This window comes from Paraburkholderia sp. D1E (genome assembly GCF_052682275.1).
Map to the genome: position 1 here is coordinate 690,191 of NZ_JBQYMB010000001.1, position 111,747 is coordinate 801,937.

At 61.0% G+C, this 111,747-nt stretch carries 111 protein-coding genes and 1 pseudogene (1 of these 112 running past the window's edge); 53 read left to right on the plus strand and 59 right to left on the minus strand.

What is annotated here, in order from left to right; genetic code table 11:
- Positions 1–178: 178 nt before the first annotated feature.
- Positions 179–601: a hypothetical protein gene (locus ACUN0E_RS03220; protein WP_445565628.1), complete on the minus strand. Its 423-nt coding sequence runs from the start codon at positions 599–601 to the stop codon at positions 179–181.
- On the opposite strand from ACUN0E_RS03220, the gene ACUN0E_RS03225 reads away from it, so the two are divergent.
- The 3 genes from ACUN0E_RS03225 (at position 590) to ACUN0E_RS03235 (ending at position 2,268) form a co-directional block, all read left to right on the plus strand.
- On the plus strand, positions 590–943 hold the full coding sequence (locus ACUN0E_RS03225) for a hypothetical protein (RefSeq protein ID WP_445565629.1): 354 nt from the start codon (positions 590–592) through the stop codon (positions 941–943). The two genes, ACUN0E_RS03220 and ACUN0E_RS03225, sit on opposite strands and share 12 nt — an antisense overlap.
- A 103-nt stretch (positions 944–1,046) precedes the next feature.
- A complete protein-coding gene (locus ACUN0E_RS03230; protein WP_445565630.1) occupies positions 1,047–1,514 on the plus strand; it encodes a hypothetical protein in 468 nt (155 codons plus the stop codon).
- 193 nt (positions 1,515–1,707) lie between these two features.
- A complete protein-coding gene (locus ACUN0E_RS03235) occupies positions 1,708–2,268 on the plus strand; it encodes a hypothetical protein (RefSeq protein WP_445565631.1) in 561 nt (186 codons plus the stop codon).
- 56 nt (positions 2,269–2,324) lie between these two features.
- On the opposite strand, the gene ACUN0E_RS03240 is transcribed toward ACUN0E_RS03235, so the two are convergent.
- The 15 genes from ACUN0E_RS03240 to ACUN0E_RS03310 all read right to left on the minus strand — a co-directional run bounded on the left by ACUN0E_RS03240 (position 2,325) and on the right by ACUN0E_RS03310 (position 14,300).
- Entirely contained in the window at positions 2,325–3,374 is a 1,050-nt protein-coding gene (locus ACUN0E_RS03240) for a Fic family protein (RefSeq protein WP_095423858.1), read from the minus strand.
- A gap of 353 nt (positions 3,375–3,727) precedes the next feature.
- A complete protein-coding gene (locus tag ACUN0E_RS03245) occupies positions 3,728–3,943 on the minus strand; it encodes a hypothetical protein (protein ID WP_445565632.1) in 216 nt (71 codons plus the stop codon).
- A gap of 15 nt (positions 3,944–3,958) precedes the next feature.
- A complete protein-coding gene (locus ACUN0E_RS03250; RefSeq protein ID WP_408521508.1) occupies positions 3,959–4,471 on the minus strand; it encodes a hypothetical protein in 513 nt (170 codons plus the stop codon).
- 49 nt (positions 4,472–4,520) lie between these two features.
- Positions 4,521–4,901 (minus strand): hypothetical protein, encoded by a 381-nt coding sequence (locus ACUN0E_RS03255; RefSeq protein WP_445565633.1) that lies wholly within the window; start codon positions 4,899–4,901, stop codon positions 4,521–4,523.
- Positions 4,902–4,935: 34 nt separating this feature from the next.
- Positions 4,936–5,292, minus strand: a complete 357-nt coding sequence (locus tag ACUN0E_RS03260) for a helix-turn-helix domain-containing protein (protein ID WP_408340829.1) — start codon at positions 5,290–5,292, stop codon at positions 4,936–4,938.
- Between the two features lie 5 nt (positions 5,293–5,297).
- Positions 5,298–5,600, minus strand: a complete 303-nt coding sequence (locus tag ACUN0E_RS03265) for a type II toxin-antitoxin system HigB family toxin (RefSeq protein ID WP_445565634.1) — start codon at positions 5,598–5,600, stop codon at positions 5,298–5,300.
- A 383-nt stretch (positions 5,601–5,983) separates the two neighbouring features.
- Positions 5,984–6,385 carry a hypothetical protein gene (locus tag ACUN0E_RS03270; protein WP_445565635.1) on the minus strand — a complete coding sequence of 134 codons (402 nt, stop codon included), beginning with the start codon at positions 6,383–6,385 and terminating at the stop codon, positions 5,984–5,986.
- Positions 6,386–6,467: 82 nt separating this feature from the next.
- The gene (locus ACUN0E_RS03275) at positions 6,468–7,025 is read right to left on the minus strand and encodes a phospholipase D family nuclease (protein ID WP_445565636.1); all 558 of its coding nucleotides are present in this window, start codon (positions 7,023–7,025) and stop codon (positions 6,468–6,470) included.
- A gap of 338 nt (positions 7,026–7,363) precedes the next feature.
- The gene (locus ACUN0E_RS03280; RefSeq protein WP_408485398.1) at positions 7,364–7,555 is read right to left on the minus strand and encodes a hypothetical protein; all 192 of its coding nucleotides are present in this window, start codon (positions 7,553–7,555) and stop codon (positions 7,364–7,366) included.
- Positions 7,556–7,633: 78 nt separating this feature from the next.
- Positions 7,634–9,955 carry an SMC family ATPase gene (locus tag ACUN0E_RS03285; protein WP_445565637.1) on the minus strand — a complete coding sequence of 774 codons (2,322 nt, stop codon included), beginning with the start codon at positions 9,953–9,955 and terminating at the stop codon, positions 7,634–7,636.
- On the minus strand, positions 9,943–10,497 hold the full coding sequence (locus tag ACUN0E_RS03290; RefSeq protein WP_445565638.1) for a hypothetical protein: 555 nt from the start codon (positions 10,495–10,497) through the stop codon (positions 9,943–9,945). Before ACUN0E_RS03290 ends, ACUN0E_RS03285 begins: the two co-directional genes overlap by 13 nt.
- Positions 10,498–10,701: 204 nt before the next feature.
- Positions 10,702–12,084, minus strand: coding sequence for a metallophosphoesterase family protein (locus ACUN0E_RS03295; protein WP_445565639.1), 1,383 nt, complete (start codon positions 12,082–12,084; stop codon positions 10,702–10,704).
- A gap of 118 nt (positions 12,085–12,202) precedes the next feature.
- Positions 12,203–12,445, minus strand: a complete 243-nt coding sequence (locus ACUN0E_RS03300; protein ID WP_445565640.1) for a hypothetical protein — start codon at positions 12,443–12,445, stop codon at positions 12,203–12,205.
- Positions 12,446–12,606: 161 nt separating this feature from the next.
- On the minus strand, positions 12,607–14,034 hold the full coding sequence (locus ACUN0E_RS03305) for a recombination directionality factor (RefSeq protein WP_445565641.1): 1,428 nt from the start codon (positions 14,032–14,034) through the stop codon (positions 12,607–12,609).
- Positions 14,031–14,300: a DUF7696 family protein gene (locus ACUN0E_RS03310; RefSeq protein WP_445565642.1), complete on the minus strand. Its 270-nt coding sequence runs from the start codon at positions 14,298–14,300 to the stop codon at positions 14,031–14,033. The genes ACUN0E_RS03305 and ACUN0E_RS03310 overlap by 4 nt, the downstream gene beginning before the upstream one ends.
- Positions 14,301–14,919: 619 nt before the next feature.
- On the opposite strand from ACUN0E_RS03310, the gene ACUN0E_RS03315 reads away from it, so the two are divergent.
- The 3 genes from ACUN0E_RS03315 (at position 14,920) to ACUN0E_RS03325 (ending at position 16,996) form a co-directional block, all read left to right on the plus strand.
- Positions 14,920–15,585, plus strand: a complete 666-nt coding sequence (locus tag ACUN0E_RS03315) for a DUF1845 domain-containing protein (protein ID WP_445565643.1) — start codon at positions 14,920–14,922, stop codon at positions 15,583–15,585.
- Between the two features lie 93 nt (positions 15,586–15,678).
- Positions 15,679–16,590 carry a hypothetical protein gene (locus ACUN0E_RS03320; protein WP_445565644.1) on the plus strand — a complete coding sequence of 304 codons (912 nt, stop codon included), beginning with the start codon at positions 15,679–15,681 and terminating at the stop codon, positions 16,588–16,590.
- A 10-nt stretch (positions 16,591–16,600) separates the two neighbouring features.
- Positions 16,601–16,996: a bactofilin family protein gene (locus ACUN0E_RS03325; protein ID WP_445565645.1), complete on the plus strand. Its 396-nt coding sequence runs from the start codon at positions 16,601–16,603 to the stop codon at positions 16,994–16,996.
- A 67-nt stretch (positions 16,997–17,063) separates the two neighbouring features.
- Here ACUN0E_RS03325 and ACUN0E_RS03330 read toward each other — a convergent pair whose 3' ends face one another.
- From ACUN0E_RS03330 to ACUN0E_RS03360, 7 genes are all read right to left on the minus strand, one after another.
- Complete coding sequence (locus tag ACUN0E_RS03330; RefSeq protein WP_445565646.1) at positions 17,064–17,786, minus strand: hypothetical protein; 723 nt, start codon at positions 17,784–17,786, stop codon at positions 17,064–17,066.
- Positions 17,787–17,808: 22 nt separating this feature from the next.
- Positions 17,809–19,515 (minus strand): ATP-dependent helicase, encoded by a 1,707-nt coding sequence (locus tag ACUN0E_RS03335; RefSeq protein ID WP_445565647.1) that lies wholly within the window; start codon positions 19,513–19,515, stop codon positions 17,809–17,811.
- Between the two features lie 11 nt (positions 19,516–19,526).
- The gene (locus ACUN0E_RS03340) at positions 19,527–20,405 is read right to left on the minus strand and encodes an ATPase (protein ID WP_408485387.1); all 879 of its coding nucleotides are present in this window, start codon (positions 20,403–20,405) and stop codon (positions 19,527–19,529) included.
- A gap of 347 nt (positions 20,406–20,752) precedes the next feature.
- Entirely contained in the window at positions 20,753–21,148 is a 396-nt protein-coding gene (locus tag ACUN0E_RS03345; protein WP_445565648.1) for an SDR family oxidoreductase, read from the minus strand.
- A 234-nt stretch (positions 21,149–21,382) separates the two neighbouring features.
- Positions 21,383–22,129, minus strand: a complete 747-nt coding sequence (locus ACUN0E_RS03350) for an SDR family oxidoreductase (RefSeq protein ID WP_132067690.1) — start codon at positions 22,127–22,129, stop codon at positions 21,383–21,385.
- A gap of 43 nt (positions 22,130–22,172) precedes the next feature.
- Positions 22,173–22,919, minus strand: a complete 747-nt coding sequence (locus ACUN0E_RS03355; RefSeq protein WP_445565649.1) for an SDR family oxidoreductase — start codon at positions 22,917–22,919, stop codon at positions 22,173–22,175.
- A gap of 160 nt (positions 22,920–23,079) precedes the next feature.
- Positions 23,080–24,054 carry an SDR family NAD(P)-dependent oxidoreductase gene (locus ACUN0E_RS03360; RefSeq protein WP_445565650.1) on the minus strand — a complete coding sequence of 325 codons (975 nt, stop codon included), beginning with the start codon at positions 24,052–24,054 and terminating at the stop codon, positions 23,080–23,082.
- Between the two features lie 129 nt (positions 24,055–24,183).
- Between ACUN0E_RS03360 and ACUN0E_RS03365 the strand changes: the two genes are divergently transcribed.
- On the plus strand, positions 24,184–24,816 hold the full coding sequence (locus tag ACUN0E_RS03365) for a TetR/AcrR family transcriptional regulator (RefSeq protein WP_445565651.1): 633 nt from the start codon (positions 24,184–24,186) through the stop codon (positions 24,814–24,816).
- Positions 24,817–25,502: 686 nt separating this feature from the next.
- Positions 25,503–25,886 (plus strand): VOC family protein, encoded by a 384-nt coding sequence (locus ACUN0E_RS03370; protein WP_445565652.1) that lies wholly within the window; start codon positions 25,503–25,505, stop codon positions 25,884–25,886.
- A gap of 134 nt (positions 25,887–26,020) precedes the next feature.
- On the opposite strand, the gene ACUN0E_RS03375 is transcribed toward ACUN0E_RS03370, so the two are convergent.
- A complete protein-coding gene (locus ACUN0E_RS03375; protein WP_408242267.1) occupies positions 26,021–26,680 on the minus strand; it encodes a M15 family metallopeptidase in 660 nt (219 codons plus the stop codon).
- A 189-nt stretch (positions 26,681–26,869) separates the two neighbouring features.
- Between ACUN0E_RS03375 and ACUN0E_RS03380 the strand changes: the two genes are divergently transcribed.
- The 6 genes and pseudogenes from ACUN0E_RS03380 (at position 26,870) to ACUN0E_RS03405 (ending at position 32,073) form a co-directional block, all read left to right on the plus strand.
- The gene (locus ACUN0E_RS03380; RefSeq protein ID WP_445570367.1) at positions 26,870–28,192 is read left to right on the plus strand and encodes an IS5 family transposase; all 1,323 of its coding nucleotides are present in this window, start codon (positions 26,870–26,872) and stop codon (positions 28,190–28,192) included.
- 372 nt (positions 28,193–28,564) lie between these two features.
- Positions 28,565–29,383: a hypothetical protein gene (locus ACUN0E_RS03385; protein WP_408521407.1), complete on the plus strand. Its 819-nt coding sequence runs from the start codon at positions 28,565–28,567 to the stop codon at positions 29,381–29,383.
- Positions 29,384–29,514: 131 nt separating this feature from the next.
- Positions 29,515–30,021, plus strand: coding sequence for a DUF4431 domain-containing protein (locus tag ACUN0E_RS03390; RefSeq protein ID WP_445565653.1), 507 nt, complete (start codon positions 29,515–29,517; stop codon positions 30,019–30,021).
- A gap of 163 nt (positions 30,022–30,184) precedes the next feature.
- A pseudogene (locus ACUN0E_RS03395) lies at positions 30,185–30,712 on the plus strand (transporter substrate-binding domain-containing protein); the annotation flags it as partial.
- A 75-nt stretch (positions 30,713–30,787) separates the two neighbouring features.
- Positions 30,788–31,870: an IS630 family transposase gene (locus ACUN0E_RS03400; protein ID WP_445565654.1), complete on the plus strand. Its 1,083-nt coding sequence runs from the start codon at positions 30,788–30,790 to the stop codon at positions 31,868–31,870.
- The gene (locus tag ACUN0E_RS03405; protein ID WP_445565655.1) at positions 31,840–32,073 is read left to right on the plus strand and encodes a hypothetical protein; all 234 of its coding nucleotides are present in this window, start codon (positions 31,840–31,842) and stop codon (positions 32,071–32,073) included. The genes ACUN0E_RS03400 and ACUN0E_RS03405 overlap by 31 nt, the downstream gene beginning before the upstream one ends.
- Positions 32,074–32,613: 540 nt before the next feature.
- Here ACUN0E_RS03405 and ACUN0E_RS03410 read toward each other — a convergent pair.
- Complete coding sequence (locus tag ACUN0E_RS03410; protein ID WP_445565656.1) at positions 32,614–33,447, minus strand: NAD-dependent epimerase/dehydratase family protein; 834 nt, start codon at positions 33,445–33,447, stop codon at positions 32,614–32,616.
- Positions 33,448–33,626: 179 nt separating this feature from the next.
- Between ACUN0E_RS03410 and ACUN0E_RS03415 the strand changes: the two genes are divergently transcribed.
- A complete protein-coding gene (locus ACUN0E_RS03415) occupies positions 33,627–34,619 on the plus strand; it encodes a LacI family DNA-binding transcriptional regulator (RefSeq protein WP_408223887.1) in 993 nt (330 codons plus the stop codon).
- 14 nt (positions 34,620–34,633) lie between these two features.
- Here the strand turns inward: ACUN0E_RS03415 and ACUN0E_RS03420 are convergent, their stop codons facing one another.
- Positions 34,634–35,914, minus strand: coding sequence for an MFS transporter (locus ACUN0E_RS03420; protein WP_445565657.1), 1,281 nt, complete (start codon positions 35,912–35,914; stop codon positions 34,634–34,636).
- 466 nt (positions 35,915–36,380) lie between these two features.
- Here ACUN0E_RS03420 and ACUN0E_RS03425 point away from each other — a divergent pair, with 466 nt between their 5' ends.
- The 3 genes from ACUN0E_RS03425 to ACUN0E_RS03435 all read left to right on the plus strand — a co-directional run bounded on the left by ACUN0E_RS03425 (position 36,381) and on the right by ACUN0E_RS03435 (position 40,320).
- Positions 36,381–38,528: a hypothetical protein gene (locus ACUN0E_RS03425; RefSeq protein ID WP_445565658.1), complete on the plus strand. Its 2,148-nt coding sequence runs from the start codon at positions 36,381–36,383 to the stop codon at positions 38,526–38,528.
- 233 nt (positions 38,529–38,761) lie between these two features.
- Positions 38,762–39,205, plus strand: a complete 444-nt coding sequence (locus ACUN0E_RS03430) for a thioesterase family protein (RefSeq protein ID WP_408223895.1) — start codon at positions 38,762–38,764, stop codon at positions 39,203–39,205.
- 158 nt (positions 39,206–39,363) lie between these two features.
- On the plus strand, positions 39,364–40,320 hold the full coding sequence (locus ACUN0E_RS03435; RefSeq protein WP_445565659.1) for an alpha/beta hydrolase family protein: 957 nt from the start codon (positions 39,364–39,366) through the stop codon (positions 40,318–40,320).
- A gap of 183 nt (positions 40,321–40,503) precedes the next feature.
- On the opposite strand, the gene ACUN0E_RS03440 is transcribed toward ACUN0E_RS03435, so the two are convergent.
- Positions 40,504–41,808 carry an adenylosuccinate synthase gene (locus ACUN0E_RS03440; RefSeq protein ID WP_445565660.1) on the minus strand — a complete coding sequence of 435 codons (1,305 nt, stop codon included), beginning with the start codon at positions 41,806–41,808 and terminating at the stop codon, positions 40,504–40,506.
- A 144-nt stretch (positions 41,809–41,952) separates the two neighbouring features.
- Between ACUN0E_RS03440 and gcvA the strand changes: the two genes are divergently transcribed.
- Both gcvA and ACUN0E_RS03450 read left to right on the plus strand, forming a co-directional pair.
- Entirely contained in the window at positions 41,953–42,852 is a 900-nt protein-coding gene (gene gcvA / locus ACUN0E_RS03445) for a transcriptional regulator GcvA (protein ID WP_408223904.1), read from the plus strand.
- Between the two features lie 84 nt (positions 42,853–42,936).
- Positions 42,937–44,019, plus strand: a complete 1,083-nt coding sequence (locus tag ACUN0E_RS03450) for an IS630 family transposase (protein ID WP_445565654.1) — start codon at positions 42,937–42,939, stop codon at positions 44,017–44,019.
- A gap of 126 nt (positions 44,020–44,145) precedes the next feature.
- Here the strand turns inward: ACUN0E_RS03450 and ACUN0E_RS03455 are convergent, their stop codons facing one another.
- Positions 44,146–44,850, minus strand: coding sequence for an SDR family NAD(P)-dependent oxidoreductase (locus ACUN0E_RS03455; protein ID WP_408223907.1), 705 nt, complete (start codon positions 44,848–44,850; stop codon positions 44,146–44,148).
- Between the two features lie 182 nt (positions 44,851–45,032).
- Here ACUN0E_RS03455 and ACUN0E_RS03460 point away from each other — a divergent pair, with 182 nt between their 5' ends.
- On the plus strand, positions 45,033–45,959 hold the full coding sequence (locus ACUN0E_RS03460) for a LysR family transcriptional regulator (RefSeq protein ID WP_445565661.1): 927 nt from the start codon (positions 45,033–45,035) through the stop codon (positions 45,957–45,959).
- A 57-nt stretch (positions 45,960–46,016) separates the two neighbouring features.
- Here ACUN0E_RS03460 and ACUN0E_RS03465 read toward each other — a convergent pair whose 3' ends face one another.
- Positions 46,017–46,934: a LysR family transcriptional regulator gene (locus tag ACUN0E_RS03465; RefSeq protein WP_445565662.1), complete on the minus strand. Its 918-nt coding sequence runs from the start codon at positions 46,932–46,934 to the stop codon at positions 46,017–46,019.
- 139 nt (positions 46,935–47,073) lie between these two features.
- Here ACUN0E_RS03465 and ACUN0E_RS03470 point away from each other — a divergent pair, with 139 nt between their 5' ends.
- The 5 genes from ACUN0E_RS03470 to ACUN0E_RS03490 all read left to right on the plus strand — a co-directional run bounded on the left by ACUN0E_RS03470 (position 47,074) and on the right by ACUN0E_RS03490 (position 49,899).
- A complete protein-coding gene (locus ACUN0E_RS03470; protein ID WP_445565663.1) occupies positions 47,074–47,838 on the plus strand; it encodes an SDR family oxidoreductase in 765 nt (254 codons plus the stop codon).
- Positions 47,810–48,130 carry a hypothetical protein gene (locus ACUN0E_RS03475; RefSeq protein WP_445565664.1) on the plus strand — a complete coding sequence of 107 codons (321 nt, stop codon included), beginning with the start codon at positions 47,810–47,812 and terminating at the stop codon, positions 48,128–48,130. Before ACUN0E_RS03470 ends, ACUN0E_RS03475 begins: the two co-directional genes overlap by 29 nt.
- Positions 48,131–48,133: 3 nt before the next feature.
- Positions 48,134–48,847, plus strand: coding sequence for a hypothetical protein (locus ACUN0E_RS03480; RefSeq protein WP_445565665.1), 714 nt, complete (start codon positions 48,134–48,136; stop codon positions 48,845–48,847).
- 243 nt (positions 48,848–49,090) lie between these two features.
- The gene (gene ppnP / locus ACUN0E_RS03485) at positions 49,091–49,411 is read left to right on the plus strand and encodes a pyrimidine/purine nucleoside phosphorylase (protein WP_445565666.1); all 321 of its coding nucleotides are present in this window, start codon (positions 49,091–49,093) and stop codon (positions 49,409–49,411) included.
- A gap of 104 nt (positions 49,412–49,515) precedes the next feature.
- Positions 49,516–49,899, plus strand: a complete 384-nt coding sequence (locus ACUN0E_RS03490; protein WP_408223924.1) for a hypothetical protein — start codon at positions 49,516–49,518, stop codon at positions 49,897–49,899.
- Positions 49,900–49,931: 32 nt separating this feature from the next.
- Here ACUN0E_RS03490 and ACUN0E_RS03495 read toward each other — a convergent pair whose 3' ends face one another.
- From ACUN0E_RS03495 to ACUN0E_RS03525, 7 genes are all read right to left on the minus strand, one after another.
- Positions 49,932–51,857, minus strand: a complete 1,926-nt coding sequence (locus ACUN0E_RS03495) for a potassium transporter Kup (RefSeq protein WP_445565667.1) — start codon at positions 51,855–51,857, stop codon at positions 49,932–49,934.
- Between the two features lie 441 nt (positions 51,858–52,298).
- Positions 52,299–52,706, minus strand: coding sequence for an RcnB family protein (locus ACUN0E_RS03500; RefSeq protein WP_408334141.1), 408 nt, complete (start codon positions 52,704–52,706; stop codon positions 52,299–52,301).
- A gap of 260 nt (positions 52,707–52,966) precedes the next feature.
- Entirely contained in the window at positions 52,967–53,734 is a 768-nt protein-coding gene (locus ACUN0E_RS03505) for an ATP-binding cassette domain-containing protein (protein WP_408389504.1), read from the minus strand.
- A gap of 111 nt (positions 53,735–53,845) precedes the next feature.
- On the minus strand, positions 53,846–55,504 hold the full coding sequence (locus tag ACUN0E_RS03510) for a cyclic peptide export ABC transporter (protein ID WP_445565668.1): 1,659 nt from the start codon (positions 55,502–55,504) through the stop codon (positions 53,846–53,848).
- 21 nt (positions 55,505–55,525) lie between these two features.
- Positions 55,526–57,553, minus strand: a complete 2,028-nt coding sequence (gene fhuB, locus ACUN0E_RS03515; protein WP_445570368.1) for a Fe(3+)-hydroxamate ABC transporter permease FhuB — start codon at positions 57,551–57,553, stop codon at positions 55,526–55,528.
- Positions 57,553–58,512, minus strand: coding sequence for an ABC transporter substrate-binding protein (locus ACUN0E_RS03520; protein WP_445565669.1), 960 nt, complete (start codon positions 58,510–58,512; stop codon positions 57,553–57,555). Before ACUN0E_RS03520 ends, fhuB begins: the two co-directional genes overlap by 1 nt.
- Before the next feature lie 37 nt (positions 58,513–58,549).
- On the minus strand, positions 58,550–60,847 hold the full coding sequence (locus ACUN0E_RS03525; RefSeq protein WP_445565670.1) for a TonB-dependent siderophore receptor: 2,298 nt from the start codon (positions 60,845–60,847) through the stop codon (positions 58,550–58,552).
- A gap of 174 nt (positions 60,848–61,021) precedes the next feature.
- Between ACUN0E_RS03525 and ACUN0E_RS03530 the strand changes: the two genes are divergently transcribed.
- Positions 61,022–61,813 carry an AraC family transcriptional regulator gene (locus tag ACUN0E_RS03530; RefSeq protein ID WP_408223948.1) on the plus strand — a complete coding sequence of 264 codons (792 nt, stop codon included), beginning with the start codon at positions 61,022–61,024 and terminating at the stop codon, positions 61,811–61,813.
- A 193-nt stretch (positions 61,814–62,006) separates the two neighbouring features.
- On the opposite strand, the gene ACUN0E_RS03535 is transcribed toward ACUN0E_RS03530, so the two are convergent.
- The gene (locus tag ACUN0E_RS03535; protein WP_445570369.1) at positions 62,007–63,029 is read right to left on the minus strand and encodes an aldo/keto reductase; all 1,023 of its coding nucleotides are present in this window, start codon (positions 63,027–63,029) and stop codon (positions 62,007–62,009) included.
- A 112-nt stretch (positions 63,030–63,141) separates the two neighbouring features.
- Here ACUN0E_RS03535 and ACUN0E_RS03540 point away from each other — a divergent pair, with 112 nt between their 5' ends.
- Positions 63,142–64,071 carry a LysR family transcriptional regulator gene (locus ACUN0E_RS03540; RefSeq protein ID WP_445565671.1) on the plus strand — a complete coding sequence of 310 codons (930 nt, stop codon included), beginning with the start codon at positions 63,142–63,144 and terminating at the stop codon, positions 64,069–64,071.
- A 30-nt stretch (positions 64,072–64,101) separates the two neighbouring features.
- On the opposite strand, the gene ACUN0E_RS03545 is transcribed toward ACUN0E_RS03540, so the two are convergent.
- A complete protein-coding gene (locus tag ACUN0E_RS03545) occupies positions 64,102–64,434 on the minus strand; it encodes a DUF2322 family protein (RefSeq protein ID WP_445565672.1) in 333 nt (110 codons plus the stop codon).
- 219 nt (positions 64,435–64,653) lie between these two features.
- On the opposite strand from ACUN0E_RS03545, the gene ACUN0E_RS03550 reads away from it, so the two are divergent.
- Positions 64,654–65,115: a TerB family tellurite resistance protein gene (locus ACUN0E_RS03550; protein WP_445565673.1), complete on the plus strand. Its 462-nt coding sequence runs from the start codon at positions 64,654–64,656 to the stop codon at positions 65,113–65,115.
- Here the strand turns inward: ACUN0E_RS03550 and ACUN0E_RS03555 are convergent.
- Positions 65,088–65,969, minus strand: coding sequence for a LysR family transcriptional regulator (locus ACUN0E_RS03555; RefSeq protein ID WP_445565674.1), 882 nt, complete (start codon positions 65,967–65,969; stop codon positions 65,088–65,090). The genes ACUN0E_RS03550 and ACUN0E_RS03555 overlap by 28 nt on opposite strands.
- A gap of 121 nt (positions 65,970–66,090) precedes the next feature.
- Between ACUN0E_RS03555 and ACUN0E_RS03560 the strand changes: the two genes are divergently transcribed.
- From ACUN0E_RS03560 to ACUN0E_RS03575, 4 genes are all read left to right on the plus strand, one after another.
- Positions 66,091–66,843 carry a TerC family protein gene (locus ACUN0E_RS03560; RefSeq protein ID WP_445565675.1) on the plus strand — a complete coding sequence of 251 codons (753 nt, stop codon included), beginning with the start codon at positions 66,091–66,093 and terminating at the stop codon, positions 66,841–66,843.
- Positions 66,844–66,981: 138 nt separating this feature from the next.
- Positions 66,982–67,314 (plus strand): TFIIB-type zinc ribbon-containing protein, encoded by a 333-nt coding sequence (locus tag ACUN0E_RS03565; RefSeq protein ID WP_408334177.1) that lies wholly within the window; start codon positions 66,982–66,984, stop codon positions 67,312–67,314.
- Positions 67,315–67,649: 335 nt separating this feature from the next.
- Positions 67,650–68,591, plus strand: coding sequence for a YVTN family beta-propeller repeat protein (locus ACUN0E_RS03570; protein ID WP_408508355.1), 942 nt, complete (start codon positions 67,650–67,652; stop codon positions 68,589–68,591).
- Between the two features lie 48 nt (positions 68,592–68,639).
- A complete protein-coding gene (locus ACUN0E_RS03575) occupies positions 68,640–69,644 on the plus strand; it encodes a sterol desaturase family protein (RefSeq protein ID WP_445565676.1) in 1,005 nt (334 codons plus the stop codon).
- Between the two features lie 129 nt (positions 69,645–69,773).
- Here the strand turns inward: ACUN0E_RS03575 and ACUN0E_RS03580 are convergent, their stop codons facing one another.
- Both ACUN0E_RS03580 and ACUN0E_RS03585 read right to left on the minus strand, forming a co-directional pair.
- Entirely contained in the window at positions 69,774–70,619 is an 846-nt protein-coding gene (locus tag ACUN0E_RS03580) for a DUF2182 domain-containing protein (protein WP_445565677.1), read from the minus strand.
- A gap of 8 nt (positions 70,620–70,627) precedes the next feature.
- Complete coding sequence (locus ACUN0E_RS03585) at positions 70,628–71,398, minus strand: DUF899 domain-containing protein (protein ID WP_445565678.1); 771 nt, start codon at positions 71,396–71,398, stop codon at positions 70,628–70,630.
- A 131-nt stretch (positions 71,399–71,529) separates the two neighbouring features.
- Here ACUN0E_RS03585 and ACUN0E_RS03590 point away from each other — a divergent pair, with 131 nt between their 5' ends.
- Entirely contained in the window at positions 71,530–72,750 is a 1,221-nt protein-coding gene (locus tag ACUN0E_RS03590; protein ID WP_445565679.1) for a helix-turn-helix domain-containing protein, read from the plus strand.
- 9 nt (positions 72,751–72,759) lie between these two features.
- Positions 72,760–73,434 carry a Vgb family protein gene (locus tag ACUN0E_RS03595; RefSeq protein WP_445565680.1) on the plus strand — a complete coding sequence of 225 codons (675 nt, stop codon included), beginning with the start codon at positions 72,760–72,762 and terminating at the stop codon, positions 73,432–73,434.
- On the opposite strand, the gene ACUN0E_RS03600 is transcribed toward ACUN0E_RS03595, so the two are convergent.
- The 4 genes from ACUN0E_RS03600 to ACUN0E_RS03615 form a co-directional block, all read right to left on the minus strand.
- Positions 73,421–75,454: a heavy metal translocating P-type ATPase gene (locus tag ACUN0E_RS03600; protein ID WP_445565681.1), complete on the minus strand. Its 2,034-nt coding sequence runs from the start codon at positions 75,452–75,454 to the stop codon at positions 73,421–73,423. The two genes, ACUN0E_RS03595 and ACUN0E_RS03600, sit on opposite strands and share 14 nt — an antisense overlap.
- Positions 75,451–76,620: an SPFH domain-containing protein gene (locus ACUN0E_RS03605; protein ID WP_445565682.1), complete on the minus strand. Its 1,170-nt coding sequence runs from the start codon at positions 76,618–76,620 to the stop codon at positions 75,451–75,453. Before ACUN0E_RS03605 ends, ACUN0E_RS03600 begins: the two co-directional genes overlap by 4 nt.
- Positions 76,617–77,675, minus strand: a complete 1,059-nt coding sequence (gene hflC / locus ACUN0E_RS03610) for a protease modulator HflC (protein WP_445565683.1) — start codon at positions 77,673–77,675, stop codon at positions 76,617–76,619. The genes ACUN0E_RS03605 and hflC overlap by 4 nt, the downstream gene beginning before the upstream one ends.
- Positions 77,676–77,751: 76 nt before the next feature.
- Positions 77,752–79,665, minus strand: coding sequence for an SPFH domain-containing protein (locus ACUN0E_RS03615; protein WP_445565684.1), 1,914 nt, complete (start codon positions 79,663–79,665; stop codon positions 77,752–77,754).
- 377 nt (positions 79,666–80,042) lie between these two features.
- Here ACUN0E_RS03615 and ACUN0E_RS03620 point away from each other — a divergent pair, with 377 nt between their 5' ends.
- Together ACUN0E_RS03620 and ACUN0E_RS03625 are read left to right on the plus strand one after the other, a co-directional pair.
- The gene (locus ACUN0E_RS03620) at positions 80,043–80,753 is read left to right on the plus strand and encodes a response regulator (RefSeq protein WP_445565685.1); all 711 of its coding nucleotides are present in this window, start codon (positions 80,043–80,045) and stop codon (positions 80,751–80,753) included.
- 216 nt (positions 80,754–80,969) lie between these two features.
- Positions 80,970–82,307 (plus strand): TAXI family TRAP transporter solute-binding subunit, encoded by a 1,338-nt coding sequence (locus ACUN0E_RS03625; protein ID WP_445565686.1) that lies wholly within the window; start codon positions 80,970–80,972, stop codon positions 82,305–82,307.
- Positions 82,308–82,422: 115 nt separating this feature from the next.
- On the opposite strand, the gene ACUN0E_RS03630 is transcribed toward ACUN0E_RS03625, so the two are convergent.
- From ACUN0E_RS03630 to ACUN0E_RS03640, 3 genes are all read right to left on the minus strand, one after another.
- A complete protein-coding gene (locus ACUN0E_RS03630; protein WP_445565687.1) occupies positions 82,423–83,745 on the minus strand; it encodes an MFS transporter in 1,323 nt (440 codons plus the stop codon).
- 232 nt (positions 83,746–83,977) lie between these two features.
- On the minus strand, positions 83,978–85,129 hold the full coding sequence (locus tag ACUN0E_RS03635; RefSeq protein ID WP_408334215.1) for a peptidyl-alpha-hydroxyglycine alpha-amidating lyase family protein: 1,152 nt from the start codon (positions 85,127–85,129) through the stop codon (positions 83,978–83,980).
- A 186-nt stretch (positions 85,130–85,315) separates the two neighbouring features.
- Positions 85,316–86,203: an AraC family transcriptional regulator N-terminal domain-containing protein gene (locus ACUN0E_RS03640; RefSeq protein WP_445565688.1), complete on the minus strand. Its 888-nt coding sequence runs from the start codon at positions 86,201–86,203 to the stop codon at positions 85,316–85,318.
- A 138-nt stretch (positions 86,204–86,341) separates the two neighbouring features.
- On the opposite strand from ACUN0E_RS03640, the gene ACUN0E_RS03645 reads away from it, so the two are divergent.
- Positions 86,342–87,085 (plus strand): SDR family NAD(P)-dependent oxidoreductase, encoded by a 744-nt coding sequence (locus ACUN0E_RS03645; protein WP_445565689.1) that lies wholly within the window; start codon positions 86,342–86,344, stop codon positions 87,083–87,085.
- Between the two features lie 160 nt (positions 87,086–87,245).
- Here ACUN0E_RS03645 and ACUN0E_RS03650 read toward each other — a convergent pair whose 3' ends face one another.
- Positions 87,246–87,404 carry a hypothetical protein gene (locus tag ACUN0E_RS03650; RefSeq protein WP_445570610.1) on the minus strand — a complete coding sequence of 53 codons (159 nt, stop codon included), beginning with the start codon at positions 87,402–87,404 and terminating at the stop codon, positions 87,246–87,248.
- Here ACUN0E_RS03650 and ACUN0E_RS03655 point away from each other — a divergent pair.
- Positions 87,355–87,819 carry a DUF3455 domain-containing protein gene (locus tag ACUN0E_RS03655; protein WP_445570370.1) on the plus strand — a complete coding sequence of 155 codons (465 nt, stop codon included), beginning with the start codon at positions 87,355–87,357 and terminating at the stop codon, positions 87,817–87,819. The two genes, ACUN0E_RS03650 and ACUN0E_RS03655, sit on opposite strands and share 50 nt — an antisense overlap.
- Before the next feature lie 28 nt (positions 87,820–87,847).
- Here ACUN0E_RS03655 and ACUN0E_RS03660 read toward each other — a convergent pair whose 3' ends face one another.
- Positions 87,848–88,303: a hypothetical protein gene (locus ACUN0E_RS03660; RefSeq protein ID WP_445565690.1), complete on the minus strand. Its 456-nt coding sequence runs from the start codon at positions 88,301–88,303 to the stop codon at positions 87,848–87,850.
- 639 nt (positions 88,304–88,942) lie between these two features.
- Positions 88,943–89,836: a LysR family transcriptional regulator gene (locus tag ACUN0E_RS03665; RefSeq protein ID WP_445565691.1), complete on the minus strand. Its 894-nt coding sequence runs from the start codon at positions 89,834–89,836 to the stop codon at positions 88,943–88,945.
- A 121-nt stretch (positions 89,837–89,957) separates the two neighbouring features.
- Here ACUN0E_RS03665 and ACUN0E_RS03670 point away from each other — a divergent pair, with 121 nt between their 5' ends.
- Complete coding sequence (locus ACUN0E_RS03670) at positions 89,958–90,431, plus strand: GlcG/HbpS family heme-binding protein (RefSeq protein ID WP_445565692.1); 474 nt, start codon at positions 89,958–89,960, stop codon at positions 90,429–90,431.
- Here the strand turns inward: ACUN0E_RS03670 and ACUN0E_RS03675 are convergent.
- The gene (locus ACUN0E_RS03675; RefSeq protein ID WP_063500369.1) at positions 90,415–90,726 is read right to left on the minus strand and encodes a hypothetical protein; all 312 of its coding nucleotides are present in this window, start codon (positions 90,724–90,726) and stop codon (positions 90,415–90,417) included. The two genes, ACUN0E_RS03670 and ACUN0E_RS03675, sit on opposite strands and share 17 nt — an antisense overlap.
- A 160-nt stretch (positions 90,727–90,886) precedes the next feature.
- Positions 90,887–92,578, minus strand: coding sequence for a purple acid phosphatase family protein (locus tag ACUN0E_RS03680; protein WP_445565693.1), 1,692 nt, complete (start codon positions 92,576–92,578; stop codon positions 90,887–90,889).
- A gap of 301 nt (positions 92,579–92,879) precedes the next feature.
- Between ACUN0E_RS03680 and ACUN0E_RS03685 the strand changes: the two genes are divergently transcribed.
- The 5 genes from ACUN0E_RS03685 to ACUN0E_RS03705 all read left to right on the plus strand — a co-directional run bounded on the left by ACUN0E_RS03685 (position 92,880) and on the right by ACUN0E_RS03705 (position 97,811).
- On the plus strand, positions 92,880–93,635 hold the full coding sequence (locus ACUN0E_RS03685) for a DUF3348 domain-containing protein (RefSeq protein ID WP_445565694.1): 756 nt from the start codon (positions 92,880–92,882) through the stop codon (positions 93,633–93,635).
- Between the two features lie 10 nt (positions 93,636–93,645).
- A complete protein-coding gene (locus ACUN0E_RS03690; protein WP_445565695.1) occupies positions 93,646–96,000 on the plus strand; it encodes a DUF802 domain-containing protein in 2,355 nt (784 codons plus the stop codon).
- Positions 95,997–96,644 carry an OmpA family protein gene (locus ACUN0E_RS03695; RefSeq protein ID WP_408224046.1) on the plus strand — a complete coding sequence of 216 codons (648 nt, stop codon included), beginning with the start codon at positions 95,997–95,999 and terminating at the stop codon, positions 96,642–96,644. The genes ACUN0E_RS03690 and ACUN0E_RS03695 overlap by 4 nt, the downstream gene beginning before the upstream one ends.
- Position 96,645: 1 nt before the next feature.
- On the plus strand, positions 96,646–97,383 hold the full coding sequence (locus ACUN0E_RS03700) for a DUF2894 domain-containing protein (RefSeq protein WP_445570371.1): 738 nt from the start codon (positions 96,646–96,648) through the stop codon (positions 97,381–97,383).
- 152 nt (positions 97,384–97,535) lie between these two features.
- Positions 97,536–97,811, plus strand: coding sequence for a transposase (locus tag ACUN0E_RS03705; RefSeq protein ID WP_445565696.1), 276 nt, complete (start codon positions 97,536–97,538; stop codon positions 97,809–97,811).
- A gap of 92 nt (positions 97,812–97,903) precedes the next feature.
- Here ACUN0E_RS03705 and ACUN0E_RS03710 read toward each other — a convergent pair whose 3' ends face one another.
- The 4 genes from ACUN0E_RS03710 to ACUN0E_RS03725 form a co-directional block, all read right to left on the minus strand.
- Positions 97,904–99,022, minus strand: coding sequence for an acyltransferase family protein (locus ACUN0E_RS03710; protein ID WP_445570372.1), 1,119 nt, complete (start codon positions 99,020–99,022; stop codon positions 97,904–97,906).
- Positions 99,022–99,894 (minus strand): class A beta-lactamase, encoded by an 873-nt coding sequence (bla, locus tag ACUN0E_RS03715; protein WP_445565697.1) that lies wholly within the window; start codon positions 99,892–99,894, stop codon positions 99,022–99,024. Before bla ends, ACUN0E_RS03710 begins: the two co-directional genes overlap by 1 nt.
- 188 nt (positions 99,895–100,082) lie before the next feature.
- Positions 100,083–100,307: a hypothetical protein gene (locus tag ACUN0E_RS03720; RefSeq protein ID WP_408334243.1), complete on the minus strand. Its 225-nt coding sequence runs from the start codon at positions 100,305–100,307 to the stop codon at positions 100,083–100,085.
- Between the two features lie 305 nt (positions 100,308–100,612).
- Positions 100,613–101,035, minus strand: coding sequence for a hypothetical protein (locus tag ACUN0E_RS03725; RefSeq protein WP_445565698.1), 423 nt, complete (start codon positions 101,033–101,035; stop codon positions 100,613–100,615).
- Between the two features lie 325 nt (positions 101,036–101,360).
- Between ACUN0E_RS03725 and ACUN0E_RS03730 the strand changes: the two genes are divergently transcribed.
- Positions 101,361–102,605, plus strand: a complete 1,245-nt coding sequence (locus ACUN0E_RS03730) for an acyl-CoA dehydrogenase family protein (protein ID WP_445565699.1) — start codon at positions 101,361–101,363, stop codon at positions 102,603–102,605.
- Positions 102,606–102,719: 114 nt separating this feature from the next.
- Here the strand turns inward: ACUN0E_RS03730 and ACUN0E_RS03735 are convergent, their stop codons facing one another.
- Both ACUN0E_RS03735 and ACUN0E_RS03740 read right to left on the minus strand, forming a co-directional pair.
- On the minus strand, positions 102,720–103,835 hold the full coding sequence (locus tag ACUN0E_RS03735; protein ID WP_445565700.1) for a sigma-54 interaction domain-containing protein: 1,116 nt from the start codon (positions 103,833–103,835) through the stop codon (positions 102,720–102,722).
- Entirely contained in the window at positions 103,832–105,061 is a 1,230-nt protein-coding gene (locus ACUN0E_RS03740) for an acyl-CoA dehydrogenase family protein (RefSeq protein WP_445565701.1), read from the minus strand. The genes ACUN0E_RS03735 and ACUN0E_RS03740 overlap by 4 nt, the downstream gene beginning before the upstream one ends.
- 540 nt (positions 105,062–105,601) lie before the next feature.
- Here ACUN0E_RS03740 and msuE point away from each other — a divergent pair.
- The 7 genes from msuE to ACUN0E_RS03775 all read left to right on the plus strand — a co-directional run.
- A complete protein-coding gene (gene msuE / locus ACUN0E_RS03745; protein WP_445565702.1) occupies positions 105,602–106,183 on the plus strand; it encodes an FMN reductase in 582 nt (193 codons plus the stop codon).
- Between the two features lie 27 nt (positions 106,184–106,210).
- Positions 106,211–107,314 carry a dimethylsulfone monooxygenase SfnG gene (sfnG, locus tag ACUN0E_RS03750; RefSeq protein WP_445565703.1) on the plus strand — a complete coding sequence of 368 codons (1,104 nt, stop codon included), beginning with the start codon at positions 106,211–106,213 and terminating at the stop codon, positions 107,312–107,314.
- Between the two features lie 2 nt (positions 107,315–107,316).
- Positions 107,317–108,462, plus strand: coding sequence for an AMP-binding protein (locus tag ACUN0E_RS03755; RefSeq protein ID WP_445565704.1), 1,146 nt, complete (start codon positions 107,317–107,319; stop codon positions 108,460–108,462).
- Positions 108,463–108,472: 10 nt separating this feature from the next.
- Positions 108,473–109,267 carry an ABC transporter ATP-binding protein gene (locus ACUN0E_RS03760; RefSeq protein WP_445565705.1) on the plus strand — a complete coding sequence of 265 codons (795 nt, stop codon included), beginning with the start codon at positions 108,473–108,475 and terminating at the stop codon, positions 109,265–109,267.
- Between the two features lie 13 nt (positions 109,268–109,280).
- Positions 109,281–110,162, plus strand: a complete 882-nt coding sequence (locus tag ACUN0E_RS03765) for a branched-chain amino acid ABC transporter permease (protein ID WP_408224082.1) — start codon at positions 109,281–109,283, stop codon at positions 110,160–110,162.
- Positions 110,163–110,170: 8 nt separating this feature from the next.
- A complete protein-coding gene (locus ACUN0E_RS03770; RefSeq protein WP_408224085.1) occupies positions 110,171–111,238 on the plus strand; it encodes a branched-chain amino acid ABC transporter permease in 1,068 nt (355 codons plus the stop codon).
- Positions 111,239–111,362: 124 nt separating this feature from the next.
- Positions 111,363–111,747, plus strand: partial view of an ABC transporter substrate-binding protein gene (locus ACUN0E_RS03775; protein ID WP_408224088.1) — the 5' portion only. 911 nt of this gene lie beyond the right edge of the window; the window shows 385 of its 1,296 coding nt (coding positions 1–385); the start codon lies at positions 111,363–111,365; its stop codon lies off the right edge, out of view.

Below are 111,747 nucleotides of genomic sequence, written 5' to 3' on the forward strand. Positions count from 1 at the left end.
TCAATTCAGTATATAAGGTGCGCCAAATATGGATATCCCGACTTCGTGGACGACTGAGCCGCATGCGGCGTATCTGGACTGGCAGGCAACCGAAGCGGCGGGGGCGGACCGTCGCCGCTTTTCCCAACGATCGATCATCCAGCACAAGGCGATGTTTGACCGCTTCTTGAGGCATCTTTCACAACGGCCAACGACTTTGGCCGCGTTCGGAGCGGAGCATCTCGAGTCCTTCTTCGCCGACGTCGACAATCGCTGTGCCCCGGGTACCACCACGCGCCTTCGCTACCTCAAACTCATCGATCGGCTCTGCCGGCACCTGGTCGCCGTTGGCGTCCGACAAAGCAACCCGGCGGCGGCGTTTGCCGTGATCGCAGCATGGCCGGATGACGAACCAGTACCCCTGTTTCTTGATCCTGCCGCGGATATCGCCCTGCAGGCGCACGTCCAGCCGGACGCCGGCGACGACGCCCGCGCCACCCGCAACCGGGCCGTTGTTGCGCTTTTCCTTGGCGCAGGTATAACTGCTGCAGAGTTGCGAGCTACGCGCGGAGGTGAATTCCTTCTCGACACCGTGCGGCCGCACCTTTGCGTGCCCAAACACGGCCCGCGCCTCGAGCGCATTGTCGCGCTGCCCGCTTTCTGTACACCCGCGCTGGCCGCCTGGAACCAGCATCGCCCAGCATCTGCGGAAGCGTTACTCTTTCCGGCGCCGCGGACCGCCGACAAGCCGACCAATGACGTTCTGCTCGGTGCAATAGTCCGCGGGGCACTCGACGCGATCGGCTTCGCAGCGCCAGACATGAGTCCACGCGTGTTGCGCAATACCTTCGCGCGGCGGCACCTGCTTGCTGGACGGACCAACGAAGAAGTGAGCCGGTTCCTTGGACTCGCCAGCCAGCGCACTGCCGTTCGCTTGCGTGCGACCCTGCCCGTCGGCGTGTAGGCGACTCCGTGCGCGTCATTGGGCGGCTTGACTTTGATTAGCACTCCGTAGGCTGGTATTGCCAGTTCATTTGAATCGGTGCAACCATCCATCGGAGCCTCTCATGAGTTACCAGGGAAGTTTTCACGACATCGTCTATCCGGACGAAACCGGATCACCGTGTGTCCTGCGATACCGGATCGCTTTCACCAATACGCCCCATCTGCTGGCGGTGGTCCATCTGCAGCAAACCGAGCCGTCGTTCGCAAGTCCCGTTTCATCACTCACCGTCCGTGATCACATCCTCAACCGCATTGTCGACGAAGGTCTTGCAGGCGTCCCCATTGGCGCGATTCGCGTCGCGGTCGAAGATAGTACGGGCGTGTTCGGGTTCGACCTTGAGTTCGATCTGCACGACTACATCCAGCGGGAGCGACCATACGACTCCTCGCCTGTGATAGCGGGCGGCGGCCGCTTCAGGGAAGAAATCTCGATCAGCTCGGATCGAATCGTCGGTGGTAGTGTGCGAATCCACACGGCACACGCGTCGCCCGAGCCACTATCAGCTGAAGTCGCGGCAGCGCTCGCCTAATCAGGAATGGTAGGGCGCGGCCACGCGCAGGAAGAGTATCGACGGCGCGCCTGGAGAGCGCGCCGTTTTTCTGCGGCTTTCTCCGGGATGAACGCTGGCGTATCGACGGACACTAGTCGACAGCGCGGCTTGACTGTTCGCGCTCTTCGATACGCTTGAACCATCCCGACGATCATGCAAACAAGGTCCAGACATGCTTAACCCAACGAACGAGCAGATTGCCGCGATCGACGCCACAGCCAGCGGCGCACCCGTGAAGTTGAAGGCCTACGCCGGGGCCACAAAGACATCGACCCTTACAATGATCGCCGAACGCCTCGCGGATCGCCGGGGAAAATACCTTGCGTTCAACAAGGACATCGTTGCCGACGCCAGGCGGAAGTTTCCTGCTAACGTCTCGACCCAGACGTGGCACTCGCTCGCCTACTCGGCGACTCATCGGGCGATCACGGCCCGGCTGAATCTGGCCAAGGAGCCACCCCATCATCTGGCCAGCCGCTACGGCCTGTCGGCGATCAAAGTTCCGACGGTGATCGGTAAATCGGTCGAGTTGTCGCCGTTTCAGCTTGGGCGTATGGTGGCCGACGGCAGCGCGAGGTTTTGCCGTTCCGCGCAAGCCGCACCTGAGGCCTGGCACATTCCGGTCGACGAGAAGATCGAGCAGGCCGCAGCGGAGGAGCTGCGCTCCATGCTACTGCCCTATGTAGTTCGGCATTGGGATGAAAGTGCCGATCCAAGAGGACGTACGTGTTGAGTAAAAACAAAGTTGTATAGTGGCAAAAATAAAGTTGTATAGCGCCACGAGCCGCGTCATTTCATGCCGTACCACGCGCCGCGCCCACTTCCGTACGACTCCAGGTGTCCTCTTTCGACCAGATCACGGAAGTGTTGCTTCAAGGTGTTGCGACTGCTACCGGTGAGCCTCATAGCCTCGGCCATTGTGATTCGTCCATGCTCGCGGGCGAACTCAACGATTTGTAAAGACAACTCGGGCAGAGACGCCAGCACGATTCTTTCGCGTTCGACTTTCTTCTCAAGTCGTCGCACCTGTTCGGCAAGCGAGCGAAGGAAGAACATCAGCCACGGCTGCCAGTTCGGCTCATCGCTGCGAATTGTCCCCTGTGTCTGGCGCAAGGCCAGATAGTAGCCTTCCTTGTTCGCCTCGATCACGCTTTCCAGCGAGCTATACGGCACATAGGCGTATCCGGCCTGAAGCAGCAGCAAGGTCGTCAGCACGCGACTAAGCCGCCCATTCCCATCCTGGAATGGATGGATTTCTAAAAACACGACCACAAAAATAGCAACGATCAGCAACGGGTGCAGCTGCGCTTTTTCGCGCTCATCGCTAACCCACGACACGAGTTCGCTCATCAGGCGGGGCGTATTAAAGGGCGTAGCCGTTTCAAAAACGACGCCGATCTGCCTGCCGTTTTCGTCGAAAGCAGCAACGCTGTTGGAACTCGTCTTGTAGTTGCCCCGGTGCCATTCGTCCTTCTGGCTGTGCTGGAGAAGGACTTGATGAAGTTGCTTGATGTGATTCTCGTTGAACGGAATTTCGTGCCATGAACTGAACATCAAGTCCATGAGCTCGGCATATCCCGCCACTTCCTGTTCGTCTCTCGTTTCGAACTTCTGGATGGCCAAGTTCGACAGCAATCGTTCGACTTCGCGGTCAGATAGCTTGCTACCTTCGATGCGGGTTGATGAGCCGATGCTCTCGATGGTCGCTACCCGTCGCAGGGACGACAACCGGTCTGGCGCAAGCGTGCCCAAGGCACGCCAAGCGCCTTTGAATTCGTCGATCCGGGCAACCAGGCCCAAGACCTCCGGCGTGATTTGAAGGGTTTCGGTTCTGAACATGAACCAATGATACACCCATTTACGCCCATTTATGGCAGGGCAAAACGGGCGTAAATGGGTGTGAGAATGGTGCTTAGCATCGTTCAGCTACCGGCGGCTCCGCGGGCGTCAAACCGGTCGGCTCGCGCTTCGTGCTCCGCAACTTCGAACCGCCGCCACGCAAATCGCACTCCGTTTTTCGACGGTTTTCCCTTAAAAATCAACGCAACCACTTTACAACTCACTCCCACGGCGTCCGCCGCTCGACGGAAAAGCGCTTATGAATCAGCGGTAGCGCTATACAACTTTATTTTGTCTCATCACCCCGGCTCTGCGATCTTGTTTTCGTGCGTCATGTTATCTTTTCCGTCCTGTTAGCTTGCTGCGGCCATCGTGCGCCAGATGATCCCGCCTTCTTCGCGGCCCGCGAGGTAAGCATGCGCAGTCCCAACCTTGAACGGGATCGCCGGGAGTGCGCTGCCCGCCATACGGGCGACCAGAACATCGCGCGCACCCTGCTTGTACTCAGCGCTGCGCGGGTCGCGGCCCTCGAAGAACGCTTTTTCCATCAAATCGTCTACGGTCTGCATTTGCTTTTCCCCCTGTTAAACCGCAGCCGGCCGGTTGATGAAATTTTCTGCGTTGGCAACTTTATTTCGAAGCATCGAACGCCAAAGCATTTGCTTACGCGCCTCCGGAATCTCTACCCACGGTTGCAGCACTATTCCCGCTTTTTCATAGTCTCCATGGGCTCGCATCGCAGCGTAGTTTTCAGCAATCGTCACAATGTGCACCGACTCGTATTCGATAAGCGTTCGAACAAACTCGCCCGGATCGCTGCGCTGCTCTTGGCGGTGCCGGTTGACCAGTTCCGTTAGCGTTGTCTGGATGCGGCGGTAATGCTCCAGTCGCAACCCTGTTCCGTCTCCAGATACCGCCGAAACGGAGACTTGCCCCGTAAAATGTCTGACGCGACGCTTGACGCTTTCAGCCATGACATGTGTGTACCACGCTCGCGCTCTACTAGCCGTGACGTTCGGTCGGCCTGCGAGCCACATGACTTCTTCGTAGATCGAGACCAGCGCCGCCCGAAGGTCATCCGGCAGTTTTTCATTCAATGCTGTCACCTGCGCTGAGTCCTTTTCCTAGTCGTTGTTACGTGACAAACTACCGGCAAACCGGTGCTTGCATCGCACGAGCGTTCACCTGCGCCGAGACAAGGGTTCGATACACATCGATCGCTTGGGCTGCATTCTTGTACGACTCGTCGGCGAGATTGTATAAGTCGATCTCGCGCGCACATCCCATCCCCAGCACCGCTCCTGATTGGCACTTCTGCACCACCGCCAACGCATCCGAGCGCTCCTGACCCGCGTTCGTTAAATTGCGGCCCAGCGCTGATGGGTCGAAATTCTGCGTCATCACAGCAATACGGGCGTCCGATTCAGCACGCTGCTGTGCACCGACACAGCCGCCAGTAACTTGTGCTTGGGCGTGCGAAAGGGCAAGAAACATCACACATCCAAGCCATCGCGAGCTGAGTTTCATCAGGTTCCCCCTCTGGCAGAGTGCCGCGTTTTTCCTAGGCGATGAGTACTTCAGCTGGAATCTTCAACTCGCGATTCAGACGGCGAATCATGGCAAGGCTTAGCCCGCGTTTCCGATTGAGCACTTCGTACACTCTGTTCAGGTTGCCAAGATACGGCTGCATGTCGCTGGCAGACAGTCCGGCCTGCTCCATGCGGAACTTGATGGCCTCAATGGGATCGGGAAGATCGAGCGGAAAGTGCTCAGCTTCATAACGCTCCACCAGGGTGGCCAACACCTCCAATCGGTCTCCTTCCGGAGTGCCGGCAGCCGGGTCGGCGTCGACCAGGCCAGATACTGTCTGCAAGGCTTCTTTGTAATCGTGTTCGTTGTGAATTGGACGGATTTCCATCTTGGTCACTCCAGTTCTACGGTTTCAGCATCAATCCTGTCGTACTCACCATGCGTTCCGACGAACTTGATGTAGACGACCCCGATGCGATACGCGACCGCAACAATCAGCCTGTAGTCGTTTCCCTTGATGTTGAGTACCACCCGGTTCCGCCCGACAAAGCTCGCAGTCGAATATCTGGCCTTAATGTCCTGCGGCGTCATCCACACAGCCTTCATGGCTTCTTCATGCCAAGCCAGCAGCGACTGTCGAGCGATCGGATGCCTTTCGCAGAACGCGAGGAGGACTTTTTTCGCAATGATTCGCATCGGTACATATTAGTCCCATTTTGGGACTAATACAAGTGTCGGTCCTAAATCACGGTCAGGTCACTTCGGCTCACCCAAAATGCCTTTTGGGTCGTGCGAGGCCGCCACTCACGCGCAACGTTAATATCGGCACCGTCTGTTGATTCCTTGAGCGCGTAACACATGCCATTTCGACATCTGTTCCGAGAAGGGTTTGCGAAGGAATGACCAAAAATCACTTCGCGCTCCACATGAACCTCGCGTTTCCATCGGAAAACACTGTCCCTTGCACTCATACAACGCCTGCCGCCCAAAAAAATAGCCCACACGTTCCGAAGAACGCGTGGGCTGGGTCGAGACTGTTGATCAGGGAAAGAAAGCCGACTGTTATCGGCCGGATCGCGTCAGGTTGACGCGTTAGGTGAAGCCGCCCGCCGAACGATCTGGATGTGCTTCATCCATTCGTCGGCCGAGGGGAGTGCGCTGATCAGCTCAACCGCGCCCATCTCTGGCGTGTCGATCTCGACGTATGTCTCGTTACTGATCGCGGCCTGCAGATAGAAGAGGACCGCAAGAGCTGCAACACCGTGCTGATCGGCAATCGCGCTGACCGACTCAACGCCTGCGAGCAACTCACTCGTGAAACGCGTTGCGAGGACCGATTGTTGCATCTTCACGATCGCCTCGATGGCCATATCCGACTGATGCCCCGGATTGTCGGCGGGAACAGCTGCAGGGTCTATTGCGCCCGCGGAAGCCAGGCAATTCAATACATCGTCGGTGAAGTCCGTACACGAATAGGTCATGTTTTGCTCCGGTATGTTGCGAAGCGGACAAACGTCCCTTGCGGGGCGTTGCCCGCAGAGGGATTCAAAGGGAATGTCAGGCTTACGGCGCCTGATAAGGCTCACCGAGCCTGGAGACCTGTGTCCAGTTCTCGAGATACCGGGCCGCAAGTTCCGTGTCGCCACGGATCACCAGCGCATTTTCCGAGTTGTATCGCGCGGCCATCGACGTGTAGTTGTAGCTACCCGACTCGACCGTTGCGTCATCAGAAATCAGGTACTTACTATGCTGGATTGCGAACGCTTTAACGACCTGCACCGGCACGCCCGCGTACACGAGTGCACCCAGTGCGGCCCGCGCACGGCCGGTACGGTCTTCATCGATGTTGTTCCGATAGTCGACCGTCACGGCCACGTCTACGCCGCGGCGTTTCGCCAGTATCAGCGCACGAACAACGAGCTCCGCGGTGATTGAGTACGCCATCACGCGGATCGACCGCTTTGCGCCGTTGATGGTGCCGAGGACCAGACGTTCGGCACCGCCGTCAGGCGAGAAGGCCACTTGCACATCCGGCGCAGCGAATGCTGGCTGCACCAGAAGAAGACACCCTGCCGACACGAGCGCCGCGCCGACCGCTGCGATGATGATCTGTTTTCTCATGATCCGATTCCTTAATCGTATACGTCGAAAGCCCCGCCTTTTTCGAGGACGGGGCAAGTAACATGGAGGAGATCGCGCCCAGAAGCTCAGGAGCACGTTTGGGGCTGACTCAACGGGAAGACCAGCACGCGGCCGTCCTTGCAGAGAATGAAATCACCAGGCTCGCCCTTCGGCGGGTGAACAACGATCGTCGGATGCACGTTCGTTTGATGAACCTGAGGTTGAAGGCTGCAGGCGCACAGCGACGTGCCGCCTGCAGCGATGAGCAGCATCAGGAGATTGGACATAATGGGAAAGGAGTGAGCGCACCCCGGAGGGCGTGCGGAAAGAGATCACGCTCAGGCAGCGCGTTTATGCACGTCGCCGGCAGGTACCGCGCGCTTCGTGATCCACCTGCCGTCTTCCAGAACGTCATGCATGAGCGTGCCGTTCAGTTCGTACGTGTGGGTCATTCCGACGCGCGGTTCCGCCGGGCGCACGGACACCGTTACAGCCGACGTCCGGGCGTTGCAGTTAAATTTCGATTTCATGGCGTTCCTCGTAAAAAAAGACCGAGGAGCGCCCCTGTGGGGAACGTTCCCCACAGGGTTAAAAAGTACATCTGACGCTCAGGCTGCGAGCGCTTCGACGTCGATAACAGCGTCAGCTTCCGAAATCAGTTCGGGTGTTTGCGAGATGAAGAACTCCCGCTCGTACCCGCCCTGCTTCAGCACTTCGCGTTTCATACGCATGAACTGCACCTTGCGCTTCGGATCGAGCGGACCATCTGACTCGTCACTGAACAGCGTCTGATACGGCTGCCCGGCGTTGCGTGCGGAATACAGTGCAATGCCACGCGTCAGACACTCGTTGATCCAGACCTTCTGGCCACCCGACATCACCGATACCGCCTTGGTGTTGTCGTTGTCAGCGTCATGCACAAGGATTTCAAACCCCTCGCGCAGTTCGCCACTGGTGAGCGCACGCTGGGTCTGGACCTCGACCGTAAAGCGCATGCCATAGCACGCCAGCAGGAGGTCATTGACCGTTTGCGTGAGTGCCGGACCTGCGTCGTCGATCGTCAGGGCAATAACCCCGTCGTTGCCGAGGCCTTTCGCGGTCAGCTTCCAGCGTGCAATCTCGTCGGATATCCGGTCGGCGCGCGACTGCGTTGCGTCGAAACCGGACAACTCCTTCGCCATCGCATCGCGTTCAGCTTCACGCGTTGCCTGCGCGCGAATCAGTGCTTCGATCCGCGCGTCGATGGCCACAATCGCTTCGCGGTTCGCCGCCAGCTGACGGTCAAGATCCGCGATCGCACCCGTCACATCAACGGCCGCGAGGCGCGCAGTTTCCGAATCAACCTCAAGCAGCAAGGCATTCAAACGGGTCGTTTCCGCCTCCCGGCGTACCAGACCCTCCTGATACCCCGTTTCGAGAGCCGTCAGTTCCTGCCGGGCGGCGTCGAGGCCAGTGACAGCCGCATCGAGCAACGGCTTACGCGCCGCCAGATCCGTCGCCTTCTGAAAGTCCAGGCGCGCCGCAGCAAGCGAGGCGTTGACAGTACGCAACTCAGACTGCCTTGCCGCGAGTTGCGCGACCTGAGGCGTCAACAGCTCCGATTGCTCCCGTTGCTGCCGGAAGCTTTCACGAAGCTTTGCCAGCGAGATGACCTGCCCGGCCGCTTGCGATGAGGCGTTTCGCGCCTGTGCAAGCAGCGGACAGGTAGCGTGCATCTCGTGTCCAGCGCAAGGGACCTCGCGGATCACCGCCGCCTGCAACTGCAGCGTCTTGAGCAAAGCCGCCTGCGATGTACCCTGCGACTGGAGCCCGTTAAGACCTGTCGTCAGGGAGGCCAGCGATAAGCGCTTCGTTTCAAGCTCAGCGATCGCCGCCTGGAGTGGTTCGACGCGCGATTCCTCACGGCCGATCCGCAACTGGGCATCATCGCGCGCGGTAGCCGCGCCGAGGATCACGTCGCGCTGCCGCAGCGTCGCCTCATGTCCGGCGATGGTCTGCTGGATAGTGGTCCGCCGTTGATTCGCGCCTCCCGTTGCCGCGCTCTGCTCATTGGCCACTGTCTTCAACGAGCCGGATAGCTCGTTGCGTCGGGCAGCCAGTTCGCGCAAGCGCCTCTCGACAGCCGCGTTCTCTCCCTGTTTCGCAACAAGGGAAGCACGCTGCGCATTGAGGTTCGCCGCGCTCGAGTGCAACATTTCCCGCTCCTGCCGGGCCGTCGCAAGCGTCTGTCCATCGACCACGATGGCGCGTTCGGTTTCTGCTATCCGCGTGCGCTTGCCAGACAGTGCAACGAGCTCCTGTTGCACCGCCGACAACGTCCGACCGAGCACCTTCGCCACCTCGCCAGCTTTCGCCGACAGTGCGCGCAGATGATCGATCTTCAGCAACTCGGCGAGCAGCCCCTTGATCTCGCTCGCGCCGTATGACGCAAGCGGACGCCGGTTCTGCGCGGAGAACACGCTGGTAAAGAATGACTCCAGCGAGCCGCAGATCGCTTCAACGCAGCGGTCGTAGGTGTCGCCCTTGCCATCAGAAACAGTGCCGTCAGGCAGCGTGAATGGAGTCCACGTGCCGTCCGACGCGAGCCAGGCCAGGTAGTACTCGGCCTTGCCGACCTTCCCTGGCTTGCGGAATGCGAACGACGAGCGGTAACGGATACCGTCGTGCTCCCATTCGAACTCTTTCATGGCCTGGGTACCGGAAATGTTGTCCCAGTACGAGAACGCATCGACGGACAGCTTCGTCGCGCGCGAGGGCATGATCCGGTACGGATGAAGGTTGTCCATAATCGTGGACTTGCCTGCACCGTTCTCGCCTGTCAACGCGATGAGACCAGTCGGCAGCGATTCGAGATCGAGCGTCAGGCTGTCGCGTTTCATCCCGTCACGAACACCGTAGAACCCTTCGAGTGTCAGTTTCAGAGGCCGCATGACGGTTCCTCCGGAACGGGCGAATCGAAGAGGTAATCTGAAGGTAGCCAGGGCACGTCGTCATCGTTGTAGAACGAAGCCGACACGACCGGGTCCGGACATGTCGCGACAGGGGTGACTGCAGCAGGCGCCGGCTTCACGAGTGTTCCGTCGATGGCCTTCTGGACGTCATCGCAAACCTTCGCAAACTGCTCCGATGCATGCCTGAGAACGCTGTCCCAGTTGTCGCAGCCGGTCAGCACCTTGAGTTCCCGGCCGCTCCACTGGTTGGCATACCCCGAGTTGAACGACCACAGGAGGTTTTGCATCTCGACGTCCGGGACGACGACGAGTTCGGGCTGGGCGGAATCGGTTGAATCCGTCAGCACAAGACAGCTATCGCGTTGAGCGAGCACGGCGCCACGGTCGACGCCAAAGGGTTGATGGAAAATGCCTGCAGTGAATCTCGCGTGAGTCACGAGATCCTGCTGCAGCAAACGGGCAGTCGCGATTCCGTTGTAATGCCGGACCCAGTTGGAGCCAGCGGGATACAGTCCAAACATAGTCACACTCCACAGAAAAACGGCGGAGTGCGCCCGGTAGGGATCGCTCCCCGCCAGGGTCTAAAAGAAAATGGATGCAGCGAACTGCGATCGATGCGTCGTTGACGCGGGTGAAACCTCGTTTCGATAGCCGGTGAGGGCTATCGGAACACGGCTGTGTCCGCGTGGGAGCGCCGTACTGGCCACTCCCACGAACAGGCGGCGTTAAGCCGCGAACAGATCATCGGTGAGCCACGACAGCGTCGTCGGTTCAGATGACTGGCTCGCCACCGGCATAACGGTTGCCGGCGCCTCGTCGGGTTCATCCGGCTCTGCCGACACCTGCATACCGCCAACGAGACTGAGCGACGGCACGATCGGTGCAGCATCGACGCCAGCGAGTACCCGGGCCGCGATCGCTTCCGCGTCCCCGGTCTCAAGCAGTTGAAGACATTCCAGGAGCGGCGCGGGCTCAATATTCGAGAGCTCGCACCAGCGCGCGACCTTCGCTTCAACGGTCGTTTCGAGGCTGATCCCCTGGGCACGGCTGCGAACCACAGGTAACACGCGGCCTTCGACCTTCAGGCCTGCAGCCCCCGCAAACATCGCGGCGATCGCATCACGATCGACCAGCTGCCGATGCTCCTCGTCGATCTGCCAGCGAACCCGGACGAACTTGTCGCCCGCGCTATCTGCGATCTCCTGGAGCTTCTTCATGTCGGGAGGACCATCGAACTCGACACTGATCATCTGCCGCGAGGGCGTCGGGATCAGCAACGAGTCCGCTTCCTCCGGATACACGCCCCACAGGAGGTATCCTTTGTCGCCCTCCTCGCCGTAGTGAAAGCGCCCGATCGATCCGGGGTAGGCAATCCGCCGGCCCGCGCGCGTCCAGAATTGCTCCTTGTGGATATGCCCGAGCATGAACGCGCTGCATTGCGCATCGAACAGCGCACTGAGCGAGAACTCATGGTCGAAGCCCGCCATCGTTACGCCGTGTTCGGTCGTGCAACCGTTCACGGTGCCGTGCGAGACGCCAATCGTCGCGATTCCCGCCTCTCGAAGCTCTGCGTTCACCCGGCCCGCCGCCGCCAGATATGCGGCGAGCACTTCACCCAGTTCCGTGCCCGCAGCGAGCGCGCCAACGCTCACTGCAAGTTGGCCCTTGTTGACCGTAGGAAGGCAGGTGAATACGGCTTCCGGCTTCACGCGGATGATCTCGCGCAGCGTCTCGGGGGAGAAAACCGGTCCCTCGGATGCCCAGAACTTTCCATCGATCAGTGCGACCTGCGACACCCTGTCTGCAATGTGCACATGGTGCGCGCCCCCCATCAGCGCGAAGTTATCGAGCGTGCCGGGAGGTTCGTGCGAGAACGTGCCTTGCAGCATCAGGACGGGCATCGCAACTGCCAACCGGTGAACCTGGGTGGCCAGCGCATTTAGCGATGGGGCATGTGCATCGAGCCGGTGATCGGTTGAGTCGCCAGAGATCACCGCGGCTTCAGCCTTGCGCGCAATCGCGTCGCCAACGGCGAAAGCGAAGCAACGGTCGGCCTCATCAATGTTATCCGGTGAGTAATGCAGGTCAGAGAAGTGTGCGACTTTCAATTTCGCCTCCGTCAATGCAAAAAGGCCGCCCGTGGGCAGCCTCAATGCGTAGGCGTCAGAAAACGACGCGGTTAAACAATGGAATGAAAGAACGTCAGGTCAGCGGAAACTGCACCACTCAGAGCGGATCAATCGTTGCGTTCTGGATCTCCGTTCCGGCAGGCGGAGCGCAGGGGTCAAGGAGTGTCGCGAGACATGCCCGAACGTCGATAGATCCGTCGTCGGTCAGCAGCGGCAATGTTTCCACTGCGCTCAGGAGCGTTCCTGGGTCAGTGGCATGATGTACTGCCGACGCGTAGAGCGCTTTCTGATCAAGCACGCCTATGTCGAGCGATACGCGATAACAGGTTGTATCGGGCATGAATAAGTCCGTCGTTCAAGTAGATGGCCGCCGAAGCGGACGGTTTCGATGCGCGGGATGCGCTGTCGAAAGCACTTGAGCAAGCCTGCTTGCTGAAATGTTCTCGTCGATGTAGGGAAACCAGCCCCGAAGGGCTGGCAAAAGGTGAAGAAAGGCCAGGATCAGATCAGCAACGACTGCTGTCTGGCTTCCGCGATTTCCTGAGCGAGCAGCGCAGGAGCGGAAAGCGCCTGTTCCAGCCGCGCGTTCATCGCGTCAACATCCTGCACGCGCTCAACCCAGCCACGCCCGAACCGGGCATGGGCAAACACCTTGAAATCGTGTTTGCGGTCTTCCGCGCCCAGACCCAGCCGCTTGAGCAGATCCGACATCCGGTCCCGCTTCTCCTCGATCGACTCGGTATCGGCGTTGCCGTCGGGCGGTTCGCCGGCCCGATCCATCACATGAGCGAGCAACGAACCGGACTCCGGTGACCTGGCGGCAGGTTCTCCGTCAGCGTTACCCGAATGACCAGCGAACGAGGCCTGCGATTCAACGTGAGGTGACTCGGACACGCCCTGGACCTGGACATCGGATTCCAGGTTGCCAGTATCGATGCTGCCGTCGACACGCAGCGGTAGAACGTTGCCGCCGGCTTCGACAAGCGCGACCGCGCGGTTTGCTGCTTCCAGCGCTGGCTCGGCATCATCGGCGCCGTCCAGCAGGGACCCGATGTCGATTTCCGCGTCCAGCACCGTGAGCATCTGTTTCGCCCGCAGCGCTTCGCCGTTGTCGCCGATCCGCGTGATATCGAACTCCCGTTTCGATATCCAGAAGCGTGTGCCGGTCAGCCGTCCGCGCGCAAGTACCACGGTCTGCATGGCCGAGTAGGCTTTCTGCAGGACGTAGATACTGTTTGTCGGCAGCTCGATCAGTCCGAGTCCCTTGATATCGGGGATCGCGAAGATAAAGCTCGCCGAGAGGTTGCACTGGCGCGACTGATACTGGGGGCAGCGTTCGGGATCGCAAATGCCGTCGGGAATCGCTTCATCCTGACGAAAGATGATGTCCCGGCCACCAAACGTACGCGTGGCCCGTTGCGCCCGGGGATCACGTTCCACCTTCGCGTAGGTCTTGCAGTAGCGCTGGCCGTCGTTTCCATACTCGGAAAAGAACTTGCGGCCAGTGGTACCCCACGCGGTCATCTGGTTTGGCAGGTTGCCCATCCAGTCGTTGAACGCGAACAGCACCGGGAAGCGGTACAGCTTCACCCCCTGCCCGCGATCCTCACCGTACAGGCGAAGAATTTCGCTCGCCACATCGGGGTTCGTGAAGTCCGAGCGCCGACACGTGAAGTATGGAGAGTTTCGGGGGATCAGCGCGTTTTTGAGACGGAACCGCGACTCGAGGACCTCATCGATCGCCTCGAATGAATCGCCGGCAGCGACCATCTCGTCGTACATCGCAACCGCGTTGGGATTCGCGCTGGCGATCGCCTGTTTGAGCACCTTGATGCCAGGCCGGATCTTCCCGATTGTGGGCGGTCGCAGCGCTCTTTCTTCAACGATGCTCCGGGGAGGAGCGCCGGTCAAACGGAGAACAGCGTTCATGAGGGTTTTCTCGCAAGAAAGAATATTGCCGACGTGCGCAACGCCCTGGCTGAATGCTCCAGGTCGGTTGCAGCCGCTTCTCCGCGGACTTCGGCAATGTGGGAAAGAAACACGCGGCGCTCGGGGTCGCTATACGTTGCGATCCGGGCTACCTCGCACCGCTGTCGCCAGACTGGCGAGGCGGTATCAGCAGAAGCGCGCTCCTCGTCGATCGTGTTACTGATCGTTTCGGCAATGCGCGCGTTGAGACGGTCAGGAAGCAGCAAGACACCTCCGGTGGTCAGGGGACGAAAAAAAAGCGCGCTCCCCGGTAAGAGGAACGCGCTTCCGATTCAGTGGCAAATGACCCAGACACCACATCCCTTCTGGGGATGTGGTGTCCAGGGAGCCGGGAGGCTCGCAGTAGAGGACGTTAGGTCGTCCTCGCGCGGCATGGTCACGCCGCACAAACAGCCCATTTTCGGAAAATACATTCCGCCGCAGGATCACGGATCAGCCTACTTCAATCGTTCTACCCGAATGGGCTCTGGAGAGAGAACACCCGAATGTTCGGGCTCGAACGATGTCGCGGCGCAAATGAATGCGACCGGCAACGAGTTTCATGGCTGAAAGATGGGGAGCACGGGCGAAGTACTCATCAGAAGAGTTTCCACACCAGTTGCGAACTGGTCGGAGCATGCCCAAAGGCACGGCTTGGTACAGAAGATGGACTCCGGGTTAGGGAGTCAAGGTCGATGCGTCAGTGACGCCAGGAATGAAGCCAGTATGGCCCGAAATCGGGTCTGCGAACCACGGAAAGACAACGAAATCAGCGTAGCTTTTGCTTGGGCTGGTCAGACTTCAGTCAATCACAATGGCCGGTGAGAGAGACCACACCTGAATACAATGGCCGCCGTTCTAGATACCTCGTCCTACCCGGAAGCACCGCCGTCCAGTCTGGACGGCACGTTATTGCCCGCTGCCGGGACCAGCACTGCGCTGGGGTCAGCACTCGTGCCCCTGCAGGCGGTCCCGCCCCCGGTGGTAGAGGCATCATCCGGCACGGGCCTGAGACCCATTGCGCGTCTGACGAGCGACTCCCGGATCGGCAAGATCATTCCCGAGTCGAATGCGCGCACCGTTCTGCGTTATAGCTCACAGTTCGCTCGCGACTTTATCCGTTCCGACTACAACTTCTGCGCGTCGAAGATGGCGGTTGCCCGCAAAGGCAAGGTTCGTGCCCTCGACACGGCATTGCGCGAAACGTCGGAATGGCTGTCGAAAGCAATTGCCTGGGTGGAGAAGCACAACGCACGCGAGTTGCGCATGGAATACGAGGAAATCGAACTCGTGATCACCCGCCCGCTTGCGGGTAGCCTCGTCCGGTGCCTCACACAATACGACCGCCTGTGGGTTCGCTCGCTAGAAGCGCAACTTGCACGCAAGTTTGCCACTGACGACGCTCGCGAGATCGCGCTCGCCAACGCAGAGAAGCGTATCCGGCACATCGCTCACGTGTGCATCCCGGACAACGACCACTACGCCGCCGACGGCTCGCGCCTCGGCAGCTAACGCTTCACTACGACATTGCAATCCCCTTTCCGGCCAGCTTGACTTTGTCGTCGGCTGGCTACGCTCGACCTATCGAACCACAACGAGGACGACATGGATCTGAAGGAAATCCAGGCGCTGCATGCACAGTATGCGTCGCCCACACTCACCATAGACCTGGCAGGCCAGATGGCAGGCATGCCCGCGCTGCCTGCACCTGATGCCGGCGGCAAGCCTCGTGGCATCCAGTTCGGCGCGGTCGTCAGGTACCGGCGCCACGCCGTGATTGCGCTGGCCGTTGCTGCGCTCGCCGCCGGCGGAGGCATGAGCGCCGCGCGCATCTGGCAGGTGCTTCACAGTCAGGCCACACCGCAGGTTGCGGCCTCGCACCCGAAGGCCGCCGCCGTCGCGTCCCAGCCGCAGGTCGCAGCGCTGGCCGACAGTGAAGGAAACATGCCGCTCAACGTCGCGCCGCCTCGTCCGCTCAGCTCATCGGATTTTGACAGCGCCAGGGCATCGCGCTCAAACGGGCTCGCCAGCGTCGATCCGCGAACCCTTTCGAAGTCCATGGATCTCGCCCCGTCCATCGATGTTTCACGGCCCGCGACCGCCCGCCCGATCGGCGATGATGCAACCGCAGCAGCATCCCCGATCCACGCGCCGAGCCGCCGTGTCGACGCGCCCACCCAGGCAGCCGCCGCGCCGCAGTCCGTCACTTCTCCAGTTACAGAGCCAGCAACACCTCCCCGGACGCAGCCCGCGCCGGCGAGAGCAACTGCAAACGCCACTATCGCGCCAGCAGTCGTGTCCCCCGAAAAACCTGTTGCTGTCGCCGCGCCGGCAGCGCCAGCAGTTGCGGCCGCACCCTCTGACAAACCGTCTGTTCGCACCCTTCGCCCGCTGCACCATGTGACGACCCATCGCAAACCGGTGGACGAGAGCTCGAGCGATCCGGTTGCACCGTCAGCCGCGGCCACCAAAGCGCCGATCGGGCCGGCCAGATCCAGCGACGTTCAACTTTTTTGAGGGTGCTTCCATGAAAACTCAACAGATCAATGTAACCCTGCTGGCACCTGGCTCTACGATCCACGGCGACGTAATACTCGACCATGGTCTGAGTGCCTTCGGCATTATCAGCGGCAATCTGGTGACCAATGCCGGGCTGCTTCACATCGCGCCGGGCGGCATGGTTAAAGGTCAGGTCGAAGGCGAGCACGTCCGCATCGACGGGACTGTCGAGGGCGACGTCCATGCGCGCGGTTCGCTGGAAATCAACGGTCGGGTGAAAGGGAACATCTTTTACTGCGGCACCATCAGACTTGGCCCGCGCGCCGCGCTGGATGGCCAGATTTCGCGAGTGGCGAGAGAGCTCACGATCGAGAATACGGCCAGCAACGTTCAGCATCTGTCGCGCTCCGGCACGGGCGCGTAATACGGGAATTTGCTGTCGTTGCGGTGAGCTGGCGAGGGTATCTCCACCGGGTCCCGGAAAGCACCGGTCAGATACCCTGCGACGCCGAATAGAACAGCGCCTCGTACCCTTCGATCTTCAAAAGTTTCTTTTCGCGATCGACGTGCATCCCGCGTGACTCGAACCAGACAACCAGCCAGATTCCGCATCGCTCAAGCGCATAGCTGGCTGCATCCGTGGCCGCCCGATTTGTGTGATGTCGCGCGAGCGCAATCTGCGCGGGTGAGTTCGCGAGAAAGAACACCGGGTACTCCGCTCGCGCGCGCTGCCAGCACCGAACAAACTCAGATCCCATTTCCGCTGCTGATAGTCGCGGAATCACATCGCACTCGAAGTCATCGACATTCATTGGCCGCTCCATCAACGTGGGCGCGAGATCGCCACGCTCCCGGATCGCCTCGAACGCTCCGGCATTGGCGACCGCCCACGCATGCACAGTGGGTCCATCCGCCCACAGTCGGTTCCTGATCGCCGCCTCAAGAATCTCCGCGCACCTGACACTGGCGACAAGCGCGAGGCCAGCAACCGCCAGCGGGGCCCAGCCGTCCCGTCCAACGGCATAGCAAAATGGACCTTCGCCGTCGTCGTACGAAAAACACAGGTCGTCGCAAACGGCTTTGCGAAAATCAAACGATGCGGCCGAAAGACGGTGTGCTGGCAATGGCGTTTCTTCCGCAGCCGGCGCGTCGCTAACCAGACGCGAGGAGGTGGGTGGTACGTAACCCAGCAGACGCAGCAGGTGATCTAGCAAGGAAAGCTCCAGGGGACGCGACTCACGCTACTTCGGATTCGAGTACGAAGCGTGAGACGGGATTCTTCTTGATGGTGGCAATCGTCAGGCCTTCGCGGGCACGTGTCATGGCGACATAGAACAGCCGCCGCTCTTCGGACTCGGGACTCTTGTCGTCCGGCACCACGTTCTCTTCCGCGCGGGTGATCCATACGTGATCCCACTCGAGGCCCTTCGAGCTATGCATCGTGGTGAGCACCAATGCGCCTTCGACCGGTTTGTTGTTGTCGCGCCTGAGGAATTCGATACGCTCGCTGAAGGTTCCGTTCAGACGCGAAACCACGTCGTACGTCGCCTGGATCGACCGGATCTCCGGATCGGTCTTCGCGTAGGTCAGCATCCATTCCTGCACACCTTCGAGCGCAAGCGAATAGAACTTCCGCTCGCGCAGCGACCGCCATTCGGATAGGCGCTTCATGAAGGCTCGATAGGCCGTGGCCGTGTCTTCGGGCAGACCAAGGGTGACCAGATCCTTCTTCTGACGCTGGACCAGTGCCGGTCCCATGTCCCGATGGAGGGCCGCAAGGTGAGCCGAACTCATGCCGCTATGTCCCAACACCGCGTCAAGGCCGTTGACCTTCGTCCCCTGCACGATCTCCAGCAGGTTGCACATCAACGCACCCTGCGGCCTGTTGATGATGGACTGGCCCGAGGCACGGAAATACGGCACGCCGTGCGACCGGCAAACCGCCTCGATCGGGTCGAGAATCCGGTTTGTCCTGGCAAGGATCGCGCACGACTGGCCTGCAGCGAGCCTTGGCTGAAGCGCTTCGAGCGCCGCGACCGCATCGATGTACTCGTCGTCGAATCGCTGTGTGTCGATGGTGCCGCCGGCGCCGCGTTCCGCGCGCAGCAGTTTCGGAATCCGATCCTCGTTGTGCCGTATCAGGCGGTCGGCCGCCTCCAGAATCTCACTGCGGCAGCGATAGTTGCTACCAAGCACGACGCGCTGGGCGTCGAAGGCGCTGGCAAACGACTCCATCCCGCGGAATCCGAGCGCCGCCCGAAACCCATAAATGCTCTGGTCGTCGTCGCCGACAACCGTGACCCGCGCGCCGGCATTCGCATGCAGCTCCACCCAACGGTACTGCAACGGATCGGTATCCTGGAACTCATCGACGAGCAGATCGGTGAACGCGTATGGCTCGATTGCACCCTTCTCCATCCCCACGACCGCCAGCCGCAACATGTCCTGAAAGTCGATCTTTCCGTTGCGGGCAAGTGCTTCCTGATACGCCTCGTATAGCTGGGCTTCGGTCGTGCCCTGCTCGACACGGCCGAAATTTGTCTTGATACGCTCAATCACGGGCACGGCCTCTTCAACCTTCCAGTTCAGCCCCATTTCTGCGAGTACGCGCGCGAGGAGCCCCGTGCGGTCACCGTCGGACGCGATGTCGCGCCGGGCACCGCCGCGCTGTCCAAGCTGCCGGAAGGCCAACGAGTGGAACGTACCCGCGATCAGCCGCGGCTTTGCAGATGGAGATGCGACCCGCAGTATCCGATCCCGCAATTTCACCGCCGCATCCTTGCTGAAGGTCACAGCGCCGACGGTCGTCGCCGGATCGACGAGTAGCAGTGCCGCCTTGGCCGCGATCGTCTTGGTCTTGCCAGCGCCCGGACATGCGATCGCTACGCAGTGGCGGCGCATCTGCGCCACCTCGCGTTGCTGCGGATTCAGATCGTCGAGCATGGCAGAACCGGTCAGCGGCCGCGAACCGTCGTCATCAACCGCAGATGGGTCATGTAGCCGCGCACGCCCACCGGATGGAACTTGCGCAGGAAGCGCGAGGTCTCCTCGTCGACGTCGGACTGATCGCGGATGCCGTTCCAGACGAGAAAGTCGAAATGGTCCATGACGCGGTCGAACTTCATGATGATGGATAGCAGGCGCATCGATAACCGCGAGTACGCTTCGACCTCGATTTCCAGAGACGGCTTGGTAACGCTCGGCTCGAACACGATGTCGCCACGGGCGCGCATTTCCGATTCACTCCGCTCGCGAAAGCCGCCAGCGACTTCGAGCTGTTCGATCACGTACGATTCCAGTTCGCTGATCTGTTTCTCGAAAAAATCGCTCACCGCGCCGAGATCTTGCGCTGTAAACGTCGACCGCCCGAAGCGCTGGATGTTGATGCTCATCCGATTAAGGTACGGCCACCACTGTTCAAACAGTGGCTTCATGCGCGTGTGATTCAGACGAACCGCCGCCGGCACCACAGCGGCACCGGACAGCTGCCTGTCGAGCAGTTCGCGGCCAATCTCGCGACGACGGCGCACGATCGCAGCGCGCTCAGCGGGCGGGAGATCCCGAAACAGCTTGCGTGTGCGTTCGACCTGTTCGCGTTTCTCCTGAGCTTCGCTCGCGGAGATCATCCCTTCCTTCTGCAGGATGGCGGCGTCGCCTTCCATACGGGCGAGTTCCTGTTCGAGGTCCCCGTCGTCGGCGCCGTCCGTGACCAGTGGGCCCTGCGCGACCGTCGCCGTGGCTGATACTGTGTCGGCGGACAGGACGCTCGTCGTGATAGCGGCCGCGCCCGCGTCGCCGTCTACGATTTTCGTCTCTTCGTTGATGGTGCTCATGTCGATATCCCTGTTGGAGTGTGCACGCGCACCCGCGCGGCATGAGCCTATTGTTGCGAGGAACGGCTCAGGCATCACACCAAAACATGGGCGATTTAAAGTGCCTTTTGACGGCCTGCGTATTTCAGTGGCCGCAGTCAATCGTTTCGGCGACGTGTCCGTAGAGACCGGTGATCGCAAATCCTAAAACCAGACGCACGGCTGGAGACCGTTGCCGACCCGAAGCTGCCATCGGCTTGGCCGGACCGAGCGCCCGGAAGCGGACGCTCATCCGGCCTAGCAGCGGATGGCTTCCAACCGATTCATCGTGAAGCCCCGTCTGGTGACGCGTGCGGCCTGTACCCCGTTCAGAATTGCGACCAACCGCCATCGACCGGTAGTTCGGCGCCGGTCGTGAAGGTCGCATCGAACGCGAGGAGGAGGACTGCCTTGGCGATTTCCTCCGACGTCCCCCAGCGCTTCATCGGGACCATACCGAGCATCTTCTCTCTAATCTGGACGGCCTCGTCTTTACCGGGAAACGCTTTGTCGATGATCGGCGTGTCGATGGGACCGGGCGTCACCGCGTTGACTCGAATCTCGCGAGGAAGCAATTCAGCGGCGAGTGTCCACGCGAATGATCGCAGCGCGGCCTTGGCGGCTCCGTATGCGGCGTTGCCGACCATTCTCTTGACGTTGGCGATCGAGGTCGTGAGGGCGATAGAGCGTCCCCGGTTTATTAGCGGCGCGAGCTTCTGCTCCACGAAAAGCGGTCCCTTGGTGTATTTCCTCCTTCAGTCGTCCCACCTCCCGTTCCTGGCGTTCGATGCGATCGAGCGTATAGTCTGCAGCTGGTGTAATCCAGAGATTGCAGGAAGGCGCCGACGGCCGCGACGGCGCGGCGAAACTTCCCTTGCTCTGGGACCGAATGGTTCGCTGTGTGTGTCATCAGAGGCTCCTCGGAAGATGAGGTTCGGCGTCGTGCTGAGTCCTTCCGGCTAGACAGCCGTCAGGCCGCCGTCGACTGGCAGGTCGATGCCGGCGACGTAGCTGCTCTGATCCGAGGCGAGGAACAGAGCTGCGGAGGCGATCTCCTCGGGGCGCGCCAAGCGTGCCAGAGGCGTCATCGCAGTGATTTGGTTTCTCGCTTCGGCCGCGCCCTCTTTGGATGGGAACTGGTCGTCGAACATTGGCGTGTCGACCGCGCCAGGGCTCAACACGTTGGTCCTGATCTTTCGTTCCTTGAGTTCGCTAGTCCACGTCCGAGCAAATGACCGGAGCGCTGCCTTGGTGGCGCTGTAGGTGCTGCGGCCCGGAAGCCCTTTGTTCTTCCCAGCGGACGCCACGAGGATGATGGAAGCACCATCGTTCAAGTAAGGCAACGCCCTTTGAACGGTGAAATAAGTGCCGCGGGCGTTGGTGTTGAAGGTCTTGTCGAAATGCTCAGGCGTGGCTGCGGCGGTCATCGTCTTTTCGACGAAAGCCGCGCCAGCAAAAATCACATCGATCTTGCCTTTTTTCGCGACGGTCTCGTAAAGACGGTCGAGGTCATCGAGCTTGGCGATGTCGGTCTTTACACCGGTGACATTCGAGCCGATCTCCGCGATTGCCTTGTCGAGTTCGGCCTGCCGGCGGCCGGCGATAAAAACGTAGGCGCCCTCTTCAACGAACCTTTTTGCGGTCGCGAGGCCGATGCCGCTGCTACCCCCCGTCACGAGGGCGATCTTGTTATTCAATAAAGACACTATGGTCCTCCCTGTCTAGTGAAACGTGCGGCCTGCACCGCGTTCAGATTTGCGTCCAGCCGCCATCGACCGGAAGCTCGGCGCCGGTCGTGAAGGTCGCATCGAACGCGAGGAAGAGGACTGCCTTGGCGATTTCCTCCGACGTCCCGAAGCGCTTCATGGGAATAATGCCGACGGTGTGCCCCTTGACCTGTGTACGCATCTCTTCTGTAGGAAACACCTTTTCGAGGATGCCCGTGTCGATGGGGCCGGGGGACACCGCGTTTACTCGAATCTCTTGAGGAAGCAGCTCGGTGGCGAGCACCCGGGCGAATGACCGCAGCGCAGCCTTGGCGGCTCCGTATGTGGCTTGGCCCGGTAGTCCCTTGACGTTGGCGACGGAGGTCGTGAGGACAACGGAGCCCCCCCGATTGATCAGCGGCGCGAGCTTCTGGACCGCGAAAAAGGGGCCCTTGGTGTTCAGGTTGAACATCTCGTCGTAGACGGCTTCGGTCACGCTCCCGAGAGGCGTTGGAATGCTGAACCCGGCGTTGACGAAAAGCAGGTCGATGGTGTCGAACTCGGTCTTCACCTGAGCGGCGAGGGCGTCGATGTCGGTCAATGACCGCGCGTCGCTCGAAACCACGATAGCGCCGTCCTCAAGCTCTTGCTGCGCCGACTCCAGGCCGGCCTGCGAGCGGCCGGTCACCAGAACGCGCGCTCCCCCGTCGAGGAGCATCTTCGCCGTCGCGAGCCCCATGCCGCTTGTGCCGCCGATAATCACCACCTTCTTATCTTGGTACCGGTTCATATGTATTCTCCTTGAGAGGTTAGGGCTGCTTTGCTAATATTTAACTATTTAGTAAGACTATTTATTTACAAATACCGTAAGACCCGTGGACGATCATGTAACTCCGAAATCGCCTGCTGATTCTGATCACCGCAACTATTTCGCCGCGACCGCCGCTCCTTCAGGACACCGCCCGCAAGGATTCCGTGTATGACCAGTTGACGCCGGAGACATTGGCGACGGCCTGCCACGCGGCTTCCTGATTAGCGCCATCGAGGAGGTGTGGGTGGCGCTGCGCCTCAATTGGGCCTGAGAACTTCCCTTGAGCCGAGGCGAAGAATTGCCCTGAGACGTCGGTTCCGAACTCCGAGGCCTGGAGGTACCGACGGGCTGCCGTCTCCGGCGTCTGATTCATGCCGGGAATGAGGTTCGCGATTGGGACAAACAGATACTTCACGGCCAGGCTAGCTTGTCGCGAAACCTTGGTGGCGGTCGCCGCACCGGGCGAGACAGCGTACACGGCCATGCCGGAGGGTAGCCGGCGAGCCAGCGCCGCAGCCCACCAAGCAACGATGAGCTTCGCGTCGGCATACGCATTGTTGGGCACGTACTTCACGTTCGGCCCGTTGCGCAGCAGGGCTTCCATAGCAGCGGTCAGGTCGCCCCCGTGGTATTTGGCAACGAGTGCGTCCACGTCGGTGTACTTGAACATGGGTACGCCCCCTCGGGCAGGCTCCGCGCTGGCGATAACAATCCGCGCGTTGGGGCTCAGCAGGTTGGCGCGGAGCAACCCGACAGTCAGTTGATGATGGCCGATCAGCGGGGCCTGAGACGCCTCGACGCCCGCCGCAGTGAGCACGCGCTTCTTACCTGGGACCATCCCGGCATTGAGCAGTAGGAAATCGATAGGCCGACCTCGCTTGACGAGTTCGGCGAGGGAGGACTGAACGCTGGACGGCGTGTCCAACTCCAGCTCCAGCGGCGTTAGGACGTGTCTTTTGGTTTCCGCCGCGAGTTGAGCGGCCGCTTCCTTGGCCCGAGCCAGGCTGCGTCCGGTGATGATGATCTCGCGCCAGCCCTCTCCGGCAAGAGTGCGAGCTGCGGCATAGCCGAGCCCGGAGGTGGCGCCGGTGACGAGCGCGATCGAATGTTCCATAGGCGTCTCCGCGTGGTGAAGGGTGAAGGCCGAGTCGTGAGGCCCCGCAGGGCCAGAAACGGCTTGTTAATTTAGAACTATTCGGTTATATATTGGTGCCGTAAAAGTTGTCAAGGAGTTTTGAACCAAATGATTCAAAATACCGGTAGGTCGCCGGGTCGACCGCGCAGCTTCGACGAGACGGGGGCGCTGGAAAAGGCAATTCAGGTGTTCTGGTCGAAAGGCTACGATGGAGTGACGATTGACGATCTCGTCGCCGGGATGGGTGTGGGACGGCCGAGCCTGTATGCCGTCTTTGGGGACAAGCGGGCGATATTCCTGCGCGTCCTTAGGGGGTACGCAGAACGGAAGGGCGCATCAGCCGCGAAGGCACTCCTCTCGCCACAGAGTCTTCGCGACTCGATCACGGGCTTTCTGAGGTACGCCGTCGAAAGCGCGACCGAGAAAGGGTCTGCCCGGGGCTGCCTTCTGGTGTGCGTCGCGCCGCTTGTGGACGACCCTGAGGTTCTGCAGTTCCTGCAAAACGCGGCCTCCGGTGGCACCGCGCTGATAGAAGGTCGTTTCCGGGACGCAATCAGCGCGGGAGAAATCCCGTCCGACTTTCCCGTAGCCGCGCGGGCAACCCAAGTCACGGATTTAGCGCGTGGGCTGACCATGCGTGCACAGTTAGGCACGCCGCGCAAGACGCTCCTCAAAGATGCTGAGGAAGCGGCCGACTTAGTGCTCCAACCGCGTCTTGGAAACGCGGGGCCAGAAAGTTGATGCCGGCGTTAAGGGGCGTTGCGGGGCAGTAGGCTTTGGTAGTTGCCGCTTCGCGCGCCCCTCAACCCCGATCAATCGTTTCCCGTTGGGATAGGAGCGATCACCTCGATTTGGAAGTCGAAACCTGTAAGCCAGTTGGCCCCAAGCGCGGTCCCTCTCGGGTGGCGATTCGCGGCAGCATGAGTTGACCATGCTCTCTCGAAATCGTCGCGCGCAATCTCGGCAACTGGAAACCCCGCGGCATCGCACGGCTTGTCTGTGACAAGTCCGAATCACATCAAGATGCTGTTGGTCGTGCTGCAGAACGACTGCCGCGTCGTACACCTCCATCTGCCGCACTACGGTCTTCTTCGGCTCGACCTCGAAGTACCAGCCGGAAGCTCCCTACTAGGCAAATTCGTCACCTCGATCTTCGTCCCAACGTCCGTTGTAGTGGCGCATGCTCGTGTCCGATGAGACTTCTGGGGTTCAGTGCAGGCTACTCCGAAGCGGCCCTTCACAACAGGCCGTTGTTGGCCGGACTCTGCCTGATGCGATTGACTCAGTTCGACCCGTTTCGGACGATTAGCTTTTCTGGAAGCGGCCATTGAAGAACGCAACCTGAGTGAGCTGCAACGCCGTCGCCGATGCAGTTCGCGTTTTTTGTATACCATCGAAGGCGAGCGAGTTTGGGCGAGGAGTTCTCAGTGATTTCGAGTTTGAATATCCTGATACCGGTTGAATACGACATCTACCCCCGTGTCGTCGACTTTTATCGCACTGCACTTAATTTCACTGCTCCTTCGAGCGGGACATCTGCCAAAGGGAATCCGTGGCATTGCTTTCAGGCGTCAGGCGTCACCTTGACCATTCACACGGGTCAAGAAGGCAAGTTTCCTTACCCCGAGTTTCGACCAACCGGACACGGCATAGCACTTGCAATTGAAATACAAGGTGTTGTCGAGGAAGTCAAAAGACTCAACTCGATAGGAATACCGATACTAAATGAGTGGGACTATGGCGATGGGACGATAGCCATATCTATCGCAGATCCGGCGGGGAATATTTTAGAAATTTGGGGTCGCCCATGAAGAAACAGTACCTGACAAAACAGCTATTCGTTGAAGTTGTGCGTTAGATGATTGTCGACAATCCGAGCATCGCTGTTGAATGACGATAACTGGGCGATTGTCGTCGGATGAACTGAGCGCGAGCCGGGGGATTGCTAAAAGTCGGCTACAGCACCATACAAAGCGTGCGGATGCTCCGTGACGGCAGCCCAATAGCGGTCTCCATAGGACCAATGCCACCACTCGAACGGGTAGTTGACGAATCCAACGGAACCCAAAGCCTCAAAAAGTATCCGGCGATGTTTGGATGCTTCGGGTGAGAGTTGATCAAAATGAGAAAGGCACGCGCCATTCGACGTCTTTTCATCCTGGTCGTATGCGCATCCCAAGTCCAACTCATATCCTCGCAGATCACAAAGTGTAAGATCGACCGCACCACCGGTCGGATGTCCTGCAACGGAAGGTGGTGCAACAAACCGCGCAGCTAGCGCAACAGCGTCGCCTTCTGGCAGTTCGGGGTTAGCCTCCAGAATGCTTCGCAGATAGTCACTGAACCACAATGCCTGCAGGTTCTGCGGGCGAAGTGATTCCTTAACAAGGAAAGCATAGTTATCGGGGATTTGAAGGACGGCTTCGACTAGTTTGTAACCAACCGTCTCGCGTATATAAAAGCAAAGCTCATAGCCGAGGGCCTCTGCATTCTCCTTTGAGCTATCGACAATAATTCGTGCGTTCAAACCGTCGATCGAGATCAAACGCTCTCCGTTCTCGACTAATGGAATTCGGCGAATCTTGGGATCGGCTAGAGTCAACATGAAGATTTTTCTCAGAAACGTCAGTGTGGGCGTCGGCTATATTACTCGCGCCGAGGGCTTCTACATAGTCGGCCCTGAAGAATCTTCAAAGCCTCGCGGCGTAAGGCTTTGAGCCGGAAATGCGGTTGTGGGAATTGCAGGAACCTGGCATATTAAGGCGTGAATCCTGCATTTTTCGACGAGGTGCAGATGGGTCCGAAGACGCCTGTGACGGATGGAGATTTCTTCCGGCAACCGCTGCGCGAACAGATCAACCTGAAGCATCCGTTGGTCGGGTTGGCCGACCTGATCAACTGGGAACGACTGGGTGCATCGATGAGCGAGAGTTTCGTGTCACGCAAGGGTCGACCAGCGAGCTCGCCGCGCCTGATTGCGGGGCTGCTGTATTTGCAGCATGCGTTCGATCTGTCCGACGAAGAGGTCGTCTGGCAATGGGTGGAGAACCCATACTGGCAGGTCTTCACCGGTGAAACGTATCTGCAGACCGAGCCTCCGATCGACCCGTCGAGCCTGACGCGCTGGAGGAAGCGCCTGGGCGAAGCCGGCGTTGAAGAGTTGCTGGCCGAGACGATCGAAGCGGCAAAGCTTGCCGGCGTGATCAAGGCCTCGAGCGTGAAGCGCGTGATTGTAGACACAACGGTCATGGAGAAGGCGATTGCTCATCCAACCGATTCGCGATTGCTCGAACGGTGTCGCGAACATCTGGTGAAGGCAGCCGCGCGGCATGGTCTGAAGTTGAGGCAGAACTACAACCGCGAAGCGCCGCGCCTGGGGCTGCAGATTGGCCGCTATGCTCACGCGAAGCAGTACAGGCGCATGAGGAAGGCATTGCGCACGCTGCGCTCGCGCGTTGGGCGGGTGATGCGCGATGTGGAGCGACAGGTCGCCCAGGTAGCAGACTCAGGCCGCAAGGACTTGCAGGAGCTGATTGACCGCACGAAGCGGATCCTGTCGCAGAAGCCGAAGGACAAAAACAAGCTCTACGCGCTGCACGCACCGGAAGTTGAGTGTCTGGCGAAGGGCAAAGCCCGCATACCCTACGAATTCGGGGTGAAGGTGTCGATCACGACGACCCACAAGGAAGGTCTGGTCGTTGGCATGCGCTCGATGCCTGGCAATCCGTACGACGGTCACACGCTGGCTGAAGCACTGGAGCAGGCGGCAATCCTGAGTGACACGGCACCCGAGGTGGCGATCGTGGATCGCGGCTACAAGGGCGTCACCATCGACGGCGTGAAGATCTACCACCCGGGGTTGCGCCGGGGTATCACACGCGGGCTACGCGCGATGATCAGACGGCGAAGTGCAATCGAGCCAGCCATCGGTCACATGAAGACAGACGGAAAACTTGATCGCAACTGGCTCAAAGGCGCGCTCGGCGATGCAATGCACGCGGTGCTGTGCGGCGCCGGCCACAACATCCGGATGATCCTGAGGAAGCTGCGGCTTTTTTGCGTCTTCGTTCTCGTCGCTTTGCTCAACCGCTGCATTGCCGCTGACGTGACGGCGTGACGCCGGCGCAACGAGAAACGAATTGTTCAGGGTCGACTACATAAACAGGTGCGCAAGATTTCGCTGAATCGTTCAATGTCTGGTACGTACCGTTTGCGCCAAGCAACGCATGCGAAGGAACGCCACTTTGTCGACGATCTTGGGGGCGATGTCGAACGTCTCAAAGAGGAACGGCCGGTCGAGACCGCTTCATAGATCGTTGACAACATGCCAGAACACGTAGGGGTCGGAGAAACGAGATAATATCTGACACGAAGCAAAATCAATCGAATGCGCTATGAATAGAAAATGAATTAAACGTGCTTGCCAAGAGAAGATTACCTAGAAAAATAGACGCATGGGACCATTACCAGGCGCAGAAGGGGAACAGCGATGGGAACAATTCCTGTAGAGAAATGCATAGTCGGCGCGTGGCGAGATACGGTACGCGTGATCGATCAAATGCCGATCCTATTTCTCATTATGTTCGGCGTATCGCTGGGGATTGTGCGGATCGAGAAGGTCATACATCTCTATGCTGCCCTGCGCGCAATGGGGAGACTGCCGCATAGTGGTTTTTACGCTTTGCCGTATTTGCGGGTGCTTGCGAATCATGCTAGCAACATCGGCGAGCCAATTTTGGCCATACCGATCATTCGTTACGTGATTGACGGTGAGAGATTCAAGCTATCGTCGATCAGCCTTCACGCCTATGGTCGATACTTTGTGATCTCGATCATATTTGCGACCGTATTCACTTTAGCGATTGCGATCGTCCAAATTTCACAAGCAGCATTGCAGGCTACGGGAGTGCAAAGTGCGAACATCACCCCAGAAACCCAGACCCTAACAATTCTTCTCCTTATAGGAGCTGGCTATGTGCTTGCTCGCAGCGCATTGCTATTTCCGCATGTCGCGGTGGGTGGAAGGATGCAATGGCGGGCCGCATGGACCGATACACGTGGTCAAGCTCTTAAGGTGGCATGCATTTACGGGATTGGATCGGCGCTTCCCAGCTATCTGGTCGCTCGCTTCGTCCTGCCGTTCCTCCATCAAAGCTTCAATTCGGCTGGCGTGGACTTATTCTCGGAAGCGCTGATTAGGCTAATGGCGTGGACACTTGGAGCGGCAACATTGGCATGGATCTATCGCAAATTCGCGCGAGACATCCGGCTTGCTGCATCTACAACGCATAACCAAATGCTGGCTTAGATACTATTTCGAACGTCTGCTTTTGTCTGACTCGATAGGCCCTTGTGGGTCGAACCGAGCCGATCAGCGTAGGGCCCGGTTCAGCCACGAGCGGACCTTCGACAATCACGTCAAGATCGTCGACAATTCGCATGCTCGACGTGAGCGCGAAGTTTGAGCGCTCGTTAGCCGCGGGGGCAGACGTCGACGCTGCAACCTTCCTGGCGTTTATGAAAGCTACCCGTCTGGCCTTCGCTTCGACTTTATTCTGCATGGTAGGAGTTGGTACGGCAGCCGAGCCTTCACCCTCGATCACACTCGAGGGAACCTTGGAGATCGGAGAGTTTTATGGGCCGCCCAACTACGGCGAGAAGCCAGGTGGCGACCGCATCGAATCTTCGCTGTATCTGCAGTTGCCCGCTACGCCTACCACACAGCTTCCTGATTCTGCGGCATTGGCCACGTTTGGCCCCGATGCACAGAGGACGTATTTCGTTCAAGTCGTTGTTCACGATTCAGAACGGGCTGCGGCCGAAAAAGCGATTGGTCACAGGGTGCAAATCGTAGGCGATCCGCTTGAACCTACGACAGGTCACCACCGATTACCCTTGCTGATAGATGTGAAATCGCTCAAGCCAATTGACGCGTGGAATTGGTAGCGCTTTCGATCGAGGATCGCGAGTGCCCTCCCCCCTCGAAGCAGTGCATGTAATTCGAATGAGGCATCACCCGGCCAAAATGCGGCGTTCACGCATGCAAGTAGAATCGTCAACAATCGACTGAACACGCCCGATGGCCCTTCCAATTTCGCGAGGTATACCGATGAAGGTAGCAATTGCTTATATTGAGGAGCCGCCGTTCGGCTGGACGGACGCGGGAGGTATGGCTACTGGCGCCGACATTGATCTTGCCGACGCGGTTCTTCGTGCGATCGGTGTCACCCAGATCGAGCATAACCGAACGACGTTCAGTGAACTGCTGTCCGGAGTCGAAGCCGGCCGGTGGGATATGAACGTTCCGCTCTTCGTTACGCCTGAACGCGCTAACCTGGTTGCGTTCAGCGTGCCCGTGTGGGCGATAGGAGACGGGTTTCTGGTTCGCGCTGGAAACCCGAGAGCGCTCGGCAGTTATGCGTCATTGGCCGAACAACACGATGCGCGCCTCGGCGTCATTGCCGGGCAGGTACAGCATGACTCAGCAAAAACGTCAGGCATAGGTGAGCACCAGATTTCCATCTTCGCGAACCAGGCCGAAGCTATCGAAGCGGTTCGTTCGGGGGAGATCGATGCGTATGCAAGCACCGCCTTGGGAAATCGCATATTGGCGGATCGAATCGGCGGTTCGGTGCTAGTATTCTGTCCCAGAAATAACTTGTCGTAAATTTCGATTGTTCTATGATCAAATCCGGGAGAACAGGAGGCGACCATGGGACGCAAGGGAATCGAGGTTGTGGTGTCGGAACTGGAACGAGAGCAATTGCTGTCAATGAGCCGCTCACGTTCGCTGCCTCATTCTCTGGTCCGTCGTGCAAAGATTGTTTTGATGGCGGCTGATGGCCATACGAGCCAGGAAATTGCGATGCAGTGCGAAGTGACGCCACCGGCGATCACACACTGGAAGAAGCGGTTTGTCGCGCACGGGCTTGCCGGCCTGCATGATGAAGCCCGCCCGGGCCGCCCGCGCACACATGACGATGAGGTGGTAGCGGAACTGCTCGCCAGGGTACTGCATGAGAAGCCGAACGGGGCGACGCACTGGAGCGTGCGTTCCGCTGCTGCGCAGACAGGGATTTCAAAGAGTTCGGTGGCCCGATATCTATCGCTGTTCGGTGTGCAGCCCCATCGTTCAAAGAGCTTCAAACTGTCTACCGATCCGTACTTCGTCGAGAAGGTGCGCGATATTGTCGGGCTGTACCTGAGCCCACCGATCAATGCCCTGGTGCTGTGCGTGGACGAGAAGAGCCAGTGCCAGGCGCTGGAGCGTACGCAGCCGATGTTGCCGATGGGGTTAGGCTATCTCGAAGGGGTGACGCATGATTACGTCCGGCATGGCACCACGACCCTGTTCGCTGCGCTCAACACTGCAACAGGGGAAGTCATTGCGCAATGCAAGCCGCGCCACCGGCATCAGGAATTTCTGGCGTTTCTCAGGCATATTGACCTGGCGGTGCCGGCCAATCTCGATGTGCATCTGATTGTCGATAACTATGCGACACACAAGCATCCGAAGGTCAAGGCATGGCTGGCCAGGCACACGCGCTACCACATGCATTTCACGCCGACCTACTCGAGCTGGCTCAATCAGGTTGAACGCTGGTTTGGCCTGATTACGCAGCAGGCGATCCGTCGAGGGTCGTTCAGGAACGTGCGCCAACTCATTGCCGACATCGAGCGTTACATCGAGCAATACAACGAGCACAAGCGGGCTTTCGTCTGGACCGCGACAGCCGATTCCATTCTCCGGAAAGTGGCTCGGTTATGCAAAGTTATTTCTGGGACAGAATACTAGAAGCCGTTGAGCACCAACTGGGAACGAATGGCAAGCAACAAAAACTCCCATTCGGAGCATTCTCCTTTAACAGAAGAAACAGCGATCTGCGCAATGCAGTCAGCGCGCAACTTCGTTTGTATCTCGGCTCACCAAATCATCGTGCTCGCATGGCACGATTTGGCCTGACGCATAACGAGATCAATCCCGCACTCGACCAGTAAGCAGGGGATGACCTTCGCCCACTTTGCGTCATTGGGGTCAACGACCAAGATCGTCGACGATTACCATCGAGTTCCTTCAATCCGCCTGTTCCTGACGGAATAGATGCGAACAATGGGGGAGACGCATGCCGACGAACGACACAGTTGCACTCATCGTAGATCCCGATTTCGGCTCTCGTATTCAAGAAGTGGCGGCGAGAATGCGACACACATGGGTCGTTGCTACTCCTGTGAATGTTGCCGCTGCCGGGCAAATCTGGAAAGCATCTCCGAACTGGCCTGGCCTCAACATGGAGGGTGGCGTTACCACGTTCATTCAATATGGGGCGGATCGAGAAAACTGGTGCGAGGTGATTCTCGATTCCGTAGATGATCACCACAACTGTCACTCACACGATCCGAGCTATCCGCACCTTGCGGCCGATGCGCCCTTGTACCCGCGTCGTCGCCGCGACCGGTCGGATGAATCCATACTGGGTTCCTTTACGCGCGGTAACCTGATTCCTGTATCAAGCTCGTCAAGTACGGGCGAGCGCTGCTTCACTGCTTCGCCTCCATTGGCTGGCCAAGCACGAATTGGCCGCCCTGGAAGCGTTGTGCGGGATCGTCGCGCGAGTCGCTCGGTGCGGTCGCAGGGAAACGTTCCGCGAACTTCGCAGCGCTGTCGCGCGGGTTGAAGCCGAGGAAGCTGGCTTTCGTGTTGTCCCACCACTTGACCGGATTGTTCGATGCGCCGTACACGACCACGTGCCCGACGCAGTGCGTGAACAGCGAGCAGCGCACCAGTTCAATAAAGTCGCGATAGCTCAGATACGTGACGAGCATGCGCGGGTTCTTCGGCTCTTCGAACGAAGAGCCGATTCGCAGGCACACCGTTTCGATGCCGAAACGATCGTAGTAATAGCGCGAGAGCGCCTCGCCGAAGCACTTGGTCACGCCGTAGAGACTGTCCGGGCGCTGCGGTGCATCGGCGTCGAGCATTTCTGTGACCGGATGGAAACCGATCGCATGATTGGAGCTCGCGAACACGACGCGCTTCACGCCGTGCTTGCGCGCTGCCTCATATACGTTGTATGTGCCGGCAATGTTCGCTCCGAGCAGATCCTCGAACGGGGCGTCGACGGAGATACCGCCGAGATGCACGATCGCATCGACGCCCTCGACAAGTTGCATCACCGCCGGCCGGTCCGCCAGATCGACGACGCTCGTTTCCTCGTGCGGCGCAGGTTCGCCGAGCTTCGCGATGTCGCTCACGCGCACGACATCGGCCCAATTGGCGAGCGCGCCGCGCAGCTGGCGGCCCAGGTTGCCGGCGGCGCCGGTAAGAAGCAGGCGCCGGAACGGCTTGAACGACGGTACGACTGTTGGGTTCATAAAAAACTCCTGAAAAATGACTGATGGAAAACGTTTTCTAAACGAGAACAACGGAGGAGATTCAGCATCAATTGCCCGATACACGGCTATCAGACGGCGATTACGCCAAATGGCATTCGCCCGCCTGACCGCGCTTTCTGCGACAATCGGTAAACAAAAGAGAAAACGTTACCTTTTGCATGAAAAAACTTTCCCCAACTATTCGCGACGTCGCTGCAGCTGCCGGCGTGTCGGTCGCCACGGTGTCGAAGTACATGAACGGTGCGCAGCGCTTCTCCGCACCGGTCGAGGCGCGCCTGAAGGCTGCGATCGAGGAACTCGGCTACCGCTCGAATCCGCTGGCGCGATCAATGATCACCGGCCGCTCCCGCACCATTGGGCTGACCATTCTTGACATCAGCAATCCGCACTTCACGAACGTCGTGAAAGGCGCCAACCGCGTCGCGCTGCGGCACGACTACACGCTGCTGCTCGTCGACACCGACGAAAACCAGACGCGTGAGCGCACGCTGATCGAAGCGCTCGCGCAGCGGGTCGACGGCCTGATCGTCAGTTCGCGGATGCCCGACAATGACGCGCAGTGGTTGCTCGATCTCGGCAAGCCAGTCGTGCTGTTGAGACGTAGCGACGCGCTGCAGATCCCGAGCGTCGGCATCGACAACCGGCTCGCAACCTACATGCTCGCGCGGCATCTGCTCAACCTCGGGCATCGTCACATCGCCTACCTCGGTTTTGGGAAGGCACGCATCAACGACGAGCGCATTCGCGGCGCGCGCGAATGTCTGGAGGAGGCGGGCCTCACGCTCGACGTGTACGACGCTCACGCGCCGACGGCGCAGGCAGGCGAGGACGCGTGCTCGCGCGTGATGCTCGGTCCGCGCAGGCCGCAGGCGGTGATCTGCTACAACGACCTGATCGCGCTCGGCTTCATGAAAGAGGCGGCGTCGCTCGGCATCAAGGTGCCGCAGGATCTCTCGGTGACTGGCGTCGACAACGTCCCGTACGGCGAGTACGCAGCGCCCGCGCTCACGACCGTCGATATTCAGAGCGAGAAGATGGGCGAGCTCGCGATGCAAAAACTCATCGACGCGCTCGCGGGCCATGCGGAGGCTGGGCATTCGACGTTCGAGCCGAGGCTCATCGTCCGTGAGTCGACAGCGGCCCGCGGCTGACGCGCCTCGCGCTTTCACGCGTCAAGCTTCGCGGGCGTCATGCGCGGCGTCAGCATCTGCATGACGGCAAGCGCGACGAGATAGGCGAGCGCGCCGATCGCGAACAGTACCCAGTAGTGGCCCGTGCGTTGCAGGACCTGTCCGATCACTTCCGAGAACAGCACCGCGCCGATCGAACCCGCCATCCCGCCGATCCCCACAACCGCGCCCAGCGCGCGCTTCGGAAAGAGATCAGACGCCGTGGTGAAAAGATTCGCGGACCAGCCTTGATGTGCGGCTGCGGCCAGTCCGACGATCGCGACGGCGCCCCAAAGATTATCGACCTGTGAGACGAACGCGATCGGCAGCACGCAGCACGCGCAGATCAGCATCGCCGTCTTGCGCGCGGCGTTCACGCTCCATCCGGAACGCAAGAGCGCCGAAGAGAGCCAGCCGCCGCCGATACTGCCGACGGTCGTCATCGCATAGATGCAGACGAGCGGCAGGCCGATGTGCTGCATGTCCATGCCGCGCGACTCGTTAAGCCACTTCGGTAGCCAGAACAGATAGAACCACCACACCGGGTCAGTCAGGAACTTGCCGATCAGGAACGCCCACGTCTCGCGCTTTCTGATCAACGCGCCCCAGCCCGGCGCGCGAGCGTTCACGTTGACGGCATCGAGCGCCTCGACTTCGTCCTGTCCGTCCTCCACCGAACTCGTGTCTGCGGACCGGTAGAGCACGAGCCATACGGCCAGCCAGACGAGGCCCACCGCCCCGATGATCACGAACGCCGCGCGCCAGCCGAACGCCAGCGCAAGCGGCGGGATGATTGCGGGCGCGAACACTGCACCGATATTCGCGCCAGAGTTGAAGATGCCGGTCGCAAGCGCACGCTCGCGCGGCGGGAACCATTCTGCCGTCGTCTTGATGGCGGCCGGGAAGTTACCGCCCTCGCCGATGCCGAGCAGCGCACGCACCATGGCAAAGCCGGCCACCGAGCCGACCGCCGCATGCAACACCGCAGCCGCGCTCCAGATCAGCATTGCAAGCGCGTATGAAATGCGCGTGCCCAGCCAGTCGACGATCCGGCCGAAGCACAGAAGGCCGACCGCGTAGAACGCCGAGAAGGCGATCACGATGCGGCCGTACTGCACCTGGGTCCAACCAATGTCGTGCTGCAGCACCGGCGCGAGCAGACCGAGAATCTGGCGGTCCATGTAGTTGATTACGGTGGCGAAGAAAAGCAGCGCGCAGACCGTCCAGCGGTAACCGCTGGCAGCGGTGCGTGCGCGTCTGATGACGGCGGTTTGCATGTGAGTCTCCGTTGCGCGGCGGCGCTCGTCGCGTCGCGCTATATGTCATTGAAGGCGGGGAGCACCGAGGTCGCTACGCGCGCCGAAGCAGGTGTGCCACATCACGAGCACGTCAATTTAGGAAAACGTTTTTCTAGAATAGAAGTATTGTTACTCTCTGTCTAGTCCTTAGTTTACCTAGTCTTGCGCACTGTGATTCAGTGATGGGACCATTTAGCCCCGAAGTCGAGTTAATCGTTTTCGTTCTCATGCGCAGCGGCCTCGGCAGATCGGGACGGCGCGGAGATCAGGCGGACTGGCGGGGCACGGTTGGGTCGTGTCGGCGCGAACAGATTGAAACGACGGCGAGCGGATTTTTCTTAGGGTTTTTACTGGCTTCCGTCGAGCCAATGCCTGACGAACAGCCGGACACGCTTGTGAAGTTGCTAGTTTCAGCATCGATCCACTTACAATCAGGAGACAAAAAATGCATTCGTCAAGAAAATCATCCGTTATTTTTGCGGCCAGTACACTGACGTTCCTTCTCGTCAGTGCTTGCGGAGGCGGCCTGGATGATGGTCCGAAAAATCCAGTTTCTTCTGCGTCCACCGTGTCTCTTCACGGAATAGTTTATGGAGCGACGGATACGAGCGTCCCGTCAGGAGCAGGCGTATCCATAACCATGATGGGGCAGATGAGAGCGCTCTTCGATCTCATCAAGAAAGCGCCTGATTTCACACAAGTGGTGATGGATCTGGGCGACGGCAGCCCGGTCCATGTGCTCGATACCAATACGGGCGATAAATTTCTGCCTGGCAAACTGGCGCTCGGCCTGTCGTACATATTGATCGATATGAAAGCGAAAGGGGATCCGAAATACGCGGATTACCTCGCGACGTATCAGAAAATAACGACCGCCATGATGGCGCAGACGAGCAGCGCCAACTACACGTACGCAAATACATCCTGGGGCGAGTACTACTACCTCGTTGCGCTCAATAATTTCAAGGCGCACGGCATGCTCAACGAAGTCTTCAGTGACGCAATGCTAGCTACGCTGCAAAATCGCCTGACCTTCTGCGACATGTTCGGCGCGGATGCGAGCGGCACGAAGAACACGTGCCCCGCCACAGGTGTGCCGGTCAACGTTGCATCGCTCAATACGGCGCAGAATTACTATGCCGTCTCTTACGGTATCGCAGGGCTGAGACAGAAACTCGGATGGAGCAATCCGGTTTTCTTTTCCGCCACCGACCCGGCTGTGGCATCGATGGGCGCGCGCGACGCGCTGCTGTACACGCTCACGAATCACATTAGAAAGGACTCGTCCGGCGGCTTTTCCGACGAGGCCTCGAACACCCATACAACCTATTATGATCAGGCACGCTTCGATCGGTACAGCACGCTGCTAATTGGCGAAGTCGTTGAGCGAACGTTCGAAATGGGCAATGAGGCCAATCTCACGCCCGAATTGAAATCCTATCTGCGCAAGTCAGTCGATCTCATTCTTCCGCAGCTCAACGCAGACGGCCAGGGTTTCAACTACGGCAGGTCCATCGGGCCGTACGGGGACTCAGCCTTTATGGAAATCCTGACTGCTGCTGCAAATGCTGGCGTACTGTCCGCTCAGGAAATGGAGGTGGCCTATTCGTTCATCTACAAGGCGGCCTATCGTTTCGACACGTTCTGGTACGACCCGACCTTGCCGACTCCGTCCGTGAACATGTGGGTCAAGGGCCGCGGCACCGACGCGTATCGCGGCAAGCCCCGCGTGATGGGCGAGAACTTCAGCCTGCTGCACCAGTACATGTATGTGAACGCGTGGTGGGACAAGCTCGGTTTCAACGGCAAAGCGCCGATGTCCGATTCCGACCTGCAAGCGTGGCTGAATACAAAGCCGCATTACACGCTCACCTGGTACAACTTGCCCACCGATACCGCGCATCCGTATAGCGCCGCGCTCATCACCGTGCGCGACGGCAAGCGGGTCATCAATCTGAATCTGAGCCAGGCACCCGACTACAATTCGTACACGCCCTATTACCCGACGCCGTTCTCCGACAACCTGATTTATGGCACAACGGATCTGGGCTATGCGTTGCTGATTCCGCAAGTTTCCTATAACGGGAAAACCTACATTCCGGTCACGTATTATAAGAACCTGAATGTTCAGGAAAACAACGGCCAGGTGGTCGTCTCTTTCGACACGACCAAGTTCCGGCAGGCCGTTAAGAATGCAACCTATGCCACGGATATCGACCTGCAGGTCCACACGGTTCTAACGTTTGGTCAAGGCACACTGACGCGAACCGATACGCTGAGTTCTGGGACGTTGACCGGCGCCATCGCGGTCGAGACGGACTTCACGTCCTTTGCGGATTTCCAGAACACCATGAATAGCGATGGTTTCTCGGTTAAGTACGCCAATAGTAATGCGACCAGCTATGGCACGACGGGTTTTGACGGTTGCGTCCTGTCTAACTTCGAAATGGCGGCCGGGGTAACCAATCCGTTGTCGACCACTCCGATCGGGCAGTTGCATTCGAACTTTGCCTGTACGACACGCCCCTTCGCGCTCAACGCGGGAAGTAATCGTACGTTCAGCTGGACACTGAAGTACGCCGGGTCGAATTGATCCTATGAAGTGCGCCGGCCTTTTAAGGGCCGGCGTTGCCTCGCAAAGCTCGAAGAAGGACTGTTCGTTACTCAAAAGCGGTCAGCGGTCCGAACGGTTCGATCGGCTGGTGCGGGGCGACAAGAGGCGGTCATGCCTGCCCGGGACAACGGCCCCTCACGTCAAACCGCTAGAATCTGACATCAGCGCCCTTCAAGTGCGCACGCCTCCCCCTCAATCCCGACCTTCACGCCATGGCCCGCATTCAGCTGCAGTTTCCCGAAGACCAGTTTTACTACTCGACGCATCTCACGGTGCGCGTCACCGACATCAACGGCGCGAACCACCTCGCGAACGATTCGATGATCTCGATGATTTCCGAGGCCCGCGCACGCTTCCTGTTCGACGCCGGCATCGAGGACATGAAGGACGTGCACACGAGCATCATCGTGACCGATCTCGCCACGACCTATCGCGCTGAAGCCTACGCGCGCGACCAACTGTGCTTCGAAGTCGGCATCATGGATTTCAACAAGTATGGCGGCGACATCATCTTCCGCATCACGCGGCCGGTAGATGGCGCGCTTATCGCGATGGCGAAGTCGGGTTTCGTGTTCTTCAACTACGAGATGAAAAAGGTCGTGCCGATGCCGCAGGCGTTCCGCGGCAAGTTTCCGAACGTGAACACTGTCGACTGACGTTTCCGGTTCGCTCCGGTGTGGCTGGAGGGTCGATCATAGATAAGGTTGCGCAAGAGAATAAAATCAGGACCTGGTCGAGTTCAGCCTTTGATCAGTTTCGCCGTGATACCGCCAATCAGGGTATTGAAAGCAAACACATTGCCTCTCAAAACCACATGAAAACGTTCATATCGGCCGTTCTGTTGTGCCTATCTACGACAATCGCGCACGCCGCGGGAGTAAAGTTCGTTCAGATTCCGCCTGATGCCAACGGCCCGGCGTTAAGAGCGATAGTGTGGACGCCGTGCGCAGCGCCTGCCCAAGAGGTACCGATCGGGCCATATGTTCTGAAGGGGCGGCGCGACTGTCCGACCGTTGGCGAAAAGCTTCCCCTGGTTGTCATTTCACATGGCCATGGCGGATCGTTCCTTGGCCACCATGACCTTGCCGAGACGCTTGCCGACGCGGGCTTTGTCGTCGCAGCAATCAATCATCCAGGCGATACATTCTCTGATTCGAGTCGCGCGGGCGAGATGTCCGAGTTCGTCGAGCGGCCGACCGACATAAAACGTCTTATCGATTACATGTTGAGCGCTGCGCCCGACGCAGCCAGAATCGATCCGGAACGGATAGGGTTTTTTGGCTTTTCGCGTGGCGGCTACACGGGCCTGGTGTTGGCCGGCGGCAACCCGGATTTCCTGCACGCCGATGTTTCATGCACGGACCCGAAAGCTCCGATTTGCGAACAGATCCGACGTCGAGAGGTATCCACCGATCCCTTGACTCATGACGCGCGGATCAAAGCCTTTGTCCTGGCGGACCCGCTCAATGTATTCCCAACCTCGGAGAGCCTGAAGAATGTGAAAGCGCCCATTCAGCTTTGGGCGTCTCAGTTCGGCGGCGATGGCGTGCTGCCCCGCAATGCTCCCGCACTCGCCAACGCCCTTCCTCACCGACCTGAATACCATCTTGTTTCCAACGCAGCGCATTTTGCCTTTCTTGCGCCATGCTCCGCGACAATGAAGAACGATGCGCCCGGGCTCTGCGTAGATGCGAACGGCTTCGATCGCACAGCCTTTCACAAGCAGCTTGACGAAATGGCGCTTACGTTTTTTCAAGCGAATGTTCGGTAGATCCCAGCGTGGCCCGCGCTGACCGCGCGTGTCGGATAAGTCCACTCGGCGCACTGCTTCAGGCTCAGCGCTGCCTGCTTCGCTGGTTTGACGTTTGCGCCGCCGACCCGCTCGCATGCCGCAGGCGTAACGGCAGGATTCGTTGATACGCGTCCGATCCGTACCAGGCGCGCGGCGGCGAGATCAGATTGCTATGCCGGCCGTTTCCGGGAATGGAGATCGCAAGACAATCGCGTCATCACGTTCAGGGCCAGTGGTAACCATTGACACCGGAATGCCGACTTCCTGCTGAATCGCTTCAATCAGCGCCACAGCCTGGCGGGGCAACTCGCCATAAGACCGGATGCCCCGGGTCGAACCGTCCCAGCCATCAAAGCGCTTGAGAACCGGCTGCAGCCGCTGCTGCTCGGCGTGGGTGGCCGGCATGTAGTCGATGCGCTTCCCATCAAGCTCGTAGCCTACACATACGTAGATCGAATCGAAGCCGTCGAGTACATCCAGCTTGGTCAGCGCTAGCAGGTTGATGCCGGCGACCTTGGTGCTCTGCCGCAATTGCACAGTGTCCAGCCAACCGCAGCGACGCGGGCGGCCGGTATTGACGCCATACTCGCCGCCGCGCTGCCGGAGCACGTCACCGAGTGTTCCGTCCACTTCGGACGTGAACGGGCCTTCGCCAACACGCGTTGCATAGACCTTGCTGACGCCAAGTACCTGCCCAAGGTGCGAGGGGGCGATGCCGGTGCCACTGGCCGCGCCAGCGGCGACGGTGCTCGACGACGTCACATAGGGATAGCTACCCCAGTCCACGTCAAGCATCACGGCTTGCGAGCCTTCGAATACCGTGCGCTTGCCCGATGAATGGGCGTGGTCGAGCTGTTCCCAGACGCGTCCCATGAACGGCAGGATTCTTGGCGCCATGGCAAGCAGGTCGTTCAACATCCCGTCTCGCTGGAAAGCTTCCAGACCGAGGCCGCGGAACCACGCGTTATGGTACTCAAGCAGTACATCGAGCTTTTGAGCGAGCAGTTCCGGTTCAGCAAGGTCGCAGACGCGCAAGCCTCGGCGCCCAACCTTGTCTTCGTATGCCGGACCGATACCGCGTAGCGTGGTGCCGATCGGCTTGGCGCGCAAGCGTTCCTGAGCGGCGTCGAGCGCGCGATGAACCGGAAGGACAAGCGTGGCCGTCTCAGCGATCTGCAGCACCTCCGGCGTTACGCGGATGCCCAGCGCGGCCATGCGGTCAATTTCCGCCAGCAGCGCCTCAGGGTCAAGGGCGACACCGTTCCCGATCAAACCAAGCTTGCCGCGCACGATCCCGCTGGGAAGCAGCGCCAGTTTGTAGGTCTGACCATTCACCACCAGCGTGTGGCCGGCGTTGTGGCCGCCGTTGTAGCGGGCAACAATGTCCGCTTTCTCCGCAAGCCAATCCACGATCCGGCCTTTTCCCTCATCGCCCCACTGCGCGCCAACCACAACAACATTCGACATACGTTAGTCTTCCTGGTGACTTTATCGAACAGATCGAGAACCAGATCTGCTGCCAACCGGCTCAATATAATGGCCGACGGCAGGCACGAAAATCGATATAAACTCATCATAATTGTCAGGAAAACTCACATAGAGATTCGCCGCATGCCACGTCGTCTGCCACCGTTGAACGCACTGCGCGTGTTTGAAGCCGCCGCCAGGGTCGAGAGCTTTTCAGCTGCAGCCGACGAGCTTTGTGTCACGCACGGCGCCGTGAGCCGGCAAGTGGGACAACTGGAAGCCTGGCTTGGACACGATCTGTTTGAACGCCGCGGCCGAAGGGTCGTACTGACCGCGCCGGGGCGCGCTTACTTGTCGGAGATATCGGCGGCGCTCGACCGCATCGCGCTGGCCACCAATGAACAACTCCGGGTCACGCGACAGCAGATCATCCGGGTCAATGCGCCGACTACTTTCGCGTTGCGATGGCTACTGCCGCAGCTTTCCAACTTCCAACTGACCAATCCCGCGGTGGAAGTCCGGCTGACTACTTCGGATGAACCGATCGAAAAGCTCCGCGACGAATGCGACGTGGCGATTCGCGGCAGTGAGCAGAAACCGGCAGGGTACGTAGTCAACGAATTTCTGTCGGAAGTCCGGCTGCCGGTGTGCTCGCCCAAGGTGTTGGAATCTCATCCGATACACCATGTCTCGGACCTGGCGCATCACACCCTGCTGCACACGGCGACCTATCCCGGCCTTTGGGCCGAATGGCTGGCGGCGTGCGGCAACCCTCGGCTGGCCGCACGCAATTCCCAGCAACTGGACCACTTTTATTTGACCCTGCAGGCCGCCATTGATGGCCTGGGTATTGCGATGGGCCCGACCGCGCTTGTAGCGCTCGATGTCAAGGAGGGTCGGCTCGTGTTTCCGTTCGACGGGCCGGCTCTGCCGGCATGGCGCTACTGCAGCTACGTCCACAATGCACGCCTTGGGGATCCCGCCATCAATATCTTTCTGACGTGGTTACGCGAGCTGGGGCAGCGTTTCTCACGCAATGCATAGTGGGAACTAGTATTCTGTCCCAGAAATAACTTGTCGTAAATTTCGATTGTTCTATGATCAAATCCGGGAGAACAGGAGGCGACCATGGGACGCAAGGGAATCGAGGTTGTGGTGTCGGAACTGGAACGAGAGCAATTGCTGTCAATGAGCCGCTCACGTTCGCTGCCTCATTCTCTGGTCCGTCGTGCAAAGATTGTTTTGATGGCGGCTGATGGCCATACGAGCCAGGAAATTGCGATGCAGTGCGAAGTGACGCCACCGGCGATCACACACTGGAAGAAGCGGTTTGTCGCGCACGGGCTTGCCGGCCTGCATGATGAAGCCCGCCCGGGCCGCCCGCGCACACATGACGATGAGGTGGTAGCGGAACTGCTCGCCAGGGTACTGCATGAGAAGCCGAACGGGGCGACGCACTGGAGCGTGCGTTCCGCTGCTGCGCAGACAGGGATTTCAAAGAGTTCGGTGGCCCGATATCTATCGCTGTTCGGTGTGCAGCCCCATCGTTCAAAGAGCTTCAAACTGTCTACCGATCCGTACTTCGTCGAGAAGGTGCGCGATATTGTCGGGCTGTACCTGAGCCCACCGATCAATGCCCTGGTGCTGTGCGTGGACGAGAAGAGCCAGTGCCAGGCGCTGGAGCGTACGCAGCCGATGTTGCCGATGGGGTTAGGCTATCTCGAAGGGGTGACGCATGATTACGTCCGGCATGGCACCACGACCCTGTTCGCTGCGCTCAACACTGCAACAGGGGAAGTCATTGCGCAATGCAAGCCGCGCCACCGGCATCAGGAATTTCTGGCGTTTCTCAGGCATATTGACCTGGCGGTGCCGGCCAATCTCGATGTGCATCTGATTGTCGATAACTATGCGACACACAAGCATCCGAAGGTCAAGGCATGGCTGGCCAGGCACACGCGCTACCACATGCATTTCACGCCGACCTACTCGAGCTGGCTCAATCAGGTTGAACGCTGGTTTGGCCTGATTACGCAGCAGGCGATCCGTCGAGGGTCGTTCAGGAACGTGCGCCAACTCATTGCCGACATCGAGCGTTACATCGAGCAATACAACGAGCACAAGCGGGCTTTCGTCTGGACCGCGACAGCCGATTCCATTCTCCGGAAAGTGGCTCGGTTATGCAAAGTTATTTCTGGGACAGAATACTAGTCTATGGACGACCTCGTAGAAATCGCTTCCGACCAAATCCCGTTTTTCTTGACCGAACTAGCGCGGAGATCTCGCGCTATGACGCGTTAATCGACAGCTATCAAGTGGCGGCCCTCCTGCCGCCACTCACCAGGGAACAACTCTTCCCAGGTAGTCCAGATAATGCAGCCCGGAGCGCCCTTCATAAGCCTCTATCGTGCTCAGCAAGTTCGGGATGCTTTCCTCGATACTCAGACGCGCGTCAGGACCGCCCATGTCCGTCTTGACCCATCCAGGCGCCATCAACAGCAAGGTTTTCGGATCGTCCTGGTGACGCGCCGCAAAGCTGCGCATAAACATGTTGAGAGCCGCCTTACTGCCCCGGTAGACCTCGTAATTGCCGTTAGTGTTGTTGGTGAGACTACCCTGCCCGGACGACATGACACCGATCGTTCCGGTCGGCCGCACAAGGTCCTGGAACGCCTCGATGATCCTCATCGGACTCAGCGCGTTCGTCACCATGACGCGCACAAATTCATCGGTCGAGACATCGGCGATCGTTTCACGATCGTCGTTTTTTACGCCGGCATTCACGAAAAGCACATCCACTCGTCGATCTTCAAGACGATCGTGTAACGCAGCGACCTGGTCGGGAATCGTGATATCGACTGCTTCAACCTCCAGCGCACCCTGGGTGCTTTCCGAGAGTTGGCGCAGCTTTTCTGTTGAGCCCTCCCTCCCAGTGGCAATCACTCGCCAGCCACGCTTGAGGTATTCCTCGACCATGGCGAATCCGAGCCCGCGGGATGCACCGATGAGGAGGACGGTTTTCTGCGAAGAGTTGTCGTTCATTGATAGCTCCCTGTAGTGAGACCCGAGTGAAACCGATAGAACGTGGATTTGAAGTACCACGCGGCCGGTCACGAGTCGATACATGGAATATATCGATGACCGAGACATGGCGGAAGACGCAGCAGTTGCACTTATAACCTGCACCAAACGCCATGTCTCGACGGATGATGCTACGATCAGGCATGCCCGAACCCGATCTGAATTTACTCATTGCGCTCGACGTATTGCTTGCCGATGGCAGCGTAGCCGGTGCTGCGCGTCGCCTGGGGCTGAGTGCCTCCGCAATGAGCCGAACCCTCACCCGGCTTCGCGAGGCGACCGGTGACCCGCTACTGGTTCGGGCCGGGCGTCGCATGGTATTGACACCCCATGCGGAGGCGCTGCGTCAACGCACGCCCAATGCGGTTCATGAAGCACGTGCCGTCCTTCGTCCCTCAACGACGGAACCGGATTTTTCAACGCTGCAGCGGACCTTTACCATTCGCGCCAACGACGGTTTTGTGGAAGCCTTCGGCGCTTCACTGATCGCTGCGGCGACCGCGGCCGCGCCACTCGTGCGTTTGCGTTTTGCGCCCAAGCTCGAGAAGACGGCGACGTATCTGCGCGAGGGCTCCGCTGATCTTGAGATCGGTGTATTGGGCGAAATGGGTCCGGAAGTCCGCGTGCAGGCACTATTCCGGGATCGCTTTCTTGGTGTGGTCAGACAGGGCCACCCGCTCGCCATGGAGCGCGAGGTGACGCCCGAACGGTACATCGCGTTCGGCCATGTCGTCGCCTCACGACGCGGTCGCACAAGCGGACCGGTTGATGAGGCGCTGGCCGCTTTAGGACTGGAGCGAACGATTGTCGCCGTCGTTCCAGGTTTTCCCGCCGCACTCGCGGTGGCGCGAGCCTCCGACTTGATCGCGCTTGTGCCGGCATCGCTTCTGGGCAAGCAGCCTGAACAGCAAGCATTGCCCGCGTCCGCCACTACGTACTACGCCTTCGAGCTTCCCGTGACGACCGGGGAAATCACGGTGTCGCAGATGTGGCATCCTCGTTTAGAAGTCGATCCTGTGCATCGTTGGCTCCGGCAACTGACGCTAGCTGTATGTCGGGAAAGGCTGTGAAGGCCCAATGTAGTTTGAAGGAAAGGACCTTCCGGTAAGAGCCGGCCTTAAACCCGCTCAACCTCCGTCAACCCGATCCCACGGCGGTACACCACCGAACGCATCGACCAGGAAATCGATCATGGTGCGTATCTTCGCACTCAGGTGCCGACGACTCGGGTACAACGCGAGTACGTCGATGTCAGGCAGGCGATACTCAGGCAATACCTGAACGAGCTTGCCGGCGCGTAGGTCGCTGCCGACCAGAAAGGTGGGCTGCCAGATCACGCCTTGCCCCGCGAGCGCCGCGGCGCGTGCCGTATCACCATTGTTGGTATGCATGTGGCAGTTGACCTTCACGCTATGAGCCGTGTTCTCACTGTCCATCAGTTGCCATTCGTCGCCCGTGGCGGCGTACGAGTATCCGATGCAGCGGTGCTCAAACAAATCCGCCGGCGCCGCCGGGTATCCGCAACGCGCCAGATAGGCCGGCGACGCGCACAGAATGTTTCTCGATGTCGCCAGCTTGCGGGCCGCGTGACTAGTCGAACCGGCGCTTGAAATGCGAATGGCGAGGTCATAGCCTTCCTCGACGATATCGACGACGCGATCAATCAGTGCAACGTCGAGTTCTACCCCGGGGTACTTCCGCATGAACTCGTGCCACAACGGCGCCAGATGCAGAATGCCGAAGCTAACGGGCGCATTGATGCGCAGCCGTCCGCGCGGCTCGACCGATGCAGATGAAACAAGCCCCTCGGTCTCGGCGACGTCGTCGAGGATCGACTTGCAGCGCGCGTAAAGAGTCTCGCCGCCCTCGGTGAGCGACAGCTTGCGTGAGGTGCGATTCAGCAGGCGCGTGCCGAGATGCGCTTCCAGCTCATTCACGTAGCGGGTCACATTGGCGGGCGACGTCTCGAGCGCGTCCGCCGCACGCGTGAAGCTGCCGCGGCTCACCACGGTCACGAAGACTTCATAAGCGCGCAACCGGTCCATGTGCATCCCCAATCATTCATAAATACTGAATGATATCCCCATGTTTTGTGCCTTCCTGCATTTATCTCTGAAGCCTATATTGCTTCACAAGGACCCGGGCATTGGGCACTGGTCAACAAACTGCAGCAGGAGATTGAACATGGAACGCTTGACAGGAAAAGTCGCCATTGTGACCGGCGCCAGTGCGGGAATTGGCCGTGCCACCGCAAAACTGTTCGCCGCGGAAGGCGCAAAAGTCGTGATCGCGGCGCGCCGTGAAGCTGAACTTGAAACACTCGCTGCCGAGATCGTCAGCGCAGGCGGCGAGGTAGCGTTTCTGGCCGGCGACGTGCAGTCAGAGGACTATGCGAAAGCGCTGGTCGCGCTCGCCGTCAGCCGCTTCGGCCGTCTTGACATCGCCTATAACAATGCCGGCACCCTGGGCGAAATGGGCCCGACCACGGGCATATCCGAGGCCGGCTGGTCGGCCGCATTGGCAACCAATCTGACGAGTGCCTTTTTGGGTGCGAAGCACCAGATCCCCGAGATGGTGAAGCAAGGTGGTGGATCGATCATCTTCACATCGACGTTCGTCGGCTACTCGTTCGCTTTTCCCGGCACTGCGGCATACGCAGCGAGCAAGGCTGGATTGATTGGTTTGACGCAGGCGCTTGCGGCCGAGTACGGACCGCAAGGTGTGCGCGTCAACGCCATTCTGCCCGGCGCCGTGGACACACCTATGTACCGCGACATGAACGACACCGCCGAGTCACAGGCCTTCGTGACCGGCCTGCATGCGCTCAAGCGGGTCGCACGGCCGGAAGAACTCGCCCGTTCGGTGCTTTATCTGGCGTCCGACGACTCGTCCTTCGTGACCGGCACCGCTTCGCTAGTCGATGGCGGTGCATCGATTACGCGTACGTAAACGCCTGCTTGCCGGGAATATCAAGGAATCCAAACCAATCAAGGGCACTCACTGGACTCTCCTTGGCTACGAAGTCGAGCGCGATCTGGTCGCACCACGCGCAGGCCTGCACATCCATACCTTTGGTGCACGCGGCGATGTCATTGACGAAGGAGATCATTCCCGTGACGCCTACGCGCTAAAATCCGGCGATTGGGTACTCGCGCGCCCCGACGGCTATGTCGGGGCGATCGTCGCGACTGAGCAGATAAAATCACTGGAGAATTACGTCCCCATGGTGGGCCAAGGTTAGAAAATGTCAGACATGCTGACCTCCTATTTCTGGAGCGGCGACGCTATCCGCAGTCGGCGCGTGAGCGACATCGTGCTATCTGGCACGGTAGACGTGCCTGTGCCCCCCGCACGTCTGCTTGCAGATTGGGAAAGGGAAATAGCGTCGCACATGGTCCTGGAGCCCGGCGACGTCGAACCCATGCCTTTGCCGCGAGCGCGGGCGCGCTGGCCGGACTACACGCGCTGCGTGCAGGCAATGTCCGATTGGACTGGCGCGCTTGGACTTCCCGCGGTGCTTGCCGCCAGCGACGTCGCCCTCATGGCCTGCCGCGGCGCGAGGTACCACCATGACGGTGCGCAATATGGCGGTGCGGCCTTTTGCAATCTCTTCATGAGCGAGGATAAGGGGCTGGACTTGCATTTTCCCTCTTTGGGTCGGCGCATTCCGTTGACTCGGGGAACGGCGGTGATATTCGACACAGGCCAGCCTCATGGCGTCATTCAGCGTGGCAGCAGCGGTTTTAATGCGGCCGACTTCGCGCCGGACCGGGATTGCCTCCAGATATTTCTGACCTGGGAGCTTCCCATCGAAGATGCCCATGTTGCGCATGCACTTAAGGTTGCCTTCGACATCGCCCCTTCAACCTCGTTGCAACCGGATACAGAGCAAGTCCGCCTGAACGGCGACCCGGTCATTGTGTGTCCGGATTCTGGTCGTTGGTGCCGGGTTGATTAATCGATCGTCCGGGTCACACTGCAGCGTTGCCGGAGAGATGACAGGCTCATGTTCAGCGTGCAATAGGCGCATACAACTAGCGCCCTTGCACGAGGGCCACTGACTGGCGCCACCCACCGCCTGTATGATTGCGGGTTTGCGCCCAGCGAAAGTCCGCGCGGGCGGTTCACGCAGATCGCGCCCGCCCGCTGCCGCTACACGGCGCCACCGTATCCATTCACGACGACCCAAAGGAAGACCGCCATGACGGCCACAACGCAATTCGATCAGGTTTCCGTTATCACACGCGCCAACGTCTACTTCGACGGCAAGTGTGTCTCGCACACTGTGCTCTTCGGCGACGGCTCGCGCAAAACGCTGGGCGTGATCTTGCCCGGCGCGCTCAACTTCGGCACCGACGCGCCGGAACTCATGGAAGTACAGGCCGGCCAATGCCGCATCCGCCTCAAAGGCAGTGACGAGTGGAAGACGTATGGCGCGGGCGAGTCGTTTTCAGTGCCCGGCAAGAGTCGCTTCGATATCGACGTAATCGAAACGCTCGACTACATCTGCAGCTATCTGTAAAGACGGCCGGGCACATAGTGCCCGGCAATCCACGCGACTTCGCGCGCGCGGCAGGACAGGCGTGTAAGCTTGCCTTTGCCTTTGTCGCCAGGGACTTCACGTCAATGCCCTCTTCCATCCGCAACTCGCTCGTCTGGATCTTCGATGCATTCGAGCGCGATTCAACTTTTATCAGCAAACGGATGTTCGGCTGCGATGCCGCCTATATCGACGGCCTGTTGTGTCTGGTTGCCGCCGATCGCGACAAGCCGTGGAATGGTTTACTGGTGTGCACATCGCAGGAGCGCCACGCCGCACTCATTGATGAAATGCCCGCCTTGCGCCCGCATCCGGTGCTTGGAAAATGGCTTTATGTCCCGCAAGACGATCCGGCATTCGAAACCGTCGTGGAAAGGATGACGGCACTCGTTCTCGCACGCGACTCGCGCGTGGGTGTCGAGCCGAAGCCGCGCAAACGTGGCGGCAAATCCACCTTGCCAAAGACATAGCGTATCGCGCTGCCGGCCGCCTTCTTGCGTTGTCAGATTTCCACGCGCGCGCCCAGCTCGATCACCCGATTGGCGGGCAGCTTGAGATACGCCGCAACGTTACCGACGTTGTGCAGCATGACCGAGAACAAACGCTCGCGCCACATCGCCATGCCGCTATCACGTGTGGGCACCAAGGTCGCGCGGCTGAGGAAATAGGACGTCTCCGCTGGTTCGAAGGTCAGGCCACGCGCCTCGCAAATTTTAAGCGCGCACGGCAGATCGACTACGTCCATGAAACCATATGTGATCGTGATCTGGTAGCAGCCCGAATCGAGCGGGCGCACGCTCACGCGCTGATTCGCGGGAACCCACGGTATCTCCTCATTGTTCACCGTCACGAAAACGACGCGTTTGTGTAGCACGTGGTTATGCATCAGGTTGTTGATCAACGAATGCGGCACGCCATCCGCATCGGGCGACAGAAAGATTGCCGTACCGCCGACCCTCGTCGGCGAACGGGCCAGCAGCGTCGTCAGAAAGGACTTGAGCGGCATCGTCCCGGCCCTCACGCGTGCTTCGGCCCGCATCATCTCCCAGCCTCGTCCCCAGGTCGCCATGATCGTGTAGATGATCAGCCCGACCAGAAGCGGGAACCAGCCGCCCTGCATAAGCTTCAGCAAGTTCGCGGAGAAGAACGCCGCGTCGATAATGAAGAAGAATACGGTCGCAGAGACGCAGAGGAACCAGTTGTAATGCCACGCGTAACGAATGACAAAGAACGTCAGGACCGTCGTGATCAGCATCGTGCCGGTGACGGCGATACCGTACGCGGAGCCGAGCGCCGTAGAGGAACCGAAGCCGATCACAGCGGCCACGACGGCAGCCAGTAACGTCCAGTTGATTCCTGGTACGTAGATTTGCCCCATTTCCCTTTCCGACGTGTAGACGACATTCATGCGCGGCAGGAAGCCAAGTTGCATCGCCTGCTTGGTCATCGAATACGTACCCGAAATGACGGCCTGGGACGCGATCACGGTCGCGACCGTCGACAGCGCGATCATCGGAAACAGCGCCCATTGCGGGAATAGCTTGTAGAACGGATTTTGTAGCGCCCCCGGATCGGCAAGCAGCAAAGCGCCCTGCCCCAGATAGTTCAAGGCAAGCGCGGGAAACACCAGGCCGAACCATGTCAGCCGGATCGGCCTCGCGCCGAAATGTCCCATGTCGGCATAGAGCGCTTCCGCGCCCGTCAACGACAAAACGACAGCGCCCAGCGCAACGAACGCCAGCACGCGGTGATGGAGGCAAAATGCCAGCCCTGTGAGTGGATTGAGCGCAACCAGAATCGCGGGCGCCCGCATTACGTTGATGACGCCCACCACGGCAAGTACGATGAACCAGAGCACCATCACCGGTCCGAACACGATGCCGATACCGGACGTGCCGCGCTTCTGCATCAGGAACAGAGTGACCAGTGCAATCAGCGTCACAGGAATCACACAGGTTTTGAGAAACGGTGCCGCGACCTCCAGACCTTCGACCGCGCTCAGCACCGAGATCGCCGGCGTAATCACACTGTCGCCGTAGAAGAGCGCCGCCCCCATGATGCCGACAGCCAGCAACGTACGGCGCAATCGCGGCCGCGCAGCGACCGACGACGCGGCCAGCGCCAGCAACGCCATGATGCCGCCCTCGCCATGATTATTCGCGCGGAGAATCAACGTGACGTACTTGAGCGAGACGACGACAATCAGCGACCAGACGATCAGCGACACGATGCCGACCACGTTCAGCGCATTGAGCGACAGGCCATTGCCCGAATCGAACACGGTCTGCAGCGTATATAGGGGGCTGGTGCCGATGTCGCCATACACGACACCCAGAGCAGCAAGCGCGAGTGCAGGCATCGCCGGCCGGTTATGCCCACGCCCGCCGGAATGCCCCGCATGGGGCACGGCGGATACTGACTGGCTCATGTCTCGCTCCAGTTTCGCGCTCTCGCAGTGCAACACACCGGATAGGCGGTTGCGTGCGGAACGGATTAATGCTTTTATCGGGCCTCGTTTATATCGACGAGTCGCCTGTGCCCCTGTACAACGGCCGGCATCGCCGAAGCAGCGCCCTGTGATGAACCTGCATCTCATTGCCCAGCATGCTTAACGCGACGCCAAATTATTCTGATTGTTCTGATGTTCTGCGCACCCTGCCTTTTGCGGACGTGAATTGCGTCCTCATCTGAAAGACGGGGTGCCACTTATTCAAAATACACCATTGGCCGGTGCGTATAGAAGGAATTGAGCATCAGGTCCGACAGCATGCGACGCGCGATTTTTATTACACCAACCTTTCGTCGCGGTAAGTTCGCACCTGAAAGATCGCTCTCCAGGACGGAAAGCGATCGATTCCGCTCCGGTTGCTTAATGCCCGGACAGCAGAACGTTTGCAATGACACCCGTCGCGATCGCTGCGAGCACATAATCCCCGTTCACGCCCACCCACTGATACCCGCGCGGCGGTGCTTGCAGGCCGTGATCGTGCCAGTTGTCGACAACGTAGTTACGATCGCGGTACTCCGTCGGCAGCCGCTCACCCTTGTGCCAATCGTTGTGGGGAACGGGACCGCCCGGCCCACCCAGAGACGCATCGCGCGGCCCAGGTCCGCGACCGTGTCCATGCTGATCGCCGTGTCCCGGATTGGGTCTGCCGTGCGAAGGCTGGCCGTTGCCGTGATTGTCGTGATTGTCGTCGTGTTGCTGCGCAAACGCGGCGACCGGCGCGCCGAGTAACGACATGATCAACAGCGGTGCGACGAATGTCGATTTCATGACTTTGCCTCCCAAAGAATGGCTCGATAACTGTGTGGTATTCGAAGGTGTATCTGCTGCGAAGCGCCTGCTGCGTGTTGATTGCCTGGCTATGCGACGTGCCTCGCTCATCAACATCCGCAACGTCAGCGCTGGCAAATAATGTCACAAGAACGGCTGTTCGCCAAAACCGCCGTGATTGCTTCACTGACTCAAGTCACGTGACACGGTTTTCCATGATCTTCAGTCGCGGATGTGTGGCCTATCGGTACGCGAGGTGTTCAGTGCGCAAAGCTGATCGGCATGCCGCCGTGCGGATGCGGCACCGTGCCCATCGTGATGCCGTAGATCGCACTCAGCGTGTCGGCGCGCATCATCTCGGCAGCAGCGCCGCTCGCCAGCAGGCGGCCACCTTTCAGCGCGATCATATCGTCACAGAAACGGCCTGCCATATTGACGTCATGCAGCACGACCACAACACCGAGGCCCCGCTCTTCACTGAGTTTGCGCACAAGGCCGAGCACCTCAACCTGATGCGCAATGTCGAGCGCTGAGATCGGTTCATCGAGCAGAAGCCATTCGCTATCCTGGGCAACGAGCATCGCCAGCCATACACGCTGGCGCTCACCGCCGGAGAGGCTGTCGACCGCGCGGTCGGCAAACCCAGTCACCTCGGTCAGCTCCATCGCCTCGCGCACCTTGTCCGAGTCTTGCGCCGAAAAACGACCCAGCGCGCCGTGCCACGGATAACGGCCCAGCGCGACCAGTTCTCGCACCGTCATGCCGTCTGCTGCCGGTAGCTGCTGCGGCAGGTAGGCAATTTTGCGCGCGAGTTCGCGGCCATCCCAATCGGCCAGCCGCTGGCCCGCGAGGTGTATCGTGCCGCCCGTCGGCCGCTGCTGACGCGCAAGCAGCTTGATCAACGTGGACTTGCCCGACCCGTTGTGGCCAATCAGTCCGCACACGCGATGCTTCGGCAAGCTGAGGGAAAGCGGTTGCAACAACGTGCGATTGCCGAGCGCGAACGAGACGTTCTGCAGCGAGAACATAGCGCCCGCGTCAGCTTCGTGCGCGTGATCAGCGGGGGAGATTTTGACATTCATGGGACATCGACATGAAATAGGGAAAAGGGGTGATGCTTCATTGGCCGGACTCCAGCCTCAAACCTGGTTTGCCGGTGCGGACGCGGCCATGCCGCTGTCCTGCACCCGGCCGCCACCCGCTTCCACGAGCTGTCCGTAATCGAGCTTGATGTAACGGTCGGCAAGATGAAAGTAGCGATCGTCATGGGTAATCACCAGAACGGTCTTGCCCTTCGCCTTCAGCTCGGGCAGCAACTGCCGGTAGAACACGTCCTTGAACAGCGGGTCCTGGTCGGCGGCCCACTCGTCAAACACATAGAACGGCCTGTCCTCGAGATACGCCACCAGCAGCGCGAGACGTTTGCGCTGTCCTTGCGAGAGATCGAGTGTCGAGAATGCCGCGTCCTTGATGCTCACCTTGTGGTCGAGCTGCAGGTGTTTCAGGTACGCACGCGCCTTGCCGTCGAGATCGTCGCCGCGCAGGCCCACCAGACTGTCGAACAGGAAGAAGTCGTTGAAGACCACGGAGAAATGCTGCCGATAGACGTCCCACTCCCCTTCGCCGACAGTCTTGCCGTTCAGCAGGATACGACCGCTTTCCGGCGTGTAGAGGCCGACCAGCATCTTGGCAAGCGTCGTCTTGCCGCTACCGTTCCCACCGATGAGGTAAACGATTTCACCCGGCCTGAACGACAGATCGACCGGCCCAAGCGTGAACATGCTGTTCTCTTTTTCGCGGAAATAACGATGCGTCACGCCCTCGAGCACAATGCGCTCGAACGAAGTCGCGGCCGCTGCCGGATGCGCGCGCTCTAACGGCAAGTCGGCGTTGATCTGTTCGATGCGTTCGAGCGCGACGCGCGCCGAACTGACATTCGGAATCGCGGAAAGCAGCGCCTCGATCGGCATGATCATGTACAGGAACACCATCGCGTAACCAGACGCCACATGCAGGTCCACCGGATACAGCCGCGCGACTACGAACAGGGTGATGCCGATGAACGCCAGCAGAATGAAACTCCCCCAGCTCGCCGCGGCTGCATACAGCACGTAGCCGCGGGTGCGCTGCACGCGCACCGCTTCAACGTTGGTGGCCAGCGTATCGTCGATAAAAGTCCGCCGGCGTTCGCGATGCAGCTTCAATTCCTTCGCACCGTCGAATAGCGCGCGGAAGTGTTTGACGAGATCGTCTTCACGACGCCGCGAGGCACGCAGGTGAAAGAGCGCGCGGCCGTTCGCGAACCGGAAGCCGAGCGAACCGATACAAATGGTAAGCAATGCGAATAGCAGAATCTTCCACGACAGATAGCCGAGATACGCGAGGCATCCGGTGATCACCGCGCCTTGCATCGCCAGCGCCGGCATGCTGACGAAGAACACCACGATCTGATCCAGATCGCCCGTGAGCACGGAAATGGAACGGGCCGCGCCTTGCTGCTCCAGATGCCGATAGGACGCGTCACCGATACGGTGGATCGTACGCATGCGCAACGAGGCCTTGGCGCGCTGGCCGAGGTACATGAAAAGCGTTTGTGAGAGCGTGCGCGTGAGCAGCACCACGATGCCGAGCACCAGGAACTGCAGCCCGAGCTCGCCGAGTCGCGTGGGCGATGCACCGAGCGCCTGGTTGATAAGCGCGACGAGCCCGGCATTGCCGAAACCGCTGATCAGACTCGTCACCAGCGCGATAAACAGAATCCCGCGCGAGTGACGGGCGAGTTGCAAAAGCAAAGACATGGAACTCCTGAAAGTAGTGCATCAAGAAGCAGAGTGATTGCGCGTGCCGCGCCTGAGCATCGCGACAATCAGATACGCGCCGCCCAGCAAGGTCGCCATCATGCCTGCCGGCATTTCCTGCGGAAACAGGATCCAGCGCCCGAGCCAGTCGGACGCGACCATGAGCGCCGCGCCGAATGCGGCCGATACAAACAGCAGCGGCATGGCGCGCCGCACGCCGAGCAAACGCGTCATATGCGGCGCCATCAGGCCGACGAACGAGAGCGGTCCGATCACGAGGGTAGCGGCTGCGGTCAGCAACGCGCTCATCAACAGCAACGCAAAGCGAGCGGTGCCGACGTCGACGCCGAGGCCGCGCGACACCGCGCCGCCGAGCGGCAAGATGTCCAGCCAGCGCCGGCAGAACGGCACCGCGACCAGCGCCGCGAGCGCAACCGTGGCGACGATGCCGGCGGCCGTCGCGCTGACGTTATAGGTGGACCCGGCAAGCAGGTTATAGAGCACGATGACGCGAGGGTCGTCGCTCGCCATGGCAATAGTCGATACCGACTGAAACACCGCGCTGATCGTCACGCCGGCCAGCACCAGCGCGTCGGGCGCGTACGCGGACGAACGCGCGAACAGGATCAACGCGCCCAGCGTCGCCATCGACCCGCTCGCGCACCACACCAGGTAAGTGGGCAGTCCCGGTTGCGCGGTGAGAAAGAGCGTGCCGATCAAACCGAACGCGCCACCGGCGGTAATGCCGAGCAGGTCGGGACTCGCCATCGGATTGCCGGTCATGCGCTGGATGATGCCGCCCGCGAGCGCGAGCAGAACGCCGATCCCTGCCGCGGCGACAACGTGCGGCAGACGCAGAAACAGCAATCCGCCGATTTCGCCGGTGTTGCCGAGGTGCCAGCCGCTCAAGTCCCGTCCCACGCTGAGCGATAGGCCGGACACCAGCAGCAGAAGCAACGCGCTGCCGCCGAGCGCCGCGCGCGTCGCACGGGGCGAGAGCGTGCCCGACTGCAGCATCGGTGCGGGCGTAAGGTCCGGGCGCCCCTTCACACTCCGCAGCAGCACCAGCAGCAGGGGTGCCCCCAGCAGAGTAGTCACGGCGCCGGTCGGCACCGTCATGCCGTACCGAACGGAAATCTGCTGCGTAAGCTGATCTGCCAGCCACAGCAACGCAGCGCCAAACAAAGGCGCCCATAGCATCCGGTCGCGCAGGCGGCGCGCACCGGCCAGCCGCGCAAGCGCCGGCGCGGCGAGCCCGATGAAACCGACTACGCCGACCGCGCTCACGACGAACGCCGTCACGAGCAGCGTCAGGAAGAGCGCCGCGCCGCGCGTCGCGCGTAGCGATACGCCGAGACTGCCGGCAACGGCGTCGCCCGCTTCGAACACGGTCATCGGACGCAGACATAACAGCAACAAGCCTGCGCATGGCACAAGCCGCACGAGCAGTGCCAGCGCGATGTCCCAGTTCTGCTGTGAGAACGAACCGCCGCCCCAGATCATGAGTCCGCTCAACAGGTCGTAGTGCGAGATGGCCAGCGCGAGACTCAATGCGCCACAACACAGGTTGACGATCATCCCGCCTAATATCAGCGCGAGCGGCGAAATCCCCCGCCGCGCCGCGAGCAGAAAAACGATCGCCAGTGCGGCGGCGCCACCCACGAGCGCCACGCCGTCCCGCCCCGAACTCAGCAGGCCCGGCGCATAGACGCCCGCGAGCGCAAGTGCGAGATAGGCGCCCGGAAAAATACCGAGGGTCATCGGCTCGGCGAGCGGATTGCGCAGCACCTGCTGAGCCGCCACGCCGGTGATGCCGAGTGCGGCGCCGCATAGCCAGGTGACGGCGATGCGCGGCAAGTCGCTGTAATGCATCAGCATTTGCCGCACGTCCGCTGGCTCAGGGGCGATCAACGCCTGCCACCACAGCGTAAGCGGCAAGCGGGCATCCAGCCGATGCAGCGTCAGCAGCACGGCTAGCGCCATCAGGAGACAAACCGGCCGCCACGGCGTGCGCCGCAGCGGCGTGACAGGTGCCGTCGCGACGCGCATCACGTTCGGTCCTCCTGCGCGCCGTCGCGTGCATCGGCCCGTGGCGGCATGCCGGCAAGACTGCGGTGCGGCGTCGCCTGTTCGAGCGCATCGACCAGCATACGCACGAAATAGATCGCCGATACCACGCTGCCCTCGGCCGGCACGCCCGGCATACCGATCAGACGGCCACTCCTCACGAGCGGCAACGCGGCCCACAATGGACTGGTGTTCATCATATTCACTACGGATAGAGGCAAGGGCTTTTGATAAAGCAAGGTCGCGCCGGACGCAGGCGCCAGCGCTTCGAACGCGATCGTTGCGTAGGCCCCCGAATTGGTTGCACCCTGCCATGCGTTCTGGAGGCCGAGAATCGCAAGCATTTCACCGAACATACTGTGCAAGCCATACACACGCAGATGCGTTTCGTCGAGAAAGCGCACCACGTAAAGCGGCGTACCGCGTACACCAGGCAAAGCGGCCAGCCTCGCACGCGCCTCGTCGAGCATGCGTGCGGCGCGTGCAAGCAACGCGTCCGCGCGCGGTGCGCAGTCGAGCATCCGGGCGAGTTGCAGCGTTTCGGCACACGCGGCGGTGTAGGGCGTCGGGCTCGACCGATAGCGGCCGAACGTGACAGTCGGCGCGATCCGTCCGAGCGATGCAAGCAGCGTCGCATGAGCCGGCGCGACAACGATGAGATCCGGTTTCAACGACAACAGCAATTCCATGTTCGGCTGGAACATCAGCCCGAGGTCGACCACGGCGCGCGGCAGGTCGCTCGCCGGAAAGTTGCGCCGAAAGCCGGCGATATTGGCCGCGCCGACCGGCACCACGCCGATCGACAGCAGCATCTCCGTCAACGCCCAGTCGAGCACGACGATGCGTTTCGGCGGCGACGTCGCAAGACTGCCGCCGGCTCCGGCGACAGCCACCGTCGACACCGCCCCCAGCAACGCGGCAAGCCAGGCGCGCCGGTTCATCGTTTGAGCCCCGCAAGGGCTGAATGCATGATGACGATCACCACTGATACTTCAACCCTGCGAGCACGAGCCGCCCTTCGCCCCAGTTGCACGAGCCGTTATTGCAGGACGCCACGTAATGGCGATCGAGCAGGTTGCTCGCGTTGAGTGACGCGGTCCATCCGTGCAGGTAAGCGAACGAGCGGCCGAGGTCGTAACGCACCGCGAGATCGATCAGCGTTGCCGACGAAGTCAGCAGCGTGTTCGCCGTATCGCCATACGAACCGCCGATGAAGCGCACGCCGCCGCCGAGCTGCAATCCGGCGAACGGCCCCGCCCCGAGCGTGTAGTCCGCCCACAGCGACGCGGTGTTACGTGGAATGCCGATCGGCACCTTGTTGAGATTGGCCGAGTTGCTCTTCGTGTTGAGCAGATTGGTGTACGTGTAGCTCGCGATCAATTGCAGGTTGTTGGTCAGGCTCGCGTGCCCTTCCACTTCGAAGCCCTGCGAGCGCACTTCGCCGGTCTGGATCTGGAAACCGGTGTGAACCGGATCGGTAGTCGGCACGTTTTGCTGCGTCAGGTGAAACGCCGACACCGTGACGAAGCTGTTGTAGCCGGACGGCTGGAATTTCACGCCGACTTCGTACTGCTCGCCGGTGGTCGGATCGAACGACTTGCCGGTGAAATCAGAGCCAACCTGCGGCTGGAACGATTTCGAATAGCTCGCATACGGCGCAATGCCGTTATCGAAGCGATACACGCCACCCGCCCGCCACGTAAACGCGCGATTGAACTGGCTCGTCGTCGCACCGGTCTTGAACGAAGTCACGTCTTCGTTGGTCCAGTCTTCACGCACGCCGAGCAGGAACGACCAGCGGCCAATGTCGAACTGATCCTGCGCATACGTGCCGAGTTGCTTGATCGACTGCGCGTTAGACGTCGCGAACATGAACGTCGGATAAGGAATCGCGACACCGTATTGCGGATTCGTAATGCTGAGCGACGGCGTGCTGTCGTCTGCGGAACCGAAGAAATAGTGGTTGAACTGGGTGTTCTGGTAATCGAGCCCCACCGTGACCTGATGCGCGACGGGGCCTGTGCCGAAGCGGGCCGTTGCCTGGTTGTCCACGGTATTCGAATTCACCATGCCGCGGTTCAGGTACGCTTCGCGCGCCAGCGCCGTCCCGTTGTTCACGTAGCCAAGATCGTCGGCCACGTACTGCACCGTCTGGCTGTTGTGCAGGAAACGATAGCTCTGTTTGAACGACCAGATGTCGTTCAAACGATGGTCCAGTTGATACCCGATCGACTCCTGGGTTTTGCGGAAGCTGTCGAAGGTCGGCTCGCCGGGATAGAAACTGCGCGGCAGTTGGGCCACACCGGTCTGGATCGTGCCGACCACCGGCACGAAGTTGTAGATGCCCGCCTCGGGATCGGCCTGGTAGTTGGCGAATACCGTCAGCGTCGTGTCTTTGGTCGGACGCCACGTGATGGTTGGCGCAATGGCGAAACGCTGCTGGTTCACGTAGTCGGTTTGCGTGCCGGTATTGAAGCCGTCGGCTGTCAACCGGTAAAGCACCTTGCCGTCCTGATCGATCGGACCGCTGAAGTCGAAGAAACCTTGCAGACGCCCATAGCTGCCGGTCTGAATGCCGATCTCATGAAGCGGCTCGGCGGTCGGCATCTTGCTCACAAGATTCACCATCCCGCCGGGCGATCCCTGGCCGTAGAGCACGGACGCCGGCCCATGCACCAGCTCGATCCGCTCGAACATATACGGGTCGAAGCTGGTGACGTTATAGCCAAAGCCGCCTGCCGGCCCCGGCGTGCGCAAACCGTTCCAGAATTCGTCGACGAGGAAACCGCGCGCGTACAGATACTCCAGCGAATCCGTGTTCGTGCCGCGTTGCTCCGGGCTGATCCCCGACGTATAACGCAACGCCTGCGCCACGCTTTGCACGTTCTGGATGTCCATCTGGTCACGCGTCACCACGGAGACCGATTGCGGCGTCTTGATGAGCGGCGTGTCTGTCTTGGTCCCCGCTGTGCTCTGATGCGCCACATAGCCGATCACCGGAGCCGTGCCGGTTTCGCTGGCTCGCGTATCGGTCACGCTGACGGCGGGCAATTGCGTCGTCCCCGGCGCGGCAGCGGACGCAGACGCGGCACGCGGCTCAGACGCGCCCGTTGCCCCCGTGGTATCGGCCGCACCGGCCGGCAGCGACTGCGCATGGCCGGCCTGAGCGAACAACAGGCCGGCCGCGATCGGCATCAACCGCAAGCGTGTGAAGCGCTTCGCCTGCTCGCGACGAGCCAATCCCGTTTGGCGCGTGGGTTCCGTTCCCCGATTCATATCTTGTTGTTCCAGGTCAATTAAAGAAAGCTTCCCGAAGCCGAATAACGCTATTAAGAATCATTACTATTCTCATTGCCAGCTTGTTCTCGTGAAGTGCAAAATAAGATAGCTGACGAGGTAGCGCGAGGTATCGCCAACAAACTTCGTGAAACAGACAAATTTTGACGGTCAATGAGGGCGGAGAAGGTGGAACAAACGTGGCGCTTATCCCCTGGTTCCCAGTACCAGCGGCAATCGCGCGCGATCATAGCAAGTTGCTATGATTATCGAGACGGCGATAGACAAGCATGGCATTCGCATGAGCAGGCGCAATTTGTGTACACCGTGCGCGGCGTGCTGCGGGTGGTGACGCCAACCGGCATGTGGACACTCGGCCCTCACCGCGGCTTGTGGATTGCGCCGCGCATCGGACATGAATTGTGGGCAACCGGCGACGTCTCGATGCACAGCGTCTACTTCGAACCGGAGGCCTCGCCATGGCCGTCGGCCGGCTGCAAGGTGCTGGCGATTTCGCCGCTGCTGCGCGAACTCGTGGCCGCCATGATCGAAGACAAAAAGGTCGACCCCGAACGCCGCGCGGCATTGATCACGCCGCTTCTACTGAAGGAAATGCTGGATGCGCCGGAGGCGACGGAAGGCGGCCTGCCCTTGCCGCAGGATCGCCGGTTGCGGCAGATTTGCGAATCGCTGCTGAGCGAGCCCGCGAATGGCGATTCGCTAGGCACATGGGGCGACCGTGCCGGTGCAAGCGAGCGCACGCTCGCGAGACTCTTCCGTGATGAAACCGGGTTGACCTTCGGTCAATGGCGGCAACAGCTGCGGCTCGTCGAGGCGGTCTCCTTGCTCGCACAAGGCACAGCCGTCGCGACCATTGCCAACCAACTCGGCTATACCAACTCGAGTGCGTTCATCACCATGTTCAAGCGAACGATGGGTGAAACACCACAACGCTATCTGAGATGAGCAGGCGGTACGGCAGGCGACTTTTGAATTCTGACTGAAACACGCGTGCAGCGATGAAGAATGCCAGCCATAAAGTGCGGCGGACCTGCAAATGTCACTTGCACGCAAAGTGCTGCCGCTCTGGAGCCACGCCACAGGCCACTCGAAAATGCGTGACTCACCCAGCCCGCAACAACCCGAACACATCAACGCATCAACCCGCGTGGCCGTCACTGCCCTTTTCGCTGTCGAGATGCGCCATCTGCGCCGCCGCGTAACGTTCGCCTGCGGCCGCCCCGTTCGGTACTGCCTGCGCGATCGCAGCCAGATCCTCCGCCGTGAGCGTCACGTCAAGCGCACCGAGCGCTTCGGCAAGACGATCGCGCCGGCGTGCGCCAACGAGCGGCACGATATCGCTGCCTTGAGCGGCAACCCACGCAATCGCGATCTGCGCCACGGAGACGCCCTTTGCATCGGCCACCTTGCGAAGCGCATCCACAAGCGCGAGATTGTGATCGACATTGTCCCCCTGAAAGCGCGGACTCATGGCGCGAAAATCCCCTTTTCCCGCCGACTCCTTGCTCCAGTGACCGCTGATCAAGCCACGGGATAACACGCCGTATGCCGTCACGCCAATCCCGAGCTCGCGGCACACCGGCAGTATCTCGTCTTCTATGCCGCGCGAAATCAGCGAGTACTCGATCTGCAGATCGCTCACCGGGTGCACCGCCGCCGCACGGCGAATGGTCGTTGCGCCCACTTCGGACAAGCCGACGTACCGCACATAGCCGGCTTTGATCATGTCGGCAATCGCCCCGACCGTGTCCTCGACAGGCACGGTGGAATCGAGCCGCGCAGGACGGTAGATGTCGATATGATCGACGCCCAGCCGCTGCAGCGAGTAGGCGAGAAAGTTTTTGACCGCCGCGGGCCGCGCATCGTTAAGCGACCACCCCCCTGCGGGGTCGCGCATCGCCCCGAATTTCACGCTGATGATCGCGGCGTCGCGACGTGACGGCGGCGCGCTTCTCAACGCCTCGCCGATCAGGATTTCGTTGTGGCCGGAGCCGTAGAAATCGCCGGTATCGAGTAAGGTGATGCTGGCTTCGAGCGCGGCGTGAATCGTCGCGATGCTTTCAGCGCGGTCGGATGGACCATACATCCCGGACATACCCATGCATCCAAGACCGATGGCGGAGCTTTGCGGACCCGTCTTACCCAGTTGAAGATGTTTCATCATGTTCCTTGGTGGTTACGCCGCAAGACAGGCGCTTGACCTGAAGTATCAGCCGAATTTCAGCGTGCGATAATCCCCCTCAATCTGGATGACCCGTGCGGAAAAGCGAACAATGCAGGAGCCTGACCTTTCCGATCTGAAGGCATTCGTCGCCGTTACGCGGGCACGCGGATTCCGCCATGCGGCGCTAACGGGCGGCGTGTCGGCCTCATCGCTTAGCGAAGCAGTTCGACGGCTCGAACAGCAGCTCGGCGTCAGGCTGCTCAACCGCACGACGCGCAGCGTCACGCCAACGGAGGCTGGGCAGCGTCTTTTCGAGCGGCTGGCGCCGGCATTCGGGGAAATCGCCATCGCACTGGGTGCGGTGAACCTCTTTCGCGAAAGTCCCACCGGAACGCTGAGGTTGAACGTTCCGTCGATCGCGGCACGAGAAATCCTGCCCGCGCTCCTCTCCCGCTTCCTGGCCGCTCACCCGGGCATTACGGTGGACGTCGGGACCAACGACACGTTTATCGATATCCTCGCGGCGGGCTTCGATGCCGGCATCCGCTACGACGAACGGCTCGAGCGCGACATGATCGCCGTACCGATCGGCCCGCGCGTTCAACGTTTCGTCGCGGCGGCCTCGCCGTCCTACCTCGCGGCTCGCGGGATACCGCAGCATCCAGGCGAACTGCTGAACCACGCGTGTATCGGACACCGCTTCGACAGCGGGGTGCTTGCGACATGGCAATTCGAGCGGGGGGACGACATCGTACGGATCGAGCCAAACGGGCCGATGATCGCATCCCTGATCGAACTGCAAAGAAGGGCGGCCATCGACGGACTGGGGATCGTCTATTCGTTTGACGAGTTTCTGCGGCCGGCCATAGAGCGAGGCGAGCTCGTACCGGTGCTCGATGAGTGGTGCCAATCCTTCTCTGGACCGTTTTTGTACTACCCGAGCCGCACGCATATGCCGGCGCCGCTCCGGGCGTTCGTTGACTTTATTCTTGCCGCTGACGAATCGAGCACTCATCCGCACGACCGAACGCCAACGTGAACCGATGCGGGTTACGGCACGGCGTACTCATCAAGTTCTGACAACAACCTCGATACGCAACGCTTCCCCGCTGGCCACGATTGCGAGCAAATGGTCCACGTTCGGATGGGCTCCCGGGCGGTTGCGCGCGTCGGCCGTATGCTCCGCGAACACCGCGAGGCCGTGTTCGGCCGCTTTGGCGTCCAGCGTGCCGAACGCCTGCTGCAGATAGTGGTACACCGCCAGCGAACCCTGCTTGCCCGGCTTGTTCTCGATGCTTGCCACCACGGCGCCCTTGTTGTCGACCAGATCGATACGTTCGATACCGTCAATGGCAGGCAGTTGGGCGAGGTTGTCCTTAAACACGTTGCTCGGTTGAATCACTGAAAACACTCCTTCAATTCGAAAAATAGCGGCGAGCCGTATCTTATCCGATAGGGTGTTGTGCATCGCACCGGACGATGACACCTCGCGCAGTCTGTTGCGGACGGTTCGGTTTTTTCGAACCTTCGCTCCCGGATTAGCAGATTTATCCGATTCACAACCTGCTGCAGACTCAGGCTCATTACCACTGCGGACATTGTCCGCGACAGGAGCCCGAACATGCGAACCTATCCGCGCAACAGTCCTCCAGCCGCCGCGCGTATCGTCGCGCTGGCCCTTACTTCCGACGGGCACGTCAGCAGCGCGGAAGAGCGTGCGCTTGAAAGCCTCGATATCGCCGGTGAACTCGGCCTCGCACCCGCGCAATTCGCGCAGATCGTGCAGGCGCTGTGCGAGGATCAGTCGCTCGCGAACACGCCGTTCACGCCGCCAGTCGGCCAGGTGGACGCGGCCCTGCTCGTCACGTTGATCGACGAGATCGACGACCCCGCGCTGCGCCGCAAGGTGATTCGGCTGTGCATCGCTGTCACGATTGCGGACAACTATCTGGCGGATGGCGAAATCGCCCTGCTCGCTGCGGTGTTCAACGCGTGGGGACCCAAGCCAAACCAGACCGCAAGCCGGCACATCACGCTGCCGGGCACACTGCACGCTCACCCACGTACGGCCGCAACCACCTGAGAAGCGAGCGCATGATGTTGCCCGCGCCGCGAGCGGATCGCGTGGATCTCTTCCACCACGCCTTCCGCCCGGCCGAGCCAGCGCAGCCCGCGCAACAGCGCCACGTCTTCCGCGCCCAGTTCCGCGAGCGGAAACACGCCGAGCCCACGCGCGGCGAACACCGCCATCAGCGCGCTGTCTTCGAATTCCCCGACGATCCGCGGCCGGATACCTTCGGCTTCGAACCAGCGATCGAGCCGCGCGCGCAACGCGCTGTGCCCGGTGGGCAGCAGGACGGGCAGATCGGCGAGGCACTGCGGAAAACCGGCACGGGCGGCCTTGCGGATGATCTCCGCGGGTCCATACCAGTCGACCGGCGAACCGACGAGCCGCTGGCTCACGACGCGCAGGTCCGCGTTGTGCGGCGCAGGCTGGCACGCCAGAACGAGATCGAGCCGGTGCAGCGCGAGTTCGGACAACAACTGCGCATGTTCACCCTCATGACATAGCAGCCTGAGCGATGGTGTATCGAGCACCGGCGCGAGCAGCGCATGTGCGGCGAGCTTGGAAATGCCGTCGGAAAGACCCACCGCGAGCCGCGCAACCCGTTCGCCATCGGCCTCGCGCATCTCATCGAGCAGCGCCTCGCCGATCTGAAAAATCTGCTCCGCGCGATTGAATGCCGTCTCACCGGCTTCGGTCATGGTGACGCCGCGCCCTGCCGGTTTCAGCAATTGACGCCCGATCGATTTCTCCAGCTCGCGCACCTGTGCGCTGATGGTCTGAACGGCCATGTCGAGACGCTCGGCCGCGCGCGCGAAACCGCCCTCCTTCACGACGATCCAGAAATAGTAGAGATGGCGGTAGTTGAGCATGTTGTGGACACTTCGAAAAAAACGATATGTCGTTCAGATTATCACTGATTTATCCGAACCATGAAGACGGCGATGATAACGGCATACCGACGTTACCCGTCACCCTTTGCTTACGGACCCCATGGACTCCCTACTCATCCTCGCTGCCGACCCCGCCGTATGGGCTGCGCTTCTCACGCTGGTCGTGATGGAAATCGTGCTCGGCATCGACAACCTGATCTTCATCTCGATCCTCAGCAACAAGCTGCCGGAAGCGCAACGCGCGCGCACCCAGCGCCTCGGCATCATGCTCGCGCTCGTGTTGCGGCTCGGCCTGCTTGGCACCGTCGCGTGGATTGCGCAACTGACCGCGCCTGCCGTGACGCTCCTCGGCCACGCGTTTTCGTGGCGCGACCTGATCCTGCTCGGCGGCGGCCTGTTCCTCGTCTGGAAGGCGACCAGTGAAATTCGCCACCACGTCGTCCATGCGGATGAGGCACGCGACAAGGCGGGCACAACCGTGCAGTTGACCACCATGGCTGCGATTGGACAAATCCTGGTGCTCGATATCGTGTTTTCGGTCGACAGCATCATCACCGCGGTCGGGATGACCGAACACATGCCGATCATGTTCATTGCCGTGATCGCCGCGGTCACGGTGATGCTGTTCGCCGCCGGTCCGCTGTCGCGCTTCATCGAGCGTAATCCGACCATCGTCATGCTTGCGCTCGGCTTCCTGCTCGTCATCGGCATGACGCTAATCGCAGAGGGTTTTGGTTCGCACATCCCGAAGGCCTACATCTACGCGGCCATGGCGTTCTCTGCGTTTGTCGAAGCACTGAACATGCTCGCGCGCCGGGCGAAATCGAAGCGCACAGTTGCCGCGAGTCAATGAGCGCTCAGGTGACGGCCGCGCACGAAAAGAGCGGTTCGACGTGCTTGAACGAAGTAGCGCTGGATAGTTTTTTCGTCTGGATCGGGCGGCTCACCACATTGAGCGTTCGATATCTTTTTACCCATGAGGAGCAACGAAATGAAATGCCCCGTTTGCAAGACCACTGACTTGCTGATGACCGAGCGCCGCTCGATCGAAATCGACTACTGCCCGGTCTGCCGGGGCATATGGCTCGATCGCGGCGAACTCGACAAGCTGATCGCGCAGGACGCCGCGAGCGACGACACGTCGGTGAACGCCGCACGCCCAATCCGCGACGGCCACCACGCGGATCGGGATCGGGATCGGGGTCACGACCGTGCGTACGACAACAACCGCACGTATGACAACCGCACCTACGACAATCACCGAACGGACTATCGAGGGCAGAAAAAGAAACGCTCGCTTTTCGACATGTTCGATTTCGACTGAGCGTGTCCGCGAGCAGAAGAACCAGGCAGTTGTTATCAAATCAAGGGCGCGCTATTGTCAGCCGCGCCCTTTTACTTTCCCCTCTGACATGGCCTCATGCCATCGTCGAACCCTTCATATAAATAACAACGTGTCGCGTGTCATCGACAGAGCGAACTGGCGCGTTAAGCCGTTAACGCGTTAACCGTAGCCTACGCACGCTGAATCCCCTTGCGCCCACCTCCGTGATGTTCCCCCCAATTTTTTCGCGCCCGTCTATCGTTCAGATGCCAATTTCCATCGTTTCGATTAAAAAAACCGGCGCTCTTGTCGCGCTAACTTACTGCACGCTAACCATGGCGATGCCGGCGCGGGCCGCCGACAACGTGATCGTGCTCGACTCAGGCGAAGCCCAGCTGACGCTGATCGATCCCGCTACGCGTAAGGTCATTGGTACGGAGCCGACCGGTAAGGAACCGCATCATCTGATGATTACGCCCGACGGCCACTCGCTCATCGTCGCGGATTCGATCTCGAACGACCTGATGTTTCTCGATCCGCACACCGGAAAGGTGCAGCGCAAGGTCGAAGATATTGAAGACCCCTATCAGCTCGGTTTCTCGCCCGATCACAAATGGTTCGTCACCGCTGGCCTGCGGCTGGATCGCGTCGACGTGTACCACTACGACGGCCAGAACATGACGCTCGCCAAACGTGTCCCGCTCTCGAAGACACCGAGCCACATGACGTTCTCGTCCGATAGCAAGACCGTGTTCGTCACGCTGCAAGACACGGGCGAACTTGCAGCGATCGATCTGGCAACACAGACGGTGCTCTGGAAGCTACATGTCGGCAATACGCCCGCCGGCCTCTGGATGACGCCCGGCGACCGCTATCTGTTGATCGGCATGACGGGTGAAGACGACGTCGCCGTGGTCGACTGGCACAAACAGCAAGTCGTGAAACGAATCCAGACGGGGCGCGGCGCGCACAATTTCCGCAATCTCGACGACGGGCAGCACGTGGCGCTAACGAACCGCGTGGAAAGCACGATCAGCATTCTCGATTACAACACGCTGACGAAAACCGCCGACATCACCGGACTCATGCCCGGCCCTGACGACATGGAACTGTCCGCCGATCGCCGCTACCTGTGGGTCACTTTCCGTTTTTCGCGGCATGTCGGCATCATTGATCTGACAACGCATAAACTTATCGACGCGATCGCGGTCGGACGTTCACCGCACGGCTTGTATTTTGCCAACCGCGCTCCCGTGTATGCGCCCAATCCAGACTGAACAGGCTTTCGTTTCGATGACAGAACCCGTAATTTCAAGAGGCTTTCGATGATCCACGAAATCATCGCGCAACTCGACAATGGCATCTCGACGCTGCAGACGCTCCTGTACGTCGACGTGGTGCAGCCGTTTTTCTATCGCTTCGGTCTGATGGGATACGACGAGGACACCTACGACGCACTCTATTGGGTGATCGTCGGCGTGCTGGAAATACTGGTCACGTATATCGCCTTGCGACCGCTGGAAGCACTGCGGCCTATCGAAGCGTGGTCCGATCGAAAAGCGCTGCGCGCCGACGTGATCTACACGTGGATCGCCAAGCTCGGCATTATCAATATCGCGTTCTTCTTCATGCTGCAGCCGCTGTTCGATCACTGGCAAAGTCTGATGGCGATCTACAACGTGCCGAACATCGACATCGACGGGTTGTGGCCGGGCGTTACCGATCAGCCGGTTGTGTCGTTCCTCATCTATCTGATCGTGCTCGATTTCTTCGGGTACTGGTATCACCGCTGGCAGCACCGCTTCGGCGTGTGGTGGGAACTGCACGCCGTGCACCACAGCCAGCAGCAGATGTCGTTGTGGGCCGACGACCGCAATCACTTTCTCGACGACATCATTCAGGCCGCGTTTTTTGCCGCGATTTCGCTGTTCATCGGCGTGCAGCCGACGCAGTTCGTCGTGCTGGTCGCAGTCGGTAACTTCATGCAAAGCGTGCAGCACGTGAACGCGCGCTTGCCGTATGGATGGCTGCTAGAACGCGTGATCGTAAGCCCGATTTTTCACCGGCGTCATCACGCAGTCGGCTATGGCCATGAAGGCACGCGCTACGGCTGTAACTTCGGCGTGCTGTTTCCATGGTGGGACATGATGTTCAGGACCGTGTCGTGGGACCGTACCGTCGAGCCGACCGGCATTCGTGACCAGTTGCCCGTACCGCACGGCGCAGCGCGCTCTTATGGCAACGGTTTGATCGCACAGCAATGGCGTGCATTCGGCCGCATCGCCATGCGTCTGCGGGGGCAACGCAATTACGGCGGCGTGACCGACTGATTGTCAGTGTCATGGAGCGGGCGCGGCTCTCACCGTGACCCGCTCGTCAGATCGCGATCGCGACTGAAGACCGGCTGCCACCGCGAAAGCCATCCAGCGAAAACGAGCGGTTAGCGACAACCGTGGACCTCAGCCCAACCCCACTGCTCGCGCGATCAGGAGCACCCCTGCGCCGACGATGCCGCCCCCAATGACGCGCGCCACGCGCTCACCCTGCGGTGCAAGACGTTCGACGGTAATAGCTGCCGCCACGACAGCCATCGCCCGCCAATCCATGACTCCGACAACGAGAAGGACCATCGTCAGACCGGCACAGCAGTAGCTGCAGTGGAGGCCGAGGCGCAGGCCGTGCCGCCATGCCGTGGCGGCGTCCGCGGGCACCGCGGCCAACGTCAGGCAGCGCCCCGGTGTTTCGCGGCAGCAGGCAAGGTGACGCGCCTTCCACGCAGTGAACTGCAGCGCTCCGGAGATCAGCACAATCACGCCGATCGCGAGCGGAACGGCACGCGCTAGCGCCGGCAGTTCCATCTCGAGCGCCGCCAGCGCAGCGCCCAGCGGAAATACAGCCACGCCGAATGCCGTCCACACGAAGAAATACCCGGCTCCCACCCACACCGTCAGCCAGCCCAGGCGCTTCTCGCTGGTCCCGCTGACTGCCTCGCGGTAGCGCAACAGCATGGGCATCAGAGATGGCAGCATCATCGCGACCATCATCGCCACCCACATGCCGAGGAAGGACGCCGCGACGCCTGGCCATGCCTGCCCGCACATTCGCATCCACGCCGTCGACATCGTCCAGCCGCCGGCCATCGGCATCTCGCCCATCGCCGACATGGACGCGGCGCCAATGATCGTCACCGCCGCGCTGACGGCGAAGAGCAGCACCGAGACGCCGAAGAAAACCCGTTGCGAAACTCGCGCTTCGATCGGGCGCCCCGACATCTGCCGTCCTCCGGTTGCGCTCACGTGTCCCATGGCCTGGTTCAGCGCTTCTCGTACTCGTCGTGCCGCTTCCACCAGACGCCCGTCTCGTTGCGTCCCTTGGGCGCACGGTCGAGCCACTGGTACATGCCCCAGATGCCGTCCACGCCGCGCGCATAGGTGGAATACGTGTGATAGACGACGCCGTCTTCGAGTACGAACGAACTTAAGCCCGGCCGGTCACGCGTGTACGTCGCCGCGTCGGTTCCGCATGTGGCCGCGAACTGGGCGACGGGCTCCGGGACCTGTGTCGTCTCGTCCATCGCGTGGCCGCCGCGCTCGTAGTTGTACTCGATGCTTCCTTCACGCTGTTGCGCCTCGCTGAACGCGATGTTGAAGTCGAAGTTGAAGTCGCTTCCGTACGAGGACGCCCAGGGAAACGTCCACCCCATCCGGCGCTGATAGGTCTTCAGTTTCTCGAGCGGCGCGCGCGACACGGCGGACAGCGTAACGTCGTGATTCGCCAGATGAACGACGAGGCCGTCGAAACCATCCGCAATCGCCGAGCACGACGGGCACCCCGCCTTGTAGTCGGGCCCGAACATGAAGTGGTACACGAGGAGCTGCGAGCGTCCCCTGAACAGGTCGGCCAGCGAGGCGCTTCCCGCATCGGTTTCGAACCGGTACGTCTTGTCGATTCGCACCCAGGGCAGTGCCTGCCGCTGCCGCACCAGCTCGTCGCTCTGCCGCGTCAGCGCCTTCTCCGCCTTAAGCAGATCGAGCCGCGCCGCCAGCCACGCGTCACGTGTTCCGGTCGTATGTGTCGTGGTCATGCTTCCCTCCTTGGGAGTCCTTCGTCGTTCGTGCAGTTAGGTCGATACGACGAACTGGTTTGTGGTCGTGCTAGATTAGTCACGGGCACCGAACGGTGGGAGTGACAAGTGTGGCGGGATTCGAATCGACCATGGACTCGCTGGTAACGGCCGCGGCGCGGGCACTCTCGGCAGGGGACCCGCTCGGCGCGCTGAACCGGGTCGCCTTGCGCGACGACGCGCCTGCGCTCGCTCTGCGAGGCATCGCAATGGCACAGCTCGGCGATCTCGTTCGAGCGAAGGCGCTTGTGCGAAGCGCAGCGCGCGCCTTCGGCTCCAAAGCGCCTGTGGCCCGCGCAAGGTGCGTGGTCGCCGAAGCCGAAATCGCGCTCGCCTCGCGCGATCTGGGCTGGCCCGCGAAGGCGCTCGACGCCGCGCGGGCGACGCTGGAAGCCCACGGCGACCGCCTGAACGCCGCGCATGCGCGGTATCTCGAAGTCCGGCGCCTGCTGTTGATCGGACGCCTCGACGAGGCCGAACGCCTGCTCGCCAAACTCGACCCCACGCCATTCCCTCCCGCATCGAGAGCCGCCCACGAACTGGCCGTCGCGGGAATCGCAATGCGCCGCCTCGACACGAAGACGGCGCGCGCGGCGCTCGCGCGGGCCGAGCGCGCTGCGCGCCACGCAGGCATTCCGTCGCTGACGGCGGAGGTCGAAAGCGCACACCTTCTCCTGAACACGCCCGCGGCGCGTCTGATTACGCATGGCGAGGAGCGGCCCCTCCTGCTCGAGGACGTTGAAGCGTTACTGGCGTCGAAGGCGCTCGTCGTCGACGCGTGCCGTTATGTCGTACGTGAAACAAACATAGTGGTCCCGCTCGCGAGGCGGCCGGTGCTGTTCGCGCTCGCACGCGCACTGGCCGAGGCATGGCCCGAAGACGTCTCGAGAGACACACTCATCGCCCGGGCATTCCGGACGAAGCACACCGATGAATCGCATCGCGCGCGGCTGCGAGTCGAAATCGGACGGCTTCGCGCGTTGCTTGGAACGCTGGCCGGCGTGAGCGCGACGAAGCGCGGCTTTGCGCTAATGCCGCACGGCGCGCGCGAGGTTGTCGTACTCGCGCGGCCCGTCGAAGAACCGCACGCGATGGTGCTCGCCTTCCTCGCCGACGGCGAGTCGTGGTCAAGCTCGGCGCTCGCGATTGCACTGGATGCCAGCCAGCGCACCATGCAGCGGGCACTCGACTCACTGGCGGCGGCCGGCAAGGTGCAGTCGTTCGGTCGCGGGCGGGCGCGACGCTGGATGACGCCACCTATGCCCGGATTCACGACGACTTTGTTACTCCCCGCTCCTCTCCCGAGTGATTAGGATGGAAACATGAACCGATCAGCCGCCAAAATCGTACGTGAATATGGACCCTTTCCGGGTGTCGACAGTGTGCATGGCGTCACGTATGACGGCCAGCACGTCTGGATTGCTACCGGAGACAAGCTGAACGCCTTCGATCCGGCGAGTGGAGAAACGCGGCGCTCGATCGATATCACCGCGCAGGCCGGAACGGCCTTCGACGGCCAGCACCTGTTCCAGATCGCCGGCGACCGCATCCAGAAGATCGATCCGGATACGGGCCACGTGCTCGCCACGATCCCGTCACCTGGCGGCGGCGGTAATTCGGGGCTCACGTGGGCCGAAGGATCGCTCTGGGTGGGACGGTATCGAGACCGGAAGATCCACCAGGTCGATCCCCAAACCGGGGCGATTCTTCGCACCATCGAGTCCAACCGCTTCGTCACCGGGGTCACCTGGAACGAAGGCGAGCTCTGGCACGGCACCTGGGAAGATGACGAGAGCGAATTGAGGCGAATCGATCCCCGTACGGGAGAGGTCCTGGAGAGCCTCGAGATGCCGACCGGCACATACGTGTCGGGGCTCGAATCCGATGGTCACGATCAGTTCTTCTGCGGCGGCGGAACCAGCGGGAAGGTGAGAGCCGTGCGCCGCCCAAGACCGGACGCCGACATTCCCACCGAGGCCGAATCTACGAGCGAGTAGTCGAACCCGAGTGGTCCCGCTGGGGACTGCCGGCGGCGTTTCGCGCGGATTGGGGCAGATGGCCTCCTTCGTCCATGCGCAGCAAGCGGCCCGCGTTGGCGATCACAATGAAGGTGCCCAGGTTGTGCAACAGCGCGACCCAAACGGCGCTGAGCACACCGGTTGCGGCCAGCGCGATCACAGCGACAGTCCACGCCAAACCGATCGCGGCATTGATCGCCGCGGTATGCAGGCAGCGCCGCCCGAGGCGGATACACGTCGGGATGCGACGTAAGTCGTCGCCGAGCAGCACGACATCCGCCGACGCCACCGCGATGTCGATGCCCCGTTCGCCCATCGCAATGCTGGTGGGGCCGGCCTTGATGGCGAGCACATCGTTCAGGCCGTCACCCACGACGAGAGGATGATAGCCAGCCGCCATTTCCCGCACGACGTAATCGAGTTTGTCGTGCGGCAGCGCCTGCGCGACGACGATGGCAATGCCGGTGTCCGCTGCCAGTTTGCGCGCCACCGGCTCGCGGTCGCCGGTCAGCAGCGTCTGGCGCGTCAACCCGAGCTCCCGCAACTCCGCTAACGCATCTTTCGCTTCCGTACGCAATGCATCGGCAAATCCGAACCACGCGAGCAAGCGGCCGTTCAATGCAAGACCGACGCACGGTCCTTCGATCTCGCGGCGCGGTTGCGGTAACGCCGGCACGTAGTCCGTAAGCAAGCCGTAGCGGCCCAGCACCGCGACACCTTCCGGCGTCTCCGCCAGAACGCCCAACCCGCGTAGTTCGCGAGCGTGTTCGAACGGCGTCCGTTCGAAGCCGACCGGTCCGGCTTCAGTCGCATAACGCAGCAGTGCGCGGCTCACCGGATGCGCACTGCTGCCACCAAGCCGCGCCGCGAGTTCGAGAACCTGCGCCGCGTCGGCGCCGGGTTCCAGCATCACGTCTTCGACACGCAATTCGCCGTAGGTCAAGGTGCCGGTCTTGTCGATCACCAGCGAATCGATCTGCGCAAACTTGTCGAGAAACGCGGCGCTTCTGAACAGGATGCCGTGGCGCGCGCCGACGGCAATGCCGGCAATGGCTGTCGATGGCGCGGCGAGCACCAGCGCGCACGGACACGCCGCGACAATCACGGCCAGCATCGCCGATGCATTCGCCGAGACGAACCACACAATCGCCGCAATCAGCAGGACGAGGCACAAATAACCGCCCATGTAGCGCTCAAGCATCTGCGTAATCGGCGGCTTGGCCTGCTCGGCGCGTTGCATCAACTCGATGATCTTGCCGAGCGTCGACTGCTTGCCCGCGTGAGTGACTTCGATACGCAGCGGACCGTCGAGATTCATCGCGCCGCCGAATACGGTCGTGCCAGGCTCGACATCGAGCGGCACCGACTCGCCGGTAATCGGACCGTTGTCGACACTGGACGCGCCATGCTGAACGACACCGTCGGCAGGAATCCGCGCACCGGCTACGACTTCGATGTGGTCGCCCGCCCGTACCGCGTGATACGGCACGTCTTCGATCGAGCCGTCCGTCTTCACACGCCGCACCTTGCCCGAGGTCAGCCTGCCGAGCGCCCGGATCGCCTCCTGCGATCCGAGCACGCTGCGCTCTTCGAGTGCATGTCCGAATGTCATGACGATCGGCAACAAGGCCGCCGTCGCCATGTCGCCCACCGCCCACGCCGCCAGCATGGCGAGTGCGATCAGCCGGTCAGTCACACCGTGCAGACTGGGAGACTTCAGGCTGTGCCATGCGCCGGCGAACACCGGTCCGGCAACGACGAGCGAAGCGAGCCCGGCAAGCACCTGCGCGAGCGCTTCATCTGCCGGAGCGAAGGAGTGCCATGCCGTCGACAGAATCAGCAAACCGCCGGCCAGCAACGCAAGCGCGACTTGCTGCGTGACACCCCGTTGCTCGGAGGCCGACAACACAATCGCACGCCCCTGCTCGATGCGGTTCGCTTCGTCCGCGTGCGAGGTGTGATCGCCCGTGTGCACTGCGTGCTCGCCCGTCGTGCTCATCGCGCGTTCCCCGGCAGGATCAGATTCGATGTGTCGTGCGGTTCGACCGTTGTCACGCTGGCCGCTTTCGCGAGGATCGACCGGACGCGCTCCCGATACACGCGCGCCAGAAGCCCGGGATCGCTGTTGGTACGCAGCGGCACTTCCAGTTGCTGAATGGTCATCGTTTTAGCCTGCGCGGTGGCGACGCGCTCAACGGCGTTCGCTTGTGCGTTCTGCACGATCCGGTCGGCATCCTGTTGCGCGTCCTGGCGGGTCTTTTCAGCGGACGTGCGCGCCTCGGCCATGCTGCGCTCGGCCACCTGCAACGAGGTCAGCACCGAATTGAACGCACTCACGGCCGGCGCCGGAAATGCCACCTCGACGTCGACACGCGCGACTTCCACGCCGAGTCCCGCGTGTTGCGCATCGAGCTGGCGCAGGTGGCGTTGGATTTCCTGCGCGAGATCGCCGCGCAAACGCTCACGCTTCACGGCGACCTGCTGATCCGCCGACATCAACTCGGGACGTGCAACGAGAATCGCATCCAGATCGCGCTGGGCAACGACATCGACCGCCGATGCGGACACGATCCGCTCCAGCGCTGCGGCAAGCTGATCTTGTTGCAGGACATAGGCATAGGGATCCACCACCCGGTAGTACAGCGTGGCGCGTAACTGCAACACGCCTTTGTCGCCCGTGAGCACATAGCCGGAGCCGGCCAGCGCATCGGGCAACCGCGCAGCCGGCGGCGCGATGCCGGGGCCGGCCACATCATCCGGCGCGGGCGGTGGGCCGGGTGGCATATCCTGCGGCCCGATCACAGTCCCGGCGGCGGCTTGTTCCTGAGCCGGCAGGGGGGCTTCCGGCACATTCATATCCGCCGAGCGCGCGCGCGGATCGCGTTCGAGCGACTGGATACGTTGCGCCAGGACCCGTGCACTGCCTGGCACCAGCAACGTCGATTCGAAGGGACGCGGCCACGCAATCAGCAGGCCCGCATCCTGGGTGCGCACGAACGAGCCAAACCGCAACACGACCGCCCGGCTATCAGGCGGAATGCGCCGTATGTTCGACCCGGCCCATGCGCAAGCGGCGAGCACGACCAGGGCGGCGACAAACCAGAACGAAAGTCGCACTGCCTGGGCGCCCGGGCCGAGCGGCGGCAAGCCGGCGTCAGACCTCATCGCGCGGACCTGACTTTTTTCGATGCGGACGCCGAACCTGGTCCGGACTGCGTCACAGGGTCCGCCCTCAATTCGGTGGGGCCCTGCACCAGGGCCTGGAACGGCGCGGCATCGGTGCGCAGAATCAGATTCGTATTGGCGCTGACCACCGCGTCGAGTGTGTCGAGCGAGCGCAGCATCGTGTAGAGCCGCGGATTGCCCGCATAGGTGTTGCCATAGATCGCGGCAGCGTCCTTGCGGGACTGCGCCTCGATCTCCGCCGCTTTCACATTCGCATCGGCAACGGCAAGCCGCGCATCGCGGTCCGCATCCGAGCGAATCTGCGCCGCCTCGCGATTGCCGTCGGCGGTACGCTGCGCGGCCACCGTCTCGCGCTCGGCGCTCATCCGGCTGACGGTGGCCGCGAGCGTCACGGCCGGCAGCGTCAGGCGCTCCAGTCCCACCTGAACGACATGCACGCCGTAAGCCGAGTACAGTTGCGCGTCGATCTGAGCGCGCAACGCGTCTTCAAAAGCGGCGATGCGGACCTGGGACGGATTCGTGTTGACCAGCGACGCAAGGTCGAAACCCGCCGACGTGGTTTGCAGCGACGAGCCGAGCAACGAGCGGATTTGCTGCGCGGCTTCGTCGGGCTGGTTGCCCACCGCCCGAACGAAACGGCGCACGTCGTTCGGGTCCGCGGCAACGCGCCACGCAACATACGCCTGCACGATGATGCGCAAGCCGTCACGCGTGCCCACGTCCTGCAAACCGCTCGACGTCGTATGCAAACGCAGGTCGACCGGCACCACCGCTTCGATCGGCGCCGGCAGATGCCACGCGAGGCCGGGCTCGAGCAGCACGCGCGCGGGTTGACCGAAGCGCGTGATCACCGAGGCTTCGCCTGCCCGCACGGAGATGAAACTCGCCACCGCGATCGCCACGACCACACAGAGCAACGCAAGCAGAACCCGGATATAGAACGGACCGCCGCCCGCGGCCTTTGCATCGCCGCCATCGTGATGATGGCCGTGCCCATGACCGTGGCCGTCTGCATGCGAATGGAACAAACTCATATCGTCACCTTAAAAACAGCTTCGCCGACAGTTGGCGTGCGTATCTACGCGATGCGCGTACGACGCAACCAGGACGTCAATTGCCGTGAGGAATCCCGGCGAAATCGCCCGCGGTGAACGAGCGCAGGTCGATGGTTGCCCGGCGGTCGGCGGTCAGCCGGTCGTCGATCACCGTGATGCGCGCGTTCTGCAATCCTTGCTGCAACTTGCTCAGGTAGTACTCGAAAGGGAAAGCCGGTCCGCCGAGCCGGTATGCGATCGTGTCGGCTTCGAAATTGATTTGCTGCACGCGCGCCGCCGCCATCGTGTCCGCGGCCCGGGCGCTCGCCTGGGCGACGCCCGCCAGTGCCTGTTGCTGCGCATTGCCGAGCACGCCGGCTGCAAAACCGTGCGCCTGGGCGACACTCGCCTGCGCGCGAATCTGCGCGGCCTGCACGTCGTGATAGGCTGCGGCCGCGCCCGTCGGCGGATGCACGCTCTCAATCACCACCGCCACGACTTCGATGCCACTGGAGAGCTGGTCGAGTTGCTGCTGAACAGCACGGCGCACGCTCTCGGCCATGGCGGTTTGGCTCGTTTCGAGCAAAGCCTCCAGCGTATGCGAGGCAAGGTAATGCACCACCTCGCGATTGGCGATCGAGCGGACGGTGCTCTCCGGGTCGACCGACCGGTACAGTGCCGCCCGCGCCGCCGTATCGCTTAAGCCCACGCGGTAATCGAGCCGCACGTCAGCATTCACGATCTGAAAACTCTGCTGCTCGCCGGTTGCGCCCGCGATCACCTGGCTCGTATCCCAGGGATGCTGGACGTCCCAGAGACGATTCAGCTGTTCGGGCGTCGGGCCGTCGGCGGACGTGGATGGCGCGGCGACGCTGCTGTCGTCGGCGCCGCCCGACACGATGATCTGATGCACGGCGCCGTTGTCTACGACACGAGCCTTGCCGAACGGCCAGGGCATACCGAAGTGAAGGCCCGGCGGCCAAACCGCTACCGGCGCACCGAACCTTTCGTACACCGCACGCTGCGACGGGCCTAACACGACAACGGACGTCAGCAACCACGCGCACGCCACCATCGCCACGACGGTGACAGGCAACAGCCGCACAAAACTGCGCAACACCCAGTTCTGGCGCAGATCGATACCGTAGCGGTCATGCAACTCGGCGCCGATCGACGATAACGGCGAGCGGCGATAACCCAGCATTCCGGCGATGATGCTCGACGGAACCTGAGCCGCGTTTGCAGCGGTGTGCGGTGTGAAGAACCACAGAAGCATGGCGCGGATCATCATTTCGACGGCAATCGCGGCCGTGAACACCGCCGCGACCTGCACCACCCGATCAAGCGCCGTATGCAGATAGACAAGCCACGCTGCCGACAGCGCCGCAGCGAGCGCGCACACCACCAGAACGCGCAGCATCCCGGCGAGCGACGCCGATAGCGAGGCATGGGATTGCTCCGCATCCTGTGCATAGAAGCGTTCGGCGACGAGCGTGAGAAAAGCAAGCGTGAGCGCCGCCGCGCCGCTCACGATCACTAGCGACGACGAGACCATCGCGTGAACTAACGCGGCGGGTGAAAGGGGCTGCAATGCCGTCGCGGCGATCGCCACGGAAAAGCAGCCGCAAATGGCCACGCCCCACGGTTGCCAGTGGAAAGCCCGGACTGCGAGGCTCAGTGACGGCGCCTCGGCATCGTGCCGGACAAGTTGCCTGACGAAGCTTACGCCCCGCTTCCAGCCTGATTCCTCTGCCGGATCAGGTGGCGTGCGTGTCATTGCCGCCTGCCATATCGTCACAACGAACACGTTCAGGCATGTGCTCGCCAGCACCGCGCTCCAGCGCAGATCGACGGGTAGCGTTTTCAAAAGGCTCAGGGCGCCGAGCAGGCCTGCAAGTCCCACGGCGACCCATCCAGTCAGCGAAGTTTCGCTACGCCCGGACGGTCGCTCGTACCAATCGTTGCCTTCGCCGGCAGGCCGATCCGACATCAGTATTCCTTGCGAACACGTTACAAACCGGGTGACGGGGTGACGGACAGCGTCCCGAGGACAACCGCGATGATCCGCGAGCCGCAATTTAGCGCGCCAGGATAGGAAACTCAAGGTTATCCCGCACGGTCGCGCCGGACGTTTGAAACCGTCGTCACGATCGCGCCGCCAGAACAGGAAATCAAAATCCGCAAAAAATCAGAATCCGGCGACGGATTGCGGCTGCTTGCTCCGTTAAAGAAGCTGGAGCACAACGTTCGCGAGTCACGAGCAGCCTGACGGCACTGAAAGCCGGCGCGGCAAACCCGGTAACCGTGATGCGGCAGCCAACGTTACTGCAACCCTGTTTGCCGACCCATGCGTTCGATTTCCCTACTATGACAACTCAAATACTGGTCGTTGACGACGACGTCGAACTACTTGGCTCGCTGGCCGATTTTCTCGGACGAGAGGGTATGGCGGTATCCGTCCTGCATGAGATGCGATCGCTCGGCGAACAGATCAAGCGGGAGCCGCCCGATCTGATTGTCCTCGACCAGATCATGCACGGCGTGAATGGCCTCACAGCGCTGAGCACACTACGCGCCGCGGGCAACACGGTCCCCGTGATTCTCGCCTCGGGGCCCGACGACATGGACCGGATCGTAGGACTCGAAATGGGCGCCGACGACTGCATCGGCAAACCATTCAATCCTCGCGAACTCCTCGCGCGCATGCGGGCCGTATTGCGGCGGCGAACCCTCTCGGCGTCGGCCGCCGCGCGGGTCGAACCTGAAGTTGTCGGAATTGGCCCGTTCACGCTGGACCTTCAGCTGCGAACGCTCAACATGGAGAACAAACGGGTCACGCTATCGGGGGGAGAATTCGCGCTACTTAAGATCTTCGTCAACAACCCGATGCGGACACTTACCCGGGAACGCCTGCTCGAGTTACTGCACGGCCCGGAAGACGATCATACCGACCGCGGGGTCGACGTCCAGGTGTGGCGGTTGCGCAGGCTACTCGAGGCAAACCCCTCCTCTCCGCGATTCATCCAGACCGTCCGCAGTCATGGTTACGTATTCGTGCCTGACGGCGCGCATCCTTGAGCGGATGTGGACAAGGCGTTCAAGGCGCTGCATTATCCATGCTGGCTGTTAGACAGTTAGACACCACCAGCGGCGCGGCAAGGCCCGCGCTTCACGTGACGAACTTCGCGGCGCCGTCTGCCAATTTTGACAACGCTGCCGTCTCGGCGCTTTCCGCGCGTCGATTAAGCGCGTGGCATAGACCTGGCAAGCAGCGCCGAACAAGAGAGGCGAACAATGCCCAGGCACAACCCAGCGCTTCATCGCAACGAAAAACCCGCCATGACACCGGGTCGCCGGCGGCTTCTCATTGCCGGCGCGATACTGCTGATGGCCGTGCTCGGTTGGGGAATAGCGGTCATACTCGAACCCGCCTTCCGGCATACGATCGTCATTACAACCGGAGCAGACAACGGAATCTATCGCGGCTTTGCAGATCGCTATGCGCCCATCCTGAAGCGTGACGGCATCAAACTCGATATCCGCAGTTCGTCGGGTTCGAGCGAAAACTATCAGCGGTTGACGGATCCGAACAGCGACTACGAAGTGGGCTTTATCCAGTCCGGCACCACCAACCCCAAAGAAACCGACCACCTGAAGACGATCGCCGCCGTCTCCTATGAACCGATCTGGGTGTTCTACCGGGGCGAGTCCACCATCAACCGGCTGGCGCAACTACGCGGCAAGAGGGTTTCAATCGGTGTTCCTGGCAGCGGCCTCTTGAACGTCTCCCAAGTATTGCTCGGGTACAGCGGCATCACGCGGGACAATACGGCGTTGCTGCAAATGGACGCAACCCAGTCCTACAAGGCGCTTGAAAACGGGCAACTGGATGCCGCTTTCTTTATCGGCAGGCCCGATGCACCCATGCAGACAACGCTGCTGAACAGCGATCTCAAACTGATGAGTTTTGCGCAGGCCGATGCACTGGTGCAGAAATTCCCGTCGCTCTCCAAGGTTATTTTCCCGCGTGCCGCGACCAGCATTGCCAACGATCTGCCGCAAACCGACGTCACGCTACTCGCCGCCACCGCTTTGCTCGTCGCCAAAGACACGCTGCATCCCGCGCTGGTCTACCTGCTGTTGGACGCGGCCAAAACCGTTCATGGCGGCGAAGATTACTTCACGCCGCTTGGCGTGTTTCCGAATCTGAACACTGAGGAATTTCCTCTTTCCGAAGAGAGCGAGCGTTACTTCAAAACGGGGCGCCCCTTCCTGCAGCGCTACCTGCCATTCTGGCTGGCCAGCTTTATCGAAAGACGTCTATTGATCCTGCTCCCCTTCATGGCTTTACTGCTGGGGCTGCTACAGGCACTGCCGCGCATGGCGGCGGCGCGGATAAAAAAACGCCTGGTGGTCTGGTATCGCGAGATCAAAGCACTCGAAGACGAGATATGGAAAAACAGCCATCCCACCCCGGACCAGATTGCGCAATGGCGGGATGAGATCGAGCACATCGACGCGCATGCCAATCAGATCCGGATGCCGCAGCGTTATTTCCAGGACGTCTACGCGCTCAAACAGGCGATAGGCGTAGTCCGGGACCGAATTTCCCGCGCAGCAAGGAAGCAATAGCGGCGCAGTGAGGGTGTGCCTTCAGGTCGGGCGCAGCGGTCCCGACACAGCGAAGCGAAGCCAGGCACCGCGCTGACTGCGAACTGAGCGCGGCGCCCTCATGCCCCGGCCTGCATCAGCCCACCGGCGCGGCGGCATCGTCGACGATCGGTTGGCGGGCCATGAACCAGTAGAACAGCGCCGCGCATCCGGCAATGATGCCGCCGGAGATGAACGCGAGCGCATAGGAGCCGGTGCGGTCGACGATAAAGCCCGCGACGACGGGCGAGAACGCCCCACCAAAGTAGCCGCCGAAATTCTGGATCGCACTCACTGACGCAATCATCGACGACGGCGCGATATCCGCCGCGAGCGCCCATGCCGATCCGACTACGGCCGCAATGAAGGCGAGGCCGACGGTAAACAGCACGAGCGTCACGCTGAGCGCATGAGTGAACGGCAACGCGATCGCGCACACAGCCGCGCCTGCCGAGCACCACGCGATCAATAGCCGCTTCGCATCGATCGCCGACGCGAGATGACGATCCACGATCTTCTTCGCCAGATAGCCGACCGCGATTTCACCCAGCGCGCCGCCAGCCCAGGGAATGCCCGCGACCACGCCAAGTTGCGCGAACGAAATGTGAAAACGGTCGAGCAGGTAGAGCGGCAAGAACACCAGGAATATGTTCCAGAGCCAGATCGTGCAAAAGTAGCCGAGGATCATGCCCCACACGCTGCGGCGGCCGAACAGCGAACGCCATTTGAGTGAGGAGGTCGCGAGCGACCGTTCGTGACCGCCGCCGCCCGCTTCGATGTAGGCGAGCTCGTCCTTCGACAGACGTTTGCTGTCGACCGGATTGCGATACAGCAACAGGAACAGGAGGGCGAACGCGATCCCAACTGCGCCAGTCACATGAAATAGCGAGCGCCAGCCGAACGCAACCATTAACGCAACCAGCATGGCGGGCGCGAGTGCCGGTCCCCACTTGGACGACGAATCCCACACGCCCGTCGCGAACCCGCGCTCCTTGGCCGGAAACCACGCCGCGGTAATTTTCGCCGAGGTCGGCCAGCACGGTGCCTCGCCCACCGCGAGCAACGCACGCATCACGAGCAAGCCGGAGATCGAACCCACTACGCCGGTCAGCCAGGTCGCAACGCTCCACCAGATCATGCCGAGCGCATACGCACGCTTCGCACCGAAACGGTCGATCAACCAGCCCGCAGGTAATTGCATCACCGCATAGGTCCACGCGAACACGCTCCCCAGCAGACCAATCTGCGTGCGTGTCAGACCAAGCTCGTGAATCATGCCGGGCGCGGCGATCGAAAGACTTGCGCGGTCCATGTAATTGATGATCCCGCCGATCATCAGCCAGATCAGAACGTGCCAGCGATAATTGAAGCGAGCGGGCTGCGCCGCGGCTGCCGATACGGGAATGATGTCTTTGTCCAAATCGTGTCTCCGTCCAGATGGCCTTAGGTGGCCACTCATCATCGTCGGTGGCGTCTTGTAGCAATGCGCCACGCAATGCTCGCTTGCACGCACCGAGCGACAAGTGTACGGACGGGCATGCACCGACTCCAATGAGGAAACCGGATGGGCCGATAGCGTTTACGTTATCGGCGCAAGCCTGTAGAGACGAAAACCGGGCGCGGCGTCACCCGGGTTAATCAGCTTACCCAGGCTATGAAGGGCGCAGCATGAGCTTCTGCACTCGCCAGTTCAGAAGCTCGGCGACATACAGCACATTCTCAGACGGACAGGCCATTTGATGAATCCAGCCGAACTGCTTCAGTTGCTTGCCGGATTGCCCCAGCACGCCAAGCAGTTTCCCTTCGAGCGTCAGTTTGTAGATGCGTCCCGGAAACGCATCGGAACTGTAAAGCACCTGATTCGGGCCCGGAGAAATGCAGATCGCCCAGGGTGAGCCTGGTGCAAAAGTGCCGGCGGCTATCGTGGCTTCGTCCGGCACGTTGCCGATCGCGGGTTGAGCGCCAGGGGGTACCGGTACGTCGATAGTGAACTGCCGCTGGAAATTGCCTTCGCCGTCGAAAACCTGAATGCGGCGGTTGCTGCGATCGGCGACGTAGACGAGACCTTTGGCATCGACGGCGATGCTGTGCGGCGTATGGAACTGACCCGGACCGGTGCCACGGTCGCCCCACGATTTGAGCCAGTTGCCGTCCTTGTCGACTTTCGCCACACGGGAGTTGATGTATCCGTCGCTGATATAGGTGTTGTCCGCACTGTCCCACGCGACATCCGTAACCTGCCTGAAGCGACCCGGCTCCGATGGCAAAGGCGGATTCGGATGCTTAAGTGGACCGGTTTCCTCGTCTGCCGCCTCCTGCTTGCGGCCAAAAACCATGGCTACGCGTCCCTCAGGGGTGAACTTGATCACCATGTCGGAACCCTTGTCGGTCACCCAGATATTGTCGTGCCGGTCGACCTTGACCGTGTGTGCGAACGACCAGGCGTACAGGTTGTGGCCGATCTCGCGGACGAACCGACCGTCCGGCGCGAACTCGAGAAGCTGGGCCGCAGCCGCGCCGTAGGCCGGCCCGATCGAGTTGCCGCGCGAGAGCACAAAAATATGGCCCTTCGAGTTGAAACTCACGCCGGAGCACTCGCCGAGATAGACGTCGTTTGGGAGACGCAGCAGATTGGGAACCGACTCGTAAGCGATGCTCGGGACAGACTCTGCGTAGGCGAGACCGGGGAAGAGGGCAAGCGCCGCAGCGCTTTCGGCCGCCAGGGTGAGAAAGCGGCGCCGGCTTAGAACAGCGCTCGGGGAATCGCTACAGCATAGACAGGAGTACGACTGCTGGTCGTTCATTGGCTTGCCTCCCTTTCGCTCGCTGTGCGGGACAGCGACGTTGTCGGTTTTCGCGCCGATGTACACGGCATGTCCGAATAACAGGCGCAGTAGGTCTTACACGCGGAGGATACACCGAGTGGGTGTGGCCGATCGGCTTCGGGCTAACCGACAGGTCTGGACGCGGGACGGAACCGGCTATTGCGCTCATTCGCCACGCGTTGCGTTCCGCCTCAGTGCAGCATCCCGGGCGGGTGGCAGGCCAAAGAAGCGGGTGTATTCACGGCTAAATTGCGTGGCGCTCTCGTAGCCGACACCGAAGGCAACGGACGTCGCATTTTTTCCTCCCGCAATCAGCAGCGCCCGCGCATGCAGCAAGCGAATCCGCTTCTGATACTGCAGCGGACTCAACGCGGTCACTGCCTTGAAATGGCGGTGAAAGACCGACACGCTCATGGCGGCCATGTCCGCCAGCGACTCGACCCTGAGCGGTTCGGCAAAGTTGTGCCGAATCCAATGAATGGCGAGACTCACGCGCGCCAGCGCCGTATCGGGTGTCGCAATGTCGCGCAACATCCAGCCATGCGGGCCTTGCAGAACACGGTAGAGAATTTCCCGCTCGTAGGCGGGGGCCAGCGCCGCAATGTCGGCGGGCCGCTCCATCAGACGCAGCATGCGAACCCACGCATCCAGCAACTCGGGCGTAACCGAGGCCACTGAAAAACCGCTGTCATACGTCGAACCGCCAGAGGGTGCCGGTATATCGGCCAGAAGCATCGCGACAATCGCCGGATCGAGCGTCAGCGCGACGGCCAGATAAGGCTCCCCCGTATCGGCCGGATGGACTGTGCCCACAGCCGGCAGGTCGATCGACATGACGAAATAAGTGGCCGGGTCGTAGTCGAGCGTGCGCTCGCCGACTGTGATCGACTTCCTGCCTTGAAGGATCAGGTTGACCATCGGCTCATAGACAGCCGCGAGCGCCGCCGCGGGAACCGCGCCCTGCACCATCGCCACGCGCGGGATGCCGGTCTCCGTTCGCCAGTTTTGGGCATGCGCCGCGAGCCGGCGCATTTCTTTCAGCTGTTCTTTCATGGGTGCTATTCGACAGGAGCGCCCAAGGCTTGGCAAGCGAAAAGCAGAAATAGGCAAGGTTCCAGCAGGATCGGACGAGCCCGTGATCGTCTTCACGAATTAATCTACGTGAACCTCATCACGTCACGGAGAAACACATTGAAGATCGCTCTCATCACCGGCGGGAGCCGCGGCATCGGTGCCAGCGCCGCCATCCAGTGCGCGCAGCACGGCATGGGTATCATTCTGACCTACAGGAGCGCGCCGGCGTTGGCCCAGGAAGTCGTCACGCACATCGAGGCAAGCGGCGGTCAAGCCGTGGCGCTCAAGCTCGATGTCGCTGAGGTTGGCGGCTTCGACGCATTCCGCGAGGACGTGCAACGTGTACTCCTAGCAGGCTGGGGCCGCACGAACTTCGACGGCCTCGTGAACAACGCCGGCTTTGGCCTCTTCAGCCCGATCGAGACGGTGACTGAAGCGCAATTCGACGATCTGCTCAACGTGCATCTCAAAGGGCCCTTCTTCCTGACCCAGGCACTGTTGCCCTTGATGGCGAACGGCGCCCACATCGTCAACGTGACGAGCGCAACGACCCGCGTGGCGACCACCGGCGTTGCGCCCTATGCAGCCTTCAAAGGTGGGCTCGAGGTGCTGACCCGCTACATGGCGAAGGAATTCGGAGCGCGGCAGATCCGGGCCAATGCTGTCTCGCCCGGCGCGATTCGAACCGAACTCGGCGGCGGCCTCAACGATGAATTCGAAGCCATGCTCGCATCGCAGACAGCGCTCGGCCGTATCGGCGAGCCCGACGACGTTGGCCGCGTCATTGCCGGGCTTCTGTCCGACGACAATGGCTGGATCAACGCACAGTCGATCGAAGTCGGCGGCGGCTACATCATCTGATCGAATTCTTTTTTATGCAGGCGGTTCCAGTCCGGCCAATATCAAGTGGGACACCCAGTATGTCCAGCAAGGAATGAACATTGGCACACAGCCGGCGTACGCGGCTGTGCGTGGTTTGCGCGATGACACGCTAGTACGCGTACTATCCTGACTATCCGGTTCACCGGCCGTACTCAACGGCCGAAACCGCCACGCGCCGCGCGTCACTCGAGGTGATATCCATGCTCAGGAATGTTTCGCAAGCAAGCTTCGCAACCATCGCCGTATCAATGCTAGCCGCGTGTGCAATGCCACCCACGAGTTCGTCGAGTGCATCCATCGACCCACCCCAAGCCGAGCGCGTAATGACACTCGCGGCGTCCGGCGTGCAGAACTATTCGTGTGAATTCGATGCGCAGCATCGTCTGGCATGGGTGTTCAAGAGTCCGCAAGCAACACTTTACGACGCGAGCGGCCACGCTGCGGTCCGGCACGGCGCAGGGCCGTCCTGGGAAGCGGAAGACGGCAGCCGGATCGTGGGCCGCGTGCTTGCCCAGCAGCCCAGCGAAACCCGGGCGAGCATACCGCAGCTGTTGCTCGAAACGCATAGCGCGTCCGGTAGCGGTACGCTTTCAGCGGTGCGATATGTGCAACGCGTGCATACCGTCGGCGGCTTAGCGCCAACGGCACCGTGTTCGACGGAACATGAAGCCGGCAGTTCGCCCTATCTCGCGGACTACGTGTTCTACCGGTAGCAAGCAGCCCACGCTTCGCGTCGTGCGCTTACTTCACGTTGGGCTGGTTCGGTGGCGGCAGTGCCGGATCGAGTTTCGCCGACTCTTTGACTAGCTGGTCCGTCATGGCAGCCGCAACCGGATTCAAGCCCTGACGGTACACGTCGTTACGGCTGCTCTGGACCGGCGGGGGCGGCAATGCCGGGTCGAGTCCGGCGGACTCTTTGACCAGCTCATCCGTCATCGCGGAGGCGGCCGGATTCAAGCCATGACGATGCAGACTGTCGCCCCTGCTTTCGGCTCGCAGGGCTGGGTCGGTCTTCGATTCAGCGTAACCATGAGCGGCGACCGGTTCGCGTGGCCGCGTGACCGGCCGTGGCAGTTGTTCGACGCCTTTAACTGGCGAGTCGGATGCCGTCACCACAGCCCCGCTCGTCGACTGCCCGGAGCCGGTCGCCGCGTTGCCGGAGAGCGGCGCTGCGCCAACCACACTTCCCGCGCTCACATGGGTGTCACCCAATTGTGGGGAAGCCGAGGCCAATTCCACTGAGCCGTTTGTCGTGACGTCAGTGTCGGCTGCCGACCGATGGCTTTTTTGTAACAGTAAAAAAGCGCCGAATACCAACTCGACAAAAAGCACTCCGACTATCAATGATGTGCGTACATTCCTCATATTAACCAACGATTCGTTCAATCGAAATGATTGGATTAATGACAGCCGTTCGCCCTGAAAACACGTCAAACGGCAGGTTCGCAGTCTGAGCCTGCGATAGGTTGATGTGGGGATGACTGCGTAGTCCGCACACATTGATCGTCCAGCGGCAATGGTCCGGGGATTCACTCCGCCGAACGGCACTGGGCATCCTTCGTATGCTAATGCGAAAAAACAATCCGTGCTGAACGGCCGCGAAATACGGGCGGGAAGGTCCGAACGCCGCGGGCTTTCTCTGCGCCCGCAGCCACGCGGGATTACAGTGCGATGTGATGGAACATTCGCCTCGGGAGAGGCAATTTTCTCGTCCGGAGTTGTCAGCTTTTTGTCGGCAACGAGCTAGTTCCCTTTGCGATCGAGGCGGACGCGATTCATCCGATGATCCACGCGCGGTGAGGCGCAGCTACAACGCGATCCTCGCGGGTCACGCCTTCAGATAGCGTCTTCGCCCTTTCCCGAAACAAGCCGAGCGGCCAGAAAGTCAATCAACGCGCGAATGCGCCGCGGAGTCGTGCGCCCCGCCGTCCACACCAGATGCACAGGTACGGGTTCAGGCTCGAACGAATCCAGCACCGTCACCACTTGCCCAGCATCGAGCAGTGTCTGCACCTGAAAGATCGGCGCCCGGCCGATGCCCGCTCCGGCCGCGGCCGCCGCGTTGCACGCCAGCGCGTTTGTAGACCGGAACCGCCCCGTGATCTCAACTGCGCCCCCTGCCCGATTGAATGTCCACGTCTCGTGCTGGGCGTGCTGACGCAGGATGCAGTCGTGTGCGGCAAGTTCGGACGGATGGGCCGGATAGCCGCGCGCGGCGAAATAGTCCGGTGTGCCGAACACCACCCGCCGCAACGTACCCACCTGTTTCGCGCGTAAGTTCGAATCCGGCAGACGTCCAAGGCGGACCGCGAGATCGATGTCGGCTTTCGCAAGGTCGAGATGCTGCTCGGCAAGCACCAGTTCGGCCCTGACATACTCGTGAATCGCCAAAAACTTCGCAAGAATCGGCGAGACAAATTCAGCGCCGAATGCCGTTGGCGCACCAACGCGAATACTGCCGCGCAATTGCGTGACCTGGTCGACGAGTTCGTCACGTGCTGCGTTGATTTCTCCCAGTGCGGGTCGAATTCGCGCGGCGAATTTCAGGCATGCCGCAGTGGGTTGCACACGGCGTGTCGTCCGGTGAAACAAGGTCACGTTCAACTCACGCTCGAGCGCTGCAATGGCGCGGCTCACCGACTGTAACGTCCGGCCCAGCGATCGCGCTGCCGCTGTCAGACTTCCTTCGTCAAGAATCGCTAACAGCACTTCGTATTCGTCTTTGTTCATGCCAGTGATTCTCTCGTTTTCTGGAAGAATGTCTGACGGCTCGTGCAGCTATGCGGGAGCGAATCGTCGCCGTACATTCTAGCCATGTTGATATCCAACAGGCTCCCATAGGAGGCGACACATGACACAACGAAACGAGAATGGCATGCCCATGAAATACAGCGACCGGTTCAATCTCGACGATGCACGCCAGGTCGCGCACGCGGCCGAAGAAGAGGCCATACGTCACGGCTGGCCTATGGTCATATCCGTTGTGGATAGCGGCGGGCATCTGGTGCTTCAGCAGCGGCTCGATGGCGCGCAACTCGGCAGTAACGACGTCGCGAGACAGAAGGCCGAAACAGCCGTGCGATTCCGGCGTCCCACGCGCATTTTCGAAGATGCAATCGCGCAAGGCGGCCTCCACCTGCGCCTGCTCGGCATGAATAATCTCGTACCGCTGGATGGGGGCATTCCGCTGATTCGCAACGGCGCCGTGGTCGGCGCGATAGGTGTGTCGGGAATGCGTTCCGACCAGGACGCGCAGGTCGCCCAGGCCGGCGCGGATGCGCTGCCGCTGGCCGAGCCGGCTACCGGATTTAAGGCTTGCCTTTAAGGGTAAATGGCGCCAACAGCGACTGCACGTCGACCTGTTGCCCCTGGAGCAGCAGCAGCCTCGCGTGAAGCACCGTGTTCTCGAGAACAAGCTTGGCGGTGCTCAGCAGATACAGCGCATGAATGTCGGAGATCGACATGTTGCCTGCTTCGACCAGGTGGTGACGCTCAACGAGTGAACTCATGACAAGGCGCCTGAGTTCCTGCTCTCCAAAGGGAAGGTCTGCGTAGTCGATCGGGTCGTCGGCTTCGACTTCCCGCAGCAGTTCCACCAGCGTTTCCGTGCTCACGTCCATGTGCAGGCTCCACGTTGTCGTTTAAGACCGGTATAGCCAAACAGAGTCACCAGCACTAACAGCGTACCGCGTCTGTTCGCGGGAGTCCAGCCTGGGCGTGGAGCCCCGAAGCCCGGACGCTGCCGGGCTTCGGATTACGACTGCTGAAATAGCGTTGAGCTTAGCCGCGCCGTTTCTTCTTCAACTCAATCGTTTCGAACAACTCATAGTTCTGCGTCGGGGTCTGGTCCGCTCCCGGCGCATGATAGTAGTTCATCGTAACCGTGGTCTCGCCACCTGGATGCCCCGGATCATGATCGAACACCGCGATACCGTAGCCCGTCCCGGTGTCCCGTTGCGCTGACCAGACCGCATCTTCAACAGCATCCGCGCTTGCACGCACGAAAGTACCCGCAGCCGTCCCGGCAACCGGACGGTTAGGCCGCGTGAAAATGCGCGCCTGCGGCAAGCCGGTACCGATATCCACGCCATACACGTCGAGCGGCGCGCTCGTCCCGCCACCGCCGAGAATCAGGTGAATGGTGCCGTGACTCGTATCGAACGTGGACGCACCCGACGACACCGCCGACATCACCGGCCGCGGCTGCAACGTATCGACCACCCGTCCTGTGGCGATATCGGTGCCCTTGTTGTGATTACAGCCGCGCACGGGATAGCTGCGTTCGTAGTCGTGGTCGTGCCCGCACAGCACCAGGTCGACACCGTAGCGGTCGAACAGCGGCAGCCAGGCTTCGCGAATGCCCTTGTCGGAACCGTTGCCGGTTTTCGATGAACTCAGCGCGTCCTGATGCATCTGCACGATGATCCAGTCGACTTCGTCGTCTTCCGCCGCCCGGCGCAAGATCCGCTCGAGCCAGCGGGTCTGTTCGCCCTCGCTATAGCCGCGCACATAGAGCGATGTGCCCGGCTGAATCGGCGGATTGCCGGTGCTCGCCACCGGCACGAGAGAACTCGGGCCGGCAACGAACGCGGCCGCATCCTGATAGACCACGTCGTCTGCATCGAGCGAAATGAAGAGCACCGAACTCACGCGGAAGCTGTACCAGCGTCCCTGAAAGCGTGTGTGATTCTCGGGCAACGTATAGCGAGAAAGATACGACGCGAGGCCTTGTTCGCCGTTGTGAAATTCGAGTTCGTGATTGCCCGGGCAAGGCATCCACGGCCGGTTCGACGCCGAGGTCTGGCAGTTGTTGCCGAAATCGCGCCACACGTCCGGCTGATGCGTCGGGTTCAGATTGGCGTAGCAGAGATCGCCGTTGAGCAGGTGGAACAGCGGCTGAAACCGCTCGACGGCCTGAACCGCGAAGCGGCTCTGCGGCGACGACAGAACCCAGCCGGTATTGGGTGTCGCGAGATCGCCGTAGCTGGTCCAGCGAAATGGCGCGCGGCCACGGGGCGCTGTGCGGAAGCTCGCGGTAAAGGGTTGAGCCGCGTTGCTGTCGTTGTCGGCGCTCACGTCGTACTCGTAGCTCGTGTCGGCCTTCAGGCCACGCAGACGCGCGTGGTAGGTGAACACGACCTCGCCGTTGATGCCATCGGTATACGTGTTTTGAACGCCGTGCACCGTCTCTTTCGTCGCGCCCGCACCGCCGAAGCGCACCTTCGGATTGACAGCCGGCGCCGGCGACGCCCATGAAACGGTGACCTCGCTCGTCGGATCGTTGCCCCAGGTCAGGTGGACCTGCTCCGGCGTGCCGTCGGGCGCACTATTCGCGGCCCGCGCCGCCGACGCGAGCGTGCCAGCGGCTGTTGCCAGGCTCGATGCGCCGGCAAACTTCAAGAACCCACGGCGCGAGACGATGCTGGCGCCCTGATCGGCCGGTAGATCTTTAGCGATTTTCTTGTTCGACATGTCTGGTGTTTTTTGTATGGGGGTGGAAGGTCGCCAATACGGATGGCAGGCTCACAGTGCGACGTGGGCCGCGATTGCCGTGCCGGACCAGGGCGCGGCAGAAGTGATGGGGCATCCTAGTCGGGAAGCTATGACAGCCAGATGAAATCGCCGGAGGTGGGAGGATGGCGGCCGAAATCGAGGCATCGCAAGTGGCCTGCCGATCACGCCGAAATCCCATGTTCGGCAGCCCCATTCATTAAGGGGCTGCATCCCCCACCCCTTCGCCGTGTAAACTGCTGACTTTTTTGACTCTGGTGGTATGGTGCAAGCCCCACAGCGCACAGCTTTCAGTGGCCCGGCGCTCATTCGTTTACTTGCTCGCCTGACGGACGTCGACGTTCCCGAATCCAGTCAATCGCTCTCGGACCGGCTAAGCCAATGGCTCGGCTGGACCGATGCGATCGCGTTGTCCTCGGCGCTGAACAACAATCCGCCTGCGGCCGCCGCCGGCGCGCGAGCCTTCGGCGACGCTGAAGAGAGCGAGTGCGCCCGCGCGCGCGCGTCCCTGGCGAGTGCCATCGTCGGCGATAGCGTGTTTGCTGCCGCGAGGCGTCGCGGATCTGCGGCGCCGGCACTCCCCCAGGGAGCGCCCGTGGATGCGCCGGTCGACTACGCGGTTTTTCGTCAGCGCTATCTCTCCATGCAGCAGTCGATGGAGACGGGCGTGGGCAACCTGCGCGGCCGCCTGCGGGCCATGCTGGCCACCAGAACACCGGCCATGGCCCGGCTCGCGGTGGTGGATGCCGTGATGGAGCGAGCGCTCAGCGAGCGCGAGCGAAGCCTGCTGGCTGCTGTGCCCGGGCTGCTTGCGGGGCACTTCGAGCGTTTGCGCCAGGCGGAGCAACAGACATTGGCCGATGCCGAAGCCCCGGAGGACGCCGCAATGGCTGCACCCGCCACGCCCGGCGCCTGGCTGGACGCGTTCCGCAAGGATATGCAGAGCGTGTTGCTGGCCGAACTGGATGTTCGTTTACAACCGGTCGAAGGGTTGCTCGCGGCCCTTCGCACCCGCTAACTGGGACACTATGTCCAGATATCTCAATCTTGTTGTTTTCCTGGTAGGTCTGGCCGCGGTGTGCTGGATCGGTGCCGGCTACGTCGGCTCGAATCCGCTGGCCTTCGCGGTCACGATGCTGATTGGCGCCTGCTACGTAGCAGGCGCACTTGAACTGCAACGCTACCGCCAGGCCACGTCCACGCTGACGCGGGCGGTCGCGGGCCTGTCCGCGCCGCCGCCCAGCCTGGGCGCCTGGCTTGACCCGCTGCATCCCAGCCTGCGCCACGCGGTGCGCCTGCGCGTGGAGGGCGAGCGTGTGGCCTTACCCGGGCCGGCGCTAACGCCCTATCTGGTCGGCTTGCTCGTGTTGCTGGGCATGCTCGGCACGCTCCTCGGCATGGTGGCGACCCTGCGAGGCACGGGCATGGCGCTGGAAAGCGCAACGGACCTGCAGGCTATCCGCGATTCGCTCGCCGCGCCGGTCAAGGGGCTGGGCTTCGCGTTCGGCACGTCGATTGCCGGCGTGGCCACCTCCGCGATGCTGGGCTTGCTGTCGGCGTTGAGCCGGCGCGAGCGGATCGATGCCGCGCAGATGCTCGACGTGAAGATCGCGACGACCTTGCGCATCTACTCGCAGACCCATCAGCGCGAGGAAAGCTTCAAGCTCCTGCAGCGGCAGGCCGAGGTCATGCCCACCCTGGTCGATCGTCTGCAGACGATGATGACCGCCATCGAGCAGCAGAGTCTCGCCTTGAACGAGCGGCAGATCGCCAGCCAGGACGCCTTCCACGGCAAGGCCGAGGCCGCCTACACGCGCCTTGCGGCCTCCGTGGAGCAGTCGTTGAAGGAGAGCGTCGCCGAAAGCACGCGCGCCGCCAGCGCGGCGCTGCAGCCGGTCATGGAAGCCACGATGGCGGGTCTCGCACGCGAGACGGCCTCGCTGCACAACACCGTCACCCACGCCGTGCAACAACAGCTGGATGGGCTCTCGAGCGGATTCGAGGCGACCACCACCACCGTCGCGGACATCTGGAACAAAGCACTGGAGGGGCAGCAGCGGTCGAGCGATGCGCTCATCCAGCATCTGGGCACGTCGCTGGATCGATTCACCGAGACCTTCGAGCAACGCTCGGCCGGTCTGCTGGATGGCGTGTCGGCGCGCCTCGACGCAACGGCTGGCTGCGTGTCGGCAGCATGGAACGAAGCGCTGTCACGGCAAGAACAGGTCGGCGAGAAGCTGGCGGGTCACAATCAGCAAGCCTTGGCTGCGGCCGCGGCGACCTTCGAGCAACACTCGGCATCGCTGCTACGCACGGTGGGCCAGTCGCATACGGACTTGCAGACGGATTTGGCCTCGCGAGACGAGCGACGCCTGGCGACCTGGACCGAGACGCTCGGTTCGATGGCCGCTACGTTGAGCAAGGAGTGGGAGCAGGCCGGCGCGCACAGTGCGAGCCGGCAGCAGGAGATCTGCGACGTGCTGGCACAAACGGCACGCGACATCTCCGCTCAGACACAGGCGCACGCGAGCAGCACGATCGCCGAAATCGACCGGCTCGTACAAGCGGCAGCGGAAGCCCCCAAGGCCGCAGCGGACTTGCAGGCAGAACTCGCCGCGCGGGACCAGCAGCGGCTGGCGGCCTGGACCGAGACGCTGGGTTCGATGGCCACGACGTTGAGCCGGGAGTGGGAGCAGGCGGGCACGCGCACCGCGAGCCGGCAGCAGGAGATCTGCGAGACGCTGGCGCAAACCGCGCGCGACATCTCAGCCCAGACACAGGCGCACGCGAGCAGCACGATCGCCGAAATCGCCCAACTCGTACAAGCCGCGTCGGAAGCCCCCAAGGCCGCGGCGGAAGTCGTCGCCGAATTGCGTCAGAAGCTCTCCGACAGCATGGTCCGCGACACCGCGATGCTGGAGGAGCGCAGCCGCCTCCTGGCGACGCTGGAAACCCTGCTCGATGCCGTGAACCATGCCTCCACCGAGCAGCGCTCCGCCGTCGACGCGCTGGTCGCCACGTCGGCGGATCTGCTGGATCGTGTCGGCACGCGTTTCACCGATAAGGTCGAGCTCGAGACCGGGAAGCTGGGCGCCGTGGCCGCACAGGTCACCGGCAGCGCCGTCGAAGTGGCGAGCCTGGGCGAAGCATTCGGCGCGGCCGTCCAGTTGTTCGGCGAATCGAACACCACGCTGGTCGCGCATCTGCAGCGTATCGAAGCCGCGCTGGACAAATCCCTCGCGCGCAGTGACGAGCAGTTGGCGTATTACGTGGCCCAGGCAAGAGAAGTGATCGACCTGAGCATGATGTCGCAGAAGCAGATCGTTGAAGACCTGCAACAGCTCGCGGGCAAGCGGGCGGCCGCAGGAGCTGAAGCGGCATGAGCGAGGACATCGACGGCGGCGTGGAAACGGCAGCGCCGATATGGCCCGTCTTCGGCGACCTGATGTCGGTGCTGCTGGGCGCCTTCGTGCTGATCCTGGTGGGCGTCATCGGCGTGCAACTGGAACTCTCGACCAGGCTGGAGCACGAGGTCAAGCAACGTCAGCTGGAAACGCAGCGCCGCAAGACCCTGGAGCAGGCGCTGGCAGGACCGCTCGCAGCGGGTCGGGTGACGCTGGTCAACGGGCGCATCGGCATCAACGGCAACGTGTTGTTCGCGCTGAACTCCGATCAATTGCAGCCCGAAGGCCGGGATGTTTTGAAGAGTCTCGCGGGGCCGCTGTCCGCTTACCTCAGGGCCAACGACCAGATCCTGATGGTGAGCGGCTTTACCGATGACCGGCAGGTGCGGGAGGCCAACCGTCGCTTTGCCGACAACTGGGAGCTATCGGCCCAGCGCGCGCTGACGGTGACCCGTGCATTGATCGATGAAGGCGTTCCCTCCTCGTCCGTATTTGCGGCCGCGTTCGGTTCCCAGCAGCCCGTCAGTTCGAATGCCGACGACCAGGGCCGGGCCAGAAACCGGCGCGTGGAAATAGCACCGGTTCCGAGACCTTCGACCGCAACGGTGAAGTCCGGTGAGTAGTGTGACTAGCGTGGGTAGTGCGAGTCATGGCGCCAGCGGTGTGGCAAGCGACGCCTGGGCAACGCTCGACGCGTGGCGCGAACGCGGCGCCGATCGCCTGGATCCCATCCGCTTTCATTTCATCGAGGCGCTGGCTCGGCGGGCAGCCGGCCACAGCGGCGAGACGCGGCGCATCCTGGATAACAGGCTGTCCAAGCTGATCGAGGCTTATGCCGGCGATCTCGAACATGCTGCGTCTGAGGCTGCCGATGCTCGCAAGGGCATCGACATCACTGGCAACGGCAACGGCAACGGCAACGGCAACGGCAACGGCAACGCAGCATCATCCGGCGAGGCCGTTCGCGGAGCGCTGGCCGAACTGATCGACTACATCGCCCACGCGCCGGCAGACGGAAACGACTCCGCAGCAGGTAACGTCGCGCCCCGGCGCCCTTCTTATCCAGAACTGGAGGCGCTCGACTACTTCAGGGAGACCTGGTCCAAGGTCCGCTCCGAGAAACAGTTGCGGCAGTCGTTGAAGAAAGCGCCGGGTAACGCCGGTCCGCTTAACTCGAGCAGCCTCGTGCATCGGTCGCTCTCGCTGATGCGCGAACTGTCGCCTGGGTATCTCCAGCAGTTCCTGTCGTACGTCGACGCCTTGTCGTGGATGGAGCAGATGAATGGCGGCGGCGCCTCGCCGGCTAAAGACGCGCCTCGCACCACAAGCGTGAGAAAAAGTGCCCGGAGCAAACCGCGCTAACGCCCTGGGGACGGATCAGCCGAAGCTTAAGCCATCACAGTCGGACCAGAAACAATCCTCCGGTCTGCGCCGTTTTCACACCCGATATCGCGATCTAGACACAGACCTCTATCTGGGACAATCAGATTGTACTAGCTGGTTAAAATCTGAAAATGTTCGAATCCCTGCTGTCCGACGAAGATTGGCAACGCATTGCCCACCTGTTCCACCATGACGCCACGCCGCGAGTCGGCCGACCACGGCGAGATCCGCGCGAGATCGTGAACGCCATACTGTGGATCGTTCGCAATGACGAAAAGTGGCAGCGCCTCCCCGCAAGCTTTCCACCGTCGCAAACCTGTTACATCAAATGGCTGGAATGGCGACGCGCCGGGATGATGTCGAAGGTCTTCGCCGAACTTGGCATGAGCGAGCAGTTAGAACATTGATCGTTCGGGGCGCGATGACTGCAGGATAAAACGCACCGCTTTGTTTGTCGGCCGCAGGCAAGCTGGCAATCGATTGACGATGCCGGCGGTATCTAAGCAGCCGTACGCCCATGTCTGATCCTGCGGTTTAGCGGCTCGGAATAAAGCCGTGCAATGCCGGCACTTAATGCCGCCGACAGCACCAAAAACCCAGCCAATAGCAGCAGTTTTGTATCACCGTCCACAATGCGCGGCGGCCACATTGTCCGCATCGCGCCAAGCACGATGAGATGGAACAGGTAAAGCTCATAGCTAATCCGCCCAAACCACTCGAAGCCCAGCAGAACCCGGACGCCTCCAACGCCAGGCGCGGCCGGTCGACAGTACGCGCCCAGCAGTAACACGGCAGTGCCCAATGCCATTCCCGTCACACCGAGGACGTTGGTTTCTGCAATGGGCCCAACCAGGTACAGGAACGTCATGGCAGCCACCGCAATACATTGCAGGAGCGTGGCCGCGCGACCGCGCAGCGCCATCCGTTTCGCGAGCACGGCCGTGCAGCAACCAATAGCAATGCCGTCGAACGAAGCAAAATAAGCATAGAGAAAACCGCCTTCGTCACCCTGATGGACAAAGCGGTAAAACGGGCCAATGACGATGATCGCAGCCCAGAAAACAAGCAGGCGCGACTCCCGCTTCAGGATGAGGCAGAGAATTGGGAAGAACAGATAAAACACCTCCTCCACCGACAAAGACCACAACACACCCAAAGGGTAGTTGACCCACCCGTGCAAGCCGACGAGCACATTCATCCAGAAGGTCAACGACGCCAGATTGACGAGCCAGAAAGAGACCGGTGTGCCGCCCGGCGCATGATTCTGAAAGATGGCGACACCCGCCAGCGCGAGCAGATTGACCGTGCCGAGCAACAGCAGCAGACACGGAATGATCCGCGCGACACGCAATCGATAAAATGCCCGCGCGTTGATGCCGCTGAGACCAGACCAACGGCGTTGTGCGTTCGACGTAATCAGATAGCCCGAGATCACGAAGAACATCGTCACCCCATAATTACCATTTCGAGCGACAGCGCGCACCGCTTCCCATCCGAATGCTTTCGCCAGCCATGTATCGTTCAGACGGTACGCGATGTTGAAGTGATGAAACAGGACAAGAAGAATCGAGACGCCGCGGATCACATCGATCCGTGAGTTACGCTGGCCAACCGTCATCATGTCCGATCCGAAGTCCACTTCACGAATGCCGCACCGACCTCGCGCAAGACGGCCTCCCTGGCGGGCATGCCGAGCGCCGGCGCATCGTAATAGGCGGCGATGAGAAGCGGCGCGCGTTGCGGTGGGCGCACGATCGCATAGTCGTTGGTTTCTTCTTCTACGCTTGTTCCGGGTCTGTCACCCGCTATCCAGTCCGGCGGTAACGCCGCGCGGAGCCGGTTCAAACCCGGCTTGCAGGCAATCATCCAGTTTTCAAGTTGCGCGCGCGATTGGGGACTCAGAACGTTCCCCAGCAGAATTCTGCTCGCCGACTTCGTGATCGATCGAGGTGTGGTGGTGTCGAGCACCCCGCTATATTTGTTCGACTCGGGTTCGTACCGATCGGAGCGGGTAACGGTGTCGCCGAGAGCGCGAACGAATTGCGTCAGCCCAGCGGGACCGCCGGCGCTTTTCATCAACAACACAGCCGCCGTGTTGTCGCTCACTTCGACGACGGCCTGGCACAACGCGCCGACCGACATCGCGCCTTCCGCGACGTGTGCCTTCGTCACAGGCGACGTGAAGATGAGGTCTTTCCCGGTGTAGGGCACAAGGCGGACAAGATCCTCCTTGCCGGCATCCACGCGGGAGAGCACCAGCGCGGCGAGCAAGCCCTTAAAGGTGCTGCACATCAGAAAGCGCTCGTCAGCGCGATGCGCCAGGGTTCGGCCTGAACCGGTATCGATAGCGAACACGCCAAGGCGTCCACCATTGCGGCGTTCGATATCGGCTAACGGAGAGGCATTTGCGGCCGGCGTGGCTGTGGCGCCAAGGCCGAGGAGTATGGGCAACCCGAGCGTCAAGCTCCGGCGTGTTGCAGAGATGCTCAAAGAATCGTCCTCACATTCAATTCGCTCACGAGCACCACGCGATGGATGGCAAAGGTCAGGAATATCGCGCTGCTATCTGACATCCGGCCGACTGGTTTCCATGCTTGCGTTGCGGCGGGCGCCGGTCCCGGTTCAACATAAAAAACGGGCCAGCCCTGTGTAGGGCTGGCCCGCTCACTGCGCAAAAATCACGTCTGAGGATTCGCGTCGTCTGTGGTTTGAGCATTGTCGGCGTCGTCCTGCTTCTCGCCGTCTTTCTTCTGGACCAACGACTCCAATGCGCCGGCGCCTTCAAAGCCTGCAACCGCTGCAATGCCCTTTGTTAGCAAGCCTGCATCCGGATCGACTTTTTCTGCTGCCTCAACGGCTGCTACTGCCCCTGCGATCTTGCCTACTTCGTCCAAGAGTCCCATTTCGCCCTCCGCGAGAAAAAGTGAAATGCCATCCTCTCACGAACTCGACGCCTTGTCGTCAAATGTAAAATTGACTTACCAGTTTGCCGCCAGCCCGAAATGACATTGAAAGAAATCGTTCATACGCGTGCTTAAATCACCTTCGTCACTGGTGCGGTTGCAGCCGGATCGGTCATGCTGGCGTGGCCCGTTTATAACCGTTCGGGGTACGTGGCCCAGTTGAAGGGCTGCAGCTTCCTGGTGTCGAATCGCCGTTTGTGACACGCGAGTGTCGTGCTGGAAAGCAGGTGCACTGCTTTTGACCGCTAGCGCCTGGGTGGCTGCGGGTTATTCGCAGGATTCGTATCGAACCGTGCGACGCGCTCAATGCCGTCGTCACTCACGAGCGCCCGCAACTCGGCTTGCAACACGTCGGTGATTTCCCTGCCGTATATCTCGTCGCCATTCACGTAGACAGTGAACGACTGCAAGTACTTCGCCTTTTTCTCCGGGTTCTCAATCGTCTGCCGGGTCCATTGATAAAGCGGATAGTTTTCCGGACCCTGCTTTTCTGCTTCACTCACATAGTCGGCGAAAGCGTCAAATTGACACTTCAAGGTCGCGTTGTGCCTGCTCAAAACATCACGAAGCGAGGCATGCGAGGCGCTCGCCGGTTCTGCACGCAGATCGCTTGCAAGGTCAGGCGAGACGGAGATTCTTAGCTGGAATTGCCATGTGGTGAGTTCCATGTCTACCTCGGTATCGAATCACGAGCGCGCGCTCGCGGACGTGAGAGAAGGTAGCACGACCGCGATCCATCGGCGCTTCGAACCAAAGCGCAGATTCTGAGCCTCGTCACCCGCGTCAGCCAGAAACGCATCCACCTCAAGCTGCTTTCTGGCAAGCAGTCCATCAGCACGCTGCTCTCAATCCAGCAGCAGGAAATCCCTTTCCTGTCTGTCGATCAGTAACAGGGGCCGCTCGCCCCGATGGCATAGCTCGTGCTTTGTAGTCCATCGGGTCAAGAGCCTGGCCGCTCTGGCTTACTCCACCTATCGACTCAAGAGCAGGCGCATGACATCACAAAACCAGCGTGAAAAATTGCCACTTTCATACGGCACCGACTATGAACAGTTGGCCGCCAGATTCAGGCCGATCTTCGACAGGATCGCGGCAGGCGCGCTCGAACGCGAGCGCAATCGAGCGCTTCCCTACGAGCAGATTGTCTGGTTGAAGGAGGCCGGATTCGGCGCCGTCAGGGTCCCGCGCGAATACGGCGGCGCGGGTGCGTCACTCCCGCAACTCGTGCGACTTCTGATCGAACTGGCCGAGGCCGATTCGAGTTTGCCGCAAGCATTGCGCGGCCATTTCGCCTTCGTCGAAGACAGGATCAATGCGACACCCGGCGCTGCGCGCGAAAAATGGCTGCAACGCTTCGTGGCGGGTGAAATCGTCGGCAATGCCTGGACCGAAGTCGGTGCGGTCAAGATTGGAGACGTAATCACGCGTGTATCGCGTAGCGACAACCAGTGGGTCGTCAACGGAACGAAGTACTACAGCACGGGTAGCATCTTTGCCGACTGGATCGACGTCTACGCGCAGCGCGACGACAACGGCGCCGACGTCATCGCGGCGGTGAGCACGCATCAGGCTGGCGTCAAACAAAGCGACGACTGGGACGGTTTCGGCCAACGTACCACCGGAAGCGGGACGTCTGTTTTCGACAACGCCGTGGTCGAGGAAGAGAACATTATCGATTTCTCCACGCGCTTCAAATACCAGACGGCGTTCTATCAACTTGTGCTAATCGCAGTAATCGCGGGAACGGGGCGCGCCGCATTGCGTGACATTTCGCATGAAGTGCGCAAACGTACCCGGGTTTACAGCCACGGTAACGCACCACGCGTCAGTGAGGACGCTCAGGTGCAGCAGGTGGTGGGACAAATAGCGGCACGCGTGTACGCGGCAGAGGCCGCCGCCGTGCGAGCCGCGGAGCCGTCACAACGCGCGTACGAAGCGCGCTTCGGCGCGGACCGCGATGCTGAACACGCTGCGAACGTGGCGGCCGAAATTGAATCGGCAAAGGCGCAGGTCGCCGTGGCCGGTTTGATTCTGCAGGCCACCACCGACCTGTTCAATGCACTCGGCGCTTCGGGCATTAGCGAAAACAAACTATTGGATCGTCACTGGAGAAACGCGCGCACCGCTGCGTCACACAATCCGCTGATCTACAAGGAGCGGATCGTGGGCGATTGGGAGATCAATGGCACTCAACCACCGTTTGTCTGGCAGATCGGCAACAGCAGATCTGCCGGGTAATCCGCTTACGTCGCAGCGTGCTGCATCGAGCGTGGGCCGATTTCGCAAGCAGCCCATGCTCGCGCCTCACCGCATGCGGATGGATAGTGCACATCCGGCGTGGCCGGATCGTGTCTACTTTTGCGCGGAAATCTGCTTGGCCCGAATCAGCCGTGCGCGCAACACATTGCGGCTAATGCCGAGCAGCCTCGCAGCCTGAATCTGATTCCGGTAGCAAAAGTCGAATGCGACGCGCATCACCGTGTCTTCGATCTGTTCAAACAGATTGCCTTCCGCATTATCGAAAAGATGACGCAGCGCCGCCTCCAACCCTTCCAGCGGTGTAGACGCAACAGGTTCACTGGCCACTCGCCGCGCGGCATGGATTCCGAACGACGACATCTGCAGATCGCCTTCGCCCAGCGAATCGCTGCGGCACACCAGCAACGCATAGTGGATAACGTTTTCGAGTTCGCGAATATTGCCGGGCCAACTATGTTCCAGCAACTTTCGCTCCGCGCGCGGCTCAATGCCAACGGGGCCGTAGCCCAGCCGGTTCCGGTACTCGTCAATGAAGTAGCGGGCCAGCGGCAAGATATCGCCAGGCCGATCGCGCAGTGTCGGCACGGCCAGATGCACAACGTTCAGTCGATAAAACAGGTCCTCGCGGAAATGGCCCGCCGCCACCGCGTCCTGCAAGTGCACATTGGTGGCCGCCAGCACGCGCACGTCGATGGGAATGCTCCTGCGCGAGCCGAGCCGCACGATCTCACGTTCCTGCAATACGCGCAGCAGCTTGACCTGCATCGACAGCGGCAGATCGCCGATCTCGTCCAGAAACAGCGTCCCGCCATTAGCGGCTTCGAACCAGCCGGGTTTGGCGCAGAACGCCCCCGTAAACGCGCCTTTCTCGTGGCCGAACAACTCGCTCTCCACCAGCGATTCGGAGAACGCCCCGCAATTGACCGCGACAAACGGGCCGTTCTTGCGAGCACTCAGGTTATGCACATGGCGTGCGACCAGCTCTTTACCCGTTCCTGTCTCGCCGATCACGAGCACGTTAGCGTCGCTCGGCGCCACCATGCGAATGCGTTCGAGCAACGCCAGCGATTGCGGGTCGGAGAAGACCTGGGCGGTCCCGCGAATGGACGTGGTCAGCGTGCGCTTGTCGGGCATCGTCAACACAGGCAGTGCTTCCGTTCGCGCGATGACCGACCGGTCCGGTAACACGTGATTGAGTGAATAGTTCATGAGTAGAAGCTCGGCGTCGGATATCGTTGCGTCAGAGCCCATTCGCCGATTTCTCGAAGCTTATAGGCAAGCGGATCGTGAAGCGTATGGGTGCGCAGATTTCGCCAGTGGCGGTCCAGTCGCAGCGCGCCATGCGTCGCGCGCGCGCCGGCCACATCGAACATACGGGTACAGATGGTGAGCCCGATTTCGGTGGCGGCAACCTTGGCCGTTGCGATCGCCAACGCCACCTCGCCGCGCTCGGTGTCGGTCAGCGCATCCGCTCTGTTCCAGGCCGCATCGAAACGGTCTGCCGCGCGATCGGTCAACAGCCGCGCCGCCTCGAGGCCCGCCCAAAACTCGCCGTACTGACCGAGGATATAGGGATCCGCCGCGGTGGTTTGCACGCCAGACGTATGCCACGGACGCGCTTCATGAAGCGTGTAATGGCGGGCATCGTTGAACGCGCTTTCGCCAATGCTCAGATAGACATTCGTCAGAATCAGCTGCGCGAGCAAGGGACGCAGACAGGCAAAAGGCGTCGAGAGCGGCCCGGGGTCGGTCAGAATCTCGTGATTCTCCACACGCACCTTTTCCAACGTCACGGTGCCGCTGTCCGTTTGGCGCTGGCCGATGTTGTTCCAATCCTCCGCAACGGAAATACCCGTGCGCCCGGTCGGTATGGCCGCGACCAGCAACGTTCCGGTGCCGACGTCTCGCGCGGAAGCAATCAGCATTTCAGAATCGAGGGCGCCGGAACAGAAACTCTTCTGCCCGCTGAACTCGCGCCAATCTGCGTGCGAGTGGCTGACAGCCCGCTCATCGAGTGGGTTTAACGCATTGCCCCAGAACCACTGGCGGCGGGCAGTCTGTTCGAACCAGGCGCGCCACTGCGCCGGCGAACCGAACAGACGCACGGTTGCCAGCATCAGATGATGGAAGCCGAACACATGGCCGAGCGAACTGTCGGCCCGCCCGAGTGTGCGGACCACGTCCAAGGTCTGCCGCCAGTTGGCGCCGAGTCCGCCTTGCATTTCGGGAATGCTCATCGCCAGAAGACCGCTGGCGCGCAATGCGTCCCGCTCGGCTTTCGGTGTTCCGCCCCGCGCGTCACGCTCAGCGGCGGTGAGCGCAAATGTGATCGCGAGTCGCTGCGCGATCTGCAGAGGCGTTTCAGTTGCCGATGCAGTCGCCGCGCCCGGTAGCACGGAAGTCGGAGCATCCGGCAGTACGTAGGTCGAATTCATATGGGCAAAGACACTCACCCCGCTACGTGCGGGTGGGACCGTTATCTGTCGGTTGACGGGTGTTGAATGGCGTCGATCAGGATTGCTTCCTGAGAGACATATTCTGACCATCTACCGCGACTTCCGATGCATTTTGTTGTGGTAACCAAAGTCAAATTGCTGCTTACGCAGCAACATCGTTATGGATGCCGCCTCTACATCAGCATCACCCCCTCTCAATGCCTCCCTGGCAGCAGACCTACTGGAATTCTGAAAGCCTGCACGTCCATCGCCGGAACACAGAACTGCTGCTCCAGCAGCAGCGTTGAGGCCATATTGCTTCGTCAGCTTCATACGTCAGCCTGCAATGGTTCTATGCCACCGCGATATGCACGGAGGCGAAAACCTCAAACGGTTATGCCGTTTGACTTGGCGCGCGATCGACGTGGATCCGCAGATTCCCTCCATACCCGTCCTGTCCCCGCAAAACCGGATGGCACGGTATTCGCTAAATAAGCTGCACTCCCGATTAATTTTCTTTCGCTTGAAAGGATCGTTCGAATGAGCAACAGATTGAAAGTGGTCGCCGTCTCCGGCGGATTGCAACGGCCGTCGCGCACTCTCGTGGTGGTCGAACGCCTGCTTGCCTCGCTCGGCGACACGCTGCCGATCGACGCGCATCTCGTCGAATTGGGACAGATCGCCTCTCGCCTCGCCGGCGCGGTTCAACGCTCGCTGGTCCCGGCCGACGTGGAAGCACATATCAAGGCGATCGAATCGGCAGACCTGCTGGTCGTCGCAAGCCCGGTTTATCGCGCGTCGTATACGGGCCTCTTCAAGCATCTGTTCGATCTCGTGCATCACGAGGCGCTGTTCGACGTGCCTGTTCTGCTGGCCGCAACGGGCGGCAGCGATCGTCACGCGCTCGTCATCGATCATCAACTGCGTCCGCTGTTCAGCTTCTTTCAGGCTCGCACGTTGCCGGTTGGCGTCTATGCGTCGGAAGCGGATTTCAGTGGCTATGCGATCTCGAACCCGGCACTGGAAGAGCGCATTGCGCTCGCGGTGACGCGCGCGCGCCCATGGCTGCATGCCGGCCGCATCCCTGCTTCTTTCCCGCAAGCCGCAACGCTCGCGGCATAGCCCTTTCATCCCATCATCAGGAACATCATGAGCCAGAACCCCTCTCACGACGACGCCGTCAAGTTCGCCTACTGGGTGCCCAACGTCAGCGGCGGTTTGGTCGTCAGCACGATCGAGCAGCGCACCGACTGGAGTCTCGAATACAACGAGAAGCTCGCACAAACCGCGGAGAAAGCGGGTTTCGACTACGCGCTGAGCCAGATCCGCTTTACCGCCGGATACGGCGCGGAATATCAGCACGAATCGGTTTCATTCAGCCAGGCGCTGTTGCACGCAACAACCAAACTCAAGGTGCTGGCCGCGATTCTGCCGGGTCCGTGGCACCCCGCTGTCGTTGCCAAACAACTGGCCACGATCGACCATATTTCGAATGGCCGCATTGCGATCAACGTAGTGAGTGGCTGGTTCAAAGGCGAATTCACCGCACTCGGCGAACCGTGGCTCGAACACGACGAACGCTATCGCCGCTCGAAGGAATTCATTCAGGCACTCAAGGGCATCTGGACGCAGGACAATTTCACCTTCAAGGGTGACTTCTACCGCTTCAACGATTACACGTTGAGTCCCAAACCGGTACAAAAACCACATCCGGAAATCTTCCAGGGCGGCAGTTCGCGCGCCGCGCGTGACAACGCTGCCAGCGTCGCCGACTGGTACTTCACCAACGGCAATACGCCGGAGAATCTGAAAGCGCAAATCGACGACATTCAGACCAAGGCGGCGAAAAACAATCACAAGGTACGTATCGGCGTGAATGCCTTCGTGATCGCCCGCGATACCGAAGAAGAGGCCAAGGCCGTGCTCGCCGACATCATCAAACATGCGCACGTCGAAGCCGTGCATGCTTTCGGCGACGCCGTCAAACAGGCTGGCCAGGCTTCGCCGGAAGGGGAAGGCAACTGGGCCAAGTCGAGTTTCGAAGACCTCGTGCAATACAACGACGGTTTCCGCACCAATCTCATCGGTACGCCGCAGCAGATCGCCGAGCGTATCGTCGAATTGAAATCGATCGGCGTGGATCTCGTGCTGACGGGCTTTCTCCATTTCATCGAAGAGGTGGAGTATTTCGGCAAACGGGTTCTGCCGCTGGTGCGCGAACTCGAACTCAAGCAGCAGGCCAAGGCCGCTTGAACATGACCCAGGCACCGCCGTCCACGCTACCGGACTGGCTGCGCCATCAGGCGCAGCACCGGCCGCACGCCATCGCATTGCGGCACAAGCGGCTGGGCACATGGCACGCGTTGTCGTGGCAAGACGTCGCAACGGCGGTCGAGCAGTTAGCCGGCGGCCTCGCACAACGTGGCTTTGCGACGGGCGACGCGCTGCTGCTCGTCAGTCATCCGCGCGAGGAGGCGCTGTTACTGTCGCTGGCGGCGCAGTGGAACGGTGGCGTCGCGATACCGCTCGACCCACACCTCCCTGACGACGCGTTGCGCTCGGTACTCACGCTGATTGCGCCACGCTTCGTGTTCGCCGATGACGACAGTCAGATAGATCGTCTGCTGGCACACGAGGGATTACAGGTGATTGACGCCAACCCGCGCAATCTGACGCCGCATCCGCATCCCGCCGTAACCGACTACCGTGCATTGCCACTCCACAACGAGAACGGTTTGCCACCCGCTGTCCGGCCCCATAACGACGCATTCACCTTCGTGCGCCACGATGCCGATGGACACCTCGTTGAACAGCGTTTCCCGCATGCGACGCTGGTGCGTGAAGCACAGCAACTCGTCGCCACCGAGAAACTGAACGCAGACGACGAAGCGTTTGCCGCACGCGCATTCGCCGCCGCATCTCAGGCGCGCTATCTGATTGCGCCCTGGCTACTGAGCGGCTTTCGCCTCAATTTCCCGGAGTCGCTCGCGACCCGTGACAACGATCGCCGCGAACTCGCACCGACACTGGTTGCCGGCACTCGCGAAACTTACGCCCGCGTGGCACAACTCGTCGATGAGCGTTTGCCAGGCGCACGCTCGTGGCGACGCCGCCTGATCAATCGTGCGCAACGCAAACAGGGTGGTCCGTTGGCCCGCGCGTTGACCTGGTGGCTCGTCACCCGTCCGTTACGCGAAGTGATCGGGTTCTCACGCACCCATGCGGCGCTCGTCATCGGGCCGCCGCTCGACGACAAAACCGCCGCGCTGTTCGAGGCATTACGCGTCGACGTGCGCGCCTGGCCCGATACCGGCGACTGGCAACGTGTCGAGCATAAGTGTCAGGCGGCGGCACCGCAACGCTATGCAGCAGACGGTGCGTCTGAACAACCGGCCTATTGATTATTGATGCATGACCCAACGTTCAATGACCTCGTCCTCAAACCCGCTCCTCTCGCTCGACCATATCTCACTGTCGTTCAAAGGCGTGAAAGCAGTCACGGATATCAGTTTCGCTGTCCGCACGGGTGAAATCTGCGCGCTGATCGGCCCGAATGGCGCTGGCAAAAGCTCATTGCTCAACGTGATCAACGGCGTCTATCAACCGCAGTACGGCAGCGTGCATTTCGACGGCCACGCCTATCGGCGCATGAATCCGTATCACGCGGCACACAGCGGTATCGCCCGCACGTTTCAGAACATCGCACTGTTTCGCCGGATGAGCGTACTGGACAACGTGCTCACAGGCCGCAATCTGCATCGGCGCAGCACGTGGTTCGAGCAGACTTTTGGCCTCGGCCGCGCGCGCAGCGACGAAACGGCGCAACGCCGCTATGCCGAAGTCGTGATCGAAGCGCTCGACTTGCAGCGCTATCGGCATACCACCGTCGGCACCTTGCCATACGGCGTTCAAAAGCGCGTTGAACTGGCCCGCGCCCTCGCCGCCGAGCCACGTCTCCTCCTGCTCGACGAACCGATGGCCGGTATGAATGCCGACGAAAAACGTGCAATGGCCGGCTATGTGCTCGACGCCAACACGCAATTCGGCGTGACCGTTGTACTCATCGAGCACGACATCGGCGTGGTGATGGACCTGTCGGATCACGTCGTGGTGCTCGACTACGGCAAGAAGATCGCCGACGGCGCCCCAACCGACGTACGCACCAACCCGGACGTGCTGGCCGCTTATCTCGGCACCCGTCACTGAGAGATTGAACGACATGGGATTTTTCCTTGAGGTACTCGTTGGCGGCTTGCTGGCGGGCGTGATGTATTCGATGGTCGCGATCGGTTTCGTGCTGATTTACAAAGCATCCGGCGTATTCAATTTCGCGCAGGGTTCGATGGTTCTGTTTGGCGCGCTCACGTACGTGAGTCTGGTCGAACGGCATGTCAATCCCGTGCTTGCATTCGGCTTGACGCTAGCGGCACTGGTGCTGATTGCATTGCTGATCGGCCGCCTCGTATTGCGGCCGCTGGTCAATCGGCCACCCATTGTCCTGTTCATGGCGACGCTCGGCCTGAGCTTCATTCTTGAAGGCGCGGCGCAATTATTCTGGGGTGCCCAGGTGCACGGTCTGGATCTGGGCATCGACGACAAACCGCTGAACGTGGCCGGCGTCATGATCAGCCAGTTCGACGTCTTTGCCGCGGCGACCGCCGGCGCGCTGGTGATCGGCCTGTCGCTTCTGACCAATCGCACGCGACTCGGCTTGTCGCTGCGGGCCGTCGCCGACGATCCGCTCGCCGCGCTCGCCATCGGCATACGGTTGCCGCGCGTGTGGGCGATCGTATGGGCGCTGGCAGGCTTTGTCAGCCTCGTGGCGGGGCTCCTGTGGGGCGCGCGCCTCGGCGTGCAGTTCTCGTTGTCGCTGATCGTGCTGAAGGCGCTGCCGGTGCTGATCATCGGCGGATTTTCGTCAATCGGCGGGGCGATTGTGGGTGGTTTATTGATCGGCGCATCGGAGAAGCTTGCCGAGGTCTATGTCGGCAGCCTGCTCGGCGGCGGCATCGAAAACTGGTTTCCCTATCTGCTCGCGATGCTGTTTCTGCTCGCGCGTCCTGTTGGCCTGTTCGGCGAACCCGCCGTCGAACGCGTGTGAGGCTGGCTATGTCATCTCCTCACGCCACCGTCAACGCGCCGCGCAAGTTCAAACCGTACTCGCTGCAATTGCCGCGGCTGAAGTTATTGCTCACAGCAACTCCCGCGCTGATCGCGTTCATCGCCGTGCCCGTATTCGGCAACGACTATTGGCTCAACGCGATTCTGATTCCGTTCCTCGTGCTGTCCCTCGCAGGACTCGGGCTGAACCTGGTCACGGGCTACGCGGGCCAGCTTTCGCTCGGCTCCGCTGCATTCATGTCGGTGGGCGCCTATGCCACGTACAACCTGATGGTGAGGGTGCCAGGCTTGCCGCTGCCTGTCGATCTGTTGCTTGGAGGATTGATCACGGCCATAGTCGGCGCCGTGTTCGGTTTGCCGAGCCTGCGTATTAAAGGTTTCTACCTGATCGCCTCGACACTGGCCGCCCAGTTCTTTGTCGAATGGATATTTACGCGAGTCAGCTGGTTTTCCAACGACGACACCTCAGGCGTGCTCAGCGCGCCGCGCCTCACAGCGTTCGGCTGGAAAATCGACACGCCGGCCGCACGTTATCTGCTCGTACTTGGCGTCACCACGATCCTGTTCCTGCTCGCAACCCGCCTCGTACGCAGCGAACTCGGCCGACGCTGGATGGCCGTGCGCGACATGGACACTGCCGCGCGCGTGATCGGCATTCCGATCGGCCGCACCAAACTGCTCGCGTTCGCGCTGAGCTCATTCGTGATCGGCATTGCGGGCGCGTTGTGGGCGTTTGCTTATCTGGGCACGGTCGAGCCGCACGGCTTCGATCTCAATCTGTCGTTTCAGGTGTTGTTCATCATCATCATTGGCGGCATGGGGAGCATCGGCGGGAATTTTCTGGGCGCGGCGTTCATCGTGCTGCTGCCGATCCTTCTCTCGAATGCGGCAGGCGCGCTCGCCAGCGTCGGCATCGAAGCCGGCCAGTTGCAGAACCTGCAGAAGATCCTCTTCGGCACGTTGATCATTGTTTTTCTCATCAAGGAGCCAGACGGGCTCGCAAGGCTGGTTCAGACCGCGCGCAACCGTCTGCGCGACTGGCCGCTGCGCGCATGAATCCGGTTTCATCCATCGCTCTTTTAACCATCGTTTATCTATTCAAGGTCTATCCAGTATGAATTTCATTGACTCCCTCAAGAGGCGTGGGACGGCTTCGCGCGTTGCTGCTGTCGCAAGCCTCATGCTTGCCCTCACCGCCGCATTTGCGTCCAACGCGCAGGCCGCGGGCGAAGAATACTTCCCGCTGCAAAGCTACCGCGTCGGGCCGTATGCGGCAGGCGGCAGCGGTTTCTTCGGCGGCTTCATCGACTATATGAACCTGATCAACAAGCGCGACGGCGGCGTCAACGGAGTCAAGCTGACGTGGAGCGAATGCGAAACCGAATACGTCGTGGAAAAAGGCGTGGAATGCTATGAGCGGCTCAAGGGTGGCCTGAACGGCGCGCCGGCTGCGGCGACCAATCCGCTTTCAGTCGGGATCGCCTACGCGACGCTCGACCGCTCAACCGCCGACAAGATCCCGCTGGTCACGATCAATCACGGTCGCACGGATTCCACCGACGGCG

What these genes read in the sequence shown, in the direction of transcription:
- ACUN0E_RS03405 (WP_445565655.1), top strand. Translation starts at nt 31,840, where the DNA reads ATGCAAAGTTATTTCTGGGACAGAATACTAGAAGCCGTTGAGCACCAA.
- ACUN0E_RS03490 (WP_408223924.1), top strand. Translation starts at nt 49,516, where the DNA reads ATGCCCTCTTCCATCCGCAACTCGCTCGTCTGGATCTTCGATGCATTC.
- ACUN0E_RS03765 (WP_408224082.1), top strand. Translation starts at nt 109,281, where the DNA reads ATGGGATTTTTCCTTGAGGTACTCGTTGGCGGCTTGCTGGCGGGCGTG.
- ACUN0E_RS03245 (WP_445565632.1), bottom strand. Translation starts at nt 3,943, where the DNA reads ATGCAGACCGTAGACGATTTGATGGAAAAAGCGTTCTTCGAGGGCCGC.
- ACUN0E_RS03355 (WP_445565649.1), bottom strand. Translation starts at nt 22,919, where the DNA reads ATGAACCGGTACCAAGATAAGAAGGTGGTGATTATCGGCGGCACAAGC.
- ACUN0E_RS03240 (WP_095423858.1), bottom strand. Translation starts at nt 3,374, where the DNA reads ATGTTCAGAACCGAAACCCTTCAAATCACGCCGGAGGTCTTGGGCCTG.
- ACUN0E_RS03270 (WP_445565635.1), bottom strand. Translation starts at nt 6,385, where the DNA reads ATGACCTATTCGTGTACGGACTTCACCGACGATGTATTGAATTGCCTG.
- ACUN0E_RS03415 (WP_408223887.1), top strand. Translation starts at nt 33,627, where the DNA reads ATGAAAAAACTTTCCCCAACTATTCGCGACGTCGCTGCAGCTGCCGGC.
- ACUN0E_RS03275 (WP_445565636.1), bottom strand. Translation starts at nt 7,025, where the DNA reads ATGAGAAAACAGATCATCATCGCAGCGGTCGGCGCGGCGCTCGTGTCG.
- gcvA (WP_408223904.1), top strand. Translation starts at nt 41,953, where the DNA reads ATGCCACGTCGTCTGCCACCGTTGAACGCACTGCGCGTGTTTGAAGCC.
- ACUN0E_RS03380 (WP_445570367.1), top strand. Translation starts at nt 26,870, where the DNA reads ATGGGTCCGAAGACGCCTGTGACGGATGGAGATTTCTTCCGGCAACCG.
- ACUN0E_RS03770 (WP_408224085.1), top strand. Translation starts at nt 110,171, where the DNA reads ATGTCATCTCCTCACGCCACCGTCAACGCGCCGCGCAAGTTCAAACCG.
- ACUN0E_RS03435 (WP_445565659.1), top strand. Translation starts at nt 39,364, where the DNA reads ATGAAAACGTTCATATCGGCCGTTCTGTTGTGCCTATCTACGACAATC.
- ACUN0E_RS03260 (WP_408340829.1), bottom strand. Translation starts at nt 5,292, where the DNA reads ATGGAAATCCGTCCAATTCACAACGAACACGATTACAAAGAAGCCTTG.
- ACUN0E_RS03560 (WP_445565675.1), top strand. Translation starts at nt 66,091, where the DNA reads ATGGACTCCCTACTCATCCTCGCTGCCGACCCCGCCGTATGGGCTGCG.
- ACUN0E_RS03460 (WP_445565661.1), top strand. Translation starts at nt 45,033, where the DNA reads ATGCCCGAACCCGATCTGAATTTACTCATTGCGCTCGACGTATTGCTT.
- ACUN0E_RS03650 (WP_445570610.1), bottom strand. Translation starts at nt 87,404, where the DNA reads ATGGATGCACTCGACGAACTCGTGGGTGGCATTGCACACGCGGCTAGC.
- ACUN0E_RS03280 (WP_408485398.1), bottom strand. Translation starts at nt 7,555, where the DNA reads ATGAAATCGAAATTTAACTGCAACGCCCGGACGTCGGCTGTAACGGTG.
- ACUN0E_RS03340 (WP_408485387.1), bottom strand. Translation starts at nt 20,405, where the DNA reads ATGAGCACCATCAACGAAGAGACGAAAATCGTAGACGGCGACGCGGGC.
- ACUN0E_RS03480 (WP_445565665.1), top strand. Translation starts at nt 48,134, where the DNA reads ATGTCAGACATGCTGACCTCCTATTTCTGGAGCGGCGACGCTATCCGC.
- ACUN0E_RS03465 (WP_445565662.1), bottom strand. Translation starts at nt 46,934, where the DNA reads ATGGACCGGTTGCGCGCTTATGAAGTCTTCGTGACCGTGGTGAGCCGC.
- ACUN0E_RS03675 (WP_063500369.1), bottom strand. Translation starts at nt 90,726, where the DNA reads ATGGACGTGAGCACGGAAACGCTGGTGGAACTGCTGCGGGAAGTCGAA.
- ACUN0E_RS03705 (WP_445565696.1), top strand. Translation starts at nt 97,536, where the DNA reads ATGTTCGAATCCCTGCTGTCCGACGAAGATTGGCAACGCATTGCCCAC.
- fhuB (WP_445570368.1), bottom strand. Translation starts at nt 57,553, where the DNA reads ATGCGCGTCGCGACGGCACCTGTCACGCCGCTGCGGCGCACGCCGTGG.
- ACUN0E_RS03285 (WP_445565637.1), bottom strand. Translation starts at nt 9,955, where the DNA reads ATGCGGCCTCTGAAACTGACACTCGAAGGGTTCTACGGTGTTCGTGAC.
- ACUN0E_RS03470 (WP_445565663.1), top strand. Translation starts at nt 47,074, where the DNA reads ATGGAACGCTTGACAGGAAAAGTCGCCATTGTGACCGGCGCCAGTGCG.
- ACUN0E_RS03430 (WP_408223895.1), top strand. Translation starts at nt 38,762, where the DNA reads ATGGCCCGCATTCAGCTGCAGTTTCCCGAAGACCAGTTTTACTACTCG.
- ACUN0E_RS03495 (WP_445565667.1), bottom strand. Translation starts at nt 51,857, where the DNA reads ATGAGCCAGTCAGTATCCGCCGTGCCCCATGCGGGGCATTCCGGCGGG.
- ACUN0E_RS03300 (WP_445565640.1), bottom strand. Translation starts at nt 12,445, where the DNA reads ATGCCCGATACAACCTGTTATCGCGTATCGCTCGACATAGGCGTGCTT.
- ACUN0E_RS03620 (WP_445565685.1), top strand. Translation starts at nt 80,043, where the DNA reads ATGACAACTCAAATACTGGTCGTTGACGACGACGTCGAACTACTTGGC.
- ACUN0E_RS03640 (WP_445565688.1), bottom strand. Translation starts at nt 86,203, where the DNA reads ATGAAAGAACAGCTGAAAGAAATGCGCCGGCTCGCGGCGCATGCCCAA.
- ACUN0E_RS03740 (WP_445565701.1), bottom strand. Translation starts at nt 105,061, where the DNA reads ATGAATTCGACCTACGTACTGCCGGATGCTCCGACTTCCGTGCTACCG.
- ACUN0E_RS03570 (WP_408508355.1), top strand. Translation starts at nt 67,650, where the DNA reads ATGGCGATGCCGGCGCGGGCCGCCGACAACGTGATCGTGCTCGACTCA.
- ACUN0E_RS03320 (WP_445565644.1), top strand. Translation starts at nt 15,679, where the DNA reads ATGGATCTGAAGGAAATCCAGGCGCTGCATGCACAGTATGCGTCGCCC.
- ACUN0E_RS03230 (WP_445565630.1), top strand. Translation starts at nt 1,047, where the DNA reads ATGAGTTACCAGGGAAGTTTTCACGACATCGTCTATCCGGACGAAACC.
- ACUN0E_RS03365 (WP_445565651.1), top strand. Translation starts at nt 24,184, where the DNA reads ATGATTCAAAATACCGGTAGGTCGCCGGGTCGACCGCGCAGCTTCGAC.
- ACUN0E_RS03720 (WP_408334243.1), bottom strand. Translation starts at nt 100,307, where the DNA reads ATGGGACTCTTGGACGAAGTAGGCAAGATCGCAGGGGCAGTAGCAGCC.
- ACUN0E_RS03450 (WP_445565654.1), top strand. Translation starts at nt 42,937, where the DNA reads ATGGGACGCAAGGGAATCGAGGTTGTGGTGTCGGAACTGGAACGAGAG.
- ACUN0E_RS03335 (WP_445565647.1), bottom strand. Translation starts at nt 19,515, where the DNA reads ATGCTCGACGATCTGAATCCGCAGCAACGCGAGGTGGCGCAGATGCGC.
- msuE (WP_445565702.1), top strand. Translation starts at nt 105,602, where the DNA reads ATGAGCAACAGATTGAAAGTGGTCGCCGTCTCCGGCGGATTGCAACGG.
- ACUN0E_RS03735 (WP_445565700.1), bottom strand. Translation starts at nt 103,835, where the DNA reads ATGAACTATTCACTCAATCACGTGTTACCGGACCGGTCGGTCATCGCG.
- ACUN0E_RS03550 (WP_445565673.1), top strand. Translation starts at nt 64,654, where the DNA reads ATGCGAACCTATCCGCGCAACAGTCCTCCAGCCGCCGCGCGTATCGTC.
- ACUN0E_RS03385 (WP_408521407.1), top strand. Translation starts at nt 28,565, where the DNA reads ATGGGAACAATTCCTGTAGAGAAATGCATAGTCGGCGCGTGGCGAGAT.
- ACUN0E_RS03755 (WP_445565704.1), top strand. Translation starts at nt 107,317, where the DNA reads ATGACCCAGGCACCGCCGTCCACGCTACCGGACTGGCTGCGCCATCAG.
- ACUN0E_RS03525 (WP_445565670.1), bottom strand. Translation starts at nt 60,847, where the DNA reads ATGAATCGGGGAACGGAACCCACGCGCCAAACGGGATTGGCTCGTCGC.
- ACUN0E_RS03725 (WP_445565698.1), bottom strand. Translation starts at nt 101,035, where the DNA reads ATGGAACTCACCACATGGCAATTCCAGCTAAGAATCTCCGTCTCGCCT.
- ACUN0E_RS03760 (WP_445565705.1), top strand. Translation starts at nt 108,473, where the DNA reads ATGACCCAACGTTCAATGACCTCGTCCTCAAACCCGCTCCTCTCGCTC.
- hflC (WP_445565683.1), bottom strand. Translation starts at nt 77,675, where the DNA reads ATGAGTTTGTTCCATTCGCATGCAGACGGCCACGGTCATGGGCACGGC.
- ACUN0E_RS03730 (WP_445565699.1), top strand. Translation starts at nt 101,361, where the DNA reads ATGACATCACAAAACCAGCGTGAAAAATTGCCACTTTCATACGGCACC.
- ACUN0E_RS03695 (WP_408224046.1), top strand. Translation starts at nt 95,997, where the DNA reads ATGAGCGAGGACATCGACGGCGGCGTGGAAACGGCAGCGCCGATATGG.
- ACUN0E_RS03325 (WP_445565645.1), top strand. Translation starts at nt 16,601, where the DNA reads ATGAAAACTCAACAGATCAATGTAACCCTGCTGGCACCTGGCTCTACG.
- ppnP (WP_445565666.1), top strand. Translation starts at nt 49,091, where the DNA reads ATGACGGCCACAACGCAATTCGATCAGGTTTCCGTTATCACACGCGCC.
- ACUN0E_RS03530 (WP_408223948.1), top strand. Translation starts at nt 61,022, where the DNA reads ATGAGGGCGGAGAAGGTGGAACAAACGTGGCGCTTATCCCCTGGTTCC.
- ACUN0E_RS03390 (WP_445565653.1), top strand. Translation starts at nt 29,515, where the DNA reads ATGCTCGACGTGAGCGCGAAGTTTGAGCGCTCGTTAGCCGCGGGGGCA.
- ACUN0E_RS03600 (WP_445565681.1), bottom strand. Translation starts at nt 75,454, where the DNA reads ATGAGCACGACGGGCGAGCACGCAGTGCACACGGGCGATCACACCTCG.
- ACUN0E_RS03505 (WP_408389504.1), bottom strand. Translation starts at nt 53,734, where the DNA reads ATGTTCTCGCTGCAGAACGTCTCGTTCGCGCTCGGCAATCGCACGTTG.
- ACUN0E_RS03375 (WP_408242267.1), bottom strand. Translation starts at nt 26,680, where the DNA reads ATGTTGACTCTAGCCGATCCCAAGATTCGCCGAATTCCATTAGTCGAG.
- ACUN0E_RS03425 (WP_445565658.1), top strand. Translation starts at nt 36,381, where the DNA reads ATGCATTCGTCAAGAAAATCATCCGTTATTTTTGCGGCCAGTACACTG.
- ACUN0E_RS03595 (WP_445565680.1), top strand. Translation starts at nt 72,760, where the DNA reads ATGAACCGATCAGCCGCCAAAATCGTACGTGAATATGGACCCTTTCCG.
- ACUN0E_RS03510 (WP_445565668.1), bottom strand. Translation starts at nt 55,504, where the DNA reads ATGTCTTTGCTTTTGCAACTCGCCCGTCACTCGCGCGGGATTCTGTTT.
- ACUN0E_RS03670 (WP_445565692.1), top strand. Translation starts at nt 89,958, where the DNA reads ATGACACAACGAAACGAGAATGGCATGCCCATGAAATACAGCGACCGG.
- ACUN0E_RS03475 (WP_445565664.1), top strand. Translation starts at nt 47,810, where the DNA reads ATGGCGGTGCATCGATTACGCGTACGTAAACGCCTGCTTGCCGGGAAT.
- ACUN0E_RS03520 (WP_445565669.1), bottom strand. Translation starts at nt 58,512, where the DNA reads ATGAACCGGCGCGCCTGGCTTGCCGCGTTGCTGGGGGCGGTGTCGACG.
- sfnG (WP_445565703.1), top strand. Translation starts at nt 106,211, where the DNA reads ATGAGCCAGAACCCCTCTCACGACGACGCCGTCAAGTTCGCCTACTGG.
- ACUN0E_RS03440 (WP_445565660.1), bottom strand. Translation starts at nt 41,808, where the DNA reads ATGTCGAATGTTGTTGTGGTTGGCGCGCAGTGGGGCGATGAGGGAAAA.
- ACUN0E_RS03455 (WP_408223907.1), bottom strand. Translation starts at nt 44,850, where the DNA reads ATGAACGACAACTCTTCGCAGAAAACCGTCCTCCTCATCGGTGCATCC.
- ACUN0E_RS03575 (WP_445565676.1), top strand. Translation starts at nt 68,640, where the DNA reads ATGATCCACGAAATCATCGCGCAACTCGACAATGGCATCTCGACGCTG.
- ACUN0E_RS03360 (WP_445565650.1), bottom strand. Translation starts at nt 24,054, where the DNA reads ATGGAACATTCGATCGCGCTCGTCACCGGCGCCACCTCCGGGCTCGGC.
- ACUN0E_RS03585 (WP_445565678.1), bottom strand. Translation starts at nt 71,398, where the DNA reads ATGACCACGACACATACGACCGGAACACGTGACGCGTGGCTGGCGGCG.
- ACUN0E_RS03305 (WP_445565641.1), bottom strand. Translation starts at nt 14,034, where the DNA reads ATGAACGCTGTTCTCCGTTTGACCGGCGCTCCTCCCCGGAGCATCGTT.
- ACUN0E_RS03625 (WP_445565686.1), top strand. Translation starts at nt 80,970, where the DNA reads ATGCCCAGGCACAACCCAGCGCTTCATCGCAACGAAAAACCCGCCATG.
- ACUN0E_RS03265 (WP_445565634.1), bottom strand. Translation starts at nt 5,600, where the DNA reads ATGCGAATCATTGCGAAAAAAGTCCTCCTCGCGTTCTGCGAAAGGCAT.
- ACUN0E_RS03565 (WP_408334177.1), top strand. Translation starts at nt 66,982, where the DNA reads ATGAAATGCCCCGTTTGCAAGACCACTGACTTGCTGATGACCGAGCGC.
- ACUN0E_RS03540 (WP_445565671.1), top strand. Translation starts at nt 63,142, where the DNA reads ATGCAGGAGCCTGACCTTTCCGATCTGAAGGCATTCGTCGCCGTTACG.
- ACUN0E_RS03580 (WP_445565677.1), bottom strand. Translation starts at nt 70,619, where the DNA reads ATGGGACACGTGAGCGCAACCGGAGGACGGCAGATGTCGGGGCGCCCG.
- ACUN0E_RS03615 (WP_445565684.1), bottom strand. Translation starts at nt 79,665, where the DNA reads ATGTCGGATCGGCCTGCCGGCGAAGGCAACGATTGGTACGAGCGACCG.
- ACUN0E_RS03680 (WP_445565693.1), bottom strand. Translation starts at nt 92,578, where the DNA reads ATGTCGAACAAGAAAATCGCTAAAGATCTACCGGCCGATCAGGGCGCC.
- ACUN0E_RS03535 (WP_445570369.1), bottom strand. Translation starts at nt 63,029, where the DNA reads ATGAAACATCTTCAACTGGGTAAGACGGGTCCGCAAAGCTCCGCCATC.
- ACUN0E_RS03605 (WP_445565682.1), bottom strand. Translation starts at nt 76,620, where the DNA reads ATGAGGTCTGACGCCGGCTTGCCGCCGCTCGGCCCGGGCGCCCAGGCA.
- ACUN0E_RS03500 (WP_408334141.1), bottom strand. Translation starts at nt 52,706, where the DNA reads ATGAAATCGACATTCGTCGCACCGCTGTTGATCATGTCGTTACTCGGC.
- ACUN0E_RS03420 (WP_445565657.1), bottom strand. Translation starts at nt 35,914, where the DNA reads ATGCAAACCGCCGTCATCAGACGCGCACGCACCGCTGCCAGCGGTTAC.
- ACUN0E_RS03290 (WP_445565638.1), bottom strand. Translation starts at nt 10,497, where the DNA reads ATGTTTGGACTGTATCCCGCTGGCTCCAACTGGGTCCGGCATTACAAC.
- ACUN0E_RS03685 (WP_445565694.1), top strand. Translation starts at nt 92,880, where the DNA reads ATGGTGCAAGCCCCACAGCGCACAGCTTTCAGTGGCCCGGCGCTCATT.
- ACUN0E_RS03665 (WP_445565691.1), bottom strand. Translation starts at nt 89,836, where the DNA reads ATGAACAAAGACGAATACGAAGTGCTGTTAGCGATTCTTGACGAAGGA.
- ACUN0E_RS03255 (WP_445565633.1), bottom strand. Translation starts at nt 4,901, where the DNA reads ATGAAACTCAGCTCGCGATGGCTTGGATGTGTGATGTTTCTTGCCCTT.
- ACUN0E_RS03690 (WP_445565695.1), top strand. Translation starts at nt 93,646, where the DNA reads ATGTCCAGATATCTCAATCTTGTTGTTTTCCTGGTAGGTCTGGCCGCG.
- ACUN0E_RS03315 (WP_445565643.1), top strand. Translation starts at nt 14,920, where the DNA reads ATGGCCGCCGTTCTAGATACCTCGTCCTACCCGGAAGCACCGCCGTCC.
- ACUN0E_RS03710 (WP_445570372.1), bottom strand. Translation starts at nt 99,022, where the DNA reads ATGACGGTTGGCCAGCGTAACTCACGGATCGATGTGATCCGCGGCGTC.
- ACUN0E_RS03655 (WP_445570370.1), top strand. Translation starts at nt 87,355, where the DNA reads ATGCTAGCCGCGTGTGCAATGCCACCCACGAGTTCGTCGAGTGCATCC.
- ACUN0E_RS03400 (WP_445565654.1), top strand. Translation starts at nt 30,788, where the DNA reads ATGGGACGCAAGGGAATCGAGGTTGTGGTGTCGGAACTGGAACGAGAG.
- ACUN0E_RS03555 (WP_445565674.1), bottom strand. Translation starts at nt 65,969, where the DNA reads ATGCTCAACTACCGCCATCTCTACTATTTCTGGATCGTCGTGAAGGAG.
- ACUN0E_RS03635 (WP_408334215.1), bottom strand. Translation starts at nt 85,129, where the DNA reads ATGAACGACCAGCAGTCGTACTCCTGTCTATGCTGTAGCGATTCCCCG.
- ACUN0E_RS03410 (WP_445565656.1), bottom strand. Translation starts at nt 33,447, where the DNA reads ATGAACCCAACAGTCGTACCGTCGTTCAAGCCGTTCCGGCGCCTGCTT.
- ACUN0E_RS03235 (WP_445565631.1), top strand. Translation starts at nt 1,708, where the DNA reads ATGCTTAACCCAACGAACGAGCAGATTGCCGCGATCGACGCCACAGCC.
- ACUN0E_RS03590 (WP_445565679.1), top strand. Translation starts at nt 71,530, where the DNA reads ATGGACTCGCTGGTAACGGCCGCGGCGCGGGCACTCTCGGCAGGGGAC.